Origin of the sequence: Cohnella silvisoli (genome assembly GCF_021190915.1) — a bacterium.
Lineage (GTDB): Bacteria > Bacillota > Bacilli > Paenibacillales > Paenibacillaceae > Cohnella > Cohnella silvisoli.
Genome location: NZ_JAIOAP010000020.1, coordinates 57,672 through 146,259, shown reverse-complemented (window position 1 = coordinate 146,259; position 88,588 = coordinate 57,672). Strand labels below are relative to the sequence as shown.

Sequence of the window (88,588 nt, the reverse complement as noted above, 5' to 3'; positions counted from 1 at the left end):
GTTCTTATGGGCTTATTTTGCTTTAATCGATGAAAAAAAGAGGGGGTGTATCTCCTGTAGGAGCGACAGCGTTTGCCTTTGGAATCGTGAAATCTCCTTGTTACGAGTTTACCTATTCAGATTTCACGATTCCAACAGCAACCGGAAGGAGATACACCCCCGCAAAAACCATAATCGATAGAAACAGTAAAGAAGCTGCCCATAAGCTTACTTATGGGACAGCCTCTTTCAATTTGAGTGGCCCAGTCTTTCGAAGAGAATCTTAGTCACCGCCGAAGGTTGGATTTGCAGCTCTTCAAGCTTTTCCACAAGCGTTCGATAGGCCAGCAGCACCTCGTGGTTCCTCCCCAAAGCATGATATCCCCTCATCAATATCCGATAGGCCTCTTCGTTATATGGGGAATGATCGATCGCAAGCTGCACCGACGCAATCGACCTTTCGTATTCCTGACGCTCCAGATAAGCCTCGGCGAGCTTGATCCGCCATTGAGTTGCCAGCCGGTCCAGCATCTCGGCTTCTGGATTCGCCCAGAGATAATCTTCGTCATGCAGCAATGGTCCTCGATAGAGCGACAAGCACCTCTCTAGTTCCGAGGGGGAGTAACGGCCTTCCTTATCCGATATCATCAGTCCTTGTTTTAACGTTTGCACGTCCACATCTATCCGTTCCGATTCCAGGTAGTAGCTTTCTTTCTCGTATTTCAGTATTCCATCAAATCCAAGCTCCTTAAAATGCTTTCTCAATAAGCTGACGCAGGTATGCAAATAGATCTTCGCTTTCCCGTAGGGATCATCCGGCCATAATTGATCGATGATCAGATCGCGATGAATGTGGCTGCCGCCATGAACGGCCAGAAGGGCGAGCAATTCTTTTTCTTTCGCCGTCCGCCATTTGAAACTGGTTCCTCCTTCAATGCCCGCGAAAAAATCGCCGAGCAGCCGGATGCTCAGCCTGGCGCTTGCGGCATTTGCGACGATCCCGACGGCCGCTTCCCCGATCAGCTTGTTGCGGTCCGCCTCACGCCGAATTTTGGCGATCGTCTTGGACAATCGCTCCCGTTCCAACGGTTTCAGAACGTAATCGAGGGCGGATTGTTCGAAAGCCGAGATGGCGTACTGATCGTAGGCGGTTACGAAAACGATTTGAAGCTCCCGGTTTTCGTTGCTTACGATTTCCGCGAGCTCCAAACCGCTCATCTCCGGCATCTCGATATCCAGAAACAGCACGTCCGGACGGAGCGTGCGCAGTTGTTTTAACGCGTCGATCCCGTTGCTTGAACGGCCGATCACTTCCACCTCGCCGTTCTGTTCCAGAAACAGCGCCAAAAGATGGAGCGCAGGCTCCTCGTCATCTACCAAAAACGCTTTGATCATCTTGCTCTCACCGATCCTTAGAAATCGTACTTTTACCCTTTGAGTATACGATATTTCTCTTCATAAAAGCGCCGAAACGCCGCGAAAGAAAAGAGACACTGTCTCCGAGAAGGCAGTGTCTCAACGGCATCGCGTTAAGGCAAAGGAAGGTATTTTTCCTCGCCGTCCGTCTTTTTCTCAAACGAATGATCGACGGAAGCTTCCTGAATGTGTCCGTAAGCCCAATATTTCTCCGGCACGTCCTTCCACTTCCGTTCCGCGCCGGATAACGGGCCTCTGCCTAGCAGTTTGTTGATCATCGCGACCGCTTCCGCGCGGGTAAGCAACTGTTCCGGACGGAAGGTTCCGTCCTCATAGCCGTTAATGATTCCCGCCGCTTTCGCTTTCTCGATAGCCGCCTGCGCCCAATGGCCGCTAATATCCGAGAAGCTTCCGCCGCTTTCGCTTGATGAGCTGTCTAACAACCGGGCCACGACGCTTGCCATTTCCGCGCGGCTGATCGACGCTTCCGGCTTGAAGCTGCCGTCCGTGTAACCGATCATCAAGCCCATTGCCGTGTCTTTATCGATGGCGGCCCTCGCCCAATACGTTGCCGTGACATCCGCATAGATTGTGGACGCTTGCTTCTTGTCTTTGTCGAATAAGCGCGCCAGAATCGCTGCCATTTCCGCGCGGGTAATGTTTCTATCCGGACCGAACGTGCCGTCCGGATAACCTGCGATGTACGCTTTATGCGCCGATCCATCCGTCAGGGATTTCAGCCAGCCCTCCATATGAACGACCGCAAACGTACTGAACTTGTTGACGGTGAATTGAATGCCGCGTTTTCCGCTTCCATCGTACGGGACGATTTCGCCTTTGACCAGTTCTTTCGTACCGTCACTATGCTCGATGTAGATGCCTAGATCCTTGAGCTGATCTTCGGTTAACGAAACGTCATTTAGCGGCAGCACAAGCGTGACGCGGCGGCTCTGCATATTCGTCTCGATCGTCATCGGACGACCGACGATTTCGACGTTGTCGTTGCCCGCGACGACGCGCACGATCTGCTCCGTCCGAGCGCGTTCCTCTACAGCTTCACGCTCGCTCGCCGTCTTGACCGGCACAAGCCGGAAGTACTTATCGCCGCCCAGTCCTTGCAAGGATGAGCTCGGGATTACGATACGCGCATTCGGCGTGAAAATCTCGAGGTTCAACCCGTTTTCCGCAAGCGTCGATGTCGACGTCTTCGGCAATACTACGTTAAGCTCCGACACTTCGTCCTTCGGATCGGGAACGACCAACTTCGCGGTGTTCGAACCGGACGCCTTCAATTGCTCGGCGGTCTTCGACGCCTGCTCGTTCGTGAACGTCACGTCGTCTTTCTTCCGGCCGTTCGCGTCGGTCGTCCGTTCGATCGTCGCTTTCGATACGACCTCGCCATTGCCCTTCGTGCCGTCCTTCACGTCTACCGTGATGATTTCCTTTTGCGATGATGGAATGCCGCTACCACCGCCACCCCCGCCGCTGCTGCTGCTGCTGTTGAGCGTCCACTTCGCGAACAGTATCACGTTGGACGAGCCCATAGCGAACGTGGCCCCTGCTGCGTAGCTCGTACCGTTTCCGTTCGCTTGAGTGTTCCATCCAGCGAATGTATAACCTGTCTTCGCCAGATTCCCGGTGTTGCCAAGCACTTTGACCGGTGCTCCCGGATCATAAATGCCGCCGTCGGTCGGAATGCTTCCTCCGGTGCTGTCGTTGTCATTGTAATTGACGGTGTACAAGGCATCGACAAGCTTGCGGAGACGTTGATTATCCTTGTCGGCGATATACACATTTCCGCTGCTGTCCGCTGCGACTCCGTACGGGGAGTTCAAATCCGCCGAAGTCGCCGCTCCGCCGTCTCCCGAATAACCGTCAGCTCCCGTTCCGGCGATCGTGATGATGCTCCCCTTGACCATATCGATCATCCGGATGCGGTTGTTCCCCTTATCGGCAATCAACAAATTCCCGTTCCGGTCCAACGCGATACCGCGCGGTTGATTCAATTGCGCTTCGGTCGCATGCCCGCCGTCACCAGAGTACCCGGCAACGCCGGTTCCCGCGATCGTGCTGATCGTTCCGCTGGCCGCATCGACCTTGCGGATCCGTTCATTGTCCCGGTCTACGATATACACATTCCCGCTGCCATCGACGACCACTCCGCGGGGGTAATTCAATTGTGCATCGGTCGCAGGTCCGCCGTCTCCCGAGTACCAGGAAGCGCCGGTCCCCGCGATTGTGCTGATCTCTCCGCTGAGCTTGTCCACCTTGCGGATCGTAGAATTGTGTAAATCGGCGATGTACAAGTTTTCGCTGCTGTCCAAGGCGACTGCTATAGGGCCGTCCAATTCCGCCGCGGTTGCCGCTTCGTCATCTCCCGAATAACCGGCGTCTCCCGTTCCGGCGATCGTGCTGATCTCTCCGCTGAGCTTATCCACCTTGCGGACACGGTTATTTTCAAAATCCGCGATGTACAAATTGCCGTCTTTGTCCACGACAACTCCCTCAGGCGTGTTCAATTCCGCCAATGTCGCGTCTCCGTCGTCTCCCGAGTATCCTTGTGTTCCCGTTCCCGCGACCGTGCTGATCTTTCTTGTAATCGCATCGATTTTACGGATAAGGTGATTGTCCGTATCTACGATATACACATTCCCGCTGCTATCTACGGCAACCCCTTCAGGATAATTCAATTGGGCCGAAGTTGCCGCTCCGCCATCACCCGAGTACCCTTCGATTCCAGTCCCTGCGATCGTAATAATGGTTTTCGGCGGAGCCTTCACCACCTGCATCACCGTAAAGGTGACAGGCGTCAGCGAGTCAGCCGTTACCGTTATCGTCGCCGTATACGTTCCGGCGGGCAGTCCGTCTTTGGCTTTGAGCGTAAATGTCGTAGAAGGCGTTGTATCATTCAGCGTCGTTGCCGCCGGCGGCGTGATCGTAAAGTTGCTCGCATTCGTGCCGTTTAAAGCTGCCGCAAGGTGGATCAGGTCGCTCGTCCCCGTCCGCGTCACCGTGATCGTCTTTATCTGCTGCGATCCCGAAGCGTAGCCCTCTGACAGCGATGCAAAGGTCAGGTCGGTCAACGCCTCAATCGCGTAAGCCGGCGCCGGCGCAGAATAGGTCATAACAGTTGCTTTATTGTCGTTCCCAGCATCCATATAGGCCACATAGGGGATACCGTTAACCACGTCCAATGACGTAAAATAGGTAACCCCAGCCGAAAATCTAGGGCTGCCCACCGGCACCCAGCCGGTTCCTGCGCTCCCGTCAAACTTCATCACCGTAGCTTTATTGTCAGCCGTCAATCCATCCTGATAGGCTACATAGGGAATGCCATTATCCACATCCAGGGACACGTAACTTGCCGGACCGCCCGTAAAATCGGCGCTGCCCACCGGCACCCAGCCGGATCCCGCGCTTTCGTCGTACTTCATCACCGTCAAACCGTTCGCTTCATCCCGATAGGCCACATAAAAGACGCCATTATCCACATCCAGCGAGATGTCAGATGCCGCATTGGTCGAAAATCCAGGCGAGCCTATGGTGGTCCAAACGTCGTATATTGTCTTCACGGTGACTTTATTGCCACTCGCGCCATCCCGATAGGCTACGACAGGGTAGCCGCTATCATTTACATACAGCGAAATATCAGATGCCGATGCCGTATCATCTGAAAACGAGCTTGCGGAGGATAATTCGTCTTCCCATGAATCCCAGTCGCTGTAATAATACTTCGCGTAGCCCTTGTTATCCGTTCCATCTTGATAGGCCACATGAGGCGTTCCGCTTTCGACATACAACGATAGATCGGTTGCCGCGTGGGTCGAGACGGCGCCGCCAACCTGAGCCCAACTGAATGTCCCGCTTCCGTTATCGGCAAACTTCATTACCGTAGCCTTGCCGGTTACTTCATCCCGAAAGGCCAAGTAAGGGATAGGCGTGCCGCCCGCATTGTACACGAACAACGATAAGTCAATTGCCTCGTTTGTCGAAAATCCGGCGTCGCCAACGACCGCCCAACTTCCGCTAACATACTTCATCACCGTGGCTTTTCCACTCGTCCAATCCTGAAAAGCCACATAAGGGATAGATGTGCCGCTGCCATTGTATACATACAACGATGTGTATGATGCCACGGCATTTGAAAATCCGGCCCTGCCCACGCTTCCCCAACTGCTTTCGGCAGCATAGGCATTGCCTCCTCCCAGGGCAGGCCATACGGGCATAACGCCAATGCCCACAAGTATGGCCAGAATCGTTATCTTGGCTTTTTTCCAAAATCCTCTCATATCCGTACCTCCTTATTCATTCCGTCTGATGTTGTATTCGACCTTTTTCGACAATAGATTACAGCATCCCGCTTAACAAACGCTTAACACCTTTACGACCGCGAAAAACGGCAAACGGCCCGTCCGCTAATGGACGAGCCGTAAATGCTTCTTGCTATTATTCAGCGTCCCCCGTCACGAATAAGAAAGCGGCAGCCAAATCGTGACCTTCGTGCCCTTGCCCCTCTCGCTTTCCACGACCGGCTGTTTGCCGGTCAAATGCGCCACACGGCGCATGATGTTCCGGAATCCGACTCCTTGTTCCTGTTTGCCGCTGCTATCCAAAATCGACTGCACCTGAACCTCCGTCATGCCGACCCCGTCATCCTCCACCACGACCTGAACGAATCCGCCCTGCTTGCGAATCGTCAACCGAACCGTACCGCCGCTCACCTTCTTGGATACCCCGTGACGAATGGCGTTCTCGACGAGCGGTTCGATCGTAAGCGGCATGACCTGGCAGCCATACAACTGATCATCCACGTCGAACTCTACGCGGACGCGCTCGCCGAACCTTTCTTTTTCGATATCGACGTAGGCCTGGATGAGCTCCATTTCCTTGCTGAGCTTGACGGTTTCTTCCGTATTGTCCATATGGAAAATGATCCGCAAGTACCGGCTGAACGTGCTCAACAGCTCTCCAGCTCTGGCGCCGTCCGTATAACAAAGCGACATGATCGTGCCCAAAGCATTGTAGAGAAAATGCGGCTTGATCTGCGAGCGCAGAAAAGCCATTTCGTTCACGGTCGCTTCCTTGACCAGCCGTTTCATGGACATCAGCGTATTGACCCGAACTCGAATTTCTCCCGCATCCAGCGGTCTTGCGATAAAATCGCTACCGCCCGCGGCGATGCCCGCTTCGATGTCGGCAGGCGTCATTCGGGCGCTGATGAACAACACCGGTAATTCCATCTGCGTAAAATGTCGGCGGATCCGTCTACACAATTCATACCCGTTCAGATCAGGAAGTCTAACGTCGAGGAGGACAAGGTCCGGCCGATCCATTCGCGTAATATGCGAGAAAACCTCCTTGTCCGAGCCCGCGCAGACGACGTCGAACCCTTCCATCGACAACATGCCGTACAGATGCTCCACGTCGACCGGATCCGCGGAAGCGATCATGATTTTAGAAGCTTCCGCCTTGGCTCCCTCGTCCTTGGCGCCGATCTTCGCGGGCAACGCTTCGGATGCGGCAGCCGCTTCGGCTTCCCCGATTCCTCCTTCCCAAGCCGCGGGCAAGACCAGTTCGATCTCCCGATCGTCGCGCGACTCGAACGTTCCGCCCATCAATTCCATCAACTCGTGAACGATCGACATGCCGACGGAAAATCCGTTGTCTCCCGCCTGTTCCGCCGCGTTATTGTCGGTCGCCTTGCCAAGTACGGCTGAATTCCGGATCGTCATAACGACGCTTTGGTCTCTCCGATTGCTGCCGATCGTAACAACCCCATCCTGCCCTTGCTGCAAGCTGTGGCTGATCGCGTTGTAGAGCACCTGCATCAGCCGGTTTTCGTCCGCCATGACAAATCTTGCGTCGGGGGCGATTTGATGGTCAAGCACCGTGTTCTTTCCCTTGGCGAGAAAATCAAATACTTCGATCACGACCGAAATGCAAGTGGCTAAATCCATCTTTCCGACGGTTACTTCCATTTTCCCATCCTTGATCCTGGCAACGTCGATGATGTCCTTGACCATGTTGGACATGCGATATGCGGTATTCCGGATCGTCTGCAGCTTCTCCTTCATGCCGTCTTCGGCTGCCTTGCGCAAAGGCGTCTTAAGCAAAGACTGCGACAGGTTGATTATGCCATGGAGCGGAGTATTCAACTCATGGGAAGTAATGAGCAGAAATTCGTCCTTCATCCTGTCCATGGCTTGCAGTTGATTCGTGAGCTTCCTCATGGCAGAATACGCGCCCGCGTATTGATGAATGAGCAGCAGCGAGATAAAGAAGAGAAAAAGGAGGACGGTCGTATTCGCCAACTCCATCGGGATAACGTTCTCGCTGTTCAGAATGGCGATTATTGCGGTTAGCAAAGTGGACCAGACAGCCGAGAAATGCATCTGAAGCTGCCGCTTGTCCAAAGAACCGAACCGACCGGAGACGTAAGACATCAGCAAGAAAACGGCCAGGATGGCGCAGATCAGCGTAAAACCCAGGTAAACGGCATCCAGAAGAGCGGAATACACACGGAACGGCAGGATTGCAATGGCGACGCAGTACAGGAATAGAGCCGCCGCGGTGAACAGAAACAGATGGCGAACGGCCGCCGCCTTAAACCACTTCCATGTCATAAAGAATAGCAAGGCCGGCGTCAAAAAAACGGACACGTTCTTGATCTTGAAGGCCCATTCAAACGGAATATCCGGTAAAAACTGCAGGAACAGCCGCTCCCCATTGGTAATGACGCTTATCGCAAAAAAGAAGAAAAACGTCCCGAACAGAAGAAAAAACGAATTCCGGTGGAATCCGACATATAGAAAGACGAACAATAAGGCAAAAAACAAAAAGAAGAAGGTTCCCATCAGCTCGAGACCGGTTTGGAAGCTTTTTCTCGTTTCCATCTCCTTGCCCAGCCCGAAATACAGGGAATCGCTTATTCCGCCGTTCTTGTAGTCGAAATTGGCCACCTGCAGTAAAACTTCAACTTCGTCGCTCCCCGCGCGGAAAAAAACCGTATAAGGCTCGTTGCGCGGAACGTATTGTTCCCGCGTCGTGCCGGTTTTCCCGGACTCTCCCGCCAAAGCCCTATCCACGTACAGCTTGTCCGAGAAGCGGGCGTAATGTTTGGAAAGAGCCAGCATCCGATCCGCAGGGGCATTCCGGATGAGGAGCCTGTACGTTCCGTAACCGTGGCCTTTCATCGTCCCGCCCTTGCCATCCGGCTGTCCATCCCATTTTCCCGGTACGAGAAGGTATTGCCGCTTCGTAAGCAAGCCGCCGGACTCGCCGGGAACCAGCAACTGGTTCGGAAAGAACTCCCATTGTCCGTCCAGCGAAATGTTGCCCGACTCGCCGGGATTCCAACCGCTTAAATCCAAAACGCCTTTGTTCACCGCAGGCGCATTTTTCCCGGGCATGGCGGACAGCCCCATCATGATCCCGACGATGGCCGTGAGCGCGAGAATTCCGATCAGAAATTTGTCTTTGAGCATCTTACCGCAAGGAGCCTCCTTCGGCTTTTCGGAGTTCCGGAATAACCTGCCGTCATGAATCTCAACTGCCCGGCTGCCTGAGCGAAACTCCCCCAGGTTATGTATGTTTAATCACATTAGATTATAATACCATTATTAAACACTCCCGCCACCTGCGTTGTAGCTCTGAGGTGGGGGATTCTTGGATAATCGGGAGGAATCGCAAATTGAATCCGAATATTCACAAACACGAAAAAGGGACCACGTTCCACTAGAACTTGGTCCCTCCACAGTTACTTATTCAACCGGCGATGTTGAACGAATACAAGGCCAACTTTACTTCTCTTTCCTTATCGTAATCGTTACAGTACCGATATTAGAAATTCCGATACCATCATCGGCCTTGAATTTTATCGTGTCTTCTCCTGACACTCCCTTATTCTTGGGCGTATAAGTAAATGTCCCGGACTCCGCATCGACTATCGTGGCTGTACCCTTTTTTCCGTTTGCCACAATGCTGTATCTAAGCGGATCTTGATCGGCATCACTGGCATTAAGCGTGCTGCTGATAGGCGTATTTCTCTTCGTGCTGAGCGCAGAATCGTGAGCGACAGGTGCCAGATTTGCCGTAACTTCATCTATGACGAACAGCTTTCCTTCGCCCGGAGCAAAGTCGGCGGACAAATTACCCGTGAACCTGTTGTAATTCGTGACGACTTCCGTCCCGGTTGTTTTGGATACTTCTTTGACCGACTGCGGTTTACCGGGAAGCATGAAGGCGATATTTTGCGAATTTGTGCGATCCTTGTTGACGACCATCACATATTTCCGTGCGACAGCATCGATGAAGGAACCGATAACCGTCGATTGTGCCGGATTTGACAACTGCCAATAGAAATTTCCCGGGAGAGCGGTCGTGGAAACCGGCAGGGTCGGACCGGTATGATACACGGCCTGCGAATTCAGCTTCAATAATGTCGGACCCAGCTTCAAGACGTCCGCGTTAGCTGCTTTTGCATAGTTGTACTTGTCCGTTCTATTACCGTTGGCATCGACAATCCCGTTATCGAATTGTTCCCCCCACTCATTCGGCGGCGTCCAATATGTGAAATAAATCAATCCTTTAACTCCATACGCAAGGTTCGAGTAAATTTGATATCGCATATCAGCTTCCGTTGGTACCTTCATTACATTCGCTAACCCGACACTTTGGATATTTGACCAAACGTCAATTCCTTTCTCGACGGAAACTTTCCTCATCGCTTCAAGTGTCGGATAATAGCTGGAATGAATCCCGTATTCATCCAAGCCTCCATCTATTCTATACGGATAAGCGTCAAACGACAGTACATCCGGATGGGTGTCCGCCCACCGTCTCACGATAGACTCATACTCTTTAAGTGATTTGTCTTCTCCATTAATGGCAAACCACCAATCCGAGTTAATCGGTTGACCGGCTAAATAAGCCGTTCCTTCCTCCCAGTCTTCACCGATAACCGACCGAATAACCCAACCTATCTTTTGGTCGCCGCCTCCGTTATGTGTCAGTTCGAAGTAATACATTGTATTCGGACTGACATTGGCATTATTGAAAGGGAACGTTGCCCAGTAAGAGGTTGGCGCGGTTGAAAGCGTACTTTCCGCAATCTTGGTCGCTTTCGCGGGGGAGTCCCACAACGTAAGCGTCAATGCTTCGCCGGCCCCCCACGAACCGTTGTCTATCCATAACTGAAGAGAAGTTATGTTATTTATGTCTCCCGTTCTGAACGTTTGACCGATCGAACTCGTCGGAGTTACGTCGTTTCCATCTAAATTCTTATCCGAAACAGCGCCGGCTCCCGCCAAATTCACGTACACCATATGATCCGGATCATATGATTTCAACTTGTTCGTTACCGTGTTCAGATTTGCGAACAATTTGGGTGACGGCTCGTCGTATAATAAATATCCGAGAAGCGCGGGATTCGATTTGTAATAATCGGTCAGCGCTTGCAAATACGTATCCGAAGGAATTTCCGTTGCGGAAAGACCCGCTTTCCAATGAATCATGTTCATTTCGAACAATAAATCTCCGGGCTGTTGTATTCCATTTGCATAGAGCGCGCCATCTGCATACTTGTCGCTGCTGGAAGCTTTAACCGGGATGCCGCTCACCGAATCCGTCGTTAATTCCAGATAATACGTCGTATTGATGTTTTCCAGCCATTTATTGATTTTGAATTCCGGATACGGCACTGAAACCGGTCCGGAAATGCTCGCGGCGCCGATGAGCGTGTTCTTGCTCGGGCTGTCGTACACGCTTAGCGTCACTGTAACATTGTTCATCAACAGGGACGAGTCTACTTGGATCGAGACATGCTCAATATCCCACTTTTCCTGAGAGTTAGGAGTCTTAAACGTCTGACCGATCGGATGATCTTTATCCAGCATCACGTTTAGGTTACCTTGTCTCTGGTAGATCAGCTCAGTTTTATTCCAACGGGTTCCCAGGTCTTCGACCAGCACCTTCAACCCGTTGACGGCAGCCTTCTCCAACAGCCACTTATTGGCTCCAAGCGTTTTCGTATCCTTTCCCGTTACGACGAAATTCGCATTCATATCGCGTATTTCCGCATAACGGGTATCCGTTCTTTCTTGGGCGGGCGGCTGATAGAAAATCCCGATGGGAAATTCATTCAGAGCGGAGGACGATTCCGCAAATACGGTACTGCCGGAGCTCAATCCTGCCATGACTGTGAAGCCTAGCAAGCAAATCCACAAGCTCGCTCGTTTCATCTTTGTTCCTCCTGTTCAAGTGATTTAACCGCTTACATTTCCACTAATAAGGAAATTGCGAATTTTCCCGATTCGGCTTTATGAGCCTGCTTTGTTCACTATTACCTGTAACCTTGCCTTGTTAGAAACGCATTGCCCAAGCAGCACATCTTCCTCTGTAAACACCGCCATCACAATCTCTCTCTCGATGTAACGCTCTCGGTCATATACGATATATATCGTGCCATCTTCTGCCTGCACGCCGTCCGGATAGGATACATTCGATCTATCGTCGAGCAGCAAGTATCCTTGCCAAGTTGCTCCTTCATCTTCCGAAAGCATGGCTGTCAAATTGTTTCTCCCTATATACCCGTTATGATTAATGAGAAGTAAACGCCCGGATCTTAATCTGCGAATAAAAAAACGGGAATTCGGCCCTTCGATATTTGTTTTACTCCCGGCACTCCACGTTTTCCCACGATCCAATGAGACACTTTCGCCAATTCCGTCATAAAGTCGGACCAACATCCAGAGGCTGCCGTTATTACGCTCCACGATCATATGCTCGTCAAAGCACCTGTTTGGAATATTCGCATTTCCTAGGATGGAGAACGTTTCTCCTTGATCCGTTGAACAAATCACATTGGAAAAACGTTCTTCGGCTATAACATTAAGATCGGAACTCTGACAATCCCAAATTGCCGCCGGAAGCAACCATTCTCCTGTAGTCAATACGGTGGGCTTATTCATCATAATTCCGTTGGCAATCCGCCGCGGCTCGGACCATGCAGGTATCGTGCTTTCCGGGGTTGTGCAGACCGCTGCCCATACACCGCAGCGGCCATCGAACCAGCCATAACTTTGCGCCCAGAATAACCAAAGCCTATCTTGAGGATCGCACCACAAACAAGGATCATAAGCTCTTACCTGTCCCGGAGGATCGATGATCAATAGCGGTTTGGACCATGTTTTCCCGTCATCGTCACTATTCACCAACACCACATAATTGTCCGGGCCCTCGTCAGTTCCCCCGCTGTAGAAAGTCACCCACAGCCGACCGTTCCGCGATCGTTCGATACCTGGAATACCCTGCCATTGTCTTGTATTATCCGCATATGCAGGCCCAGGTGCCGTGTCCGGCCGAACCGGCTGCAAGGCTAAATCCTTACTTTCATAATCGGTTCCATTCATAGCGGCACTCCGTTTTTATTTTTTGTTTATACTCACGTACCAATCGTTAACTTCCTTCGTCATTTGGTCCCCTCCGGAGGACTTCCATTTCGATACGAAATCATCAAACGAATCCAATGGCGCTTTGCCGTAGATGATTTTCGTAAATACTTCGGTTTCCATCTTCTTCAGCGCTTCCATCTTGGACACCATCGTCGGAGTGTTTGCTCCGGTAAAGGAGTTCTTGATTTCAAACGGGATCTCCTTTTGAATAATGGATCCTGGTATATGAGCGGCTTTATACTGCATGCTGTTCAACTCGTAGCCGTCTCTTGGCTCCGCTCCGGTAGCTAAGTAAGCAAGAGTTTCCACGTTTTTCTCCGGAACGTTTGGAGCGTTATTGCCGATCAGCAATTTGTCGATGCGATACTCCGTGGAAACTTTCGGTTTACCGTTTTCCATGACGTAGTCGAAACCTTCTACGAAACCGTTCTCCACATTGGAGCCCTTCAAGTGCAGATTGGCCTCAAGCAGTTTGTTCAGGAATACCGTAATCGCTTCCGGGTGTTCCGCGTTTTTATTGATTAAGTACACGCCAAGCAGCGCGTCGCTTCCGTTAAATCCCGGCTTGCCTTCGGGACCCTCTGGCAACATCGTCGGCAGCATGGTGGCGCCAGGCACGTTCTTCTGAAGATCGGGCAGCGGCCAAATCGGCAGCCAGTAAGGCCCGTTAATGATTCCCGCTTTACCGGATGTAACTAACTCCACTTCTTTACCGGCATCCTTCGAAGCGAATTCGGGATCCAGGTATCCTTTCTCATACCAGCTTCTAAGCTTGCTTAGGGCTTCTTTGGCTCCGGGCTGAATGGATCCGTATTGGAGACTGCCATCCGCGGTTTTAATCCAATAGGTCGGCACGGTACCATACGCGCCGAATATCCATCCCGTCGAGGCAAAGGTTTCTCCCAGCAAGCTGTATTTCGTTGCAAGCGCCAAACCATACGTATCTTTCTTGCCATTACCGTCAGGATCCTGATTCGTGAAGGCATCCATCACCTTCTCCAGATCGTCGATCGTTTTCGGCTGCTGCAGGTTAAGCTTCTTCAGCCAGTCCTCGCGGATATAGAGAAGGGGGGCATTGCCGAACGGATCGTACGTCAGCGGAATGCCGTAATGCTTGCCGTCCTTCATTGCAAATGTCCACAGCTCCGGATGATTCGTTAAGATGTCTTTGTACTTGTCGGAAGCGTATTTGTCGAACACTTCGTTGACATCCATGAAATTTCCGGTTTCGATGAGGCTTGCAATGAGGACACGGCCTTTGTCGTCCGCCGGAACAAATACGACGTCCGGCAGTTGTTCGCCGGAGGAAAGAGCGAGCCGCATCTTGGTTGCACAGGCGTCATTTTCCCAAGGACTAGTCCAAGAATACTTGAAATTGATGCCCAGATTCGTTTTCATCCACTCGGTAGCCACATTTTTCTCGAACGTATCGCCGTCTTTGAATTTGGTATCCTTACCGTAACATCCCCATGTCGTCACCGTGACCTCGGGGTCAAACTTACCGTTTTTCAACGGGGATTCTTCTTTCTCAACACTAGCTGTGCTGCCGGTTTCCGTCGGTTTCGAGCCGGTGTCCTGTCCGCCGGAGGTTTCGTTCTTACCGCTGCATGCCGCCATAACGCTCATGACCAGCACAAGGGCAAGAAAGGTAATCGCCCATCGTTTCCTCTTTGCCATCGTTTACTCCCCTATCTTCCAAAGTTAATAGTTACAGGATTACTGTACCGGATAAGGGTTGGGACGAAATAGAAGAATTCCTTTACATTTGCTTATAATCTTTTTTCCTACCCTTCCTTATCTCCCCGATATTCTTGCGGGGTCACGCCGAAAAATTGCTTGAATACCTTGTTAAAATAAGGCGTATATTGATAGCCTAACTTCGATGTGATCTCATAGATTTTCAAATCCGTATTTTTCAGATAATAAGCCGCTTTTTCCATCCTCAACCGATACAAATAGTGACTCAGTCCCTCGCCCGTTTCGATCTTGTATATACGTGAAAGGTAGGATGGATTCAGGTTCACATGATCGGAAATGGCCTGCAATGAAACGTCTTCCGCAAGCCGCCTGCCCACATATTCCTGAACCTGCCGCACGAGCGAGCTGCGCGAATCTTTGTTTTCCCGCTCCAAACCTTGCCTCAGAAGCTCCAAGACGTTTATGCACCAAGCTCGCAGTTTGGCCGGGTTACGCGATGAATTCGCGTTTCCGTAGATTTCCGTATCCATCCCCATCACCTCGTAGAGATGGTGGCCGTTTTTATGAAGAATATAAGCAAGCGAGGAGGAAATGGCCCAGAATATTTCAAGTCCATGCTCCTCGGAATATCCGCCGAGCGACTCCCATTCCTGAAAGACGTCATCTAGCTTGGACCTTGCTTCGTCCCATCTACCCAACTCAAACAAATAGTTAAACGTAGGGGATTCATACAAAGAGCTGACATTGCGAATACGCCCGGGAACCTCATTTTCATCGATGTAGGAAAAAACAAGCCCTTGCTCCGTACCGATTTTATTGCGGAAAAACGACAAAGCAACGTCATATGCCTTTCTCACATCCGCGGGAAATTGTCCCCAAGGACCGGCCAGCACGGAAATACTCCCTTGTAAACATTTCTTGACGTTGTTCTGCATTTCAGTTGCCAGCTTTTCCGCCAGCTTCAGGATATAGGACTTGGTAGGCGCCTTCTTCAAGGTTTGTTCGATTCGATCCGGTTCTGGCCTTACCAGAAATACAAGGTATTCGTACATGTCCTTGCTGTGCCATAGACGAAAATAGGGGTCAAACACTTCTTCCGCTATATTGGTGATGGAAAACTCCATCAAGGACAAATCCTCAGGCTCGTAATGTTGAAATTCACTCTCCAATCTCACCAGCATCATGATGAAGTCTTCTCCATCCCGGAAAGGGAGCTTTAATGCGTCTGCCTTTTTGTCGATCGCTTCACCGGCATACTTTTTTCCTCTCAGCATATTGTTCAGCAAGTTGCTTCGCAGGGAAGGCATATTTTCCTGGAGCGTGTAGAGCGCCGTCTGATAGGAGTAGCTCGTCTGCCACTCTTTTTCTTTCCGTTCGATTACGTTGCGGAGCGTATTCAGGACCCGTTCGTTACGAAAAGGTTTGACGATGTAATCCGCAGCCTGAATCTCGATGGCATGCTTGGCATATTCAAAATCGGAATATCCGGACAGAAAAATGACATCGGTATGCTTCCACCGGCTGTGAATTTCCTGCGACAGCTCGATTCCTGACATCTCGGGCATGCGAATATCCGTTATCACGATATCGATCGGATACCGGTTCAGAATCTCGAGCGCTTCGTTCCCCGATGATGCTTTATGAAGCATTTCTATGCCCATATCCTGAGCTGAAATGATCATTTCCAGACTGTCCGCTACAGATGCTTCGTCATCAACTATCAATAATTGGTACATTCGGCTTCATTCCCTTCTTTCATAGTGACCAGTAAAGCCGAACACCTAGTCCACCGAGCTCGGAAGCGAAGAAGATCAGCCCGGCATTATGGCCAAACTCAAGCTGCAGACGCTGATGCACGTTCCATAAACCGCAACCCATCTCTTCGCTCAGCGGTTGGCTAAGTGTCGACTGCAACTCTCTCATTTTCTCAAGGGACATGCCCTTCCCATCATCTTCCACCGTCAGAATGAATTGTTGGTCATGCTTTTCTGCTGTAATCGTAAGCATACCTGCCTCTACTTTCCCTTCAATCCCGTATATAACCGCGTTCTCTACAATAGGCTGGAGCATAAGCCGCGGTACCTGAAGCTCCAACATTTGTTCGGGAACGGAAACTTCATACCGGAACTTGGGTGTGCGCAACCGCTGAATGGACAAGTAATGATCTACAAATTGCAATTCGTCCCGCAGCGCTGCCAAGCGGTTTTCCGAACGTGTCGCATATCTGTAAAAATCGCCCAGGTTGACGGCCATCTTTTCCACCGCCTCTTCGTTTCCAAGGGTTGCCATATTTTTAATAAAGCTTAGGCAATTGTATAGAAAATGAGGATTGATCTGCGATTGGAGCTGCTTTAACACCGCATCTCGTGACCGCAGTTTCTCCTCGTAGACGTTCTCTATAAGCTTCTTCATCTCCGCAGCCATATCATTAAAGCGCTCGAACAGGAAATCGAACTCCGAATTTTGTTTCCCTCCGATTCTGGCGGAATAATCCCCTCTCTTCAGCTTTTGCACCCCCCGGACAAGCTCGCGAATCGGAAATTGTACATGCCGGTAAAACATGGCGGTAGCAATTACGCCCATAAGAAAAAGCATGGTTATGGATATGTAAAAAATAATTCGGCTCGTTCGTATGGGGGAGAAAGCTTTTTCCAAGGGATAGTAGTCTACCAAATACCACTTAAGCATCGGGGAATAGATCGTTTGAATAACGTAACGGCTTCCTCCGATCGATATTTCACTGCTTTTACCCCCATTGTCGGCTGGCTGCTCGCCCAAAACATTAGCAATTTCCCGTATGACCGGATCATCAGCGCTTCTGTTTAGTATGGTACCCGCTTGCGGATTGTAAAAGAACGGATCACCTTGGTTGCCGAACTTGAACTGGTCAAGCATGGTCTGAAGACTGGAATCCGGAAAGCTGACGTCGATGACAAAATCGGCAGTCTCAGGCTGCTCCCAAGCATTATCCGGCACAACCAACCGATACCTAAAACCTGGAACTCGATTGTTGTTGATTTTGGTTTGCTGGTGTACCCAACCTGCCCTATCTGCGTGAGTGGTAATGGCCTCCTCGTCGCTCTCCTGCCCTCCTGTCGTAATCATATCTTTCGTCTGCGGAACGTATACGGTGATTTGGTTATCCCATTTATTCGACGAGCTGAGCATTTGAACTTTCTGATAAAGACTATTCACTGTCTTCACCTTATCGAAATAATCGATGCCCAGATTAATGACCTGAAGCTCAAGCAAACTCGGGTCGCGGCTGATTTGTCCGGCGGAAAACGTCATGCGGTCAACATTAGCTTCTACCTGAGAGAGGAAAAACGCCAAACGCCCCAAAGCGGAGTTTTGAATTTCCCGTTTTGTATTGCTCTCCGAAACTTTGTTGAAATAAATGTATAAAGTCATGACAGGTAACAGCAGCACGACAATTAGGACGATCATTTTCCGAAAAATACTCCCCTTGAACTGCATGGCCCCTCCCCATTGGTACTTCACCTCAACAAAACGTAAGAAGAGGTAAAGGATTTCTTATATCAGCCCGTTCCTGATTACTATTACAATAATGAAAGTCGAGAAGATGTAAAGAGAATTTTGTTGGAGGAATGTGCTGTGAGGTTGGAAAGACATGTAAGATCCGCACGAACCACATGGATTTTTGACGCCATGTTATTGCCCGCTGTTTTCCTGACCCTTCTTTTTGCCTATTTACCCATATTGGGATTGGTATCGGCATTTCAAGATTATAAACCGTGGCTTGGTTTCTTTCGATCGCCGTGGGTCGGTCTCGATCACTTTCGATATATATTCGAACGGGAAGACGGGCCGCAGGTTATCTGGAATACACTGGCTATCTCCGGAATGAAAATCGTCGCCGGCCTTGCCGCACCGCTGTTCTTCGCCTTGCTCCTAAACGAAGTGCGGCAGATGTGGTTCAAACGTACAATTCAGACGATCGTGTATTTACCGCATTTTTTATCCTGGGTCATATTCAGCGGCATTCTGCTCGATATATTGTCCGTAAACGGAATCGTCAATAAAGCATTGGTTACTCTGTTCCACATCAAACCAATCGCTTTTTTGTCCGACGGCACCCTCTTCCGCTTTATCGTCGTTGTGTCCGATGTATGGAAAGAATTCGGCTTTGGAACAATTGTGTTTTTGGCTGCTCTGGCAGGAGTAAATCCCGCTCTTTATGAAGCTGCGGAAATCGATGGAGCCAGCAGATGGAGGCAGACCTTGTACATTACTGTTCCGTCCATCATGCCGATTGTCGTCGTACTGCTGACCTTATCGCTTGGGAACGTGCTAAACGCAAACTTCGATCAAATCTTTAACATGTATAGTCCGATCGTCTATGACAAGGGTGACATCATTGATACGTTCGTGTATCGCATCGGGATTTTGAATGGGGAATTAAGCTTCGGGGCGGCGATGGGAATGTTTAAATCGGTGGTCGGATTGATTCTAATCCTATCGGCTTATCGCGCTGCCTTAAAATGGGCTAACTATCGGATCTTCTAGGGAGAGAAATAAAATGTATTATAAATCGAAGTCATATCAGGCCGCCTACTTGCTCATCATTGCATTTCTTGCAGCCTTAACCATTCTTTGCATATTGCCCATGATACATGTGTTGGCTGTCTCGTTCAGCGGGAAAGCTCCTTCCTCCGGCAACCTTGTCTTTCTATGGCCTAAAGAGTTTACTGTGGATGCCTATCAGAAAACGTTTGGCAACGAACGATTCATCCGTTCGCTACTCATTTCCATTGAGCGTTCCGCGCTTGGAGTAAGCCTTGGTATGACGATCACTCTACTGACCGCTTACCCGCTGTCCAAATCTAAGAGCTCGTTTGGGCGCCAATCTGTTTACATGTGGTTTTTCGTCATTACGATGCTGTTTAACGGAGGACTTGTCCCTACCTACATCGTGATACAGAAATTACATCTTTTGAATTCCATCTGGGCGCTCATTCTTCCCATGCTGGTCAACGTGTGGAACATCATTCTGATGCTAAATTTTTTCAGAGGGATTCCGAAAGATCTGGAAGAAGCTGCCCTAATCGACGGAGCAGGTCAACTCAGAACATTGTTTTACGTATACCTGCCCGTATCGCTTCCCTCCATCGTCACCCTATCATTGTTTACTCTAGTTACACATTGGAACGCTTGGTTTGATGGCCTGATTTACTTAAGCAATCCAGATAGATGGCCGCTCGCCACCTTGCTGCAAAACATTATTGTCGATTTGAACTTCGCTTCCCTGGCGCTTAATCCGGCGTCTCTGGGAGACATTTCCGACCGAACTGTCAAAGCGGCTCAAATCTTCATCGGTGCGCTGCCAGTGCTGGTCGTTTATCCTTTCCTGCAAAAGTTTTTCGTTAAAGGCGTTGTTATAGGTGCTGTTAAAGAGTAAATACGTTTTCTTCCCTGAGTTGCTAATCATTAATTCAGGCGTTAATACGGTTAACTTTTTAACCTTAACTTTGTTAACTAATTTGTAGAGCACCTTCCGGAATTTTAATTCCATTTTCCAACATGCAAAGTTTTTGCTCGTCGGAAAAAGAAGCAGCTTGCCGTAGGAGTGTTCCTACCGCAAGCTGCTTCTAGTTAGTCTTCGATGATGACCGGCATTCTCTCGATTGCCGGATCCGTGAAGATGTCGAACTCGTCTCGGCTCGTACTGGAAAACTCCGATACGATCGAGCCTTCCGGTCCTCCTTGAAACCAATGCTTTACTCCCGGAGGAATCGTATATTGCTCGCCGGGATGAAGTACGATTTCATTAAACACAGTGTAGCTGGCCTTGCTTCCAGGGGGAATAGCCGCCTGGATATTCGGCGTCGGCTCCCCTTCTACGTACAGGAACACGCTGCCCCAACGGCAACGGAAAGTTTCCATCTTGCCGGGCTCCCCGTTCACTGGAGGATGAAGATGCTCGGGACACGTTTGCCGCGGAAAAAGTACGAGTTCCTTCGCACAGTAGCGGTCCGTGTTGACGTAAGTAATCAGTTCGAGGCCTTGCTCTTGCAGATTCCCAAGCCCAAATCCCGCTACCTCGATGTTCTCGCGTTCCCCGGCAGTCAGTACGATGCCGGCACGGGCAAACAGCTCAGAAGCAAGTTGCTGCGCCTGCCTTACTTCGCTTCGCAATATCGTCATACGGACTTCCCCTCCGCTTCATCAGGCTTTTTTTAACTCCCATATTCCGTGTTTGCTTTCATAAGACCATTCCGGCAATGAGAGAGCCGCTTCGCGCTGCTTCCAACCCGATGCGATCCGTCGCTGGACATCGGACCAGCTCGGTATACCGCTTACCGCATCTGCTTGCTCCACATTGCATGCTCCCGTGCCTACCGCAGCTAGCAGCACTTCCTCAATCGCAAGCCCTTTGGCCAAACCGGCAAGAAAACCGGCTATCGTACAGTCTCCCGCTCCAGTCGTGCCGACTACATCCACCTTATAACAAGGAGCGAGCAGCTCCCGGTCTTGCCAGGCAACCGCTCTTTCCTCATTCGGCGCGCACAAGCCCATGCCCAGCAGACGATCCCGGTTTGCCGTTGTCCGCAAGTAAAGGCCATGCTCCCCTAGCTTTAATCCGACTAACGCAGCACCCATCCCTATCAATTCTTCGGAGAGCGATCCAAGCAGCGGACCATCCGCGAATGCCAGCAACTCGGTTGTTCCGTGAAGCACGGACAACTCGCGATATTTGTCTGGACGAAGCATATATAAAATTTCTTCGAAACTCGGTAGAAACACATCGACGAAAGGAAGTACGCGGGCCAAGATGGCTTTCCAATTTGCCTGTCCGGCTGGCGAATCGGGGTCCGGCCGCGCCAGATCGAGCGATATGGTCAGGCCTTGAGCCTTAGCTGCGGATAACAGACGTTCCAGCTCGGCACCCTCGTCTTCATACATCTTGCGCATAAGCGGCGGGTAGCCGAAATGGAACAGCCTTGCTTCCTTCAAGGAAGCGGTAGATACATCATCCGCAGTAAAAGTGTCGTTCGCCCCGGTACAGTGCAGGAAAATCCGATCCACCCCAGGCGGACTGATGACAATCGTATAAGAGCTATGCTCGTTCGGAGCCACGATCATGCCGTCAGCCAACTCTTCGCCGTAGCCCTTCAGAATTTTCAATATCGCATCGCCGAAAAGATCGTCCCCTACCTTGCCCATGAGTTTAACCGGAAATCCAAGCCTATGCAAGGCGAGGCCCGTGTTGGACACGGCTCCGCCGTTGGACAAATGCGCCGGCCCGATGTCGACCAGTTTACCGGGAACAAGCAGTTCTACGATGCTTTGGCCTTGTTTGCTGCCATGTATTGCCGGAATAACGTCGAGACAAATATGACCGGCTATTACGATTTCGGCAGCGGTTGTTCGGGCCCCGCTCACGTGAAGGATCCCCAGTCAACGACAGCCGTTCCACCCGTTCTTTGAGATTCGAGAGCTGCCGTAAAGAGGCGATGGCTGCCGGCTGCTTCTTCAGGCAACGCGCAGGTGAATGGCTGAGACATGCCTTGGGTGCCATGCACAACTTCATCGCAGAAGGCAGCCCACATTTGCAGGATGGAATCCGAGAAGCCGAATTCGAATATACCGCCCGTAATCGTTCCGTATGCGGATTTGTAAGGCGCGTCTACGACATGCCAAGCCTGTTGCCCGCCTGGCTTGTAAGGAAGAGATGCGACTTGCTTAGGGTTCTTCGTCGTGAATTCTGCGGATAATTCGGTTCCTTGGACCCGGATAAACCACGTATTCGCATGACCCGGCGCAATCCGTTTGGTGGACAGCACCATCGGGAATTGCTGGTCTCCCGTCTTAACGTCGCAAGCCAGAATCGCATTGTCCCATGTCTCGCAAGGCGCGGTTCCGCCTTTGCCGTCCGGGCGTTCTTCAACGATCTTGGAGAGCAGCGCTCTCACGTTAGCCGGTTTCCAGCCGAAGCGGAGCGGCAGATGAAGCACATGAAGCCCGAGATCGCCCATGCAGCCGTATTCCCCGTTCGTGGCGATGCGGCGCTTCCAATTGATCGGCTTGGTCGGATCAAGATCGCTAGAGTGCCAGAAGCCGGCTTCAACTTCGATGATCTTGCCGAACTTGCCTTCGTTTACCCATTGAACGATCTGCTGCGCGCCCGGATAAAACGGGAATTCGGAGGAGCTGCGCACAACGACCTGAGGGTTCGCTTTAATCGCTGCCGCAATAGCTTCGTTCGCCTTCCGGTCGATGCCGAACGGCTTCTCTCCGAGAAGATGCTTGCCGGCCTTAATGATATCGATATAGATTTGCTCGTGTAAGTTATGAGGAACCGCGCAGTAAATTGCCTCCACCGAAGGGTCAGCCAGCAAATCCTTGTAGTCCGTGTAGGCTTTCTTCACGCTTGGGACGTTCTCTTCAAACCACTGCGTTGCCGCTGGCATAGCGTCGCACACCGCCACGATGCGCGGTTCGAAATCTACGCCCGTAAGATGGCACCAACGCGCCGCTGCGCTTGCGAATTCCTTGCCCATCAGCCCGCAGCCGATGACGCCGAATGGAATGATTTTTTTCGCCATTAGACTCGGCCTCCCTTCAGAATCGCCAAAGCTTGCTCGGCAGCAGCCCCTTCATGGACAATGCTCATTAAAGCGGATGTCATTCCGCCCGGATTAGGGTGTTGGATAACGTTGCGACCGTATACGATACCGGAAGCTCCCTGCTTCATTAATTCCACCGTGCGGTTTACGATCTCCTCGTCGCTTGCCCGTCCGCCGCCTCGAACCAAGACGGGAACACCGGATGCTACCTCAATTACGCGGTGGTACTCGGTCACGTCGTCTGATGGATCGGCCTTAATTACGTCCGCGCCAAGCTCCACGCCTTGTCGAACAAGCGGCATGATCTTGCGGATATCCCCATCTACCATATAACCGCCTTTTTCTTCATTCGGAAGCATGACCAGCGGTTCTACCATAAGAGGCATTCCGTATTTCTCGCATTCCGATTTAAGGAGCGTAATATTGCGCACGCATTGGTGATGCAATTCCGGTTGGCCGGGAAGCAGCAGCAAGTTAACGCAAACCGCGACGGCATCCCACCGAACGGCTTGCTCGATCGCACGATCGATTAGCTCGCTGAACAGAAATCTTGGCAGCACATTCCCGTATATATTGGCAGCGTCGGTTCTCAGCACGAGTCCAGGCTTCTGTTTACCCGGAATTTCTTGCAACAGCTTTGCCTGACCCGTACTCAATTGAATGCAATCCGGTCCCGCTTTAACGACCGTTTCGATCGCGCCCTTCATATTCTCTATGCCTGCCAGAAAGGAATACTCATTGAAGAAACCATGATCTATGGCAACGTCAAAGCATTTCCCTTGGGCACTGAACATCCGATTCAATCTGGCTTTCGTAGACATTTTAACGACATCTCCTCTGTTTTTCGTTTCGCAAATATGTTTGTTTGTAACATAATAGTATAACAAAAGAACATTTTAGTCTATGAAATACGAAAATATTAATTATAAAATGAAAAATGGTTGTTATAAATTAACATGGCTCAACATGGCGGAGACGCCCTATTTTCTTCCGCGGCGCCTGTTTCATATACAAAGGAAAGCCCTCCTCATATTAAGAAGGGCTCCCGCTCCTATCCACTATTTCTTGAATCATTCCTCAGTATAATCGCTCTACATAAATCCCGTTTACGGCCGCCTCATCTGTTTGACCTTGGAAATCCACATTCAATTGCCCATCCGTAACCGGAACTTCGAATTGATAAGTTCTCCCTTTATCTTTGCCGCCTGAAGTGCGTGACCACATGACTTTATAGATATCCAACCCGGATAAAATATCCTGTCCTTCCGCTTTTACCGCGAACAGCCTTTGCGCAGTTTGTGTTTTTGCGATTTCCGCAAAAGCGAGACTCACGCGATACGTGCCATTGGATACATCGAACTTATAACCGAAGGAGCTGCCCTTGCGGATGGATTGATAAACTGTTGCTGGAAATGAATAAACCGTTCCGTTATTCCAGACTGCTTGCGTATTCGCAGTTGATGCGGTCGTCGTTGTGCCAACATAGCCCCAAGTAGAACAAGATGGACTGCCATATGCGCAATCAGCCGCCCAGTTCCCATTCGGATCGGTTACGGCGCCTCCGCCGGAATTAATTCTCTGCGCATATCCGTTAACCACATTAACCGTCAACGTCAAAGTATCTCCGAAAGAGCCAACCAGATCCTGCATCATCTTGTATTCCATCGTGTACGTACCGGGGGTGGAGGGCGCCTGCAAGGAAAACGTGAATTGTTTCCTTTGATTTTGCAATATCGTTTCGGCGTTATTTAGGTACACCCTCTGGTCCGCATTGCTGTTGCTGAAGCCTCCATCCCTGAATTCCTTGAGGATGAATTGGTTGTTCGACATCGTTCCAAGGCGGTAGAAACTACCTGCCGTCCAAAGGCTGCTGCCCCTGTTCATGACTTCCACGTTCACCTTCTGAATGGAATTCGCCGCCATCGTAAGCGAAATATCATGATTCGTAAATACCGCATCGTTACCGCCATTAACCACATTAACCGTAAAGGTATATTTTTTCCCAGACCAGCCTGAACCTTCATGTACCATTTCTACCGAGAACGTTCTCGGTCCTGTCGTTGATCCGGCATTAATATTAAAAGTAAATGATTTCGTTTGTTCAGGACCGATCGATTCCCCGTTCTTGAGAAACACACGCTGGTCCGTCGCGTTGTTGGAAATCCCGCCATCGCTGAAATTACTGAACATAACCTGGTTAGCGGGTCCGGAAATAGAAGCGCCCAGACGGTATGAATTTGCAGCGGTCCATGTCTCTGTTCCGGTATTTTTAATGCTAACCGTTACCTTGGCTGAAGAATTCGCGTTCATGTACTGCGGAACCACAGAGCCAACGAGCTCGGCATCGAACCCGCTTCTTCCGGAAGGCACAACCGTGATTTCCTTCTCGACGGGAGAACCGAACCACGCTACCCCGTCATGGACCATTTGGGTGGAGAAAACATATTTCCCCCTCTTCGCGGGCGCTTGGATGCTATATGCGAAAGTTTTACTGGAACCCGGAGCGATGGAATCCCCCGGGGCCAAATAGACCCGCTGGTCTGTCTCCGAATTGCTGTAGCCCCATCCCGATGAACCTGTCCAAAGAATTTGATTCGGCGCTATTTTCTTATGGGCGAGCACCCTCTGAACAGCCCCGAGACGAATGTTGCTGGCTGCGGTCCATGTCGTGCTGCCAACATTCTTAACCGTTATCGAGACCGTACCCGTCGCCCCTTCCGCAAGTGTGCTCGGTACCGTAACCGAAGTGACGATCGCTTGGTCGCCCGTTGCCGGTACGACGGTGACTTTACGGGTATATTCGGTTCCCATCCACGTTACACCGTCACGGACCATTCTTGTGCCGAGCGTATAGCTATTGGTCGTCGAGGTGGTTGGCGCAGTAACTGTAAATTTGTAAGTTTTCGTAGCTTGAGGAGCAACGCTTTCCCCGGCGGAAAGACGGACGCGTTGATCGGTCACGTTGTTCGAATAACCTCCATTCAGATTTTTCCAGATGAACTGGTTGCTCAGACCCGCTCCGAACCGATCGCTCGTCGTTTCCGACCATGTATTGCTGCCTACGTTCCTCGCCGTAACTGAGACATCGTAATCCTGACCGGATACCATGACGTCCGGCACGTCAACCGACAGGACGATGGCATCATTGGCTTGATTATGCTTGGCCTGGCGAATCAGAGAAAAGAACGTGAACGGATCCACAGCTTCGAATTGATCCGAAGGATAGTCGGCCATGATTTTGTTGTTTACCTGTTCGATGAATCTCGGCGTTGCCCAAGAGGAACGGACTTCGATAAAGTTGGGTGCCGACCCCGCGTTGCCGAAGCTAGCGGCGGTAGCATGCAATCTTGATGCGGCCGTATTGATATCGAATCTGAATATGTCGGTAGTAATCTGAGTGACCGCCATATTTCCGCTGCGTACATCGGGTATCGGACCGGCTATTTGCCCCATCCACGCTCCCATACCGTCCGCGCTAAATTTCGAATATTGCTGTTCCACGGTCGAGGACAAGGCCCCCGCGTTGCCGTTTAATACAAACCCGGACATCGTATACCCGGTACGTTTGTATAGCTGCTCGTTCCACTCCGTCCAAACGGGCAGTTGAGCCGATGTCAGATAACCCGGGTTCATATATCCGCCTGCGGAAGCGCCGGCGATGAAGAAGTCGTTCGGCGTAGCTGTATCGTATAAGTATTGGGCGATATCCGGATAATCCCTTGACATGTTCGGAACAATCCCCCAAGCCAGCGGTACAGTTCCCCTTCGGTCATCTTCCCATAGGCGAGGGAATGTTTGATGTACCGTACCGCCATCGTGATCGCCCATCATATACATGACATACGTTTTATTTTGCAATGTTTTTCGCGGAGGCGATTGGGGTGGATTCGTCAAATCCTTCCCTACCGGCGCCCAAGTATGGAAGGACGCATTACCATATCCGACAATATCGATAATGCTAGTTAAGTGCGCGTTGTAACCCGAGAAAACCTGCAAGCTCCCCCATTCCCCTGCTATCGCATCGTGTTGGGACCTGCCGTCTCCGCTCGGGGAATCCTGCGCTCCCGTAAATGTTGAATATTTATCCCACCAAGGTACGAACCCGACAATCTCGATTGGCCAATATTGACCGTATTGGTTATACGCCGATTGAAGAATAGCTAGGAGCGTGTCTCTATCTTTCGAGGCGGGGCTTGCCTCCGGAGCGTCGCTTGGAGCTTCGTCTCCCCACGGGGACAGATCGAAAGCAAATGCCTTGTTCTTGACAAGATAGTCCCGTTCTACTGTGTAGCCCTGCGTCCGCAGTCCGGAGTTTTCACGCGTAAACCCATCGCCGATATAGGCAAGCATTCCGGGATTAGCTTTGCCCGTATCGAGGTAATTCACCTTTGCCCAGTTATAAGCATCCGTCTTGGAGTTCACTCCGGTAAACTTTCCCGTCAGATTGCATGGACCCGTTAACGGCGATGCCGTACATGTATTCTTGACGGTCAGATTATTGGGAGAAGAAGTCAGTTGCGAGTATAAAGCTCCTCCCGACATCACGATGGGAGCGCCTTCAATTCCCGCTAAAGTTGTCGCTACGTTGACCGTAGCATCTACTTTTGGATCCCAAACGATCAAACCTTGGATATCGCTGAGGAAAGTATTCACGAGAGTATTGATATCGGGAATGACCGTAATGTTAGCTTCGCTTAGCCATTGTCCCGGCTGATGAAATTTACTTAACCAATAAGGATTAATATTCTTTGTCTCCCAATGGGTATCATCGTGTGCGTAACCCGTTAAGTCATTCAAGATTGGAGTATAATGGTAATTGCGTAAGTAAAGCCTTGGTCCCTTCTGGTTGACGATGCCCTGAAGGGTTCCGAAGAACAAGTTCATATCATACCAATCCGCGCGGTCCAGAGAATTCTCGTAAGCATCCAGATCGAATACATAGATCGTGCTGCCTAAGCTGCTTGCCGCTTTAGCTTCAGGCAAGAACTGGCTCGGAGCGAAAGCAGGTATAACCAAAAGCAATGCAAGTAAACAAATAACGGATAAGCGAAAACGTTTCTTTGTCATGAACGTTGCCTCCTCATCTTAATTGCTATTGCTTGCTCTAGGGTTGAACAGCCCTAGGCTGGATCTGTTCGAGCCCGATGATATCGGACGCGCCATAAATCGTAACCGTCCGGCTCTGGCCGGGCAGCAAATCGAAATACTCATCCGATAACCTCAAGTGGTCCGATAGGCCGAAGTGTACCGCATGGGCATATACGTCGCTGCCAACCGTAAATTGGATGTCTTCTTTCAGCCGAATAAAACCGCGGACCGTTAATGTCGGAGAAGCCAGATTCAGATCTCGGACGGCTCCTTCTCGGAGGACGGCAGGCAAGACCTCAGTTGCCGCAGTATTCGTCCCTGGGGTGACGAACCAACAACCCTCCTTCCGATTTGTTTCCTCTTTGGCGAACTCCAACGCAACACCTCGGGAGTAGGCTGGCAGGCCGACGCTGGTTTTGCTGGTGGAACGAATCCGTCCGTCAAAAGAAACATAACCGTACTCCAACTCGCACCGAATGTCTTTGCCCGTCTCGTTGATTCCGATCACTCGAATATTCCCATCAACCTCCCTTGCGATTAAGGTTACGGGTGCGCAGGCGCGCTTCACGAAATACCAGGAAATTTTCCGCCGCAATTCGTAATCGATGACGCTCCATCCAATTTCCCCCCAGCAATCGTTGTACATCCAGAACAACCCGCCGGAGCAATCGGTTCGGTAACGAAACGCCTCCAACGAATACCCGTACATCAAGCCCTGGCAGAGACCGGCATATAGCAAATAGCGGTCAACATCCAATCCGCCGGCATCCGCATAGTGCATCTCGATTCCTGCCGCGACCGTGTCCTTCTCGAACAGGTTGTTATGTAATTGCCAGATGCGCCCTTCACGGTTGAAGGGCTCCCCGGCATGGAATCGCTCGATGGTCGATTTGCGGCAAGGCCCGATATAACCATACTCGGACACGAATTTAGCATTCCAGCCATCATATCTTTCGGGCGTAATCCGGTTAGCCATTTCCGGACTCATCATCGCGTCGAACCAATAGTGGCAATCCCCTCTATCCTCTCCGTTCGGATGCTCTCCTCCATACGGTGAACTGTTCCAATAAGGGATTTCCGGACAATTGCGGCGCACGATTCGTGGAGCTAGTTCGTTATAGCAAACGGCCCCGCCTACAAAGCTTTCATCAGGATTGGCAGCCTTCCACATATCGAAATTCCAATGATTTTCGTTATTTCCACACCATAGAACGAGGCTTGCATGGTTGCGAAGGCGGCTCGTCTGGTACTCCATTTCCTGACGGACTTCCTCTTGAAACCACTCCAGATCGTCGGGATATAATGCGCATGCAAACATAAAATCCTGCCAAACCATAATCCCGTTCCGGTCGCACGCTTCATAGAAGGCATTCTTCTCGTACAATCCTCCGCCCCATACGCGCAGCATGTTGAAATGGGCTTCCTTGGCTTCTTCAACCAAAGACTTGTATTTCTCTTCCGTTATTCGGGCATACACGGAATCCGCCGGAACCCAATTTCCGCCTTTGCAGAAGGTTCGAACCCCATTAACATGAATGGCGAACAGCCGCTCGTTTTCGTTAACCGGGTTCTGATTCAGTTCTATTGTCCGGATACCCATCTCGAAGCTTGGATAGCTAGCGGTATGGCCACCCGTCGAAACCGATACGAATACTGTGTACAAATCCGGACTCCCCATGTCGTTCGGCCACCATAACTTAGCCCCGGTTAGCGTATACCGGAAATCTACGAAGTTTAATCCGGAATGCAAGGGCATCGATTTCGACAAGGTGAGAATACTCTCGCCCGCAAAAGAAAGTCTAATCTCAACATGAGCCTCTATCGAGGCAAAAGGATGAAATTGCTCCACCTCCACTTCGAACCGAATGTTGGCTTCGTTCGCTCCCCCCGAATTATCCCCTCCTTTACCAAGAGATACGGATTCCGTAAAAGCATGAACCTGGCGGATGGCTAGGTCGTCATATGCTGCCAAATAGACATCCCCTACGATACCGCACGTCGCTACCCTCGGCCCCCAGTCCCAACCGAAGCCGTATTGCGGCTTACGGGCGAAGATACGCCGAATGTCGCCGCGATTGTGCGCCTTCTCCATGCCCACTCTATCCTTGAACCGAGTCATGTCTTCTCCGTCATACGCCTCTAAACCTGAGGTCACCCGAACGAGAAGCTCGTTATCGCCTTCCCTCAATAACGACTTCACTTCTTGGCGAAAAGGGTAAAAAGCGCTGCGATGATGACCCAACATGATCCCATTCAAGAAGATATCCGCTTCCGCATCCAACGACTCTAGCACCAGCTCCACCCGGTTCATAGAGCACGTCTCAACGGACGGGCGGAACGTCTTCCGAAACCACCAAGACTTGTGCTCCGTCCATTCGCAATCGAAGAAATGATCTTTGACAAGCGGTTCTTCGATGACTCCCGTTTCGATCAACGGCATATGGATATCGCAAGGAAGGGAAGCTTCCATCCACCCGTCCGTTCTTCCAGTTACTTCACCGTGGCGATCGGCTCCCCAGCTCAGATCCTCGAAGCAGACTGCCCAGCCATCGTTCAGCGTCATTTTGTACATAGGAATACCCCTCTTACTCGATTTGGTCTTCGGAACCTTCCAGTTCAACCCTTATGCAGGCGATCTCGTATGGTTTGACTTCTACGATCATCTGGTTCCCGCTGATTTGAATCCGGTTCACATCCAATACCGGCTGTTCGTGTACATCTACGAGTTCGGCCTTCGCAATCGGACCGTGTAGGCGGAAGACAGCTCGCCCTTCCTTGCCCTCCGATTCGTAATAGCGGATAATGATGCCTGTTGTCCCGTCTTCCGGCATTTTCAAGGCAGTTATCGATACCGTGCCTTCCTCCACTCCGAAAAAGCTGTCTCTCTGCGGGAGCACCCCTAGGTGGGAAGTTCCGGATAATGCGTTCAAAGGGTGATTGTACCGATAGCCTAATTCAATGAGCTCTTGGTTGCTGGCATCCTTAAGCAGGCACAGGGCAAAACGGAAACGATGAATGCCTAGCTCTGGATAAGGATCTGGATCGTAGGAGCTGCGGATCAGGGATATATTGAGCGACTTATCGTGTCCCCGAAAACCGTATTTCGAGTCCGAAACCAACAGCACGGACGCCTCTCCGGATTCCGCATTAATGCCCATTGCCCATGAATTCGCGGGAACGTCCATATCCAGCGGTGTCCGCTCAATGACGCCATACGGCACATCGTATTTGAACGCGTTGCATTCATAGGCTAACGGAATATGAAACCCGAGCTGCGGGATTCCGTTGTCGGGATCCCCTCTTTCATGCCAATCGCACTCTAAGTCAAAGTTCAGAGAATGGCTCTCCTCGTCCAAACTAACGGTTACCTTCAAGACGGAATTCGCGAACGGAATTTCATAGGACAACGATTGCCGGATTTTATCCGGACCGATCGTAACATTCCTGATTTTCACGTTTTCGTTAAGGTTGTTAACGTTCTTATATCGGCCTACGTACCAAGCCGTCATTTCTTTGTCCGTATCTTCTTGGATCAATCGAAATAGGGCTGCGTTTGACCGCGAATCCGACTGTCCGATCATCTCCCGCCCCGTGCTCTTGTCAATTAAAGACACCAATGAGGCATCGTGCTTATCGAACAGCGCCCGAATCTTGCAGTTTTCAAGAACATAAGTCCCAGACGGCTTTTCTTTGCGTGGATCCGGATACGGAGGAGTCGGAATTTTCCTATCTCCCTCAGTCAATACATAGGTGCCGTAGCCGAATCCTGGAACTCGTGCATGAACGAGAACGGTCAAATAGTGATGGCCCCAATAATGATGGAAGCCGTGTCCGACGACCTGATAACGGACAGATTCACCCTGATCATCGGTCACCCGAATCGCTTCAACATCCCCCTGCCAATCCCAAATCGTAATCTCGGTCACTTCTTCACGCTCGAACGAAGCGGAATTGAAGAGATGGAAAATTCTCGTCTTGCCGGAGCCCCGTTCCACGTGACTGATTCGGTAACAGTCTGCGCGAAAGCCCACGCCCGCTCCCGCGGAAGTCGAATCTTGCGAATCGTTCTTTCCCTCGTGATACCCGGACGTATCTATTAAATCCGCGATTCCCTGCATAGCCAGCTTCCGAACGCTGTTCGCGGAAGCAATCGTATTTTGAAACAATCCCATCGCATGCTCTCGCGTGGCAACAACACCGGAACCAGGCAATATGTCATGAAATTGATTGAACAACACGTTTTTCCAAGCCTCGGAGAGCACCGTGTTCCGGTAAGTAAAATCCGTTTTTAATGCCGCAAAGGTACCGAACGCTTCGGCTTCGTTTAATGCGGCTTCCCCGAGACGGTTCGCCATCTTGATCCGGCTCTGGCTTGTATAACAGCCTGTGAATACGAAATTCCGTTCACCGGTAACCTCGGGAAGCCTATTAATGATAGAATCCGTGAGCCGGAAAAATTCCCGAAAGGTACCGAAGGCGACCGTAGGATAGATAGGCCAATTCGACATATCCATAATCCGCTCGATATCGCGCCTGGTCGGTCCGCCTCCATGATCGCCGACTCCGTACACTCTCAGCATCGTATCGATACCATGCCGGTCGCAAAATTCAGGCACGTACCAAGCCATTTGCGGAGTGATTTCCCCGTTGTACCACACAGGCTCACGGTACGCGGTGACGGCTCTGCCCGAAGGCGCGATCCATCGGTATAGCTGGTGCCCCTCATCTCCGCGGCAATGGTAATAGTATTTGACTCCTCCGTCCGTCAAAATCTCCGGCACATTGATGCTGTGGCCGAACGTATCGGGCTCGAAATCCAGATCGAACGACGCCGGATCAAGCTCCAGCAGCTCGGACAAATAACGCTTCGTATATAACAAATGCCGGGACAAGCTTTCTCCGTTCGGCATGTTTTTGTCGGCTTCCACCCAATGAGAGGCAGTCACTTCCCAACGCCCCTCTTTGATTCTACTTTTAATTTCTTCTAGCATTTCGGGAGCATGATCATCTACGATTTTATAGATGACGGCTTGGGATTGCGAGAAACGGAAATCGGGATACCGCCGCATCAATTCGAGCACTGTCCGAAATGTATCTAACGTAATGGACACCGTCTCATCCCAGCCCCACATCCAATTCATGTCGATATGGGCATGTCCTGCGCAAAGCATTCGATAACGTTTGGCCTCCGCTGACAGTTCTGTTAGTCTAATTTCCGTTTCAAGCGCGATTTCTTTCGTAATAACGCCTTGCTTCTCCACTTCATCTGCGAGGTCGTTGACCGCTTCCGTTAGCAGACCATCGAATTTGCCGTTATGAATCTCCGATAATTTCGCGGCATACCCGAGCTCGGAGAGAATTCTTTCGCTCCAATAATGTTTCGGCTGCGTCTTGTTCATATCTGCCAGCACGGATTCGAATTTTCTCATTGTCCCAACTTTCCTCTCCATTATCTCTCTCATATCTCCCTATCCTTTTACGGCTCCGGCCGTCATGCCTTTCATAACCTGCTCTTGAAGCAGCAAATAGATGAGGATGGTCGGAATCGCCGCTATTGCGATCGCAGCCATCGTAAGACCGTAGTTGGTCGAATATCCAGTCGTAAAGATGCTCAAGCTGAGAGGCAGTGTTTTCAGCGCATTATTGCTTATGAAAATCAATGCAAATGCGTAATCGTTCCAAAATTGCAAGAAGCTCAAAATGCCCGTTGTCGCAAGCGCCGGACGGGATACCGGCAACATGACGCGCCAGAAAATACCCCAAAGCCCATTGCCGTCCATCATCGCCGCTTCTTCCAAGTCCCGGGGAATCGAAGACATAAACGCGGATATGATAAAAATCGTCGTCGGCAGCGCAAAAGCGGTGTATGGGAATAGCAACGCCCCGTAACTGTTCAATATATGCATTTGTTTCATAAGGATAAATAACGGAACAAGCGTGCTATGAATCGGAATCAACATGCCTATCATAAACATGCCCATGACAACCGGCTTCAGCTTAAAGCGAAAACGGGCTACGATATAGGCACCCAAAGACCCAACCAGTAAAGTCAATAGAAGAGAAATCGAGGTTACGATGATCGAATTCAAGAAACCTTGGCCCATGTGCCCGACTGACCACGCACGCCTAAGATTTTCACCCATCCAATGTTCCGGAAGGCCGAAGGGCCTCAGAAAAAACTCTTGATCCGTCTTAAAGGCGCTGATGAGGAGCCATAAAAGAGGATACACAGTTAGCGCAGAATAAATCGTTAATAAGATAACAACAACGCGATTCGTTGATCGATTAATGATTCTGTTGTACGACTTTGCGGATTGCAACGTATTATTCATGCTGAAGGCTCCTCCTAGAACTGCCGTTGATCCCGTCGCAGAAGCAACTGACTGATGATGATGAACATAAAGCTGATGATGATCGTGACCGTGGAAATTGCGCTGCCGTATCCAAAGCGATAAATGTTAAAAGTGTTATTGTACATGTAGGTGGCCAGCAGCTCGGTCCCATGGGCCGGCCCTCCTCCAGTCATGACGAAAACCAAATCGAAGGCCTTCAAGCTTCCCGCGATGCACAGGATAACCGCCACCTGGATCGTGCCCCAAATCATTGGAAGGGTCACCGCGAACAGCTTCCTCGCGCCAGATGCGCCATCGATCTTCGCGGCGTCATCCACCTCTGCAGGAGTGTTGCTTAAAGCAGCCATAAATAAAAGCAAGTAAAGCCCGATATAGTTCCAAACAATGGGTACGGTCAAAGAATACATGGCGATATCCGGATCCCCAAGCCATTGCCTTTTCAGATTACCTAGTTGCAGCCAGTCCAAAGCAAAGTTCAGAATGCCCACCTGGGGATGATACATGTATTGCCAGATCATACCGATAACAACGGATGAAAGAACCATGGGCATGAAAATGGCTCCTCTAACGATCCTTTGGAAGAGGGACGTTTTTCTGAGCACGAGCGCCAGGATTAATGCGATCGGTACCTGCCCGAACACCGAAGCGGCAACGACGATCAGGTTGTTCTTTAACGCTTTCCAGAATACGGGATCGTCGAACACTTCCTTATAATTGTCAAGCTTTATGAACCTGGAATCCCCGATTCCCGACCAATCGTAGAAGCCGTAATAAACGGACCATATCATTGGCGCTATTACAAAGAGCAGGAATAAGGCTACCGAAGGAGCCAATCCAATAAAAATAAACCATCTTAAACGACCTGATGTTGGCATGTCTTCACCTCGCAAAAAGAGAAAAGCCCCCCTCTTGTAAGGAGGGCTTGCCGATAACCCGGCTTATTTACCCAGAGATTTGGCGACTGCGGCTTGAATTTTCTCGGCGATTTTCTGGGGATCGCCTCCGAGCAGCAATTCCTGCAATCCGTTATTAACCGCATCTGTTCCAGCCGAAGTTAAAGCTGCGTCGTATACCGGCGAGAATTCGAGAGTTCCGACCAATTGATTGACTTCCGCGAACAACGGCGAGACTTTGTCGGCAGGAACATCAACCTTGTAGCTGACCAATTTATTGTTCTCTACGCTCATTTTTTGGGCTTCCGGTCCAGACAATGCATAAACCAGCTCATACGCCGCCGCTTTTTTCGCTTCATCCATATTCGAGCTGATGGCCGGACCTGCGCCTACGACACCTGAAGTGGAGTTCGCTTTTCCTTTGCCCCCCGGGATCGCGGGCAAGATCGTAACATGCGTGGCATCGAGAATGTCTTTAGGAGATTGAGTGACCAAATTCGTAACCGCCCATGCGCCTTCGATAAACATGGCCGCTTTTCCTTGATTGTACAATTGCTCCTGCCCCACGTTATCGATGCTGATGAAACCATCCTGGAAAGCACCGATCTTGGCAAGTTCCTGCAAATAGGTCAACGATTTAACAAATTCGGGATCCGTAAATTTGGCGCCATTCTGGGCTGCCGCGTTCAGAAACCATTCGGTACCCGTCACGCGATCTGCAAGAGCACTCAAAATACAGGATTGAGCTAGCCAAGACCCTTTATCGCCGAGCGCAATCGGAATCACATTGTTCTTCTTGAAGATTTCCACCGCTTGCTTGAGCTCGTCCCAGGTTTGCGGAACTTTCACGCCATATTGATCAAAGAAGCTTTTATTGTAGTAGACTAGAGAGGTTGGCGTAAGCTCGGTCGGAATGCCGTAGATTTGGTTGTCGACCGTAAAGTCATTGAACGAATTGGCAAGGAAGCTGTTTTTCCACTCCGGCTTGCTGTCCAACAGGTCATTCAACGGTCTGACCGCTTTGCCGGCAACAAGCTCTTTAGTCATCGCTCCCGCCCACGCGAGGAATACGTCCGGCATCTCGTTGGCTGCCGCTGCCGTTTTCAAGCGGGTCTTGTACGCATCTTGAGGCATGGCTTGAATATCCAATGTAATGTTTGGATGATCTTCCTGAAATTGATCGATCAACTTCAAATAAGCTTTCGTCAGATTATCGTCACCCGTCCAAGTGTGCCAGAATGACAGCTTTACTTTCTCTGCCGGAGCTTCGGAGGCGTTGGAAGTATTGGAGGCCGTCGCGGTGTTTGTACCCGTTTCCGAGCCTGACTTATTATTGCTGCCGCAGGCCGTAACAGCCCCGATTACGATGACCAGCAACAAGGTTAGCATCAAAATCTTTTTCAATTCAATCTTCCCCTTTGACTTTTTGTATAAAACGCCACACTAATGTGATCGCTTTCATATTTGAATAATACATTCGATAGTTCATTTAGTCAATACATTTATTAGTGCATTTAATAATACATTTGTTCAGCCTGAATCATTCATCCATCTGTTCATTCCTAATGAAATGAGATACAATTAAATATAATATGACATTTAGGTGAGGAATGTATGGAGCAAAATAAAAAGCCATTGTATGTTCAAATTAGAGAATACATCAGGGAGCAAATCGACAGCGGCGTACTAAAGGAAGGAGACCAAATTCCGACCGAAGCGGAATTGATGGCTCACTTTAAAGTTAGCAGAGTGACCATAACGACGGCCATCAAGCACTTGGTCAAAGAAGGATTGGTTTTCAGAATTGCCGGAAAAGGTACGTTTGTCAGAGCTTCGGATATGAATATGAACATGTATTTGGATAGTCCCCACGTCAAAGAGATAAACATCAAGATGATCGGCTTTATCATGCTCCCCTTTTGGGATTCTTTTACCTATCGCTTGCTTTACGGCGTTGAAGAAGCCTGCCGTGAAGCAGGCTATACCCTGATCGTGAAATCCGTTTTTACCCAAGGCGAGGAACAAACGGCAATACGCGAAATGGTTGCCGCCGGAGCGATGGGGCTTATCATATGCCCGGTAGACGGCGAATCGTATAATGATGAAATTCTGCAACTAAGATCCAGCAACTTCCCGTTCGTTCTAGTAGACCGATTCCTTCCCGGAATTCAAACCAATGCGGTCTATTCCGACCATTATCAAGGTGGGGGGATGGGAACGGAGTATTTGGCCAGCCTAGGTCATCGCAAAATCGGCATTGTTTCGTCTGTGAAATCGAAAACCTCGAGCGCAGAAGAACGCTTTCGGGGTTATCTGGACTTTGCACGCCACAAGATGCTTCAGGTCGAGCCGAGACATTGGTTAACCAGAATGGATGACGATATGCCTTACCATGATGAAATCAATTCAATGGATCACATCCGTGAATGGTTGACTAATAATCCGGATCTTACGGCCGTATTTGCCCTAAATCCCCTTGACGCGGTATACGTAGCCAAGGTGGCCGAATCCATGAATTTTCGAATTCCCGAGGATTTAGTTATTCTGTCTTTCGATGATCCGGGAATGCAGGATCTCCATCATCATTTTTTCGGTTTCATCGAACAAAATCTGGAAGAAGTCGGGACTCGTGCCGTTGACCTCTTAAGCGATACTATCCATGATCCCGCTACCTTACGACAAATCAAAATTCCGGTAACTCTTAGACCAGGTAATTCGACGGGGAATAAGGCCTTTATCGCTTATTCTGACAAGAGGTAGGGAGTTTAGGCAGCCCTCTCCGCATGAATAGAAAAAGTCCTGATGAGTTGAATCATCAGGACTTTTTCTATTGCTGTTTCAGACTATGCTAAACGGAATCTCCGGCATGCTGCAAAGGCTGCATCATCCATTTTTCTCCCCACTGGCGCATTTGCAGAAGAACCTTTCCATACTCCCTGCCGCTCTCCGTAAGGGAATATTCCACGCTGACGGGAACCGTCGGGAACACTTGGCGGTTTACGATTCCGCATTGCTCCAGATGTCGCAGGGTGTCCGTCAGTCGATCCAACCCTATGACGTATCGGATCCAGTCGATTTCTTCGTTATTAGTACGCGCAAAGGCAGTAACTTTGGTCAGTTTATATTTCCAAAAGCTGTTCTATGTGATCAGGATATCGTATCCAATAAAGGTAAAGGCGGGAAAAGAGCAATGCGCGTTTACCCGTCTTGGGACAATCCTACGAGCCGTCAGGCTCAAAAAACTCAGAGATGGCAGTTGGAATATTTCCTAGAGATACCTGTGGATGCCCCTGTAAACTTTGTTCGTGCTCAAATGCTTTACAGTACCACATCGTTAGCGGAAATCTGATCCAGGGTTTTCACCAATCGAGCGAACAGCGAGACAAAACCAATCGATTGCTTTGTCATTGACGTCCAGTTCATGCGAACCATGGAAAATCTCCCTTGACAATCGATCCCCGACGTTCAACTGATCGTATAATGCAGCCACTTTGTCCATTTCTTTGATCGCATGTTTATAATCAAATAAATCGTCATTTTTTCCTACCTCGATATGAAGAACACGAGGACAAATCAATCCGCAAACTTCCGCATCCAAAAAGGTATTGCCCGAGTTGAACCATGTAAAATCCGGCCAATCGTAAACAAAGCGGTCATTTATAAAGCAAGAGGAGTATGCCGCCTTTATTCGGGTATCTACAGCTGTCGCGAACAATGTATAAAACCCTCCGTACGATAACCCGATCATCCCGACTTTGGCAGCATTGATGTCATCCCGCGACAGCAAATAGTCTAGGCATTTTTGAATTTTATAAATTTCCAAGGCGGCAATTGAACTGCCAATTTGCTTTAATTGTTTATCCATATTGATTCTATCGTATTTCGGACCGTAATCCTCTTGATTCCACAGCAGCAATTGCGGAGCAAAGACAGCCATCCCTCGACTTAGTATTCTACGGGTCATATCGTTGTAGTTCGTTTGGCCGTATAAACCGGAACACAGCTCAGGAGTGCCTTGTCCTCCATGCTGCGAAATAACAAGAGGGTGCGGCCCTTCGCCGTGAGGCAAAAATAATAGACCGTATGCCGTCAACTGATCCCCGGCCTCGACCTCGACCCGAAATATTTTCCCCAAACCGTCCTCAGCCACAAAAACGACTTCCGCCTTAGGTACCGGTAATGAGTGAGACGGTACGTTCAAGGGCCATCCCAGCATCGCCCTGAATTTCCTGCGATAGTTTTCAATATCGTTTTCATACGCGGACACCGAGGTCGTATCGGGCCGAAAAAAAGCACGCCTTTGCTCTTCAGCGGAAATACGCAGCCGCTCAATCAGCAAATCAAACTCCGCTTTTTGTTTTTCGCGGTACAGATTGCCTATCTCGGGCTTTTCCTGGTAAAGGTTATTGTATTGATCGCTCATGTCCATCTCTCTCCTTCTTCACTTTCAGACTATACGAAAAAAAGATCGCTGTCTTTGCAGATTCTATTTGACTTGATCCGTTTTTGCCGGCTATTTTTCTTTGCTTAATCTGAATTCGTTGCGTTTGTTTTGCACAGAATTGACTTTTAGCGTCATGAGATATAGCGATGGCGAGCGGCAATGCGATTGGAATCGTCATTCATCAGGACTGGCTGGAGCAGATCGTGATGTAATATCCGTCTAAATCGCGCAATGTAAATTCGTTGTGCCCCGCTAATGGATTGAAATGAGGTCCTTCCTCGATTTTTGTTGCAAGGGCTTGCGCTCTTTCCCATGCTTTGTCGAAATTGTCTACGCGAAAAAAGAGCAACAGTCCGTTCCCCGCTTTCCTTGATCAGGACTCATTAACGACGGATGATCATGATCACCCCAGTGATGCAGGCAAAGCAGAATTGTTCCATCTGTATCTACAAGCTGATCAAATACACTGCCGTTGCCAATGTCATGTGTATTTTTACAATCCAGCAGCGACTGGTACCACTTCGAGCTTGCTTCTACATTGTCCACTGCAATAATAGGCTCTGTGCGTATCACTCGATTACACTTCCTTTAATATTAAAGTAGATGTCCAAAATAAGTATAAGACTAATCGGGTCTAATAAACAGAAAACCAGTCGGAACACGAAAGTGTTAGACTGGTTTTCTATTTATTCAGCGAACGATAGTCCCTTATCGGCGAGTGCTTGACGGATCAAACCCAACGCTTTTGGTCCCATACCATGCAACTTCAGAACCTCGGCCTCGCTGATCGTCGTGAACTGTTCAAGCCGCGAGTATCCCGCCCCAGCGAGTGCTCGTTGTGCCGGCTTGCTTATCCCTGTCGGAAGATCGCTTTCAAGATTTGATTCATTGATTTTTGCCAACGCTATCTCTCCTTTCACCAGAATAGTGATTTCTGTCTGCTGATTGTAAATTCCTCTTTCTCTATTATAGCAGGTTAAATATATTCATTACGCGAACTTTAATGGTATATTATTACACGAAACGAATAATAAATACACATGATTAAGGAGGAAATTATGAAAACGTTTCGATTAAGAATGTCTTACTTGCTCATTGCAAGCTTATTGGTCATGCTCTTCGTCCCCCAGATTGCCCATGCGGAAGAAGCAACAGAACCAACACCCATTATCAGTGGCGTGAGTCCGGCGGACGGCGCAATGATTACCGAAAGCTTTACGCTCATCAGCTTCGGGCTAGGGATTCCACTGGCTGATACGGGCTCGATCATTATCATGGTTGATAACCAGATTATAGACCCAAATCAAGTCAATTATATGCATGGTTTGATGTTTACGTATCGCGATGGTTTGCAAAACGGAACTCATTCCTTAATCATCCGTGTCTTAGATCGTGATATGAATTTATTGAAGGAATACAGCGGAAACTTCAACGTCCGGCTTTCGATATGGAAAGGCGGCAACTTGGAAGCAGCGAATATCGAGTCGACTTCGCTCCATTTATCCTGGACGCCTGCTGATGAGAGCTTGGGTTACAGAATATATGGCAATAGCATACTCCTTGGAGCCGTTAACGGAAATATAACTTCATTTGATGCAACGGACCTGTACCCAAAGACCACATATAACTTTAAGGTGGAGGCAGAGCGCTCTGACGGCAGTTGGACGACGGACGGCCCTGCCCTTACTGTGACAACATTTCCTCAGGATCGTATAAACCCGATTATCGAATCCGTGTCTCCCGCTGATGGCGACGAATTAACGACGGCCTGGCCGAAGATCACGGCCAAAGCATATGATGAGGACTCCGGTATAAATTTAAGCATGAGTATGGTCGGAGTCGACGATAAGATTGTGCCGTTCAGCTATGACGAGGCATCTAAGACGCTGACCGCGATTGCCCCCAGATTGCCAAGCGGCACTCATTCCCTTCTGATCTTTGTCACGGATAACGACGGTAATAAAACGCAGTACACCAGCAGCTTTACCGTAAAATACGAAACGGGGGAGCCGTTCCTGGAACGGAGCAGCAAGCTTCGTGCCGCTCTTGACGCAGGCGATCCAGCAGATGCTGAGGATGTGCGCAGACTGAGTTCCGAGTTTGCCGAATTGGACGAGATAAACGACCAGTCCTTGATTGATCCGATCTGGAACAAAATCAAACTCATGCTGCCTGAATCCGTTGACAAGGCTCAGTTGAAAAGGCAGCTGTTTCATATCATTGTGACGATTGGTTCGCTCCCATACGATCAACAGGAATCCGGGTTAAAAGCCATCTTGTCTGATCCTGAGTTTCTGCGGACATTGAAAACGATAGCATCGGCAGGTGGAGAAACGAACCTGACGATGGAGGATATTCTTTCGTTCATTTTCGGGGATGGCAACAATCTTAGAGGGATCGAAGGTCATGTTCTTTATTATGTTTCGCAATTGTCTCCCATCGAACTGTTCGGTCTTCTAGGCGATAATCAGAAAATGATGGACGTCCTGATGAAAGCAATAACGAACCAGCTTAGTCAAACAACCTATTACAAAATCAGCTCGATTTTGAGAAATCTTAACGTCACTGCTCATGATATTCAGTCGACATTACTGAATTTCCAACAAAAGCTGAATCATGACGGGCCAGCCGTTCATGCAATGACGTTTGCCTATATCCGCTTAATGGCGCAGGAATCGGTTAAAGTTAGCAGCGATGGCTATGAGCACAGTTACAGCTTGAAAGTTGCCTCCATTGACATTCCGCCGCAAGCGCTAATATGGAAGAAGGTATCCGGAAGCTCCCAATTCAGTATCACGCCAGACGGCGTCGTCTCGATTCCTGAAGAGGCGTATACTGCAACCGCGGTTATTCAAGCGGCGCTCGTCAATCCCTATAGCGGAGTGAATAAAGTTATTTTCCAGAAAGAAGTGACCATAACCGCTGACAGAGACCCAACCGTAATTTTTCAGAGCATTATGAAAACTTTCGAAAGCAAGCTGGGCGAAGTCCAAAGCAAGCTTAACGTTGCGACAACGCTCGAAGAGCAAACACTGTTGTTTCTAGACTTAGTGAATACGGGAAAAGTGGCGATCGAGCAGATCAAACCGTTAAGTCTATCCGAAGCAGTCATAACGGATGCCATTGAAACGATAACTAACGGGCTTGTGGAAGCGGTCAGCAGTTTGCTAGTCTTCTAAGCTGCTGCTTGCCGCCAAGTAGACGAAAGAGGCTGTCTCAAATTACCATAGCCGCTCGGCCATGGAAGTTTGAGATAGCCTCATCAAATTACTCTGTGAAAAACTCCGTCAGTACCGGGGAATGACTGTATTCATGTGACTCTCCGAGCCGCCTGTCGTGCCACTGACATTAGCCATACGGAATAGGCTATCATCACGAGCCGGTTGGGCCAACCGATTAATACGTCAGGGCCGAATTTACCACCATTTTGCGATAGCGTCACAGCCAATATCACAACCATCAGGAGTAGACTCATCCAAATGAAATTGGCAGACCATATGAGCGATCTCCTAGCCGGTAACCACGATGAACTTCTTGCCAAACTACGGCTGATGAGTATGGCAGCAATCGTCATACCGGGGATGCCGATCATCGCAGCCAATCCATGAAGATTGCTGTAGGGTATCACTGAATGTGAGAAACGATGTGGTGTGTTACAACCCATTATTACTCGTTACCGGACGTTACAAGAACCCAATAGAATCAAGGAGTGTGCGTGTGTGAGTGTGTTCAAATAGGCGAAGAGGACGATTTTCCGGAGTGCGACAAAACCCGGCGAATCGTCCTCTTATTTATGCTCGTTGATGAAATAGTCACACGCCACCGGCATCGAAGTGAGAAAACGTTAGAACCCGTGTTACTACGGCGTTAATAGCGTTATTAGGCTCAAAAAAATGAAGGTAATCACGTCAAAACCTGTTCTTTTTCGTAGATTATTATCGGAACTGATTATCGGAAACTGATTGGATTTTCGGAACGAGTAATAAATCCAATAACGGCGCGGGTTTATCGGAATAATCTCTGAAAATTCTATAGCTTATTATCGGAACTGATTTTATAGCTCATCCAGCAGCAAATTTGAGGCCTGTAATGGCGAAATGATATCGACGATTACTCCTAATATCCTCATATTCCTCTCGCGGGGATCGTAAATCATGGTGTTCATCCCATCATTTTCTGAAACTAAATGAGCCAGTCCCCCGACTTTACGAAATCTTTTGATTGTAACTCCATCATCCACCATAACAAGGGCGATTTCATTATCGTCAACACTCTCTTGCTGTCTAACGACAACATACCCCCCGTCCTCAATTCCTACATTAATCATCGAATCGCCATCCACTTTCACAGCAAAGCAATTACGATATTTATCACCTACTCGTATGTAACCTTCAATAAATCTCACCAATTCGATAGGAACGCCAGCTGCTGCTCGACCGAGAACAGGTATCGCACTTGGAGTAGAATATGAGGCTGGGGATTCTTGAATTAGTGGTGTTACTTCTGAGGGGCTTGTGTAAAAATTTTGGGTTGTCACGATGTTATCTGACGAATTATTAAGTTGATTCTTCTGGAAAAGAGCAAGCTGAATGTAACGATCGATAAATTCTTGATCCTTACTATCGAGTGATTTGATTAAAGTCTCAAAATGGGAAACTGATTCCCATTTTTCCTCAAAAAAATTTGCTGATTCTCCCTGCTTTTTTTCAGCGTGTGTCTCCTCCCCTTTTAAAATCCAATCCGTTGTAACATCGAAAAAATTCGATAGTGCAATTATGTAATTTCCGCCCGGTACACTCTTATTCTTTTCCCATTTGTCGGCACTGCCCCCGGATGCTCCTATTGCATTTTCAAGTTTTCCCATAGAAAGGTTTTTAGAGTCACGCAAAAACTTGATCCTTTCACCAATAGTGTTCATATACCTCACCCCTTACATGAAATAATCGACAAACACATGAAATTTTAAGTAATCACATGATATTTTCTACAAAACGCTTGATATTACATGATATTTTCAGTATGATATGACTGTGGTAATCAGATTCCCAACTGAATTATATCAGTAAACCTGAATACCTGCTATGGCTAAGATTGTCGAAAAAGGAAGGTGATAGGATGGCGCGTAAAATGCCAATCACATCATTCGGATGGGCTATCAAAGAGCGGTTGGCCGCACTGAAAATGGATCAACGTAGATTCTGCGAAGAAAATGACATCCCACAAAGCCGATTAGCTGAATTAATCAGCGGATCACGCAAAGCGACGCGTTACAGAAAAAAAGTAGAAACCGCTCTGGGATTAAGTTTTCCCGAGAGGCAGGCAAAGTAACCATAAGGGGTTGATTCCATGGCAGAGAAGAAAATGTTAGTACCTGAGTTCGTTTCATGGGCTAACGCGACACAGATTTGGTACGAACATTGTCCGGATATTAAAGAGCCTCGGAAAACTGCTTTACTACAAAGCGATATTGAAGCTATGAATCGTCTTTCAGGAATGGCCGAACCAATTTTAATTGAGATTGGACAAGTATCTTTGGATATTGAATCGCTAGAAAGTCGTCGGAGATATCTCTCGGTTCTGTATAAGGAATTAGAAAATCAGTTTAATGAGCATCGCGAGTCCTACACGAAAAGAATCGCTGTGAGGAATGAAAAATGAAGAAAATCAGAAAGGCAAAGGGCTGGAGCATTTATGAAGCAAAGGCAGGCGAAAATGACGGTTACCGTTACGCAGCCTTTTTGCCAGATGAAAGCCCAAACGAGATGTGCTCGCCGGAATGGCAAGCAGACTCAATGAACGAGATTATCGACTTCATCGAGAGCTACTGAAAGGAGGGAACACATGCAACCTGTACTGACCGTCACAAATTTGGCTAGCTTGATGGGCGTGTCCGATCGCCTTATTCGTAAGAAGATCAACGATGGTGAATTTAAGGCAACGCGATCACAGACTGCAGAAGGTAAAGGCCGCCCTGGCTACGTCGTACACGTGTCCTCCCTCCCGGTCGAAGTGCAGCGTAAGTACTGGACAAGCAATAGCGAAGTGACGCCAGTAGTGGCTGATCAAGAACCAACCAAGGTTGGAGTGGCGAACAAGCCTATATCCGGAATCAGTTACACGCTAGCGGAACTAAAGCACGCCGTTGGTGCCGAGAGGTTTGAGGAAATGCTGGCCGAGGCCGAATGCAAGGTAAGCATCATCGAACAGGCGCTTAATCCGCCACGCGCTGTCGAACGAACTGCATGGATTAATCAATTGGCCGCACAGTACGGTAAAAGTCCAGCCACGTTGTACCGAGATATCGAGAAATTTCAGGAATGGGGGATTTTGGGGCTCATGCGGAAATCGCGACTGCTGACGCAAGGGCCGCAGCGTACATCAATTGACTTGGAAGTCGAGCGGTTTATGCGTGCGAAGTATCTAGATCGACGTAAGTCCAAACCGGCACACATTTACCGGGAAACAACTCGTTTCTGTGAGACGAATGGTTACAAGGTGCCGTCGCGTGCAAGCGTGTTCCGATATTTCTCCGATATGGAAGATTTCGAACCAGACTTATGCTGCCTAGCTCGTGAAGGTAACGAAGCTTATATGAAGAAATTTGCCGAAAAGGCAACGCGCAAGGAACCAGATTTCGTTAACCAAGTTTGGGAAGGCGACCATCACAAGCTGGATTTGTTCATTAGCTATCAAGGCCGCGCAGTTCGGCCGTGGATCACCGTTTGGTTTGATGTATGTTCTCGGACGGTCGTTGGTTGGTGCTTATCGATTAACGCGAATGGCCGTACGATCGCACTGGCTCTCCGTCATGCGATGCTTCCTAAGAAGATACTTAACGAAGACGGCACTGAAGATACGCTGGAGATCGGCGGCATGCCGGGCATGCTCTACATCGATAATGGTGAGGATTACAAAGCTCAAGTACGGGCTGGAAAAAAGCATGAGGATTGGGAGCTATCTAGGGAGACTCGAAGCATCTGTGCCTCGCAAAATATTAAAGTGCAATTTGCAACGCCGTATCACCCATGGGCGAAAGGTCACGTTGAGCGGTTTTTCGGAACTTTCACCGACCAATTTACCCGATATCAACCGGGTTGGTGCGGAGCCAACAATAAGGCTAGGCCGGAAGATTTCGATGAGAAGAAGCTAAATGCAAAAGGTGAGTTGCTCGACTTGGACGAGCTAACGGTTAAAGTTGAAGCGTATTTGTACGACTACCACTCAACCGAACATCGTACGATCGGTACAACGCCGTTGCAGAAGCATTTCTCGACATCAAAGATTCGGGAAGGATTTGCGGATGAACGCGCACTCGATATTTGCCTCATGGATATTGAGCAAGCATCGGTTACGGCAAATGGTATTGAGCGCTTCGGTACAAGAGGACGCCGCCGGTGGTACTCGCATGAGAAGCTGCCAGCGTATGCTGGTCAGAAGGTCATCATAAGGTACGATCCCAATCGGATCGGTGAGTTGCTCATCTTCCATCCAAAGAGCGGGAAATACCTCTTCACTGCTACGAACAAAGAGCTCCTCGACTTCAACGCTTCCCTTGACGACATCAAGGAATTCGAAAAACGTCGAGCACAGCGCAAGAAGCTCGTTAAACAGCTTATTACGGATACGAGAATCACCATCGAATCGGTTACGGATGAGCGCAAAATGTCGGGTACTCGGGTTTCCAGCGGCGCTAGTGCAACTGGTAAAGGGAACGTCCGTACGATGCTCGGCACTGAACAAGTGGTCAAGCAGCGCGAGGATCAAGCCAAATCAACGATATCGAAGCGTTCGGATAAGCCGATCAGCGCATTTGATGCCTATATTCTGCGTGAAGGTACGGAAGGTTAATCTAGCAATTTCAATCAACTTTAGGGGGAATAACGCATGGGAATAGCACAAATTGTGAACGTCGATGAAGGTTTATCAAAAGAAAGAACCCTCCTCCAGAAGCTTGTTCAGGAAGAGGGCGTAAAGATCGTAGATGTTGCTCAGGCCCTAGGAAAGTCTCGGAGCACCATCTCCCTCTATATTACCGGAAAATACAAGGAGACAGAAGACCTACGTGAAAAAGCCAGAAATTACCTCGTGACTTTAGGCATGTGGGAGCACGATTCTACCGAACCGGCAGCGGCCATCCAAATTGATTACATAACGACCGCTGATGCCCTTCCATTCATCGAGACTACCGATGTGAAGCGTATGCGCTACGTGTTGAAAAAGGCTGCGACAAAGCTGAAATTTGGCATTATCGCTGGCGATCCGGGTCTAGGCAAAACTGAAACGCTGAAAAAATACATGTTCAGTAACCCCGGAAGCGCGATCTATATTCGCTGCAAATCCACGCATACGGTTAAGAGCTTGCTGCAGGAGCTCGCCGATGAGCTAGGACTCCCCGACACAGGATCGGCAAACCAATTAAACCGACGTATTGTGAAGCAGCTTAAGCGAAGCCCGCACTTCCTCATATTTGATGAGGCCGACCTGCTGAAGTCTGTCGACAAGTACGAAGCCCTCCGAGACATCTACGATGAGGCTGGCAATGTTGGCATTGCCCTGACTGGAAACTTAGCTTTAGCCGAGATGTTCCTTGATTTTGCGGAATTACGTCCCGAATTGAAACGCCTTGCCGACCGAGCTCCTTTCCACCAACGATTGCTTGGGCCTAACCGTGAGGAGGTTGAGCAATTGCTCGAAAGTGTTAATCTCACAAACGGAGCACGCAAGCTCATGGTTCAAATTGCACTGAATCCGCGTAAAGGCGGTCTTCGAAATTGCGTTGAGATTCTAGATGTGCTGCTTGATATGACGGAAGGTCAACCAATTACGGAGGAAATGGTGCTCGATATCGGTCAAATTAACCTCAACGCGAATGCGTAAGGAGCGAATCAAGATGCAATTATTCATTGTACGTTTTTTCCAACGTCTTCTCAGGGTAGCTTGCCCCCGTGTTTCACGGGTTGTTACCGATACGCTCCAATCTCATCCTGTCAAACATAAGTGGCAACCGTATGACATAAAGATCGATGCTCCTGTAAAGGACTGTAAGTCGCTGATTTATCGTAAGAAGCGAAGTCAAGCCAAGAACTGGCGTAGATGGCGACGGCGATCCGGGAAAAGAGGTGCCGTTCCATGAGCGCAAAGGTATATACGTTTACGCGACGGTCTTCCGCTAACCGTTCCAAACCGCTTATGTGCGAACTAAAACCGAAGGTTACGCCCAAGTCCCCTCAATCACCGTCTCCGAAGGCGCGTCACCGAGCATGGATTGCCGAATGGAAAGGACGGATCAAAGCGGCCCGCAGCAACGGTGCAGCCCGCCGCCGCAGTTACCAAGGAAAGCCGCTGCGTATCTATGATATATCCTTTACTCGTCCGAGCGGTCACCGGTGGCATTTGACCATTGACGGGCGCATCGATGATGACGATGCCCGATCCTATGTGCGAACCAATTATCACGCTGTTGAGATCCACCATCTCCGTCATATTGGCTATATGCCCATTCCGAAGGATCGACCTGATAAGCCAAAGCTTGAAATGGAGCTGACCTGATGCGGAATCAGATGCCGAGTACACGTGGCCCTTCTGCTACACCGATGCCACGGCGAGACAATGAAATTCGCGCAACGCAGCAGAACGAAGTTGTCCGGAGGGAAATGACGCTTGAGGAACGACAGCGTTATGGCGTAGTTGAAACGCCGAAAATTACAAACTCCTATGGTGTGCAGCAGAAAAGGCCTTTTAACTTCCCTGCCCGCCGGAAACTTACTTAGCGACCACCGAGGGGAGGAGGCGAATTGTCAAAAACAAGAGGTACAACAGGAACACCGATTCCAAGTCGAACTGTAGAAATGAATTCATGGGGATCGGGCTTATGCATACCATCCAAAATGACCGAAGAAGACTGGCGAAAATATGGGCCTTATCAGTTAAAAGGGGCCAACCAACCACCAAGGGGGAATGAGGAAATGAAAGCATCCGCTTTTGAAATGAAGGATTATTTACAGTTGCGTCTTAGCGGCATGACTCGTAAGCAGATTGCGAAGTCCAAGGAGTACACCCTGTCACATTTGGAGAATTACTGGCTGAAGAAGTGGGGCATTAAAGATCTCTCGCAGGAAGAGATCGCCCTTGCTGCCGCTAAACCAGTATCTGAATCGCTAGCAGATGCAAAGCAACCAAGAGGCCTAATCAATATAAATTTCCAAGCAGGTCAATCGGAAACCTTTGGCGATGCAACAAAACACATCGCAGCAGAACTAGATCAGGGCAAACAGAAAGATGCGGAGATTGAGCGGCTCACACGCGAAAAGGACGATTACCGTCAAACTGCCACCAAACTAGAGTGTAAGATCGACGAATATTCGGCACTTTCTCTTCAGCTGGATATCGAAAATGAGCGGTTAAAAGCAGAAGTTGCATCCTATATAAGCGAGCGTGAAAACTTCAATCTCGCAATCGATGATCTAAGGGAACAACTTAGAGACCATTTACACTTTGCTGCTGAGCCAATATCTCAGGAAGAAGTCGCTGTTAATGAACCTCGTAGTGCGCGAATGATTCAGACGGAGCTTATCGCACCAACGGAACAGATTGTGGACGAACTCGCGGCACTTATTTGTTATCTTCGCTCTGGGAACGGGCAAGCATTCTATTTGGATCTACAACTTAATGAGGTGAGCCTATGAATGTACACGATCAGTCTAGGAAGGATGCTCTCATCCGTACTTTATGTAAAGCCAAAGAGCAAGCTGAGACAGCCGGTATTTATCTATCTGCAAATAATCGTGACCCGGACGATATCATGACAAATCGTGTAGTCCAAGAGAATATTGACATTGCACTGATGCACTTAGGAGCAATGGTCCCCAATACATGAATAAGGGGCTGGTATCATGCCTTACATCATTCAAGACATTGATTCATCCGCTTACCTGAAGCATTCGGGCAGTCTTACGGAAGACCATCCGTTTATCGATGTAGAGCATCAAGAACAAGCTGAGTCTTATCAGGATTTCGCCCATATAACCTATGTTGCATTCTGGTACACGGATCACTCCAGAAAATGGCGCATCATTGATCTGGATACCGGTGATAGCTTCATTCACGAAAAGGGCGGGAATTTCAAACGTGAGGAACCCGATGCATCCGCGTATGCGGATTCTGATGAGAATGAAAATGCCCCAACAAGACGATTTCGCTGGGATGATCGCTTGTCATGCGTTGAATTACTTGCGACTGAATGTGCTGACAACGGCGGTAAGTACAAGACTGCTCTTCGCAATGTGCGTATCCGTGATTACTGACGGAATTTCAGTAAGATGCCGATCAAGCAGCAGGCCACCCTCAAGCGAGATGTCATGAAGCTGTATAAGGACATTCTTCATATGCGTGAAACAGCTGACGTGGGAGACATTGTCCGAGTCCAAAAGCATGTTCCATCACTTCTGCCAGGCGTCATGAAACGTGAAAGTCGGAAATTGGTAGAGGCTGTCGTACTGGAAAGAGTGAAAATCTCTTCAACCTATCAATATCGTATTCGTCTTTTAGAAGACAACAGTGTCCAGACGGGAAACGGCCATATGATTAAATTAATCGTTCGCAAGGGTGGTGATGGTAATAGCCAAACCCCGCTCTCAAGCAGCTACACCGCGAACCATTATAGCGCAGCCGCGAGATCCTAATCGAAGTTTCGTCCTCTTGCCCCTAATAAATCTTACGGCAAGAACGGCAACGGTCGGGTTAGTGAGCTTAATTCGACAAATTGAACAGCAGCCACCTGACCGTCCTATTGAAAAAATTCACTATGATCCAGACGGACGCGTGTTAGAGATTCGGTTCAAGTAAGGAGGCTCTCATGCTAAATATCAAGGAAGTACTGGATAAGAGCCCTGATTTACACAACCGTGTAATGGATGTTATGACGCGATATACCCCGGACTATTTCCGGGATCAACTTCCCGAACTCGTCCACCTTGGTGTAACCGATCAGCAAATTAACCGTGCGGGCGTCCTTTTGCTTGATTGTCTCCAGCAGCGCTCGCAATGTCTAGGGTGTACCGACTACCATAACTGCCGCCGCCCGCCTGGACAAGAGGGTATGATTGTCGCTTTCGACTTGCAACGTGATCAGCTATGCGGCTCCGTGAAACATTGCGAGCAGCTAGAATCCTATCATCAAGAGGTACGCTGGCAGCGTCTGCTCGAATTGTCGGGGAAAGCTGTGAGTGATAAAGATTTCACATTTGAAAACTTCCCTGTCGCCCAGAAGCGCAGGCATAAAAAGCTTTGCACTTATGTTCATACCTTTGCCAAGGAGTACAAGGCAGGTGATCGCTCCGACGGCGTTTATATATTTGGGCCTCCCGGTACAGCTAAGACGCACCTTATGCAAGCTATGGTAAACGGACTGGAAGATCGCCGGGTCCCGGTACTTTTCATTCGAACCGATGCGATCTTCCGGAACATGCGCGCCATGCTTTCAAAGAAGGAATCGCTAGATTCACTCATTGAGGCATATTGTACAACGCCTATTCTCGTTATTGATGAATTTGGACAAGAGGCCGGAACAGATTTTACGATCGATGTCATGTTTGAGATCGTGAACGCTCGATTTACAGGTAAATTACCGACTTTCTGCACAAGCAATTATGCACCAGACATGGTCTATGCGAAGGCAGCTAAAAAATACGACTTGGGCGATAAGGTGGATGCGATCCGCAGCCGTCTACATCAAATGATGCATCATACGTTTATGGACGGCGAAGACGGACGTCGCCTGAATCGACCATCATTTTTCTAAGGGAGGGTTGAAGCTTATGTCACTACCACAACAAAATAGCATCGATCACGACTTGAGTGTCCTTGATTGGGAACTCGAAGAAGCACACAAGCAATTCCTGCTCGCCTGGCATCATTTTGAACAGGCAGGGCCGGAACAAGAATTTGTCGATGCTGCGATCTACAAGCTGTGCGCTGCTGAGAAACATTACAGCATCCTCTTTGTGAAAGCGAAGAGCGCTCGCCGGAACTTACCTCAATCTTTCCGCACTTTAGTCTTACACTAACAACATCGAGAGGGTGAAAGAATTGGCTAAGAAAAAAATTGAAACGCCGGTATTAACGGACTGGGAACAAGTAAACGAAGCATTGCGTGATTTGATTGAGATCGATCAACAGGTGTACTTGGCCGAGGCCACGATGAACAATCAAATAAATCAGCTAAAGCAAGCTGCTGAACTGAAGGTGAAGCCTCTACTTGCTCGAAAGGAAAAACTGGAGAAGAATATCTTGATCTTCACCGCTTCCCGCGCTGATGAATTTAAGGTCTTAAAAACTAAAAATCTCACTTTTGGTGAGGTTGGTTTCCGAAAATCAACAAGCATAATTGTCCGAAATGTAAAGGCGATCATCGAGGCACTAAAGCAAAACCGGATGACAGACTGCATCAAAGTGACAGAAACCTTAAACAAGGAAGAGTTAGAAAAATATGATGATGTTGCCCTCCAGAAAATCGGAGCTAAACGCAAAACGGATGATCGTCCCTTCTTTAAGCCAAGCATCGAGAGGATTGAAGCTTAATGACAATAACGCCTGCCACACGTAAAAGGAATGATCCACAGCCGGTTAAACGTCCCCTTCCGGGGGTTGAAGACATATCTCTTCATGTTTCGACGCTGACCGCTGGTAATACAGCTGCGCTGCTCCTCGGTGCAGGAAAGGATTTTGTCTCTACATTTGATCCAAGCGATAAATTTCAAGTGACCATTTCCATCGAAAAGCTTCCGAAGGAGGATCGCCCTAATGAGATCGGTTGAAGAAATGATCAACAATCCATCCGGCGTAGAGGTCAGCAAGCATTACGATGAACTCTTTAATGCAGATGCCCACACTTTGGGCAGCAGCTTCCGATGGATGGTATCCCCCGAGGACTGTCAGTGGCAGTACGAGAATCAAATTAAGGGTGAATTTGATCTCCTGTCCGATCATGGAGAAACAACCGACCCTTGGCATCTCAAAATATTGGATGCAAACGGTCATTTGCGAGGAGAAGTGGCAAGGCTGCGGGAGGCGTTGGATAAATGCCTAATCGGAGGAAACTCACTGGCAAGTGTAATTATCGGATGGAGTCTTCCTGCCGGATATGAGAATTGGTCATACGAAGCAACGAGCAAGTATTTTTACGATAAGTATGACGAAGAAATTGCTTATGAATATTACGAAACATGGCTTTGCTGGAAGGCGATTAGGGAAGCTGGAGAAATGGTCGAAGCTCTCTCCTCCCATACAGTGGATACAGAACAAACGTCATTGATAGAGAGAAAACTTGCTCTTGCTGTTAAATGGTTGGAGGACATCCGCAACATAGGCTCGGCAACATCAATGCTCGCCACGGCGGCCTTATGCGAGATCGAGGCCGTTGAGGAGCAATAGCCGCTCGGCATCACCATACTAGGCATCCATCCGAAGGAGTGATAACGATGGAAATGATTAATGCGGATCAGCGACGTAAGATATTCGGCTTGCAGAAGCAATATCGTATCGAAAAGGACGATCTCTACTCCATTGTCGAGCAGATTAGCGGCAACCGCAGTATATCCGCTCTTTCCAAGGAACAAGCGATAAAGGTCATTGATCGAATTGCAAAACTCTCTGGAGAGATCAAGAAACCGAATCGCGAGCATCGTGCCAACGATGCTCAAATCGGTAAGATTCGCAAGCTGGAGAAAGAGCTTCGGTGGGATGGTGATCCCAAACGACTTCAAGGGTTTATGGGGCGTGTCGTCGGCGTCGAGCGGCCCGTCTGGCTGACGCCGCAGCAGGCCAGCAAAGTCATTGAAGCATTAAAAGCAATGAAGACGCGGGCCGATCGTCAAGTCCCCTCTTCCGGCGGGTAACCTTTGGCTCGACCGAGTCATACACGGATATTGAAGGAAGCATTCTTGCTCTGCCCGCGTTGTAGGCATATCAACATTATCTGGCGGCGAAAGAGCAGGCAAAAAGCCTCGGGACACATAAAGACGCTATGGTGTCCCTATTGTAAGAAAAGACGTAGACAGATTGAGCATAAAGAATGGGAATTTGGCTGCTGAACCGTTGACGCAAGGGGGGATATCGTTGTTGACTGAAAGCTGGGTACATGATGTGAAACCGGAAGACCTGCCTGATCCCTATCATCATATCGCGCTGGAGATCGGCGTCATGAACACGTTAAAACTAGCACGCATATTCGGAGGATCTCAAATCTACTTGCCCAAGCACGACAACGCCCTCCAGATCGTGCGGGATCGGCAAATCCGTAAGGAATATGACGGCTATAATTGCAAGGCGCTTGCGATGAAATACAATCTGACGGAAAACTGGGTAAGAAGTATTATTCGGGGGAAATCGTCATCTGAAGATTTGGATCAACTCGATCTCTTTAACGACGGATTGATGTGAGTGTTTTACTAAAGTGCGTTTCTAAGAGGACTTCATATTATTAGGTAAGCTATCAGTGTACCACTAACTGATAGCTTTTTTATTTGTCCTAAAGGGGAGTGCAATTTTTGGAACAACTGCCTACTGGCGCGCTGATCTCGATTATATCCGTACTCATAACTGTTCTTTTAACGCTTGTGGGTATTGTCGGTTATTTCTTGAAGGACATTCGAGCCAGCGTAAAAGAGAAACAGAAAGACCAAGATGAGAATCTATCCGTTATCAGCAAGGAAATCTCCAAGCTGAAGGAAGACTTACCAGTTAAGTACGTGCTCAAGGATGATTACACCCGAACGCTTAAAGAGCTTAAGGATGATCAAACCAGAGCGATAGCGGGCGTGGAGCACAAGGTTGATACACTCACTCGCGATGTAAGGGAAATGCTGCAAGTGGTCAGCAAATTAACAGGTTTAGGGGGAAAGTTAAATGATCACCAATGAAGTGAAAGAAGTCCGGGGTTTTATCCTCGCAATATTGAAGCTTCAATACCCAAGTCCCGCGAGTGACCGGCTGATATCGTTGACTCTTAACGATAGCCACTTGGATAGCTCGATCCCGCAAATACGCGGCCAGTTACATTATCTCGTAGATAAGGGTTACGTCCGTACTGAAGAAGGAAACGAGCTAGGCATCCAGCGGACGATGGCAACGCTGACAGCCAAAGGTGTTGATCTGCTTGATGGAAGCATTCCGGACGACCCAGGAATTATGGTTACTCGCTAATGTCAGACCGCCGCAAACATAGCAAAGTCCTTCAGTTGCCGGAGGAAATCGTCAGTGCGGTCAACAAGCAACTTACGAGCGGTGTACCTTATCGGGAGATCGCGGAATGTATTAATCAACTCAAGCCGCAAACGGGTGTTGAGGTCAGCCATATGGCCGTACAACGTTATGGCAAGGATTTTCTCACCAAGATGGAACGCCTGAAGATTGTTAACGAACAGGCCAAGGCAATCTTGGACACGCATGGTGAAGGCCCGGATACTGCGCTAAGTGAGGCAGCAAACAAAATGGCCCTCTCGCTAATCATGGAAACCCTCCTCTCCGCAGAAAATGCGCTGGAAGGTGAAAGTATGACAGCCATCATGCGTGCATTGGCGCAACTTCAACGCAGTTCCATCGCCAGTGAAAAATTGAAGTTTACCTTCGACAAAGGCGTATCTCAGGCAGTCGCGCAAGTACGTGCACAGCTACAGGAAGAATTGAAGGGCGACGCCGATCTTTATCACCGGCTGCTCGCAAAGGTTAGCCAGGTCGAAGCGGATCTAACTGCGACATAAGCAAGAGGTAGGATTTCATCCTACCCAGAGGATCGGGAGAATTGGTTCCTCCCCCTTACCGGCTTCTCCCGGTTCTCTGGGTGCGATGAAACCCGCGCACTGACTTCGCACATTGATAAGGGCTTGATAGAGCTATCCAAGCTGCGCGTCTGACAATCGCGCCATATCGCCCATTATTGGGATGCAGGGGCCGATGATCACCGGTTGGCAGCTGGTGCGGCGTTGCGACGATCCGCCTGTTCTTTTCTTATTTTGCGGGGAGCGATCAGCGAGAGATAACCGCGAACCTGTATCCGCTTGGGGACGATTGTCCCCCATAACCGGAGGTGAAATGGAAAGGTGAAGCCATCCAAGAATAAACCGGTCGGCTCCCTCATCCAGAGCCTTGTCGGTACGAATGACCATCAATCGTTAGAATCGTGGGAGCTTGACCTGTGGGAACAATACGCGGTCAAATACCCGCTCGTATATCGTCGTAAGAGCAATCTCCCATTCACCGGCCCGACCGGTCTTCGGCGGATGCTCGGCGCATATGACCAAGAATATTTCGGTAAAGCGTATTTTCCTCATTACTTCAGCCGCCGTACGCCCGAATTTCATCGGGAACTTGACGCGCTTTGGCGTGACGGTGTACTGAAGGGTGAAGTCCCGCTGGAGCGTAGTGCAGTTGAACGGCTGCGCGTCCTACCGGGCTGTAAGCGGGCAGTCGCCGCGCCGCGTGGTCATGCAAAATCGACGAGCTTTACTTTTAAGGATACGACTCACGCCGTCCTTTACGAATACAAGCAGTACCCCATCATTCTGTCCGATACATCGGATCAAGCCGAGAGCTTTCTCGAAAACATCCGTGAGGAATTTGAGGATAACGAACGGATACGGGAAGACTTCGGCGAGTTGCAGGGCAAGGTTTGGCGAAACGATATCTTGTTAACCAAAACCGGCATCAAGATTGAAGCGATCGGCTCCGGGAAGAAAATCAGGGGTCGCAAGCATCGGAACCGCAGGCCGGACTTGCTCGTTCTGGACGATATCGAAAACGATGAAAACGTCCGGACGAAAGAACAGCGCAAGAAGCTTTCGAACTGGTTTTTCAAAGCGGTGTCTAAGGCTGGGGACGATTACACGGACATCCTGTACATCGGTACTCTGTTGCACCACGACGCGCTGCTAACGAATATTCTCAAAAACCCCGGTTATAAATCGAAGAAGTACAAAGCGGTTATTACGTGGTCGGATCGGCAAGACCTCTGGGACGAATGGGAAACCATTTATATCGACCTCGACAACGATGATCGGGAACAGGATGCCCGCGCATTCTTCGAGGCGAACCAAGAAGCCATGCTTGCCGGTACACAGGTGCTATGGGAAGAGAAGCTCTCCTACTATGACCTTATGGTCATGCGTCTGACGGAGGGCGTTGCGTCGTTCAACTCTGAAGAACAGAACGATCCTACCAATCCGGAAGATTGCGTGTTTAATGAAGAATGGTTCGATTACTACAATCCGCTGGAAGTAAATTTTGCAGAGGACTTTACCTTTGTCGGATTCGTCGATCCATCGCTTGGCAAAACCAAAAAGAGCGACTTTAGCTCGATCATTACGCTGGCGCTGCATAACAAGACCGGTTATCTCTATGTCGCGGATGCCGACATTGGGAGGCGTCATCCGGATGCCATCATTACGGACATTTTGGAAAAGGAACGCTGGTTGCGTCTGACTTATGGTCGAGGCTTTGCTAAGTTCGGCTGCGAAACGAACCAGTTTCAATGGTTCCTTAAAGAAGAGCTTGCCAAGCGTTCGGCGCAAGTCGGTCTCTATCTTCCGATTGTGGAGGTCAACGCGCATACGGATAAGAAGCTACGGATCGCGACGCTCCAGCCGGATATTAAGAACAAGTACATCAAGTTTAACCGGCAACACAAGCTGCTGCTTGAGCAGCTCACGAATTACACCGACAACGCTGCCTATGATGACGGACCGGATTCGCTTGAAGCATGCCGGACGTTAGCCAAGGGTGTCGGAAAACTCGACAGCAAGCTCCTGTCGGTCTTTAGGGGGATGAGGATTTGGCCGAAAATTGGCTAACAAGAGCCGTCGGCGAAATATCCAAGCTGCGATCTCGTGCGACCGCTGCGATCACCGGCATAATCGGGGGTCGATATTCAATTGGCAGCGGCGGACTTACGGTCGATGACAGCCGTGTAGATTACGAGAAAGCCCGCAGCCTGTACGAGAACACCGACGATAATTACAAGTTGTCTGCTGGATTCTGTAAACCTCTTATCAATGCAAAAGCTGGATTCATGGGTGTGCCCTCCTTCCAGTCGGAAGATGATGAGGCGGCGGATGTGCTGAAAAAGTTTTTTACCGAGCACAAGTCAAAAATGAATCGCACCCATGGCAAGGCATTTACCGAAGGGGATTGTTTCGTATGGATCACCCGTGAGGATACGGATGCCGTGCTTTATCCCGAATCCGGGCCGCGTCTTAAATTTACGATCATCCCATCCGAGGAGGTCGTAGGCATTACCCGCCATCCATTAACAAGGGAGCCTATCTCTTATTTGTTGAAATCCATAATGGACTGGATAGGTAATGACGGGCGCAAGCGTAAAACCATTGTGAAGCAGATTGTAACGGCAACGGAGCGAACGATTCAGATCGAAGGCGATCAGATTCCAGGCGTTGAGGCGTTTACGACAATTCAGAATCATTGGGGATTCATCCCGATCGAGCACTTTCGAAATGAAGAGAACGAGACGCGGTTGTATGGTCAAAGTGACTTGGAGCCGATTGAGCCGTTCCTTCGGGCTTACCATGATGTCATGCTCTACTCGCTACAAGGTAGCAAGCTCCATTCGACACCAAGGCTGAAACTGAAGCTAAAGGACGTATCAGCGTTCCTCGCGAACAACTTTGGGATCTCTGACCCCATAAGCTATGTCCAAAAAGGTGGCACGATCTCGCTTGAAGGTAAGGAGTTTCTGATTTTCACTGAGGGTGAGGACGCTGCATTCGTCGAGGCGAGCAGTGCAATGGGCGACGCTGCCGGAGCGCTGCTGAAATTGCTCTATTACATGATCGTCTCTACTTCGGAAACGCCGGAGTTTGTACTGGGTGTTCACACCCCAAGTGCACTGGCTAGCGTCAAGGAGCAGATGCCGGTATTTGTAAGGGCGATTACCCGCAAGCGTGACAATTTCGCGGGTAACTGGCAGCGGATTGCACGCATGGTGCTTGCTATGACCCAGCGTGCCGAGCTAACCGTATTTGAAACCTACGAGACGACGCTTGTCTGGGAAGAAATTGACCCGCGAGATGAGAAACAAGCAGCGGAGATGCTTGATTCTCTTACACAAGCTCTCGACACAGCGGTTAAAGGTGAATTCCTATCAGCTGACACAGCTGCCGAACACCTCAAGCAGTACATTCCGAGTATGCGCGATTACAAGTCGGATGTACCAGCTGAAGATACGGAGCTCAAGCGTATCGTCAAGAACAAAATCGTTCGGGAACGTCTAGCTGACGGTGCACTCGGTATCGATGTCCTGCAGTTCATTAATGAGGAGGTCAGCAAATGACCTATCCATTGCGATCTTCCGTCGTTGTCGTTGCAGACTCCCTTGAGCTTAAATTACCGATTGGGAAGCCGGGTTACGTATTAGCAGTCAATCCCAGCCCGTACACCTTACTTCGTTACTTGATTAATGTCCCTTCATTTCCCTATTGCATGTGGGTACCGGAGAGTGATCTGCGAAGTTTGGAGGAAATGACAGGTACGGAAGCTGACAAGGTGATTGCGAATTCCTTACTGGATTACGCGTTGGCTACGCGAAATAAGTCCTTGTTTGACTCGCTGTTCCCTTTGAAGGGTTGGTGAGACAAAATGAATCGGGACGAGATCGATCAGATTAAGAACGCAGCTGGTGAATATGCAAAAGAGGCGTTACTTGCTCGCAAGGCATTTATCGAATTACGTCTGAAACAAGACCCCGAGATACGAAAAGTATTGATCCGCGCTGCTAAAGGGATCACCGATACTTTGCGTAAAAGCGGATCAGCATCCGTGTCCGGACGGTTAATGGCTGTAGTTGAAAGTAAGTTGAACGATCTTGCAGAGCGCTTGCGTAGCGACTACACCGAAACGATTGGCGGGCATATCCGAGAAGCGGCGAAAATCGGTGCTCAAACGAACAAGGCAATCACGATTGACTTAATGCATGGTAAGGTGCAAGTCCCTCGCGTGACAAAGGCGGGCATCGATCAGCTTTACTTCCGTGTCAATGAGGATGCCGTCCGAGCGATATGGGATCGCACGAGCCATGGGCTTAAACTATCCGATCGGATTTGGAATGCTTCGAAGGAAGCGCGTCGGGTGATGACGGAGATTGTGCAGGATGCTGTAGCCACTGGGCAAGATGCCGTCCAAACCGCGAGATTGCTAGAGCAATATGTGCGGCCCGATGCGAATATCCCGGTCAAGTATTACAAGGGCTTGCTGGAGCGTACTCAAGGCGGTATCCCGGACGATCTGAGCTATCAGGCGCTGCGTGTTGCACGGACAGAGACAACAGCAGCTTTAGGACAAGGGACAATTAAGTCAGCGCAAGTCTCTCCCAGCGCGATTGGTATTCAATTTTGCTTGTCGCCTTCGCACCAGATTCAGGATATCTGCGATGAGCTTGCACGGCATGATGAAGGTTTGGGTTCAGGTGTCTATCCGTTGGACAATCCTCCTCCCTATCCAGCCCATCCGAATACGTTATCGTTTCTCGTAGAAAAGCATCGAGATTCAAAGGATTTTGTTAGCGACCTGAAAGCGTGGCTGAACAATCCGGATAGTCGTCCGGAACTTGAAAGCTGGTATACGGATGTGTACCAAAATGGAGCCGCCTAAATTCGGTTCTAAGGCGTTTGAAAAGAGCGCGTCCGGGGATAACACCAAAAATCGACTTTACCCGCGTTATCACGCGTGATAACGCGATTTCCGGGCGTGTTCGAGTTATATCGTAAGTGAGGAGTGAACGGATTGGCAAAAAAACAATGGTCTCGGGTACCGGCATCCATAACCGTATCGCTTAACCCGGAGGATATTCCTCCCGCGCCAGGCGTCGATGTCGAGGCAATCAAAGCGGGTGATGATGATCCATTTGAGGTCGTTGTCGAAATCCCGGCGGGAAAGTCGACTCGCGGCTGGAACTATAAGCCGAATAGTCTAAAAGCTATTGTCGATCACGTCAATTCGCATACGCTCTCGGGGATTCTTGGACATCAGAAACCCGAAGATGTCGCCAGTGTGTTCGTGGAGCCTGTTACGCATTGGGTTGGGGCGAAAATGGTCGGTGAGACGGCTTACTTTCGTGGCATTATTGATGCGGATGCGCCAAGGCTTAAGCGTTGGATACGTACGAAACGGATCAAACAAGTTAGTATTTTCGGATTCCCGTCACTGGTAACAGTAGCTGGGGAAACGAGCGTGGAAGATTACAAGCCACTCTCGATCGATTGGACACCACTCGACAGATCGGGTATGCCGACACGAATTGTAGGAACTGGCGAAATGGACGATCTGCAAGATGACGAAGGAGGAAACGAATTGAACTGGAAAGAACTGATTGCCCAGATTTTAGCCGCTATTCAAGCGGGCACTGTGACTTTGGCCGATGTACTGGCCGAACTGGATTCAGAAGGCACAAAAACAGCTGCAGCCCATACTGAACTCATTACAAAGCTGAAAGCAGCGCTTGGTGTCACCGAGGACAGTGAACTGCTCCCCGCCGTAGAGAAAGCCGCCGAGGCACTTAAAGGCACGGATGGTAAGAAAACGGGCGACTTGCTCAACGAGGTCGTTAAAGCCAAGGTTACCGGAGAGATGGCGCAGGATCTTGTCTTGCGTATGATTCATCCCGCCGAAGGTGCGACCAAAGAATTGATCGCCGGTGAGGTTGACGCGCTACTGGGTACTGCTAGCGTTAAGGAAATGATCAGCAAGCTTCACACCGATTTGCCACCAAATGTTGGTGGAAACAAGGACGGCGCTGCCGCAAATTCAAGACGCGTCTCTATCTAAAAGGCGCGATCAACAAGGAGGTAAAGTACGATGAGAGATGGCCCTTACGTCCCGTCAACGAAATACTCTGTCGGTGACAACAAAATCAGCGATGGAAAAGCGGTCGAGGTTACGGTACCGCAAAATACGACGCTGAAGGCAGGCGATTTGACGCTGCTAGATGGATTTTTCGGCGTCGTACCGGTTAACGTAACGACCGGCGCGGGTGAGACTGCGAGTATCGCCCTTCAGATTGGTCAGTTCGAATATTCAACTGATCAAATCACGGTTGCCCAGGCGTTTGCCAAAGGCACGAAAGTCTATTGGGATGCGACGAACAAAGTGCTCATTGAGACGGCGTCTACAAATCGCTTGGCCGGGATCGTGACGACCACGAAGAATGGTAGTAATGTTATTGATTTCTTGCTCGGCCCACAAATTTAATCTAACGTGACCGATTAAAGTCGGCACAACCCAAGGAGGACACCGCGCAATGCTTAATGTAATTACAAGTGACGGCCTTCGTGCTGCACGAAGAGTTGGAACGCACTCATCCCCCGTTTCCTATGTTTTGAACGGGAAACGCCATCAAGTTAATAAAGAGATCGTTAACGGTGAAATGGAAATCCGTGTTTTCGACAAGCCCATCGGCGAGATGATGACGAACGGCAGCTTGCCTGATATGAAGGCTTTCACTGAGAAGGTTGTTCTGGACGTAGAGCTTGGCAAAGAACTGATCCCCCTGCTTTATAAAGAGATTTATGATCTCATTGATGATCCGAACCTTCCGCAAACGATGGAAGCCAAATGGGCGCTATCGGGTCTCGTTGTCTTCCTAGAGCATCTCGAAGGCGGCGAGGTAAAATTCGGTACCATTCAAGCAGAAAAAGGCCCTGTCGCCAAAATTAAAACGTATGCTGGCGGGTTTGAATACACGAAGCAAATGATCGAGTTTAACGAAACCTTCTCGGTTGAGCTACTGAATAAGGACATGGGTCGCGCTTGGAATGCCATGTTAAATCACATTCACCTTGGCGCAATCATTTCGGCAACTTATGCAGCTGGGAATAAGACGGCTGCTGTGGCTGGCCCCGCTGGTTCGGAGCGTTGGGTTACCGTTTATCGCACGTTATCCAAAGCGGTATCTGATGCAGCAACTGCAAAGCGTCCCGGTTCGGTTCTCCTTGCAGCCACTGCTGACCGTCAGGATATTGAAATGGCGATAAAAGGATTCACGCATAATGGCACCGTTTATCCGCCAATTCCGGGCATTACAACGATCGTGTTCTATGATGGGGAAACGCTCTCCTCCGGCAAAAAGGATACCGTATACCCGGGCGTAACTGTCGGCAAGTGTTACTTAATTCGGCCGAAGCGTGGGTTCAAAGAATTAGTGAAGAAAGATTTAACGATTGAATCCAATCAAGGCGATCTCTCTCGCCTCGTTGAATCTCAAGTTGTTGGATATGGCTTCCGAGGCGCGTTCGCGGCGACTGGCGAGAACATCCAAGAGGTCAGCTTCTCCTAATGGATTGAATTGCAGATCAGAACCGGCTTAATGCCGGTTCTTCTGCTGAATGGAGGTTTACAATATGACGCCCACTCCGGATATATTGACCGAACTGCGAGAACTGCTCGACGAAGAGATTCCTGTAAATGGTACCGAAGCGGATACGGCTTTTACCAATAGTCGTCTCTCTTCCATTCTTTCGGATTCGGTTAACATCTATGCCGCAGCTGCTGAAGGATGGCGACGCAAAGCAGCCAAAATTCAGAAAAAGCTCGACGGGATCGGGTCTTATCAAGTCGGTACGGAACGTTATGAGTACATCAGCCTCTCCACTGCTCTGGCGGCTGCACTGAAAGTTGCCAGTACATTTGAAGAACAGGCGGTCAAAAAGACCCCAGGCATCAGTAGTATGATGTTTAAGCTCACACCGCCAGAGGTGTTGTAATGAATCCGGAACGTCGGAAGGCTCATATTCGTTGGACAATCGCACAGAATCCCGTGACAATCACGATTCATCGCACAGGTAAGCAGCGGGCCGGGGGTGGTTTTCAGAACGTAAAAACTGACCTTGGCCCATTTATCGTGAGAATATTCGTTGATGGCAGCCAAACGATAACGGAGTCCGAGACCATAGGCACACGGCAGATCAGCAAGGTTTACTCTCTCTTAGCGGATTCCGGTACCGACATTCAAGCCTCTCCGGATATCGATGATCAATTTACTGTTGCGGATTATGGAACGTTCGTCGTAAAAGGCGTTACTCCGCAAATCGTGAAGGGTATTGTATGCGGTTATCAGGTGGATCTCGAAAGGGTGAGCTGACTTGTCCTTAGAGGAAATCTTTACTGAACAAATCAAGCGTCGACAAGCAGCAACCTTCGCTCTTGTACAGCATTGGGGCGGACGTCTTGAGAGCGATGCGAGACAAAGTGCAAGCTGGAATGATCGTACCGGCCACGCTAGACAAAACATTCAAGGTGGCGCAGAACAACGGGGCGACATCCTCATCCTCTATCTTTCGCACGGCATGAGATACGGAACGTTTTTGGAAACAGGTACCAAGCCTCACGTCATCCGTGCAAAATCAAAAAAAGGGCTTTACTGGGGGGCTACTAGAGCGAATGGAAAACCGCTCATCGTCCGCAAAGTAAATCATCCGGGAACGAAAGCAAGGCCCGTCATTGAACCGACAATGAGACGTAACTTGAATCAAATTAAATCGGATCTTAAAGAATTGTGGGGTGGCAGACAATGAGGGAAGGCATCCGGCAGCGGCTCATTGCCGAAGTGTCGGCGATTGGCGATCGGGTGTTTGAACCACATGCCGCCGATGCCAAAACCGCGAAACCATATGCCGTCATTGTTCAGGGCAGCGACAGCGAAGATAGCGATTGGTCGGGATTTAGACGACTTGTCGAGATATGGCCATACGTCTCCTGGACAAACTTTACCGAGGTAGATGCCCTCTGCAAGTCCATCATTGATGCGCTTGCCGATCAACTGATCACCGACCCGGAAACCGGCGAGATGTTTACTTGCCGTTATGAAGGAACGCTTGGTGACGACACGGTCGACGAAGATTGGCAAGCCATTACCCGAGGGCTTCGCTTCTCAGTTCTCGCTCTCCAGCCGACCGGGAATGTCGGGTACGAGCAACCGGCTGATCCGTGGCTCGCAGCATTAGCTGAATGGAGCCATGTCATTCTTGGGTCTCAATGGACGATTTTCCATACAGCTTGGCCGCTCGGCTACGCTCGTCCAGCTGTTCTCTGGCGGATCGCTGGTGTTGAATTGCGTGAAGTGAGCGCAGCTGCAGTTGAATTGCGTAAGCGGTTTGTCGGCCACGTGATCGGTACCACGCAGACTGAGCAAAACGCTGCTATCGTTCTAACGACTTGGAAACTCAAAGCAGCAATCAAGCTGCCGCTTGACGTTGCGACTCGGCGCTATCTGACCGTTATTGATCCGAAAGCGGATCATCAGGCCGATGGTTTACGCACAGGACAAATTACGGTGACCCTATCCCGCAAAGAAGCGCGGTCAATGGACGCTGCCCCTATGATGGCCGAGTTCTATCAGCAAGGAAATTTATTGTGAGGTGAATGAGGTTGGCTATAAAAGATACGGTTCTTGACGATTCGCCTAGATTGCAGCGTGACGAACTCATGGCACACGCGCAGGTATTGTTTGGTATTCAGCCTGAAGTGGTCGCCGGTGCTCTTCATGAAAGTGATCAAGGCGAATGGACAGTTGATCAGGCACGCAGCCTAGTCGACAAGTTTTTGAAAAGGAAGGTGAACTGATTTGGGAGGCAATTGGAGTGCGACGGATAAACCCGTCTTGCCAGGTTTTTTTCTCAACTTTCAGGCAGCAGCCCTAAACGCAATTGTGCCGGGATCGCAAGGTATTGTTATCGTGCCAGTGAGGGCAAATTGGGGGCCAGTCGGACAGTTTGTCGAAATCGCCAGCGAAAAAGAATTGGTCGATGCCTACACCGTAGATGAGACGGGCGGCGCTACGGCTTACACATCGATCCGGCTGGCTTTGCTCGGTGCACCGCAAAAGGTGATCGGGTACCGGCTAGCTGCTAGTGCGGCAGCTGCAACAATTACGCTGCAGGATACGACTGGATCTCCGGTCAACGTTCTGAAGATCGATGCTAAGTATCCGGGCTCCCGCGGCAATACCTTTAAGGTGACCGTCGCCGTAAACCCGATTGATAGCGCAAAGAAAGATATCAAGCTCTTCGAAGGAACAACGCTGCTCCGAACTTTCACTTTTACGAGTGGAACAGTGGCAGCTGCGGTAGATGCGATCAACAGCGATACCTCAAATCAATGGATCGTTGCAACAAAGCTGGTAGATGGTAACGGTACACTGGCGAACGTCTCCACGCAGTCGTTCACAGGTGGCACATCCGGTATTGCGGGAATTGCCAACTCCGATTATACAAATGCACTTGCCGCTTTTGAGACGCAAACATTCCACGTTCTTGCACTTGATGGTCTGAGCGACTCTGCTCTTCATACAAGTGTGGTGGCTTGGGTGTCCCGGGTTCGAAGTGAGGGCAAAGGGATAATCGCCGTTCTTGGTGGTTCCGCTTCCGATGACATTGCTTCGGATGCCGTAAGCAAAGCGACAACAAGAAGCGCAACGTATAATCACGAGGGCATCGTCAACGTCGGGAGCGGTGCAAAGCTTGATGGCGTAAGTCTAAGCTCGGCACAAATATCCTGCTTTGTTGCTGGTCTCATTGCAGGCAAAGCGCTCAATCAGTCAACTACCTACGCAATCGCCCCTTTCGTGGATGTAACCCGTCGCTGGACGAGATCGGAGCAGGAGCTCGCAATTAAAGGCGGCGTTTTCCTTCTTTATCATGATGGACGGCAGGTTAAAGTTCTGCGCGGCATGAATAGCCTTGTTACTCTTCGCACGGGTCAAAGCAAGCTGTGGAAGAAGATTCGTTCGACCCGAGTGATGGACGCTATTAACGCCGACCTCCAGCGGACAGCTGAAGATAGTTACATTGGCAAGGTGAACAACACGGAAGAAGGCCGCTTAGCTCTGATCAGCGCCTGTAAGCAATACCTTCAGACGCTAGCGTCATCGGGCGTAATCGAACAAGCTGGTTTCAATGTCATTCTCGATCCGAATTACTATGCAACGAACGCTTCGCAAACACCGGAGCCAGATCAAGTCTTCCTCCAATGGACGGCGAAATTGACCGATACCATGGAGCAAATTTTCGGCACATTCATTGTGCAGTAAGGAGGAAAAGCCAATATGATGGACCCTACCCGAGCGATACTCGGTACCCACGGACAAGCTTTCATTAACGGATTTTGGCAGACAAATATCAATCATCTCGAAGCTGCCGTGGAAATTGAAAAGCGTGAACTGAAGCTTTCCGGTATGGACTGGTCGACCTTTAAGATTGGCACGAAAAAAGGAACCGGCACCATGAGTGGATATAAGGTGACGAGTGATATGGTTAGACGTGGCTTTGGCAAGTTCAACATCATCTCGAAGTTGAATGATCCAGAAGCCTATGGATATGAACGTATTGAGCTCATCAACTGTATGCCGGATCGAATTCAATTAGCCAACTGGACAGCTGGCGAAGAAGTCATGGAAGAAACGCCTTTCACATTTGAAGGGTTCACACTGCTCGACCCGATTGTGGCGAGCTAATAATCTAAGGGGGTTTTTGGATCATGGAAAATCAGAACATGTCAGAAGAACAAGTCCTTCAGCAGCTGCTTGCAGCAGATTCGATTCCAGAACGAACCGTTCGTATTCAGCGGATAGGTATACCGATTACTTTACGGGGTCTCACAGGCAAGGAAGTCTACGCACTTCGGGAACGGGCTACCGAACGTAGAGGAAAACGTGGTCAAGAGTCGGAACGTATCGACGATGAACAATTCAACGTTTCGCTGATCGCAACTTCCACAGTCACTCCGAATTGGGGAGATCCACAGTTGCTGGCTAAGTATAAAGCCAGCAGCGCTGAAGAAGTAATTAAGCGGATTCTGCTGGCCGGAGAATTGGGCTCGTTAGGTGATGCCGTACTTGATATCTCCGGATTCAATACGGAGCTTGAAGACGTAAAAAACTAATTAGGTTCGGGGCGACGGCCAGACTCATTAATGCCATTTGGGTGAGACATCACCTTCGCCCCGGACAGTTTTGGGAGCTGCCTCGTGGAGAGCAGCTTTTTCTAATGGCAAGTATTGAACTGGAACTCGCTGCAGAAACACCAAATCCTGAAAGGAGGTAAACGCAATAGCTGACGAATTTTATCGCATAGACCTTGTTATTGGTCAGGATGGTATCGAAGAAACAAAGGCCGAACTGAAGGCAATGGATAAATTCCTTGATCAGGTGAGAAAACGCGGCGAAACGCTTAGTCGCATGAAAATGACGCCTGCCGCTCGACTAAATGATCGAGTAACGGAACCAGCCAGAAAAGCAACTGCCTCCCTTCGGGCTTTGGATAAGGCGAAGGCTTCGCCATCTGCTAGGCTTATTGATCGGGTCTCTTCTGCAACTAAGAAGATCAATGGCAGTTTGAGGGCCATGTCAAGCAAGGCTTGGAACGTCACCATCAGGGCAAAAGATATGACCGTCGGCACGATCGGAGCGATCAAAAACCGTCTTTTTTCCCTACCGGGCATGCTTGGGATGGGTGCCGGTGTACTTGGTGGCGTCGTTGCTCCATTAAATCTATCAGGACAAATGGAGCAGGCGAACATTGCCTTTGAAACAATGCTCGGAAGTGCGAATAAGGCAAAGTCATTATTGGCTGACCTTCAGAATTTCGCGAACAAAACACCTTTCGAATTTCCGGAGCTTCGAGACTCATCAAAGCGCCTTCTGGCTTTTGGGTTTCAGGCAAAACGGATTATCCCGATGATGACGTCGGTCGGGAACGCATCCGCTGGACTCGGCCTTGGCGGTGAAGGAATCAACCGAATTACGATGGCTTTGGGCCAGATGAAGGCAAAGTCGAAAGTATCCGCTGAAGAAATGATGCAGCTGACCGAGGCAGGTATTCCCGCATGGGATATCCTTGCTAAGAAGATGGGCCTTACAACGGCACAAACGATGAAGCTTTCAGAGAGAGGTTTGATTCCGGCCAATCAGGCCATCGATGCTCTTCTGGAAGGAATGAATGATCGCTTTCCGAACATGATGCAGAAACAATCCCGTTCCCTTTTTGGCCTTGGGTCTAACATCAAGGATACGTTTAACAGTAAGATCCTCATGCGCTGGGGCGATGGTATCCGGACAGGCATCCAATCAAGGCTGGAGAAACTGGCTGATTGGATCGACAAGAATGATGACACGATTAAGCGCTGGGGTAATAATCTGGAACGTATGGCTGGTCAAGCAACGGATTGGATCGCAAGAAAGTTTGAGAAAGTCTTCTCACTCTTCGATGATCCTAAGTTTCAGAACGCCGACTTCTTTAAGAAAATGCGGATCGTCTGGGATGAGTTGATTACCGATCCATTCTCAGAATGGTGGTCAAGCGGCGGCGAGGGGAAGCTTAATAACATTGCATCCAAGATGGGGGAAGCCATCGGTGGCACCCTCGGTGGTTTGATTATGGGGGCTTTTGGTCTTGCAGCCGGGGAAACGTCAGCGGATCAGTCTCCGTTCGTTAAAGCCGGTGCATCGGCAGGAACTGCATTCCTGGAATCTTTTCTTGAATCGTTTGATGCTGGGAAAATAGCAAAGAAGGCTGCTGATTCATTTAAGGATGTATCAGTAAACGCGATTAAAAACCCAACACCTGAGAATCTAAGTAAAGTAGCTATTGAAGCTGGCATAGCAATTTTCCTTGGCAAGAAACTGGGTGTGTTTAAGGGATTAAAAGGATTGTTAAGAGGTGGAAAATGGCTTCTAGGAGCAGGTGCTGCAGCCTCCGGTGGAGCTGGCGCAGCAGCAGCTGCTGCAGAAGGAACAGCAGCTGCTGCTGCTTCAAGAGTATTAATTAAGGGAAATCCAGCAAGTCCCTATGCTAAAGGTTGGAACCCTAGATACCAAACTCCAGTAAGGCCAGGTTCGCCGCTTCCTTGGGTAGCTGCACCTGGAATTGCCGCTGCTGCCCGGTTCTCTATATTCGGTGCTGCCGGACTTGGATTTGCAGGGTCTATGGGCTTCTTGGCGAACAACTGGGAAAAAGCACAAACTGACCCAAGATCAATTTACTCGAATCCTGTGTTGACAGGTCGTCCAGATCAAAGACCAACATCTAGCTTACAGGTATCTAAAAATGGAAGCTTGCAGTTAGTTGAGACCAACGCGGGCAAGGTGACTGCCGTCCCTCCACCTACCCTAACACCTGCTGAAGTCGACAAAATTGCTAAATATCTCACAAGTAATACTAGTAAGTCGCCAACACAAATAAACGTCCAAGTTCCTGCTAATGCGGTCAGTATTCAGGTACAGAAAGATAATGAGATTGATTATTCGGAATTAGAAAAAAGGATCGGTAGTGCTTTTGTAGCTCGAATAAAAGTGACAATGGAAAACCGAGATTGAGAAGGAATTTCCCACTTTATGACGAATTATGAGTTCTGAAGGGTGGGTGATTGATTTTGCTTGAAATTTGGGATTCAGCTAAAAGCATACTTGAATGGGCAATGTCTACAGTATGGGCTTCACTGCTAATTCTTGCATATCTGGTGTACGACTTCTCAAAAGACCTTACATCTGTTGTATGGGCCTATAGAGAAAATAACCGGGATAACTTTTCGTCATCAGTAAGGCATCTACTATTGGCTGTTTTGTTACTTGTGATTTGGATATATTTGTTCATGTATTATCAAAATGTGTAATTCGTTAAGAGGTGATTATCTTTGAACTTTAGCCTGATCGACCCGGCAGGCGGTGAATTTATTTTCCCGGTGAATCCGGAAGAAGTAACGATCCGTCGATCAAAGTTAGTTGAAACCATGAATATACTGAGGCTTGGAGAAATTGACTTGATCCAGCCAGGAGAGAAGGTGAAAGAAATCGCCTTCTCTTCTTTTTTTCCCAAGGAGTATGACAATAGCTTCTGCAAGGGAGATCCATTAGCGTTTATTGAGCCTCAAATAGCTATGAATATACTAACTACATTTATGGTTAGCCAGAAGCCTGTTCGCCTGATCATTGCCGAGGACAAGAATAAAATGGTTAATGTTCTCGTAACTTTGTCCACCCATGATACAACGATCAAAGGCGGGGAACCGGGCGACATATACTTCGACATTACATTCCGGACGTGGCGTGACTTAAAGGTTAGAACGGAAACGATTGCCGCTAAGAAAGGACAAGTAAAGGCTCTCTCCGTTCGTCCGGACGTAAAGCCGGTCGCTAAGGTTTACATCGTTAAATCAGGCGATACACTTACGTCCATCGCAAAACGAGAGCTTGGCGACAGTTCCAAGTGGAAGCAAATCTATGACAAAAATAGTTCGGTGATTGGTAAAGACCCGAACAAGATTTTCCCGAATCAAAAGCTGGTGATGCCATGAGTTATGATGTGGTTCTTCGGAACACTTTTTATCTGCGGGATCTGATCGAATCTATTTCACTGGAAGATTCCCTTGATGAAATCTCTTATCGTGCGACGATTCGCCTTGTGATGACGGATGATCTTCCTGACATAGAGCCAGGACAAGAAATTCGTATATCAGGTATACCATACGATGGGACAAGTATGGCACCACTCCTGAATCCGGGCGTCGTTTGGGACTGCGAAGCTGCGGATCGCGGACGGCAGCATCTGAATATCACGGTATACGACCGAACCATCTATCTAGCCAAGTCGGAAGATGAGCGGCTTATGGCAGCTGGTCAGACTGCAGGTCAGCGTTTGAAAATGTACGCTAAAGATTGGGATATCCGTCTTGGCAGCGTGCCAGATACCGGCATTGCACTTTCGCGTGACGTGAAACGCACCCAAAGCATTTTCTCCATGATTAAAGCTGATCTGAAGGAAACCGTAGACAAGGGCGGCAACATGTACCGGCCCCGGATGACCACATCCGGATTGAGTCTCATCCAAGTTGGTAGCAACAAAACAATTTGGGATCTGGAGTCCATCGAAGAACTAACTCGAAGACGGACTTTAGAAGGGACGGTCACGCAGGTCAAAGTGCTTGGCACCGAGAAGAAGGCTTCAAAGGCCTCCCAACAAGTTGATACAAGCGGAATGACGCTGCAGGAGATTGCACGTAAGTATGCAGGTACTGTAGATGGATCAGGTAAACTGAAATCGCCTGAGCTTCCTTCCCCTATTCTCGCCGTTGAAAAGGGAGAAACGTTGAAATACGGTACCTTACAGAAGGTTATTCAGGACAGCAAGATCAAAAATGCCGACCAAGCAAGAAAGGCAGCTCGGAAGGAATTATCCGGCATACAGGAAACCTACTCGGTTGCGGGGCCGGACATTAACACAATCCGTGCCGGAGATGCTGTGAGATTAAATGGCGTGAAACTTATTGTAACTCGTGTCCGACATGATTTGGGCTACCCGGGGCGAATGGATCTCGATCTTGCCCGCGAGGACAAAGTAAGGAGGGATTTCTATTAGCGCTGATCCCTTTAAGGAACTGGTGACTATGTTGGAAGCTCGGTTTTCCGGGATAGCTGGCAAGTCGATTGCTGGAGTCCCTGCCGAGCTTGGAACGATAACTGAAACGGGACTATTGCTTGATTCCTTCAAGCACGAAATTCCTGATTATCTCGTGGCCGACTGGCTCGTAAAGGTTCATCTTCCGGACTTCTCTTTGATTGGCACAACGACATCACCGGTTAATGCATTAGGCGAACCTCTTGTTGGTGCTTCGACATCGCAACTAACACGATTCGACTTTAAGGAAACTGTAGTTGATGAGGTGCGAATGAACTGGCAGGCAGGTATTCAGCCGGGGGATCGTGTTCTTGTGGTTCCGGTTAATGGCGGGAAGGAATTTATTATCCTTTGTAGGGTGGTGGAAGCGAATGGCTAATCTCTTTCCGGTATCGGAGGATTTACCACAAGAAACGCTGGTTGAACAGGAAGATGTCCCCTTCGGTCGTAGCTGGATGTTTGATTATGAGGCAGGCGAGTTCGTGCTCACACCAACCGGTAAAGTAGCTGCTGCTGGGACGTCAGAAGCTTGGATAGAGTGGTGCAAAAAGGCGCTACAAACCGAGCGGTACCGCTACCTCATTTACGACCGGAACCACGGACAAGACTTCGATGATCTTATTGGACGCGCCCTTCCCCGCCCGACGATAGAGAGCGAGATAGAGCGGATCACGACGGAAACGCTATTAACTGATCCGAGGACGGCCAGCGTTGGAAGCTTCAGCTTCGTATGGGAAGAGGATCGTTGTTTCTTTACCTGTACAGCAATCAATGTCCGTGAGGATTCCGGAACAATTCAAGGAAACGTGGTGATTAGCGGGTGACGCTGCCTGATTATTTAACAGAGCAAACAGAAGCATCCATACGCCAGCGCATGCTGGATCTCGTTCCCTCCGACGTGGACAAATCGGAGAGTTCATTTATTTGGGACTCCCTTTCCCCCGCTGCCTTTCAATTGTATGAGGCATCGATTTGGGCGCAGGAGATCCTTCGACGCGGATTCGCGGAAACGACATTCGGCCCCTATCTGCGATTGCGCTGCGAGGAACATGGTGTCATCCCGAGGGTTGCTGTTTCGGCAGCCGGTTCAATCAAGATCATCGGCGTGGTCGGGACGGTCATCCCCATCGGTGTGCTCGTAGCAACACCGGCGGATGATATCACGGCCACCTCATCGATCGAATATGAAACGACTGCAGCTGCAACATTAAATAGCCTGGGCGAAGCCGTTATCCCGATTAAAGCGATCGTACCGGGTACCGCAGGGAATGTGCCTATCGGCGCGATCAGTGTTTTGGTCAACTCGCTAACAGGTGTAACGAGCGTCACGAATACAGCAGCCACGACCGGCGGTGCAGCTGAAGAATCTGACGAGTCCTTACTAGCCCGTTTTCTGATTAAGGTCAGGCAGCCGGGAACAAGTGGCAATAAAGCGGATTATATGCAATGGGCGCTGGATATACCGGGCGTTAGTCGCGCCCAAGTCAAACCATTGTGGAGTGGCCCTGGAACGGTGAAGGTCTATATTTTGGATGCAGATAAAAGAGCACCAAATCCGACTATCGTAGCAGCTGTGCAAAATTACATTGCACCTTCTGCCGGTCAAGGTGAAGGAAAGTCACCAATTGGGGCTAATGTAACCGTGGTGGCAGCTACGGAAATACCAATCAATATTAGCGTGACACTCACTCTTGCCAGCGGTGCAACTATCGGCGAAGTAAAGGCCACTTTCGAAGCTGGACTTAAAACATATCTGCAGCAGTTAGCTTTCGTTGATCCGCTTGTTCGTTACACACGTATATCGGCGATTCTATTAGACATCCCCCCGATTATCGACTTCGCGAATCTAACCGTAAATGGCAATGAGTTCAACGTCGAAGCCTTACTAGGTGAGGTCGCGGTGATCGGGACGGTGACCATGAGTGAGTAATATTCCGATGAGCAGCATCCGCGGCAAAGAGATGATGACTTACCTTCCCGGTTATTACGCCACGTCGCGGATCATGAGCACCAACATGGATGCTCAAGGCACTGAATTAGATAAGCTGTTCCAAGCGCTCGACGGGACACTTGAACAGTATTTCGTCACGACGGCCACATGGGGATTAGATTTGTGGGAACGAGAGCTTGGCATTCCGACCGATACCGCTAAACCTATCGATCAACGCCGTAGCGTCATTCTCTCTAAGATTCGCGGAATTGGCACGGTAACGGTTAGTCTCATTAAATCTGTTTCAGAAGCTTATGACGGCGGCACAGTTGAAATAACGGTGCATCCTGAAGTTTACTCATTCACAGTTAAGTTCATTGATACGCGGGGGATTCCTCCGAATTTGGATGATCTAAAGGAAGTGATTGAACAAATTAAACCCGCGCATTTGGTCGTGGAATATTCGTTCACTTATCTATCTTATGGGGAATTAGAATCCAGTGGAATCACCTTTGGTGGCATTGAAAGTACGGGGAAAAAGTTCGGGGAATTAGAAATATGGGATATCCCATAAGGAGGAAAGAGATTGCTCACCCTACCCAGTGGAATAAAAAAGGTTGAGGCTTCAGACAATGCTACTGTCGCGAATATGAATCGGAACGAAGACCTGCTAAACACGAAGTTGCTAGCCTACGACACTCACGTAGCAGATGAGGCGGCCCACGGAGCAACGAGCGCCGCCACACCGAACAAAATTGTTCGAAGAGATTCAAACGGTCGCTTCAAAGCGGTAGCACCTGCTGCAGCTGACGATGTTGTTATTAAGTCCACTCTCGATGCCGCAATATCCGCGCTAATTAACGGAGCTCCCGGAGCGCTGGATACACTCATCGAGCTTTCTAATGCACTTGGAAGCGATCCGAACTTTGCTACGACGGTTACAAATGCTCTTGCTGCAAAAGCTCCTCTGGCTTCACCTACATTCTCTGGTATTGCTAATGCACCAAGAGTTAATACGACGAATACGACCGGGAGACAGATCAACGCCTACCAATGGGCAGATCTATCGAGTAACACCTCCGGGCATGCACTATTTGCTAACAATGCGTATACAGATGGTGCGTCCAATTGGAAATACGCAAATACTCATGGATCATTGGGCGCTCGGGGAATTCGTCTTTCATCTGGCGGTGGAGTTGAAATATTTGATACGGGTGCCATTGCAACGACGGCAGACGCAGCTTTTACGCCGACATGGCTAAAAATTGCAACATTACAATACGTAGACAGCGCCGACAATGACCTAGCTTTATTACATTGGATGGGGGTATAACCGATGGCACTAACTAAAAAGAAAATGTATGCCGGTACTTTATCCACTGGAAGTGCGACTCTGTATACAACGGTGGCGGCAGGAGCAGTGGTTAAAGAAGTTGTAGTAACGAATAAAACAGCGGTAGCCGTAACAGTTACAATTGTTATCGGCGGTGTTTCTGTCCTTACCACTTACGTGCTAGACGTAGCTGGAACAAAGGACGCTACAGTCATTCTTGCGTTATCAACTGTGCTTAACAGTGGCGACCTTATAACAGGACTGGCGAGTACAGGGGCATCTGTAGATTGCATTATCTCAGGTGTGGAGGGATAAGCACATGCAAAGAGGATTTAAAACAATAGGAAGTGCAGGGATTAATAATAACGTTGGAGGTCTCACCAACTATTTCGGTGATGGTTCAGACGGAGCATTTAACCCAGCAACGGTACTCAGCACGGGGACGACAGCACCTAATGGCGGGACTGTGGCTAATTTGTGGGATGGTGTTGGCGGAACGACATTCACAACGGGATCATTATCTTCCGCGTCCGAACAAACACTATTAACAATTGATTTCGGTGTAAACTTTAACTCATATGCGTATATACAACAATTTACTTTATTTCTAAGCACAATTAGTACGGGTGCTGCAAGAAATTTAGTTCTTTATCGTTCCACTGATAATGCTACATGGGTACAAGTCGGTACTCCGCAATCTATTACCACATCAGCAGCAAATCCGTTTTTCAGTGGAATAAATTCTACGTTTCGTTATTGGCAGATAAGGTTAGCGGCAGGTGGTTCTACTTGTACCCTAACGTGTCAGGGAATTGGAATAAACTCTACAAGTCAACCGACGATCTGGAATATTACGTTCCCCGTCACCACACACAGCGGCATATGCATAAAGCAATTTTCTTCCCTGACGCTTCCGTCCGGATATACAATGATCACGGACAATCCTTGCCGAGGACTTATTATTTACTGCCAAGGTAACGCGGATATATCTGGTACGATCGACATGAGTCAGAAAGCCGGGTTAGCACCAAACGGCGAAATGATCCCGATGCTCATCACGAAAAAGGCGCAGTATAGTGCTAAAACTTCAACACTCTTGCATTTCAATAATAATACTAATGATGACCAAGGAAGAACATGGTTTAATAATGGTGGAGCTGCATATGATGCTACGAATAAAAAATTTGGAAGTAATGCAATTTCCTTTAATGGCTCAACACAATATGTTAGTACAAACACAAGTGATGATTTTAGTTTCGGTAATGAAGATTTTACTATAGATTTTTGGGCGAGACCTACTACTATGGGTACATCTGCTTATTTGTTTGGTAGTTTTGATGCTTCTCAAACAAATGGTACGCTTATGGTTGAAAAACAGACAAATGATAAGCTCCGTCTTTACTATTGGTTAGCAGGAAATGCCTCAAGTTTTTCAGTAAGTGGTCCTACCACATTAGTAGTAAACACTTGGTATCATATCGCTGTCGTAAGATATCGCGGAGTTTTAACCTTATACCTTAACGGAGTACCTGAAGCCTCAGTTAACGTTCAAGGCGCAATACATCGTTGTGATACGGGTGGTTTTAATATAGGAAATGGCGGCAATTTAGGTGTTTCTTATTTTGCAGGTCAAATCGACGAATTCCGCGTCGTGAAAGGCAAGGCAATGTACACCGCAAACTTCACGCCGCCTACATCAGAATTCACGTACACAGCCACGTACACTGACACGCCGAAGACGCTGGAGAAATACTATCAGCTTACGGCAGTCTTGCAAGCGCTACGGGGAGGGTATGGCGGGAACGGTGGGTATGGTGGGGGGTATAGCGGATCAACTGGAAGGCAATCCTCGGTAGGTATTGGCGGAGGGGGGCGTCAAAACCTTGGAGGATTTGGAGGCGGCGGCAGCGGCGGGGCTAATGGACTCAATGCTGTTGTTGGCGGTATCGGCGGGTCAATCGAATATGCCGAACTCGGAGGCGGTGATGTACTTCCGCTAACATTTACTACTTCCACTTCGAGAGATCTAGACCCTATTCACACTTTTAACGGAGCTGGGGGTGTTGGATCGGGAGTTGCTAGTAGCGCTGTAACAACATCTGCAGGTAAGGGTGGAAAATGTCGGGGCGGTGGAGGCGGTGGTAGCGGTGGCCACCAAGCAACTACTTCTGTAAATGGTAATTCAGGATCAGATGGTCAACATGCAGGCGGGTTTATTGGTTTAATAATAAATGGAAACATTAGCATCAATTCTTCAGGAGTTGTTAAAGCAAATGGCGGTAACGGCGGTGCAGGAAGCGCTTCAAGCGTTACAACAAACTCTGGTGGAGGCGGTGGAGGCGGTGGTGGTTCTGGCGGCGGTGTAATTGCCTTCTACTACAAAGGTACTTTTACCAATAACGGTACAATCCAAGTTAATGGAGGTTCTGGTGGGTCGGGCGGTGCATTATTCGGTGCTGGTGAAGCTGGCGGCTCCGGCACATCCGGAAGCGTAGGAACCATCCATACTCAACAAATAGCATAGGAGGCTAATATGAGAGCCATATATATTTATAACCCACACAGCGCGCCAGAGGTTGCGCTTATTTCTCGTGTTCAGACCGAGTTAGGCGGATACGTCGAGATCGTACCGATCGATGAGGCTTCCGATCTCGTTAGGCGGCTTGTCCGCGAGACTCCGGCGTTTATCTCGGCGGACGAACACTTGCAAGGGCAAGCGCTACTTGACGAAGGAGTAGACGGAAAGTTACTGCTTACCGCGATCCTTTACCAACGCATGGAAGCGGACGAGCTGGCAATCCATCAAGCGGAGACACATCGACTAGATAATTTGATCAACACGGAAAAAGCAACGGCTATCGACGATTATACGCTTGAATTAATCAACGGAGGTGTGATCTAATGCGGACACTTGTGGAAAGCCTAAAGCGGCTTTATAACGCCGATCCCCCGAAGGTTACAATAGAAAAGCTGAACAGTCTCCTTGCAGAAGAGAAGATCACGCAAGAGGAATACAACTACATTATAGGTTCAGTTTAAGCGGGACTTTATCATTAATTGAAAGGATGATTTGTGTGGAAAATCTCACGGAATATACATCGCAAGTGGCAATGATTGCCCCAATTGTTGCTGCCTACGTTGGGATTGCGAAAGAATTCGACGTTCCTACAAAGTATAATCATTTGATGAGTTTACTCATCGCAGCAATTTTCGTTTTGGTTCCGGATAGAGTCCAGCAGGTTCTTGTATTAGTTTCGGTCATAGGATTAACTGCTTCAGGTGTATATCATTTCAGTAAAAAGCGCGAGGTGAAAAGCGATGTCAAAAGGAATTGATTGTGCAACACCGCTTACAGTCAAAACTGTAAAAGCAATCGCAGCAGCTGGTTATGGTTTTGCGGCTAGGTATCTCGTACCTCCCGGATACTCTAAGCGTCTAAAACTTGCAGAAGCGGAAGCAATCACGGCGGCAGGAATGCAAATTGTGTCCGTTTATGAGACAACCGCCAATCGCCCAAACGGTGGAGCGTCGGCTGGTGCTGAAGATGGAGTAAAGGCATTTCAAGAGGCAAAATCGATAGGTCAGCCGATCGGTAGCGCCATTTATTTTGCTGTTGACTATGAGGCGTTGTCGAAGGATTACGACAAGATCGAGGCATACTTACGTGCAGTCGCAGTAGTATTACGTGGTTATGCAGTCGGTGTGTACGGATCATATGCTGTAATTGAAGAGATGGCGAAGCGCGGAGTTGCGAAACACTTCTGGCAGACGTATGCATGGAGCTATGGTAAAAAATCGGTCAAGGCGAATATTTATCAGCACCTTAACGGCCAGATCGTTGGTGGAGTAACGGTAGACTTTAATCAGTCGTTCGGAAATGAAGGTTGGTGGAATACAAAAAAGACACCAAAACCGGAGCCAAATAATGAGGTAAAAACTATGAATGAGGTTGATGCTAATATGATTATTAAAAAGCATCTTCAACCAGAATATGCCGCTGCGAAGAAAAATGGCGACTCTAAATCAGCCAAAGAAGCTCACCGATTAGCGAATGAGCTTCGTAAAGCTTCAGGCCAACCCTTGAAATAAAAAAAACGATAATATTTATCCCTCGCCCCTTGCATGGGCGGGGGAAATTTTATACCCTATAATAGAACAAATGTTCCTATCATGTGAGGTGAATCGACATAATATACAATATGGATTGCCGTGAAGGCAGTAAGCTTTATCTACCCAATGATTCGGTCGATCTGATTGTTACTGACCCGCCCTATAATTTAGGCTTCGGAGGAACAAACCATACAAAAAACAAAGAAGCCCCGTTTTTCAATAATCGCAAATGATCAGTTATCGCAAAGAGACTATCAGCGCTTTACGTTCCAGTGGCTTTACCAAGCTTATCGAATACTAAAGCCGGGTCGGCATATTTACGTTTTCATTGACTGGCGTATGTACCCCTTTATGGTGCTTTGGATGCGACGCGTGGGCTTCATTGTTAAAAACTGTGTGGTTTGGGACAAGGTTCGAATGGGCATGGGCTGGCAATATCGGTATCAGCACGAGTTCATTATTTTTGCAGTGAAGGGTGACCGTAAAGTAAGGAAAGTCAGAAGCCGATCTACACCCGACATCATAAGGTATCCAAGGATTCCGGGGAATAAAACAGTCCATCCGACCGAAAAGCCGGTCATAATGATGGAGGATATCATACGTAATAGCAGTTTGCTGGGAGAACATGTTGTCGATTTTTTTGTTGGCTCCGGCCCAGTTGCCGAAGCAGCAAAAGTCCACGGGCGAGAGTTTACTGGATTTGAAGTTGATCCGATTTATTTTGAACAAGCAAACCGTCGATACCGGGGGAGTATTTATGAACAAGGAGACTCTGAATAAGTTATACGAGAATGGGATCTGCGATTGTCACGCATTGGGGAAGTGGAAGTATCTGACGATTGAAGGTACACAGGTTTACCTGTGCTTACGATGTTCACGACCGAAGTATTGGACACTAATAGCGTCTGACCCACCGAAACCTATTTCGCCAAAGAAACACTGGGAGTACGATTGATAAATAAACAACCGAGGTGACTATCATGATTGGTTATCGAATAAGCAAGCTTCGGACTGAGAATCGTTTATCGTTAGACAAAATGGTGACTGCAACCGGTATTGAAAGATCAATATTGATTTCATTCGAGTTAGACGAATCAAAGCCTTCTGATGGTCAATTAGCGAGCATTGCAAACTTTCTAAATGTCTCACTGGAAAGACTATTAGGGACAGATGTCGACCTCTCAAGCTGTCATTTTCATTTTTACGGTAAGAGCACATTAACAGATGAGGACTATGAGCTTGCACGAGACATTATCAGGATGACTCGTGAGAAAAAGCGCGCGGCGATTTCGCAATTAAAGTGATATTTTTTCGCAATTTCGCTGCGACGCTACAATTGCCGTGGCTGGTGAACTCATCTTTGCTTGCCGTCATGGGATCGGATGTAAATACGGACGCGGCTGCTATAGCGACTGCGCTAATCAGAAGCAAGACCAGACCGATTTTACCTCCGACAGTACTGATTTGAGTACGAATAGCTGCCAATAACGCGAAACTGCTCAGGGACATACTCAGAAAAGCAAGCACCATGACCCAGCCGTAACGCCCAATCGCATATTCGCTGACCATTCGCCACGATGGATCAAACTCGGGCTTGATAATGTGCAGGACAGCGAGTAATACCAGAAACGCAGCGGACGCCCACCATGAAAGTCGTGCCGCCGTCAGTGAAGTCGACATCACTTGCTTAGTCGCAACGGTTTGCATAGAAATCCTCCTTCATTATTGTTTGACGATCTGCCATGTGATGCCGAATTTGTCTACGACTTCGCCGTAATAGGCTCCCCAAGGCTGAAGTTCGAATGGAAACTTGACTGCACCGCCCTCGCCAAGATTCGCATAGGCTTCCCGGGCTTCGGCTTCGCTTTCGAATGCCAGCGCCAGTCTGATGCTGCGGCTGCCGCCTGCAGGTTCAAAGGAATCGGACATAAACAACGCATTTTCTCCTGCTACCGTCATTGCCAAGTGCATGACTTTGTCCTTCATCGCATCCGGCGTTCCCGGCGCTTGGGCGTAAGTCATCACGGACAGAATTTCGCCTCCGAGCGCTTTCCTGTACGTTTCGGCCTGCGTTCGCGCATCCTCCGACATTAAATAAGGGGTTAACTGTGCTTTCATGTTCATCAACCTTTCGTTTTGGGTTTATTTTTGGCTGGTCGGCCTCTACTATCACAACGAACGGGGAACGACTAAATTTAGGAGCAGTCAATCTTTCTTCTCTGACTGGTAGGTGAGAGAAACGACGCCGGTTTTGAACGTCTTCGAAGCTGCAAGTTTCAGGTTCGTAGCCATCCCTTCTCTAAAGAGCAGTTTGCCGTTCCCCAGGACAAGAGGATGGATCATGAGCCAATACTCATCGATGAGATCATGTTGCATCAGCGTATCTACCAGATCACAGCTGCCAATGACCATAATGACTTGCCCGGGCAGTTGCTTTAACTTGATCACTTCTTCAACGATATTCGCCTTAATCACTGTTGTATTGTTCCACTGGGCCTCTTCCAACGTCGTTGAAACAACAAACTTCGTGATGCTATTGAATTTGTCGGCAAGAGGGTTCGTACTGGTCGGCCATGCCGCTGCCATTTCTTGATAGGTCTTTCGTCCGAAGAGGAGCGTGTCGCTCTTAAACAGTCCTTCGCTGATATCCGCCATCATATCTTCATTCACATATGGAAAGTGCCATTTTTCCGGTGCTTCCATGACCCCATCCAGCGATAAAAACTCTGACACGATTAGTTTTCTCAATTTGGTTCTCCTTTGTTTTGGATTGTTCTTGCATCGATGATTCCGTCATGGCCCGTTCTGGATCTCTTCCAGAAGGCCGGCAGTTCTGGGCCTTATTGTTTGACAATCTGCCATGTGATGCCGAATTTGTCTACGACTTCGCCGTAATAGGCTCCCCAAGGCTGAAGATCGAATGGATATTTGACCGCACCGCCATTACTGAGAGGATTTCTCCGCCGAGCGCTTGCCTATACGCTTCGGCTTGCGTTCGTGCATCCTCTGACATCAAATAAGGGGTCAACTGTGCTTTCATTTTCATCAACCTTTCGTTTTTGGTTTAATTTTTGGTTAGCCGGGTGAACAGGATGATCACCGTTTAACCCGGCCTCTACTAACACAACGAACGGAAAGCGCCGAAATCGACAAATTCAAATAAAATTTTTTATATTTTGTTCAGCATGTCAATCTGATTGCGCAGTTTGGCCTTGGCGAAACCGCAACGGGTTCGCTCCCAATTGCACATAAAAGAAAAAGCCGCCCGTTAGCGACTTTTTCTTTTATGGAACTTATGAGAAACGCAGCCCTGACCTCTTTCTTCAGGAGTATCTCTACGAATCAGACTCGCGGCCAGCAAACCGATGCCAAGAACAAGTGCCAACAAAAGAAATGTAATCGAATCATTATTCGAAAGAGTTGACGCGCAGCAAAATTCTACCGCGGCCATGTTTTGCTTCGCTTTTCTCATGCGCTTTGTTAGTTTGGCTTAGCGGGAATATGGAATCGATCTCTGCTTTGATCGTACCGTCGGCAATCAATTGTGCTATTGTCTGCAGATTCGCTTTGGTTGGAAACTTGGTGTTGAATTTAGCTGTAATACCATGCTTTTTAGCGTTCTCTTGAGATGGAGGCTGCGTCAAAGAGACGAGAATTCCTCCCTGCTTCAGAACTGCCCATGATCGATCCTCTGTATCTCCCCCAACGGAATCGACGACCAGATCCACTTCTTTGACAACCTCTTCGAAAGCCGTCGTGGTATAATCGATGACTTGGTCTGAACCCAAAGACTTAACGAAGTTCAGATTGGAGGTTGAAGCGGTGCCGATCACATTGGCTCCCTTCCATTTGGCCAACTGAACGGCGAATTGTCCCACGCCGCCAGCGGCAGCATGAATGAGGACAGTTTGACCGACTTTTAGCTCTCCTTCGGAAAACAAGGCTTTCCACGCCGTTTCCGCGCCGGCCCTGATCGTGGCTGCATCCTCGAAAGACAGACCGTCCGGCATTTTCACCAGTTTATTCACCGGTGAAATGCCATACTCCGCATAGGCTCCATCTATCATTCCGAAGACGCGATCGCCAGCAGTAAATTCAGTCACTCCCGGGCCTGCCGATTCGACGATGCCGGATGCGTAAAACCCTGGAATGTAGGGAAGTGTCTTTGGGAATACGGCCTGCACCCATCCGTTGCGAATTTTCCAGTCAAGAGGGATGACAGTTGCATAATGGATTTTGACAAGTACTTCTCCTGCCAATGGGCTAGAGCGGTCGACTTCTTCGAGTTTCAATGCATCCGAACCGCCATATTCATGAACTAGAATTGCTTGCATTTTGGACTTGGACATAGTATTAGCCTCCATCGTTTTTTGTATTTTTTCTTTCCCTATCTTGTATTATAATATTAGGTTTAAATATAGGAAGTACGCACTTTCAAGTATCGTAGTACCAAAAAAGTAACTATCGGGGGATTGAACATGGACTGTATTGATAATAGCTGTCCTGTCGAGGCAACCTTGTCAGTAATCGGCGGAAAATGGAAAGTCATTATTCTTTGGCGTTTGGTAAACGGAACGAAACGTTTCAATGAACTACAACATTCGATGCCACAAATTACACGCAAGATGTTAACGCAACAACTTAGAGAATTGGAGAACGATGGACTTATAATTAGAACTGTGTATCCGCAAGTTCCACCCAAAGTAGAATATTCGCTAAGTGACTACGGCAAGTCTTTCAATTCAGTGATGGAATCAATGGCACATTGGGGATTCACTCATATGGAAAGAAGCAGGCAAGATCAACAAAGTATGTAACAAATTTATTTATATCTGACGCTTCTGCGCGCGGACTGAACCCCGGGGTTCTCCCTCTTTCATGGCTCCATAACAAAAAATCCCCGATCCAATGGATCAAGGATTTTTTGTTATGAAGCCAAGAGGGGATCGAACCCTGACCTCTTGCATGCCGTGCTCCCACATTGGTTAGTTTCACTACCAAAAACGTAAAAACACTGGGTATGTAATGCTTCGTCAATGTTTAAGCCGCACTATAGGCTATGATTCACGACAGAATCGTTCTTACAAATAATACGACATATATTGTTCAATCTGATCGGCAGGTTGCTATACGGAATCCCCATGACACACTTCAACTTTACTTGGCTGAAGTTTTCTCACAATGGAACTACTTTGTACAGAAACTCTCAAATCGGGTGTGAAGGGGGCGGCGCGCAATCGTCCTTTCTTGGATGTGAACAAATCTCCAGCGAGCAGAACCTGGTCCCACTCATGATAGAAGACTACATGCCCAGGGGAATGTCCCGGTGTAAAATATGGAGTCAAACTGCCTATACGCTGCAACTGTCCTTGTTCATCCTCGCCAAGTGCCTGAATCAATCCCTTTTCGACATAAGTCGCCGGCTTTCTACCCTTCCGGTAAGACAAATCTCCTTGCATATACGGGATTTCGATACGATGAGCATAAGTTGGAACCGTTTTGGAGCGCCATATACGCTTGAGTCCGCCAATATGGTCAGGATGACCATGGGTCAGCACAATTCTCTCTAGAGGTCCGGCTTTGAGTTGTTCGACGGTATTCAAAATACCTTTCGCCATCATCCCCAAACCCGTGTCCACGAGCGTGATCCCACTCTTCTCTTTCACTAACCATACATGAATAGGGAATATAATCCATATTTTACAACTCCATATGTGCTCAGAAATTTGTGTGACTTTCATTGCTTTTCACCTCCATTTCGCAACTTCTATCACATAGCTCGATTCGAACCTTGTTAATGACTAACTCGGCAGCCTTTTCATCATGATTTACAGCGGATCGGATGCAAGCCTCAACAGCGCCGACAACAAATCGTAATCAACCGGCTGGCCGTCGCGCAGCTTGATGGTCTTTCTTTCGGGAGGACCGTCGAATCCTTCCGGGAAGGCAAGCTCGTTCGTGTTGAAGATCGTAAAACTTACCGCGTCTTTCGATGTCGTGATGGCGGCTGCGTACTTTCCATTTTTCAAAAAATGGGGTTTCTTGTACTGGATGCGCTCCTGAATGTCCGGTGCCACCAGGTGTACAACATCGCGAAGGCGGGCGCAATAATACGCTTGCCAGGGTACTTCTAGCGCTTCAATATAATCCGTTACGTCCTGGTTCATTGTCATTCTCCTTATTGTTTGACGATCTGCCATGTGATGCCGAATTTGTCTACGACTTCGCCGTAATAAGCTCCCCAAGGCTGAAGGTCGAATGGATACTTAACCGCACCGACCTCACTCAGATTCGCGAATGCTTGACGGGCTTCGGCTTCGCTTTCAAATGACAGAGCCAGTCTGATGCTGCGGCTTCCGCCTACAGGTTCAAAGGAATCGGACATAAACAACGGATTTTCTCCTGCTACCTTCATCGCCAAGTGCATGACTTTGTCCTTCATCGCATCCGGCGTTCCCGGCGCTTGGGCGTAAGTCATTACGGACAGGATTTCACCGCCGAGCACTTGCCTATACGTTTCTGCTTGAGCTCGTGCGTCCTCCGACATTAAATAAGGGGTTAACTGTGCTTTCATGTTCATCAACCTTTCGTTTTTGGTTTATTTTTGGTTTGCCGGGTGAACCGGATGATCACCGTTTAACCCGGCCTCTATTAACACAACGAACGGAAACCGACAAAATCGACAACTCCAACTAAATCATTTTTATTTTTTGTTTATCATGTCAATCTGGTCGCGAAGATCGGCCTCCATGGCCAATATTCTCGGATCTCGGATAAGCTCCGCCGCTTCGAAAACTTGGCGAAGCTCAATTTCACCCTCGCCGAAACCATGGGGATCCGGCATGCGAATCGCCCATTCATACGCCTCTTCCTCCGACTTCACATCGATCAACGTGAATCCCGCGATCAACTCATTTGCCTCTTCAAAAGGCCCTGCCGTCACGTTCGGCATGCCGCCGGGAATGGGATACGATATCCGTAACCCTCCGGAACTGGGTTGCAGCCCTTCCGCAGCAAGCAGCACACCGGCTTTTGCCAACTCCTCGTTATACGCTTTCATCGCGTCAACGAGTTCCCGCGTGGGCTTGATACCCGCCTCGGAATGCCTGGTTGCTTTGACAATCATCATAAAACGCATTTGTAACACATCCTCCCTGTTTCTATTGGAGACCAAGCGCCGGGAATGGATGGCTCGGAAACTTGACTCTACTTAGACGACGAATGCGAAGCGGCGTAATCGACATGCCTTTCATAACTTTTTCCCGCCCTTTACCGCCCTAACTTCAAGACTGATGGATGGCTGCCCGTACAGTTCCTTCGCAACGCAAAAAAACGCGAACGAGATAAATCTCATTCGCGTTCTACAAATATCCGTTTGCAGCGCATTCGGCTGCGCGTCTTAGTAGAAGTTCCCGCTCGCGCTCGTTTCCCGTCAACGATGCGGCGCGTTCGAACTCTTCACGGGCTTCGACGACACGGCCCACTTTCACCAAAAGGTCGCCGCGAACGCTCGGCAGGAGGTGGTACTCCTTCAGAGACGGTTCGGAAGTCAACGCATCGACGATTTGCAGTCCGAACTCGGGACCGAACGCCATGGAGATCGCAACCGCCCGGTTTAGCTCCACGACGGGCGATGGCGTTACCCGAGACAATGCTTCGTATAGGGCGGCGATGCGCGCCCAATCGGTCTCCGATGCGGTGCGGGCTTGCGCATGGCAAGAGGAAATCGCAGCCTGCAGCGCGTAGGGACCGAGCGGACGCCCCAGCTTCTGGGCTCGTTCGAGTGCAGCCAAACCGCGGCGGATCAGAAGCTGATCCCAGAGCGCCCGGTTTTGATCCATGAGCAGGATAGGCTCACCCACG

88 protein-coding genes and 1 pseudogene (1 of these 89 running past the window's edge) are annotated in these 88,588 nt (G+C 49.0%); 57 read left to right on the top strand and 32 right to left on the bottom strand.

What is annotated here, in order from left to right:
* Positions 1 to 228: 228 nt before the first annotated feature.
* From K7P76_RS28930 to K7P76_RS28895, 8 genes are all read right to left on the bottom strand, one after another.
* Positions 229 to 1,374, bottom strand: coding sequence for a response regulator (locus K7P76_RS28930; protein WP_232189550.1), 1,146 nt, complete (start codon positions 1,372 to 1,374; stop codon positions 229 to 231).
* 134 nt (positions 1,375 to 1,508) lie between these two features.
* A complete protein-coding gene (locus K7P76_RS28925) occupies positions 1,509 to 5,684 on the bottom strand; it encodes an NHL domain-containing protein (RefSeq protein WP_232189548.1) in 4,176 nt (1,391 codons plus the stop codon).
* 174 nt (positions 5,685 to 5,858) lie between these two features.
* Positions 5,859 to 8,879, bottom strand: coding sequence for a histidine kinase (locus K7P76_RS28920; protein WP_232189547.1), 3,021 nt, complete (start codon positions 8,877 to 8,879; stop codon positions 5,859 to 5,861).
* A gap of 315 nt (positions 8,880 to 9,194) precedes the next feature.
* Positions 9,195 to 11,633, bottom strand: a complete 2,439-nt coding sequence (locus tag K7P76_RS28915; RefSeq protein WP_232189546.1) for an Ig-like domain-containing protein — start codon at positions 11,631 to 11,633, stop codon at positions 9,195 to 9,197.
* Positions 11,634 to 11,711: 78 nt separating this feature from the next.
* On the bottom strand, positions 11,712 to 12,803 hold the full coding sequence (locus K7P76_RS28910) for a sialidase family protein (RefSeq protein ID WP_232189545.1): 1,092 nt from the start codon (positions 12,801 to 12,803) through the stop codon (positions 11,712 to 11,714).
* Between the two features lie 15 nt (positions 12,804 to 12,818).
* Positions 12,819 to 14,522, bottom strand: coding sequence for an extracellular solute-binding protein (locus K7P76_RS28905; protein WP_232189544.1), 1,704 nt, complete (start codon positions 14,520 to 14,522; stop codon positions 12,819 to 12,821).
* Between the two features lie 107 nt (positions 14,523 to 14,629).
* Positions 14,630 to 16,279, bottom strand: a complete 1,650-nt coding sequence (locus K7P76_RS28900; RefSeq protein ID WP_232189543.1) for a response regulator — start codon at positions 16,277 to 16,279, stop codon at positions 14,630 to 14,632.
* A gap of 19 nt (positions 16,280 to 16,298) precedes the next feature.
* Positions 16,299 to 17,990 (bottom strand): sensor histidine kinase, encoded by a 1,692-nt coding sequence (locus K7P76_RS28895; protein ID WP_232189542.1) that lies wholly within the window; start codon positions 17,988 to 17,990, stop codon positions 16,299 to 16,301.
* A gap of 222 nt (positions 17,991 to 18,212) precedes the next feature.
* On the opposite strand from K7P76_RS28895, the gene K7P76_RS28890 reads away from it, so the two are divergent.
* The gene (locus K7P76_RS28890; RefSeq protein ID WP_232189555.1) at positions 18,213 to 19,070 is read left to right on the top strand and encodes an ABC transporter permease; all 858 of its coding nucleotides are present in this window, start codon (positions 18,213 to 18,215) and stop codon (positions 19,068 to 19,070) included.
* A 13-nt stretch (positions 19,071 to 19,083) separates the two neighbouring features.
* On the top strand, positions 19,084 to 19,962 hold the full coding sequence (locus K7P76_RS28885) for a carbohydrate ABC transporter permease (protein WP_232189541.1): 879 nt from the start codon (positions 19,084 to 19,086) through the stop codon (positions 19,960 to 19,962).
* A 194-nt stretch (positions 19,963 to 20,156) separates the two neighbouring features.
* Here K7P76_RS28885 and K7P76_RS28880 read toward each other — a convergent pair whose 3' ends face one another.
* The 10 genes from K7P76_RS28880 to K7P76_RS28835 form a co-directional block, all read right to left on the bottom strand.
* Positions 20,157 to 20,708 (bottom strand): D-lyxose/D-mannose family sugar isomerase, encoded by a 552-nt coding sequence (locus K7P76_RS28880; RefSeq protein ID WP_232189540.1) that lies wholly within the window; start codon positions 20,706 to 20,708, stop codon positions 20,157 to 20,159.
* A 21-nt stretch (positions 20,709 to 20,729) separates the two neighbouring features.
* Positions 20,730 to 21,947: a carbohydrate kinase family protein gene (locus K7P76_RS28875; protein WP_232189539.1), complete on the bottom strand. Its 1,218-nt coding sequence runs from the start codon at positions 21,945 to 21,947 to the stop codon at positions 20,730 to 20,732.
* Entirely contained in the window at positions 21,944 to 23,110 is a 1,167-nt protein-coding gene (locus K7P76_RS28870) for a Gfo/Idh/MocA family protein (protein WP_232189538.1), read from the bottom strand. Before K7P76_RS28870 ends, K7P76_RS28875 begins: the two co-directional genes overlap by 4 nt.
* Positions 23,110 to 23,952: a class I fructose-bisphosphate aldolase gene (locus K7P76_RS28865; protein ID WP_232189537.1), complete on the bottom strand. Its 843-nt coding sequence runs from the start codon at positions 23,950 to 23,952 to the stop codon at positions 23,110 to 23,112. The genes K7P76_RS28870 and K7P76_RS28865 overlap by 1 nt, the downstream gene beginning before the upstream one ends.
* A gap of 256 nt (positions 23,953 to 24,208) precedes the next feature.
* Positions 24,209 to 28,198 (bottom strand): NBR1-Ig-like domain-containing protein, encoded by a 3,990-nt coding sequence (locus K7P76_RS28860; RefSeq protein WP_232189536.1) that lies wholly within the window; start codon positions 28,196 to 28,198, stop codon positions 24,209 to 24,211.
* 37 nt (positions 28,199 to 28,235) lie between these two features.
* The gene (locus K7P76_RS28855; RefSeq protein ID WP_232189535.1) at positions 28,236 to 30,791 is read right to left on the bottom strand and encodes a glycoside hydrolase family 2 protein; all 2,556 of its coding nucleotides are present in this window, start codon (positions 30,789 to 30,791) and stop codon (positions 28,236 to 28,238) included.
* Positions 30,792 to 30,804: 13 nt separating this feature from the next.
* The gene (locus K7P76_RS28850) at positions 30,805 to 33,648 is read right to left on the bottom strand and encodes an alpha-mannosidase (protein WP_232189534.1); all 2,844 of its coding nucleotides are present in this window, start codon (positions 33,646 to 33,648) and stop codon (positions 30,805 to 30,807) included.
* A gap of 39 nt (positions 33,649 to 33,687) precedes the next feature.
* Positions 33,688 to 34,551: a carbohydrate ABC transporter permease gene (locus K7P76_RS28845; protein ID WP_232189533.1), complete on the bottom strand. Its 864-nt coding sequence runs from the start codon at positions 34,549 to 34,551 to the stop codon at positions 33,688 to 33,690.
* Positions 34,552 to 34,565: 14 nt separating this feature from the next.
* A complete protein-coding gene (locus tag K7P76_RS28840; RefSeq protein ID WP_232189532.1) occupies positions 34,566 to 35,447 on the bottom strand; it encodes a carbohydrate ABC transporter permease in 882 nt (293 codons plus the stop codon).
* 63 nt (positions 35,448 to 35,510) lie between these two features.
* Complete coding sequence (locus K7P76_RS28835) at positions 35,511 to 36,869, bottom strand: extracellular solute-binding protein (RefSeq protein WP_232189531.1); 1,359 nt, start codon at positions 36,867 to 36,869, stop codon at positions 35,511 to 35,513.
* A 210-nt stretch (positions 36,870 to 37,079) separates the two neighbouring features.
* Here K7P76_RS28835 and K7P76_RS28830 point away from each other — a divergent pair, with 210 nt between their 5' ends.
* The gene (locus K7P76_RS28830) at positions 37,080 to 38,225 is read left to right on the top strand and encodes a GntR family transcriptional regulator (protein ID WP_232189530.1); all 1,146 of its coding nucleotides are present in this window, start codon (positions 37,080 to 37,082) and stop codon (positions 38,223 to 38,225) included.
* 88 nt (positions 38,226 to 38,313) lie between these two features.
* Here K7P76_RS28830 and K7P76_RS28825 read toward each other — a convergent pair.
* Positions 38,314 to 38,508 (bottom strand): annotated as a pseudogene (locus K7P76_RS28825) (winged helix-turn-helix transcriptional regulator); the annotation flags it as partial.
* Here K7P76_RS28825 and K7P76_RS28820 point away from each other — a divergent pair.
* Positions 38,485 to 38,814 carry a MepB family protein gene (locus K7P76_RS28820; RefSeq protein WP_232189529.1) on the top strand — a complete coding sequence of 110 codons (330 nt, stop codon included), beginning with the start codon at positions 38,485 to 38,487 and terminating at the stop codon, positions 38,812 to 38,814. The pseudogene K7P76_RS28825 and the gene K7P76_RS28820 overlap by 24 nt on opposite strands.
* On the opposite strand, the gene K7P76_RS28815 is transcribed toward K7P76_RS28820, so the two are convergent.
* Both K7P76_RS28815 and K7P76_RS28810 read right to left on the bottom strand, forming a co-directional pair.
* A complete protein-coding gene (locus K7P76_RS28815; protein WP_232189528.1) occupies positions 38,800 to 39,888 on the bottom strand; it encodes an alpha/beta hydrolase family protein in 1,089 nt (362 codons plus the stop codon). The two genes, K7P76_RS28820 and K7P76_RS28815, sit on opposite strands and share 15 nt — an antisense overlap.
* 707 nt (positions 39,889 to 40,595) lie before the next feature.
* The gene (locus tag K7P76_RS28810) at positions 40,596 to 40,811 is read right to left on the bottom strand and encodes a helix-hairpin-helix domain-containing protein (protein WP_232189527.1); all 216 of its coding nucleotides are present in this window, start codon (positions 40,809 to 40,811) and stop codon (positions 40,596 to 40,598) included.
* 156 nt (positions 40,812 to 40,967) lie between these two features.
* On the opposite strand from K7P76_RS28810, the gene K7P76_RS28805 reads away from it, so the two are divergent.
* A complete protein-coding gene (locus K7P76_RS28805; protein ID WP_232189526.1) occupies positions 40,968 to 43,088 on the top strand; it encodes a fibronectin type III domain-containing protein in 2,121 nt (706 codons plus the stop codon).
* Positions 43,089 to 43,388: 300 nt separating this feature from the next.
* Positions 43,389 to 43,517 carry a hypothetical protein gene (locus K7P76_RS33320; protein ID WP_255678880.1) on the top strand — a complete coding sequence of 43 codons (129 nt, stop codon included), beginning with the start codon at positions 43,389 to 43,391 and terminating at the stop codon, positions 43,515 to 43,517.
* A 446-nt stretch (positions 43,518 to 43,963) separates the two neighbouring features.
* Here K7P76_RS33320 and K7P76_RS28800 read toward each other — a convergent pair whose 3' ends face one another.
* Positions 43,964 to 44,827 (bottom strand): helix-turn-helix domain-containing protein, encoded by an 864-nt coding sequence (locus K7P76_RS28800; RefSeq protein WP_232189525.1) that lies wholly within the window; start codon positions 44,825 to 44,827, stop codon positions 43,964 to 43,966.
* A gap of 197 nt (positions 44,828 to 45,024) precedes the next feature.
* Between K7P76_RS28800 and K7P76_RS28795 the strand changes: the two genes are divergently transcribed.
* The 50 genes from K7P76_RS28795 to K7P76_RS33810 all read left to right on the top strand — a co-directional run bounded on the left by K7P76_RS28795 (position 45,025) and on the right by K7P76_RS33810 (position 82,029).
* Positions 45,025 to 45,237, top strand: a complete 213-nt coding sequence (locus K7P76_RS28795) for an XRE family transcriptional regulator (protein ID WP_232189524.1) — start codon at positions 45,025 to 45,027, stop codon at positions 45,235 to 45,237.
* 18 nt (positions 45,238 to 45,255) lie between these two features.
* Positions 45,256 to 45,567, top strand: coding sequence for a hypothetical protein (locus K7P76_RS28790; RefSeq protein ID WP_232189523.1), 312 nt, complete (start codon positions 45,256 to 45,258; stop codon positions 45,565 to 45,567).
* On the top strand, positions 45,564 to 45,737 hold the full coding sequence (locus K7P76_RS28785) for a hypothetical protein (RefSeq protein ID WP_232189522.1): 174 nt from the start codon (positions 45,564 to 45,566) through the stop codon (positions 45,735 to 45,737). The genes K7P76_RS28790 and K7P76_RS28785 overlap by 4 nt, the downstream gene beginning before the upstream one ends.
* Positions 45,738 to 45,750: 13 nt before the next feature.
* On the top strand, positions 45,751 to 47,757 hold the full coding sequence (locus tag K7P76_RS28780) for a TnsB C-terminal domain-containing protein (protein ID WP_232189521.1): 2,007 nt from the start codon (positions 45,751 to 45,753) through the stop codon (positions 47,755 to 47,757).
* 36 nt (positions 47,758 to 47,793) lie between these two features.
* A complete protein-coding gene (locus K7P76_RS28775) occupies positions 47,794 to 48,786 on the top strand; it encodes an AAA family ATPase (protein WP_232189520.1) in 993 nt (330 codons plus the stop codon).
* Between the two features lie 252 nt (positions 48,787 to 49,038).
* Complete coding sequence (locus tag K7P76_RS28770) at positions 49,039 to 49,458, top strand: hypothetical protein (protein ID WP_232189519.1); 420 nt, start codon at positions 49,039 to 49,041, stop codon at positions 49,456 to 49,458.
* 245 nt (positions 49,459 to 49,703) lie between these two features.
* Positions 49,704 to 50,594, top strand: a complete 891-nt coding sequence (locus K7P76_RS28765) for a hypothetical protein (protein WP_232189518.1) — start codon at positions 49,704 to 49,706, stop codon at positions 50,592 to 50,594.
* Positions 50,595 to 50,801: 207 nt separating this feature from the next.
* A complete protein-coding gene (locus tag K7P76_RS28760) occupies positions 50,802 to 51,212 on the top strand; it encodes a hypothetical protein (protein ID WP_232189517.1) in 411 nt (136 codons plus the stop codon).
* Positions 51,213 to 51,227: 15 nt separating this feature from the next.
* Positions 51,228 to 51,590 carry a hypothetical protein gene (locus K7P76_RS28755; protein ID WP_232189516.1) on the top strand — a complete coding sequence of 121 codons (363 nt, stop codon included), beginning with the start codon at positions 51,228 to 51,230 and terminating at the stop codon, positions 51,588 to 51,590.
* Between the two features lie 173 nt (positions 51,591 to 51,763).
* Positions 51,764 to 52,708, top strand: a complete 945-nt coding sequence (gene zapE, locus K7P76_RS28750) for an AFG1/ZapE family ATPase (protein ID WP_232189515.1) — start codon at positions 51,764 to 51,766, stop codon at positions 52,706 to 52,708.
* 16 nt (positions 52,709 to 52,724) lie between these two features.
* Positions 52,725 to 52,973 (top strand): DUF2508 domain-containing protein, encoded by a 249-nt coding sequence (locus tag K7P76_RS28745; RefSeq protein ID WP_232189514.1) that lies wholly within the window; start codon positions 52,725 to 52,727, stop codon positions 52,971 to 52,973.
* Positions 52,974 to 52,995: 22 nt separating this feature from the next.
* Positions 52,996 to 53,487: a host-nuclease inhibitor Gam family protein gene (locus K7P76_RS28740; protein ID WP_232189513.1), complete on the top strand. Its 492-nt coding sequence runs from the start codon at positions 52,996 to 52,998 to the stop codon at positions 53,485 to 53,487.
* Positions 53,487 to 53,723, top strand: a complete 237-nt coding sequence (locus K7P76_RS28735) for a hypothetical protein (protein WP_232189512.1) — start codon at positions 53,487 to 53,489, stop codon at positions 53,721 to 53,723. The genes K7P76_RS28740 and K7P76_RS28735 overlap by 1 nt, the downstream gene beginning before the upstream one ends.
* A complete protein-coding gene (locus K7P76_RS28730; RefSeq protein ID WP_232189511.1) occupies positions 53,710 to 54,339 on the top strand; it encodes a hypothetical protein in 630 nt (209 codons plus the stop codon). The genes K7P76_RS28735 and K7P76_RS28730 overlap by 14 nt, the downstream gene beginning before the upstream one ends.
* Before the next feature lie 47 nt (positions 54,340 to 54,386).
* On the top strand, positions 54,387 to 54,803 hold the full coding sequence (locus tag K7P76_RS28725; protein WP_232189510.1) for a regulatory protein GemA: 417 nt from the start codon (positions 54,387 to 54,389) through the stop codon (positions 54,801 to 54,803).
* 220 nt (positions 54,804 to 55,023) lie between these two features.
* A complete protein-coding gene (locus K7P76_RS28720) occupies positions 55,024 to 55,347 on the top strand; it encodes a Mor transcription activator family protein (protein ID WP_232189509.1) in 324 nt (107 codons plus the stop codon).
* Positions 55,348 to 55,454: 107 nt separating this feature from the next.
* Positions 55,455 to 55,826, top strand: a complete 372-nt coding sequence (locus tag K7P76_RS28715) for a hypothetical protein (protein ID WP_232189508.1) — start codon at positions 55,455 to 55,457, stop codon at positions 55,824 to 55,826.
* Positions 55,813 to 56,109 carry a hypothetical protein gene (locus tag K7P76_RS28710; RefSeq protein WP_232189507.1) on the top strand — a complete coding sequence of 99 codons (297 nt, stop codon included), beginning with the start codon at positions 55,813 to 55,815 and terminating at the stop codon, positions 56,107 to 56,109. The genes K7P76_RS28715 and K7P76_RS28710 overlap by 14 nt, the downstream gene beginning before the upstream one ends.
* Complete coding sequence (locus K7P76_RS28705) at positions 56,109 to 56,666, top strand: phage protein Gp27 family protein (RefSeq protein WP_232189506.1); 558 nt, start codon at positions 56,109 to 56,111, stop codon at positions 56,664 to 56,666. The genes K7P76_RS28710 and K7P76_RS28705 overlap by 1 nt, the downstream gene beginning before the upstream one ends.
* 339 nt (positions 56,667 to 57,005) lie before the next feature.
* Entirely contained in the window at positions 57,006 to 58,751 is a 1,746-nt protein-coding gene (gene terL, locus K7P76_RS28700; protein ID WP_232189505.1) for a phage terminase large subunit, read from the top strand.
* A complete protein-coding gene (locus K7P76_RS28695) occupies positions 58,733 to 60,247 on the top strand; it encodes a phage portal protein (RefSeq protein WP_232189504.1) in 1,515 nt (504 codons plus the stop codon). The genes terL and K7P76_RS28695 overlap by 19 nt, the downstream gene beginning before the upstream one ends.
* Complete coding sequence (locus K7P76_RS28690) at positions 60,244 to 60,546, top strand: ATPase (protein WP_232189503.1); 303 nt, start codon at positions 60,244 to 60,246, stop codon at positions 60,544 to 60,546. The genes K7P76_RS28695 and K7P76_RS28690 overlap by 4 nt, the downstream gene beginning before the upstream one ends.
* A gap of 6 nt (positions 60,547 to 60,552) precedes the next feature.
* Positions 60,553 to 61,563: a retron-type reverse transcriptase gene (locus K7P76_RS28685; protein ID WP_232189502.1), complete on the top strand. Its 1,011-nt coding sequence runs from the start codon at positions 60,553 to 60,555 to the stop codon at positions 61,561 to 61,563.
* A gap of 132 nt (positions 61,564 to 61,695) precedes the next feature.
* Positions 61,696 to 62,736: a transcriptional regulator gene (locus tag K7P76_RS28680; RefSeq protein WP_232189501.1), complete on the top strand. Its 1,041-nt coding sequence runs from the start codon at positions 61,696 to 61,698 to the stop codon at positions 62,734 to 62,736.
* A 30-nt stretch (positions 62,737 to 62,766) separates the two neighbouring features.
* Positions 62,767 to 63,159, top strand: coding sequence for a DUF2190 family protein (locus K7P76_RS28675; protein WP_232189500.1), 393 nt, complete (start codon positions 62,767 to 62,769; stop codon positions 63,157 to 63,159).
* Positions 63,160 to 63,208: 49 nt separating this feature from the next.
* Positions 63,209 to 64,243: a phage major capsid protein gene (locus K7P76_RS28670; protein WP_232189499.1), complete on the top strand. Its 1,035-nt coding sequence runs from the start codon at positions 63,209 to 63,211 to the stop codon at positions 64,241 to 64,243.
* 64 nt (positions 64,244 to 64,307) lie between these two features.
* A complete protein-coding gene (locus K7P76_RS28665) occupies positions 64,308 to 64,670 on the top strand; it encodes a hypothetical protein (RefSeq protein WP_232189498.1) in 363 nt (120 codons plus the stop codon).
* A complete protein-coding gene (locus tag K7P76_RS28660) occupies positions 64,670 to 65,047 on the top strand; it encodes a hypothetical protein (protein ID WP_232189497.1) in 378 nt (125 codons plus the stop codon). The genes K7P76_RS28665 and K7P76_RS28660 overlap by 1 nt, the downstream gene beginning before the upstream one ends.
* 1 nt (position 65,048) lies before the next feature.
* Positions 65,049 to 65,480, top strand: coding sequence for a hypothetical protein (locus K7P76_RS28655; RefSeq protein ID WP_232189496.1), 432 nt, complete (start codon positions 65,049 to 65,051; stop codon positions 65,478 to 65,480).
* On the top strand, positions 65,462 to 66,322 hold the full coding sequence (locus K7P76_RS28650) for a hypothetical protein (protein WP_232189495.1): 861 nt from the start codon (positions 65,462 to 65,464) through the stop codon (positions 66,320 to 66,322). The genes K7P76_RS28655 and K7P76_RS28650 overlap by 19 nt, the downstream gene beginning before the upstream one ends.
* 11 nt (positions 66,323 to 66,333) lie before the next feature.
* Positions 66,334 to 66,528: a YqzN/YkzM domain-containing protein gene (locus tag K7P76_RS28645; protein ID WP_232189494.1), complete on the top strand. Its 195-nt coding sequence runs from the start codon at positions 66,334 to 66,336 to the stop codon at positions 66,526 to 66,528.
* A 1-nt stretch (position 66,529) separates the two neighbouring features.
* Positions 66,530 to 67,993: a phage tail sheath family protein gene (locus K7P76_RS28640; protein ID WP_232189493.1), complete on the top strand. Its 1,464-nt coding sequence runs from the start codon at positions 66,530 to 66,532 to the stop codon at positions 67,991 to 67,993.
* A 15-nt stretch (positions 67,994 to 68,008) separates the two neighbouring features.
* Positions 68,009 to 68,416 carry a phage tail tube protein gene (locus K7P76_RS28635; RefSeq protein WP_232189492.1) on the top strand — a complete coding sequence of 136 codons (408 nt, stop codon included), beginning with the start codon at positions 68,009 to 68,011 and terminating at the stop codon, positions 68,414 to 68,416.
* A gap of 23 nt (positions 68,417 to 68,439) precedes the next feature.
* Positions 68,440 to 68,844 (top strand): phage tail assembly chaperone, encoded by a 405-nt coding sequence (locus tag K7P76_RS28630; protein WP_232189491.1) that lies wholly within the window; start codon positions 68,440 to 68,442, stop codon positions 68,842 to 68,844.
* A gap of 244 nt (positions 68,845 to 69,088) precedes the next feature.
* Entirely contained in the window at positions 69,089 to 71,275 is a 2,187-nt protein-coding gene (locus K7P76_RS28625; protein ID WP_232189490.1) for a tape measure protein, read from the top strand.
* A gap of 317 nt (positions 71,276 to 71,592) precedes the next feature.
* On the top strand, positions 71,593 to 72,252 hold the full coding sequence (locus K7P76_RS28620) for a LysM peptidoglycan-binding domain-containing protein (protein ID WP_232189489.1): 660 nt from the start codon (positions 71,593 to 71,595) through the stop codon (positions 72,250 to 72,252).
* Entirely contained in the window at positions 72,249 to 73,313 is a 1,065-nt protein-coding gene (locus K7P76_RS28615; protein ID WP_232189488.1) for an XkdQ/YqbQ family protein, read from the top strand. The genes K7P76_RS28620 and K7P76_RS28615 overlap by 4 nt, the downstream gene beginning before the upstream one ends.
* 28 nt (positions 73,314 to 73,341) lie before the next feature.
* On the top strand, positions 73,342 to 73,731 hold the full coding sequence (locus tag K7P76_RS28610; RefSeq protein ID WP_232189487.1) for a DUF2577 domain-containing protein: 390 nt from the start codon (positions 73,342 to 73,344) through the stop codon (positions 73,729 to 73,731).
* On the top strand, positions 73,724 to 74,176 hold the full coding sequence (locus K7P76_RS28605; RefSeq protein WP_232189486.1) for a DUF2634 domain-containing protein: 453 nt from the start codon (positions 73,724 to 73,726) through the stop codon (positions 74,174 to 74,176). The genes K7P76_RS28610 and K7P76_RS28605 overlap by 8 nt, the downstream gene beginning before the upstream one ends.
* Before the next feature lie 50 nt (positions 74,177 to 74,226).
* Positions 74,227 to 75,282, top strand: coding sequence for a baseplate J/gp47 family protein (locus K7P76_RS28600; protein WP_232189553.1), 1,056 nt, complete (start codon positions 74,227 to 74,229; stop codon positions 75,280 to 75,282).
* Between the two features lie 7 nt (positions 75,283 to 75,289).
* The gene (locus K7P76_RS28595) at positions 75,290 to 75,856 is read left to right on the top strand and encodes a YmfQ family protein (RefSeq protein WP_255678884.1); all 567 of its coding nucleotides are present in this window, start codon (positions 75,290 to 75,292) and stop codon (positions 75,854 to 75,856) included.
* A 12-nt stretch (positions 75,857 to 75,868) separates the two neighbouring features.
* Positions 75,869 to 76,615, top strand: a complete 747-nt coding sequence (locus K7P76_RS28590) for a hypothetical protein (protein WP_232189484.1) — start codon at positions 75,869 to 75,871, stop codon at positions 76,613 to 76,615.
* Between the two features lie 3 nt (positions 76,616 to 76,618).
* Positions 76,619 to 76,930 carry a hypothetical protein gene (locus K7P76_RS28585; RefSeq protein WP_232189483.1) on the top strand — a complete coding sequence of 104 codons (312 nt, stop codon included), beginning with the start codon at positions 76,619 to 76,621 and terminating at the stop codon, positions 76,928 to 76,930.
* Between the two features lie 4 nt (positions 76,931 to 76,934).
* Complete coding sequence (locus K7P76_RS28580) at positions 76,935 to 79,139, top strand: LamG domain-containing protein (protein WP_232189482.1); 2,205 nt, start codon at positions 76,935 to 76,937, stop codon at positions 79,137 to 79,139.
* A 9-nt stretch (positions 79,140 to 79,148) separates the two neighbouring features.
* A complete protein-coding gene (locus K7P76_RS28575) occupies positions 79,149 to 79,517 on the top strand; it encodes a hypothetical protein (protein WP_232189481.1) in 369 nt (122 codons plus the stop codon).
* Positions 79,517 to 79,654: a hypothetical protein gene (locus tag K7P76_RS28570; protein ID WP_232189480.1), complete on the top strand. Its 138-nt coding sequence runs from the start codon at positions 79,517 to 79,519 to the stop codon at positions 79,652 to 79,654. Before K7P76_RS28575 ends, K7P76_RS28570 begins: the two co-directional genes overlap by 1 nt.
* Before the next feature lie 35 nt (positions 79,655 to 79,689).
* Entirely contained in the window at positions 79,690 to 79,950 is a 261-nt protein-coding gene (locus tag K7P76_RS28565) for a hypothetical protein (protein ID WP_232189479.1), read from the top strand.
* Positions 79,934 to 80,704, top strand: coding sequence for a DUF1906 domain-containing protein (locus K7P76_RS28560; RefSeq protein WP_232189478.1), 771 nt, complete (start codon positions 79,934 to 79,936; stop codon positions 80,702 to 80,704). The genes K7P76_RS28565 and K7P76_RS28560 overlap by 17 nt, the downstream gene beginning before the upstream one ends.
* A gap of 210 nt (positions 80,705 to 80,914) precedes the next feature.
* The gene (locus K7P76_RS28555; RefSeq protein ID WP_309244805.1) at positions 80,915 to 81,505 is read left to right on the top strand and encodes a DNA-methyltransferase; all 591 of its coding nucleotides are present in this window, start codon (positions 80,915 to 80,917) and stop codon (positions 81,503 to 81,505) included.
* Between the two features lie 200 nt (positions 81,506 to 81,705).
* Entirely contained in the window at positions 81,706 to 82,029 is a 324-nt protein-coding gene (locus tag K7P76_RS33810) for a helix-turn-helix domain-containing protein (RefSeq protein ID WP_373692541.1), read from the top strand.
* Here the strand turns inward: K7P76_RS33810 and K7P76_RS28550 are convergent.
* The 5 genes from K7P76_RS28550 to K7P76_RS28530 form a co-directional block, all read right to left on the bottom strand.
* Positions 81,980 to 82,432 carry a DUF998 domain-containing protein gene (locus tag K7P76_RS28550; RefSeq protein ID WP_232189477.1) on the bottom strand — a complete coding sequence of 151 codons (453 nt, stop codon included), beginning with the start codon at positions 82,430 to 82,432 and terminating at the stop codon, positions 81,980 to 81,982. The genes K7P76_RS33810 and K7P76_RS28550 overlap by 50 nt on opposite strands.
* Before the next feature lie 15 nt (positions 82,433 to 82,447).
* Complete coding sequence (locus K7P76_RS28545) at positions 82,448 to 82,843, bottom strand: VOC family protein (RefSeq protein WP_232189476.1); 396 nt, start codon at positions 82,841 to 82,843, stop codon at positions 82,448 to 82,450.
* Between the two features lie 87 nt (positions 82,844 to 82,930).
* Positions 82,931 to 83,473, bottom strand: a complete 543-nt coding sequence (locus K7P76_RS28540) for a dihydrofolate reductase family protein (RefSeq protein ID WP_232189475.1) — start codon at positions 83,471 to 83,473, stop codon at positions 82,931 to 82,933.
* 130 nt (positions 83,474 to 83,603) lie between these two features.
* Positions 83,604 to 83,765: a hypothetical protein gene (locus tag K7P76_RS28535; protein ID WP_373692540.1), complete on the bottom strand. Its 162-nt coding sequence runs from the start codon at positions 83,763 to 83,765 to the stop codon at positions 83,604 to 83,606.
* A gap of 367 nt (positions 83,766 to 84,132) precedes the next feature.
* Positions 84,133 to 85,074 (bottom strand): NADP-dependent oxidoreductase, encoded by a 942-nt coding sequence (locus K7P76_RS28530; protein WP_232189474.1) that lies wholly within the window; start codon positions 85,072 to 85,074, stop codon positions 84,133 to 84,135.
* Between the two features lie 129 nt (positions 85,075 to 85,203).
* On the opposite strand from K7P76_RS28530, the gene K7P76_RS28525 reads away from it, so the two are divergent.
* A complete protein-coding gene (locus K7P76_RS28525) occupies positions 85,204 to 85,542 on the top strand; it encodes a winged helix-turn-helix transcriptional regulator (RefSeq protein ID WP_232189473.1) in 339 nt (112 codons plus the stop codon).
* A 309-nt stretch (positions 85,543 to 85,851) separates the two neighbouring features.
* Here the strand turns inward: K7P76_RS28525 and K7P76_RS28520 are convergent, their stop codons facing one another.
* The 5 genes from K7P76_RS28520 to K7P76_RS28500 form a co-directional block, all read right to left on the bottom strand.
* Positions 85,852 to 86,466 carry an MBL fold metallo-hydrolase gene (locus tag K7P76_RS28520; RefSeq protein ID WP_232189472.1) on the bottom strand — a complete coding sequence of 205 codons (615 nt, stop codon included), beginning with the start codon at positions 86,464 to 86,466 and terminating at the stop codon, positions 85,852 to 85,854.
* An 87-nt stretch (positions 86,467 to 86,553) separates the two neighbouring features.
* A complete protein-coding gene (locus K7P76_RS28515; RefSeq protein WP_232189471.1) occupies positions 86,554 to 86,892 on the bottom strand; it encodes a DUF1801 domain-containing protein in 339 nt (112 codons plus the stop codon).
* A gap of 11 nt (positions 86,893 to 86,903) precedes the next feature.
* The gene (locus K7P76_RS28510) at positions 86,904 to 87,299 is read right to left on the bottom strand and encodes a VOC family protein (RefSeq protein WP_232189470.1); all 396 of its coding nucleotides are present in this window, start codon (positions 87,297 to 87,299) and stop codon (positions 86,904 to 86,906) included.
* 129 nt (positions 87,300 to 87,428) lie between these two features.
* Complete coding sequence (locus K7P76_RS28505; RefSeq protein WP_232189469.1) at positions 87,429 to 87,863, bottom strand: YciI family protein; 435 nt, start codon at positions 87,861 to 87,863, stop codon at positions 87,429 to 87,431.
* A gap of 223 nt (positions 87,864 to 88,086) precedes the next feature.
* A protein-coding gene (locus tag K7P76_RS28500) for an RNA polymerase sigma factor (protein WP_232189468.1) crosses the window boundary here: on the bottom strand, positions 88,087 to 88,588 show its 3' end. 764 nt of this gene lie beyond the right edge of the window; 502 of the gene's 1,266 nt are visible here — the last part of the coding sequence; its start codon lies beyond the right edge, outside the window; it ends in the stop codon at positions 88,087 to 88,089.

Bases quoted from the DNA above. Each gene is read 5' to 3' on its own strand.
- K7P76_RS28930 (WP_232189550.1), bottom strand. From the start codon at position 1,374: ATGATCAAAGCGTTTTTGGTAGATGACGAGGAGCCTGCGCTCCATCTT.
- K7P76_RS28925 (WP_232189548.1), bottom strand. From the start codon at position 5,684: ATGAGAGGATTTTGGAAAAAAGCCAAGATAACGATTCTGGCCATACTT.
- K7P76_RS28920 (WP_232189547.1), bottom strand. From the start codon at position 8,879: ATGCTCAAAGACAAATTTCTGATCGGAATTCTCGCGCTCACGGCCATC.
- K7P76_RS28915 (WP_232189546.1), bottom strand. From the start codon at position 11,633: ATGAAACGAGCGAGCTTGTGGATTTGCTTGCTAGGCTTCACAGTCATG.
- K7P76_RS28910 (WP_232189545.1), bottom strand. From the start codon at position 12,803: ATGAATGGAACCGATTATGAAAGTAAGGATTTAGCCTTGCAGCCGGTT.
- K7P76_RS28905 (WP_232189544.1), bottom strand. From the start codon at position 14,522: ATGGCAAAGAGGAAACGATGGGCGATTACCTTTCTTGCCCTTGTGCTG.
- K7P76_RS28900 (WP_232189543.1), bottom strand. From the start codon at position 16,279: ATGTACCAATTATTGATAGTTGATGACGAAGCATCTGTAGCGGACAGT.
- K7P76_RS28895 (WP_232189542.1), bottom strand. From the start codon at position 17,990: ATGATCGTCCTAATTGTCGTGCTGCTGTTACCTGTCATGACTTTATAC.
- K7P76_RS28890 (WP_232189555.1), top strand. From the start codon at position 18,213: ATGTTATTGCCCGCTGTTTTCCTGACCCTTCTTTTTGCCTATTTACCC.
- K7P76_RS28885 (WP_232189541.1), top strand. From the start codon at position 19,084: ATGTATTATAAATCGAAGTCATATCAGGCCGCCTACTTGCTCATCATT.
- K7P76_RS28880 (WP_232189540.1), bottom strand. From the start codon at position 20,708: ATGACGATATTGCGAAGCGAAGTAAGGCAGGCGCAGCAACTTGCTTCT.
- K7P76_RS28870 (WP_232189538.1), bottom strand. From the start codon at position 23,110: ATGGCGAAAAAAATCATTCCATTCGGCGTCATCGGCTGCGGGCTGATG.
- K7P76_RS28865 (WP_232189537.1), bottom strand. From the start codon at position 23,952: ATGTCTACGAAAGCCAGATTGAATCGGATGTTCAGTGCCCAAGGGAAA.
- K7P76_RS28860 (WP_232189536.1), bottom strand. From the start codon at position 28,198: ATGACAAAGAAACGTTTTCGCTTATCCGTTATTTGTTTACTTGCATTG.
- K7P76_RS28855 (WP_232189535.1), bottom strand. From the start codon at position 30,791: ATGTACAAAATGACGCTGAACGATGGCTGGGCAGTCTGCTTCGAGGAT.
- K7P76_RS28850 (WP_232189534.1), bottom strand. From the start codon at position 33,648: ATGAGAAAATTCGAATCCGTGCTGGCAGATATGAACAAGACGCAGCCG.
- K7P76_RS28845 (WP_232189533.1), bottom strand. From the start codon at position 34,551: ATGAATAATACGTTGCAATCCGCAAAGTCGTACAACAGAATCATTAAT.
- K7P76_RS28840 (WP_232189532.1), bottom strand. From the start codon at position 35,447: ATGCCAACATCAGGTCGTTTAAGATGGTTTATTTTTATTGGATTGGCT.
- K7P76_RS28830 (WP_232189530.1), top strand. From the start codon at position 37,080: ATGGAGCAAAATAAAAAGCCATTGTATGTTCAAATTAGAGAATACATC.
- K7P76_RS28820 (WP_232189529.1), top strand. From the start codon at position 38,485: ATGTCGCAGGGTGTCCGTCAGTCGATCCAACCCTATGACGTATCGGAT.
- K7P76_RS28815 (WP_232189528.1), bottom strand. From the start codon at position 39,888: ATGAGCGATCAATACAATAACCTTTACCAGGAAAAGCCCGAGATAGGC.
- K7P76_RS28805 (WP_232189526.1), top strand. From the start codon at position 40,968: ATGAAAACGTTTCGATTAAGAATGTCTTACTTGCTCATTGCAAGCTTA.
- K7P76_RS33320 (WP_255678880.1), top strand. From the start codon at position 43,389: ATGAAATTGGCAGACCATATGAGCGATCTCCTAGCCGGTAACCACGAT.
- K7P76_RS28800 (WP_232189525.1), bottom strand. From the start codon at position 44,827: ATGAACACTATTGGTGAAAGGATCAAGTTTTTGCGTGACTCTAAAAAC.
- K7P76_RS28795 (WP_232189524.1), top strand. From the start codon at position 45,025: ATGGCGCGTAAAATGCCAATCACATCATTCGGATGGGCTATCAAAGAG.
- K7P76_RS28790 (WP_232189523.1), top strand. From the start codon at position 45,256: ATGGCAGAGAAGAAAATGTTAGTACCTGAGTTCGTTTCATGGGCTAAC.
- K7P76_RS28785 (WP_232189522.1), top strand. From the start codon at position 45,564: ATGAAGAAAATCAGAAAGGCAAAGGGCTGGAGCATTTATGAAGCAAAG.
- K7P76_RS28780 (WP_232189521.1), top strand. From the start codon at position 45,751: ATGCAACCTGTACTGACCGTCACAAATTTGGCTAGCTTGATGGGCGTG.
- K7P76_RS28775 (WP_232189520.1), top strand. From the start codon at position 47,794: ATGGGAATAGCACAAATTGTGAACGTCGATGAAGGTTTATCAAAAGAA.
- K7P76_RS28770 (WP_232189519.1), top strand. From the start codon at position 49,039: ATGAGCGCAAAGGTATATACGTTTACGCGACGGTCTTCCGCTAACCGT.
- K7P76_RS28760 (WP_232189517.1), top strand. From the start codon at position 50,802: ATGCCTTACATCATTCAAGACATTGATTCATCCGCTTACCTGAAGCAT.
- K7P76_RS28755 (WP_232189516.1), top strand. From the start codon at position 51,228: ATGCCGATCAAGCAGCAGGCCACCCTCAAGCGAGATGTCATGAAGCTG.
- zapE (WP_232189515.1), top strand. From the start codon at position 51,764: ATGCTAAATATCAAGGAAGTACTGGATAAGAGCCCTGATTTACACAAC.
- K7P76_RS28745 (WP_232189514.1), top strand. From the start codon at position 52,725: ATGTCACTACCACAACAAAATAGCATCGATCACGACTTGAGTGTCCTT.
- K7P76_RS28735 (WP_232189512.1), top strand. From the start codon at position 53,487: ATGACAATAACGCCTGCCACACGTAAAAGGAATGATCCACAGCCGGTT.
- K7P76_RS28730 (WP_232189511.1), top strand. From the start codon at position 53,710: ATGAGATCGGTTGAAGAAATGATCAACAATCCATCCGGCGTAGAGGTC.
- K7P76_RS28725 (WP_232189510.1), top strand. From the start codon at position 54,387: ATGGAAATGATTAATGCGGATCAGCGACGTAAGATATTCGGCTTGCAG.
- K7P76_RS28710 (WP_232189507.1), top strand. From the start codon at position 55,813: ATGATCACCAATGAAGTGAAAGAAGTCCGGGGTTTTATCCTCGCAATA.
- K7P76_RS28705 (WP_232189506.1), top strand. From the start codon at position 56,109: ATGTCAGACCGCCGCAAACATAGCAAAGTCCTTCAGTTGCCGGAGGAA.
- K7P76_RS28690 (WP_232189503.1), top strand. From the start codon at position 60,244: ATGACCTATCCATTGCGATCTTCCGTCGTTGTCGTTGCAGACTCCCTT.
- K7P76_RS28685 (WP_232189502.1), top strand. From the start codon at position 60,553: ATGAATCGGGACGAGATCGATCAGATTAAGAACGCAGCTGGTGAATAT.
- K7P76_RS28675 (WP_232189500.1), top strand. From the start codon at position 62,767: ATGAGAGATGGCCCTTACGTCCCGTCAACGAAATACTCTGTCGGTGAC.
- K7P76_RS28670 (WP_232189499.1), top strand. From the start codon at position 63,209: ATGCTTAATGTAATTACAAGTGACGGCCTTCGTGCTGCACGAAGAGTT.
- K7P76_RS28665 (WP_232189498.1), top strand. From the start codon at position 64,308: ATGACGCCCACTCCGGATATATTGACCGAACTGCGAGAACTGCTCGAC.
- K7P76_RS28660 (WP_232189497.1), top strand. From the start codon at position 64,670: ATGAATCCGGAACGTCGGAAGGCTCATATTCGTTGGACAATCGCACAG.
- K7P76_RS28635 (WP_232189492.1), top strand. From the start codon at position 68,009: ATGATGGACCCTACCCGAGCGATACTCGGTACCCACGGACAAGCTTTC.
- K7P76_RS28630 (WP_232189491.1), top strand. From the start codon at position 68,440: ATGGAAAATCAGAACATGTCAGAAGAACAAGTCCTTCAGCAGCTGCTT.
- K7P76_RS28625 (WP_232189490.1), top strand. From the start codon at position 69,089: ATGGATAAATTCCTTGATCAGGTGAGAAAACGCGGCGAAACGCTTAGT.
- K7P76_RS28615 (WP_232189488.1), top strand. From the start codon at position 72,249: ATGAGTTATGATGTGGTTCTTCGGAACACTTTTTATCTGCGGGATCTG.
- K7P76_RS28610 (WP_232189487.1), top strand. From the start codon at position 73,342: ATGTTGGAAGCTCGGTTTTCCGGGATAGCTGGCAAGTCGATTGCTGGA.
- K7P76_RS28605 (WP_232189486.1), top strand. From the start codon at position 73,724: ATGGCTAATCTCTTTCCGGTATCGGAGGATTTACCACAAGAAACGCTG.
- K7P76_RS28600 (WP_232189553.1), top strand. From the start codon at position 74,227: ATGCTGGATCTCGTTCCCTCCGACGTGGACAAATCGGAGAGTTCATTT.
- K7P76_RS28595 (WP_255678884.1), top strand. From the start codon at position 75,290: ATGAGCAGCATCCGCGGCAAAGAGATGATGACTTACCTTCCCGGTTAT.
- K7P76_RS28585 (WP_232189483.1), top strand. From the start codon at position 76,619: ATGGCACTAACTAAAAAGAAAATGTATGCCGGTACTTTATCCACTGGA.
- K7P76_RS28580 (WP_232189482.1), top strand. From the start codon at position 76,935: ATGCAAAGAGGATTTAAAACAATAGGAAGTGCAGGGATTAATAATAAC.
- K7P76_RS28575 (WP_232189481.1), top strand. From the start codon at position 79,149: ATGAGAGCCATATATATTTATAACCCACACAGCGCGCCAGAGGTTGCG.
- K7P76_RS28570 (WP_232189480.1), top strand. From the start codon at position 79,517: ATGCGGACACTTGTGGAAAGCCTAAAGCGGCTTTATAACGCCGATCCC.
- K7P76_RS28560 (WP_232189478.1), top strand. From the start codon at position 79,934: ATGTCAAAAGGAATTGATTGTGCAACACCGCTTACAGTCAAAACTGTA.
- K7P76_RS33810 (WP_373692541.1), top strand. From the start codon at position 81,706: ATGATTGGTTATCGAATAAGCAAGCTTCGGACTGAGAATCGTTTATCG.
- K7P76_RS28550 (WP_232189477.1), bottom strand. From the start codon at position 82,432: ATGCAAACCGTTGCGACTAAGCAAGTGATGTCGACTTCACTGACGGCG.
- K7P76_RS28545 (WP_232189476.1), bottom strand. From the start codon at position 82,843: ATGAAAGCACAGTTAACCCCTTATTTAATGTCGGAGGATGCGCGAACG.
- K7P76_RS28535 (WP_373692540.1), bottom strand. From the start codon at position 83,765: ATGAAAGCACAGTTGACCCCTTATTTGATGTCAGAGGATGCACGAACG.
- K7P76_RS28530 (WP_232189474.1), bottom strand. From the start codon at position 85,074: ATGTCCAAGTCCAAAATGCAAGCAATTCTAGTTCATGAATATGGCGGT.
- K7P76_RS28525 (WP_232189473.1), top strand. From the start codon at position 85,204: ATGGACTGTATTGATAATAGCTGTCCTGTCGAGGCAACCTTGTCAGTA.
- K7P76_RS28520 (WP_232189472.1), bottom strand. From the start codon at position 86,466: ATGAAAGTCACACAAATTTCTGAGCACATATGGAGTTGTAAAATATGG.
- K7P76_RS28515 (WP_232189471.1), bottom strand. From the start codon at position 86,892: ATGAACCAGGACGTAACGGATTATATTGAAGCGCTAGAAGTACCCTGG.
- K7P76_RS28510 (WP_232189470.1), bottom strand. From the start codon at position 87,299: ATGAAAGCACAGTTAACCCCTTATTTAATGTCGGAGGACGCACGAGCT.
- K7P76_RS28505 (WP_232189469.1), bottom strand. From the start codon at position 87,863: ATGCGTTTTATGATGATTGTCAAAGCAACCAGGCATTCCGAGGCGGGT.